The sequence below is a fragment of the Pseudomonas sp. GD04015 genome, from assembly GCF_029837675.1.
Taxonomy (GTDB): domain Bacteria; phylum Pseudomonadota; class Gammaproteobacteria; order Pseudomonadales; family Pseudomonadaceae; genus Aquipseudomonas; species Aquipseudomonas paralcaligenes.
The window spans coordinates 1-115,343 of record NZ_JAOEEE010000005.1 but is presented as its reverse complement, the minus strand read 5'-3'; the positions used below and the strand labels follow the sequence as shown (position 1 = coordinate 115,343).

The 115,343-nt window shown below is 65.9% G+C and carries 89 protein-coding genes, 2 tRNA genes and 3 riboswitches (1 of these 94 running past the window's edge); of the genes, 60 read left to right on the top strand and 31 right to left on the bottom strand.

The annotated features are described in order from the left end of the window. The 3 genes from trxC to N7640_RS06060 form a co-directional block, all read right to left on the bottom strand. Positions 1 to 173: the 5' end (the start) of a thioredoxin TrxC gene (gene trxC / locus N7640_RS06070; protein ID WP_279901857.1), read on the bottom strand. 265 nt of this gene lie to the left of the window's left edge; the window shows 173 of its 438 coding nt (coding positions 1-173); the start codon lies at positions 171 to 173; its stop codon lies beyond the left edge, outside the window. Between the two features lie 63 nt (positions 174 to 236). Further along, positions 237 to 1,514 carry a bifunctional O-acetylhomoserine aminocarboxypropyltransferase/cysteine synthase gene (locus N7640_RS06065; protein WP_279901859.1) on the bottom strand — a complete coding sequence of 426 codons (1,278 nt, stop codon included), beginning with the start codon at positions 1,512 to 1,514 and terminating at the stop codon, positions 237 to 239. Positions 1,515 to 1,632: 118 nt separating this feature from the next. After that, entirely contained in the window at positions 1,633 to 2,613 is a 981-nt protein-coding gene (locus tag N7640_RS06060) for a sulfite exporter TauE/SafE family protein (protein WP_279901861.1), read from the bottom strand. Between the two features lie 148 nt (positions 2,614 to 2,761). Here N7640_RS06060 and N7640_RS06055 point away from each other — a divergent pair, with 148 nt between their 5' ends. Beyond that, positions 2,762 to 4,009, top strand: coding sequence for an MFS transporter (locus N7640_RS06055; RefSeq protein ID WP_279901863.1), 1,248 nt, complete (start codon positions 2,762 to 2,764; stop codon positions 4,007 to 4,009). A 262-nt stretch (positions 4,010 to 4,271) separates the two neighbouring features. Beyond that, a complete protein-coding gene (locus N7640_RS06050; protein ID WP_279901865.1) occupies positions 4,272 to 5,228 on the top strand; it encodes a glycosyltransferase family 2 protein in 957 nt (318 codons plus the stop codon). Between the two features lie 48 nt (positions 5,229 to 5,276). Here N7640_RS06050 and selO read toward each other — a convergent pair whose 3' ends face one another. From selO to N7640_RS06035, 3 genes are all read right to left on the bottom strand, one after another. Beyond that, positions 5,277 to 6,737 carry a protein adenylyltransferase SelO gene (gene selO / locus N7640_RS06045; protein ID WP_279901867.1) on the bottom strand — a complete coding sequence of 487 codons (1,461 nt, stop codon included), beginning with the start codon at positions 6,735 to 6,737 and terminating at the stop codon, positions 5,277 to 5,279. Positions 6,738 to 6,805: 68 nt separating this feature from the next. Continuing rightward, a complete protein-coding gene (mscK, locus tag N7640_RS06040; RefSeq protein ID WP_279901869.1) occupies positions 6,806 to 10,117 on the bottom strand; it encodes a mechanosensitive channel MscK in 3,312 nt (1,103 codons plus the stop codon). Between the two features lie 73 nt (positions 10,118 to 10,190). Beyond that, complete coding sequence (locus N7640_RS06035) at positions 10,191 to 11,933, bottom strand: potassium/proton antiporter (RefSeq protein ID WP_279901871.1); 1,743 nt, start codon at positions 11,931 to 11,933, stop codon at positions 10,191 to 10,193. A 432-nt stretch (positions 11,934 to 12,365) separates the two neighbouring features. Next, positions 12,366 to 12,518, top strand: a riboswitch (FMN riboswitch). A 119-nt stretch (positions 12,519 to 12,637) separates the two neighbouring features. On the opposite strand from N7640_RS06035, the gene N7640_RS06030 reads away from it, so the two are divergent. The 11 genes from N7640_RS06030 (at position 12,638) to N7640_RS05980 (ending at position 20,344) form a co-directional block, all read left to right on the top strand. Continuing rightward, a complete protein-coding gene (locus tag N7640_RS06030) occupies positions 12,638 to 13,300 on the top strand; it encodes a riboflavin synthase (protein ID WP_279901872.1) in 663 nt (220 codons plus the stop codon). 11 nt (positions 13,301 to 13,311) lie between these two features. Further along, positions 13,312 to 14,391, top strand: a complete 1,080-nt coding sequence (gene ribBA, locus N7640_RS06025) for a bifunctional 3,4-dihydroxy-2-butanone-4-phosphate synthase/GTP cyclohydrolase II (protein ID WP_279901873.1) — start codon at positions 13,312 to 13,314, stop codon at positions 14,389 to 14,391. 85 nt (positions 14,392 to 14,476) lie between these two features. After that, positions 14,477 to 14,953, top strand: a complete 477-nt coding sequence (gene ribE / locus N7640_RS06020) for a 6,7-dimethyl-8-ribityllumazine synthase (protein WP_043310363.1) — start codon at positions 14,477 to 14,479, stop codon at positions 14,951 to 14,953. Next, on the top strand, positions 14,950 to 15,435 hold the full coding sequence (gene nusB, locus N7640_RS06015) for a transcription antitermination factor NusB (RefSeq protein ID WP_220814686.1): 486 nt from the start codon (positions 14,950 to 14,952) through the stop codon (positions 15,433 to 15,435). Before ribE ends, nusB begins: the two co-directional genes overlap by 4 nt. Before the next feature lie 64 nt (positions 15,436 to 15,499). Beyond that, positions 15,500 to 16,465 (top strand): thiamine-phosphate kinase, encoded by a 966-nt coding sequence (gene thiL, locus N7640_RS06010; RefSeq protein WP_279901874.1) that lies wholly within the window; start codon positions 15,500 to 15,502, stop codon positions 16,463 to 16,465. Beyond that, on the top strand, positions 16,458 to 16,943 hold the full coding sequence (locus N7640_RS06005; RefSeq protein WP_262880365.1) for a phosphatidylglycerophosphatase A: 486 nt from the start codon (positions 16,458 to 16,460) through the stop codon (positions 16,941 to 16,943). Before thiL ends, N7640_RS06005 begins: the two co-directional genes overlap by 8 nt. An 8-nt stretch (positions 16,944 to 16,951) precedes the next feature. Continuing rightward, a complete protein-coding gene (locus tag N7640_RS06000; RefSeq protein WP_279901877.1) occupies positions 16,952 to 17,713 on the top strand; it encodes a transporter substrate-binding domain-containing protein in 762 nt (253 codons plus the stop codon). Then, positions 17,700 to 18,350 (top strand): TIGR02281 family clan AA aspartic protease, encoded by a 651-nt coding sequence (locus N7640_RS05995; RefSeq protein WP_279901879.1) that lies wholly within the window; start codon positions 17,700 to 17,702, stop codon positions 18,348 to 18,350. Before N7640_RS06000 ends, N7640_RS05995 begins: the two co-directional genes overlap by 14 nt. 173 nt (positions 18,351 to 18,523) lie before the next feature. Further along, on the top strand, positions 18,524 to 19,135 hold the full coding sequence (gene ribA / locus N7640_RS05990) for a GTP cyclohydrolase II (RefSeq protein ID WP_279901881.1): 612 nt from the start codon (positions 18,524 to 18,526) through the stop codon (positions 19,133 to 19,135). Next, on the top strand, positions 19,132 to 19,551 hold the full coding sequence (locus tag N7640_RS05985) for an MFS transporter (RefSeq protein ID WP_279901883.1): 420 nt from the start codon (positions 19,132 to 19,134) through the stop codon (positions 19,549 to 19,551). Before ribA ends, N7640_RS05985 begins: the two co-directional genes overlap by 4 nt. Then, a complete protein-coding gene (locus N7640_RS05980; protein ID WP_279901885.1) occupies positions 19,544 to 20,344 on the top strand; it encodes a helical backbone metal receptor in 801 nt (266 codons plus the stop codon). Before N7640_RS05985 ends, N7640_RS05980 begins: the two co-directional genes overlap by 8 nt. Before the next feature lie 462 nt (positions 20,345 to 20,806). Here N7640_RS05980 and N7640_RS05975 read toward each other — a convergent pair whose 3' ends face one another. The 6 genes from N7640_RS05975 to N7640_RS05950 all read right to left on the bottom strand — a co-directional run bounded on the left by N7640_RS05975 (position 20,807) and on the right by N7640_RS05950 (position 32,009). Further along, positions 20,807 to 22,714, bottom strand: coding sequence for a TonB-dependent receptor (locus tag N7640_RS05975; RefSeq protein WP_279901887.1), 1,908 nt, complete (start codon positions 22,712 to 22,714; stop codon positions 20,807 to 20,809). An 87-nt stretch (positions 22,715 to 22,801) separates the two neighbouring features. Then, positions 22,802 to 23,030, bottom strand: a riboswitch (cobalamin riboswitch). Positions 23,031 to 23,060: 30 nt separating this feature from the next. Next, positions 23,061 to 23,978, bottom strand: a complete 918-nt coding sequence (locus tag N7640_RS05970) for a LysR family transcriptional regulator (RefSeq protein WP_279901889.1) — start codon at positions 23,976 to 23,978, stop codon at positions 23,061 to 23,063. Positions 23,979 to 24,067: 89 nt separating this feature from the next. Further along, positions 24,068 to 25,963, bottom strand: coding sequence for a 1-deoxy-D-xylulose-5-phosphate synthase (dxs, locus tag N7640_RS05965; protein WP_279901891.1), 1,896 nt, complete (start codon positions 25,961 to 25,963; stop codon positions 24,068 to 24,070). A gap of 120 nt (positions 25,964 to 26,083) precedes the next feature. Continuing rightward, positions 26,084 to 27,031 (bottom strand): alpha/beta hydrolase, encoded by a 948-nt coding sequence (locus tag N7640_RS05960; RefSeq protein WP_279901893.1) that lies wholly within the window; start codon positions 27,029 to 27,031, stop codon positions 26,084 to 26,086. 11 nt (positions 27,032 to 27,042) lie between these two features. Continuing rightward, positions 27,043 to 30,321: a carboxyl transferase domain-containing protein gene (locus N7640_RS05955; RefSeq protein WP_279901895.1), complete on the bottom strand. Its 3,279-nt coding sequence runs from the start codon at positions 30,319 to 30,321 to the stop codon at positions 27,043 to 27,045. Beyond that, positions 30,318 to 32,009: an AMP-binding protein gene (locus tag N7640_RS05950; RefSeq protein WP_279901897.1), complete on the bottom strand. Its 1,692-nt coding sequence runs from the start codon at positions 32,007 to 32,009 to the stop codon at positions 30,318 to 30,320. Before N7640_RS05950 ends, N7640_RS05955 begins: the two co-directional genes overlap by 4 nt. 164 nt (positions 32,010 to 32,173) lie before the next feature. Between N7640_RS05950 and N7640_RS05945 the strand changes: the two genes are divergently transcribed. Beyond that, positions 32,174 to 33,106, top strand: coding sequence for a LysR family transcriptional regulator (locus N7640_RS05945; RefSeq protein ID WP_279901898.1), 933 nt, complete (start codon positions 32,174 to 32,176; stop codon positions 33,104 to 33,106). 91 nt (positions 33,107 to 33,197) lie between these two features. On the opposite strand, the gene ispA is transcribed toward N7640_RS05945, so the two are convergent. The 11 genes from ispA to N7640_RS05890 all read right to left on the bottom strand — a co-directional run bounded on the left by ispA (position 33,198) and on the right by N7640_RS05890 (position 43,544). Continuing rightward, positions 33,198 to 34,085 carry a (2E,6E)-farnesyl diphosphate synthase gene (gene ispA, locus N7640_RS05940; protein WP_279901899.1) on the bottom strand — a complete coding sequence of 296 codons (888 nt, stop codon included), beginning with the start codon at positions 34,083 to 34,085 and terminating at the stop codon, positions 33,198 to 33,200. Continuing rightward, positions 34,082 to 34,324 (bottom strand): exodeoxyribonuclease VII small subunit, encoded by a 243-nt coding sequence (locus N7640_RS05935; protein ID WP_279901900.1) that lies wholly within the window; start codon positions 34,322 to 34,324, stop codon positions 34,082 to 34,084. Before N7640_RS05935 ends, ispA begins: the two co-directional genes overlap by 4 nt. A 26-nt stretch (positions 34,325 to 34,350) precedes the next feature. Continuing rightward, positions 34,351 to 35,064 (bottom strand): PqiC family protein, encoded by a 714-nt coding sequence (locus N7640_RS05930; protein WP_220814671.1) that lies wholly within the window; start codon positions 35,062 to 35,064, stop codon positions 34,351 to 34,353. A gap of 115 nt (positions 35,065 to 35,179) precedes the next feature. Then, positions 35,180 to 37,438 (bottom strand): DNA topoisomerase IV subunit A, encoded by a 2,259-nt coding sequence (gene parC, locus N7640_RS05925; protein ID WP_279901901.1) that lies wholly within the window; start codon positions 37,436 to 37,438, stop codon positions 35,180 to 35,182. Between the two features lie 13 nt (positions 37,439 to 37,451). Next, on the bottom strand, positions 37,452 to 37,940 hold the full coding sequence (locus N7640_RS05920; RefSeq protein WP_279901977.1) for a TIGR02281 family clan AA aspartic protease: 489 nt from the start codon (positions 37,938 to 37,940) through the stop codon (positions 37,452 to 37,454). A gap of 35 nt (positions 37,941 to 37,975) precedes the next feature. Then, positions 37,976 to 38,968 carry an esterase-like activity of phytase family protein gene (locus N7640_RS05915; protein WP_279901902.1) on the bottom strand — a complete coding sequence of 331 codons (993 nt, stop codon included), beginning with the start codon at positions 38,966 to 38,968 and terminating at the stop codon, positions 37,976 to 37,978. After that, the gene (parE, locus tag N7640_RS05910) at positions 38,965 to 40,863 is read right to left on the bottom strand and encodes a DNA topoisomerase IV subunit B (protein ID WP_279901903.1); all 1,899 of its coding nucleotides are present in this window, start codon (positions 40,861 to 40,863) and stop codon (positions 38,965 to 38,967) included. Before parE ends, N7640_RS05915 begins: the two co-directional genes overlap by 4 nt. 19 nt (positions 40,864 to 40,882) lie before the next feature. Next, positions 40,883 to 41,491 (bottom strand): YqiA/YcfP family alpha/beta fold hydrolase, encoded by a 609-nt coding sequence (locus N7640_RS05905; RefSeq protein ID WP_279901904.1) that lies wholly within the window; start codon positions 41,489 to 41,491, stop codon positions 40,883 to 40,885. Positions 41,492 to 41,589: 98 nt separating this feature from the next. Then, positions 41,590 to 42,405 (bottom strand): 3',5'-cyclic-AMP phosphodiesterase, encoded by an 816-nt coding sequence (gene cpdA / locus N7640_RS05900; RefSeq protein ID WP_279901905.1) that lies wholly within the window; start codon positions 42,403 to 42,405, stop codon positions 41,590 to 41,592. 96 nt (positions 42,406 to 42,501) lie between these two features. Continuing rightward, a complete protein-coding gene (locus N7640_RS05895; protein WP_220814666.1) occupies positions 42,502 to 42,954 on the bottom strand; it encodes a DUF1249 domain-containing protein in 453 nt (150 codons plus the stop codon). After that, on the bottom strand, positions 42,945 to 43,544 hold the full coding sequence (locus N7640_RS05890) for an NUDIX domain-containing protein (RefSeq protein WP_220814665.1): 600 nt from the start codon (positions 43,542 to 43,544) through the stop codon (positions 42,945 to 42,947). Before N7640_RS05890 ends, N7640_RS05895 begins: the two co-directional genes overlap by 10 nt. Positions 43,545 to 43,793: 249 nt before the next feature. Here N7640_RS05890 and N7640_RS05885 point away from each other — a divergent pair, with 249 nt between their 5' ends. The 23 genes from N7640_RS05885 (at position 43,794) to N7640_RS05775 (ending at position 70,445) form a co-directional block, all read left to right on the top strand. After that, positions 43,794 to 44,672: a PAS domain S-box protein gene (locus tag N7640_RS05885; protein WP_220814664.1), complete on the top strand. Its 879-nt coding sequence runs from the start codon at positions 43,794 to 43,796 to the stop codon at positions 44,670 to 44,672. Between the two features lie 226 nt (positions 44,673 to 44,898). Next, the gene (locus N7640_RS05880; protein WP_279901906.1) at positions 44,899 to 46,647 is read left to right on the top strand and encodes a ThiF family adenylyltransferase; all 1,749 of its coding nucleotides are present in this window, start codon (positions 44,899 to 44,901) and stop codon (positions 46,645 to 46,647) included. Between the two features lie 2 nt (positions 46,648 to 46,649). Further along, positions 46,650 to 47,870: an acyl-CoA/acyl-ACP dehydrogenase gene (locus tag N7640_RS05875; protein WP_279901907.1), complete on the top strand. Its 1,221-nt coding sequence runs from the start codon at positions 46,650 to 46,652 to the stop codon at positions 47,868 to 47,870. Further along, positions 47,867 to 50,398 (top strand): MMPL family transporter, encoded by a 2,532-nt coding sequence (locus tag N7640_RS05870; protein WP_279901908.1) that lies wholly within the window; start codon positions 47,867 to 47,869, stop codon positions 50,396 to 50,398. Before N7640_RS05875 ends, N7640_RS05870 begins: the two co-directional genes overlap by 4 nt. Continuing rightward, positions 50,391 to 51,278, top strand: a complete 888-nt coding sequence (locus N7640_RS05865; protein WP_279901909.1) for a hypothetical protein — start codon at positions 50,391 to 50,393, stop codon at positions 51,276 to 51,278. Before N7640_RS05870 ends, N7640_RS05865 begins: the two co-directional genes overlap by 8 nt. An 11-nt stretch (positions 51,279 to 51,289) precedes the next feature. Beyond that, positions 51,290 to 52,072, top strand: a complete 783-nt coding sequence (locus N7640_RS05860; RefSeq protein WP_220814658.1) for an outer membrane lipoprotein-sorting protein — start codon at positions 51,290 to 51,292, stop codon at positions 52,070 to 52,072. Continuing rightward, positions 52,072 to 53,277 carry a DUF1302 family protein gene (locus N7640_RS05855; RefSeq protein WP_279901911.1) on the top strand — a complete coding sequence of 402 codons (1,206 nt, stop codon included), beginning with the start codon at positions 52,072 to 52,074 and terminating at the stop codon, positions 53,275 to 53,277. The genes N7640_RS05860 and N7640_RS05855 overlap by 1 nt, the downstream gene beginning before the upstream one ends. Positions 53,278 to 53,389: 112 nt before the next feature. Then, positions 53,390 to 54,130, top strand: coding sequence for an RsiV family protein (locus N7640_RS05850; protein ID WP_279901912.1), 741 nt, complete (start codon positions 53,390 to 53,392; stop codon positions 54,128 to 54,130). A 141-nt stretch (positions 54,131 to 54,271) separates the two neighbouring features. Continuing rightward, positions 54,272 to 55,048, top strand: coding sequence for an ABC transporter permease (locus N7640_RS05845; protein ID WP_347881132.1), 777 nt, complete (start codon positions 54,272 to 54,274; stop codon positions 55,046 to 55,048). After that, positions 55,038 to 56,285, top strand: coding sequence for an ABC transporter ATP-binding protein (locus N7640_RS05840; protein WP_279901915.1), 1,248 nt, complete (start codon positions 55,038 to 55,040; stop codon positions 56,283 to 56,285). The genes N7640_RS05845 and N7640_RS05840 overlap by 11 nt, the downstream gene beginning before the upstream one ends. 166 nt (positions 56,286 to 56,451) lie before the next feature. Further along, positions 56,452 to 59,727, top strand: coding sequence for a class I SAM-dependent methyltransferase (locus N7640_RS05835; protein ID WP_279901916.1), 3,276 nt, complete (start codon positions 56,452 to 56,454; stop codon positions 59,725 to 59,727). Between the two features lie 83 nt (positions 59,728 to 59,810). Then, a complete protein-coding gene (gspE, locus tag N7640_RS05830; RefSeq protein WP_279901917.1) occupies positions 59,811 to 61,496 on the top strand; it encodes a type II secretion system ATPase GspE in 1,686 nt (561 codons plus the stop codon). 12 nt (positions 61,497 to 61,508) lie between these two features. Then, positions 61,509 to 62,729, top strand: a complete 1,221-nt coding sequence (locus N7640_RS05825; RefSeq protein ID WP_279901919.1) for a type II secretion system F family protein — start codon at positions 61,509 to 61,511, stop codon at positions 62,727 to 62,729. 144 nt (positions 62,730 to 62,873) lie between these two features. Further along, positions 62,874 to 63,299 (top strand): type II secretion system major pseudopilin GspG, encoded by a 426-nt coding sequence (gene gspG / locus N7640_RS05820; RefSeq protein WP_279901978.1) that lies wholly within the window; start codon positions 62,874 to 62,876, stop codon positions 63,297 to 63,299. Next, the gene (locus N7640_RS05815; RefSeq protein WP_279901920.1) at positions 63,262 to 63,747 is read left to right on the top strand and encodes a GspH/FimT family protein; all 486 of its coding nucleotides are present in this window, start codon (positions 63,262 to 63,264) and stop codon (positions 63,745 to 63,747) included. The genes gspG and N7640_RS05815 overlap by 38 nt, the downstream gene beginning before the upstream one ends. Positions 63,748 to 63,750: 3 nt before the next feature. Next, entirely contained in the window at positions 63,751 to 64,149 is a 399-nt protein-coding gene (locus N7640_RS05810; RefSeq protein ID WP_279901922.1) for a type II secretion system protein, read from the top strand. After that, the gene (locus N7640_RS05805) at positions 64,146 to 64,757 is read left to right on the top strand and encodes a prepilin-type N-terminal cleavage/methylation domain-containing protein (RefSeq protein WP_279901923.1); all 612 of its coding nucleotides are present in this window, start codon (positions 64,146 to 64,148) and stop codon (positions 64,755 to 64,757) included. The genes N7640_RS05810 and N7640_RS05805 overlap by 4 nt, the downstream gene beginning before the upstream one ends. Beyond that, positions 64,750 to 65,571: a type II secretion system protein GspK gene (locus N7640_RS05800; protein ID WP_279901924.1), complete on the top strand. Its 822-nt coding sequence runs from the start codon at positions 64,750 to 64,752 to the stop codon at positions 65,569 to 65,571. The genes N7640_RS05805 and N7640_RS05800 overlap by 8 nt, the downstream gene beginning before the upstream one ends. Before the next feature lie 5 nt (positions 65,572 to 65,576). Continuing rightward, the gene (locus N7640_RS05795; RefSeq protein WP_279901926.1) at positions 65,577 to 66,692 is read left to right on the top strand and encodes a PilN domain-containing protein; all 1,116 of its coding nucleotides are present in this window, start codon (positions 65,577 to 65,579) and stop codon (positions 66,690 to 66,692) included. Beyond that, positions 66,689 to 67,279, top strand: a complete 591-nt coding sequence (gene gspM / locus N7640_RS05790; protein ID WP_279901927.1) for a type II secretion system protein GspM — start codon at positions 66,689 to 66,691, stop codon at positions 67,277 to 67,279. Before N7640_RS05795 ends, gspM begins: the two co-directional genes overlap by 4 nt. After that, positions 67,276 to 67,782: a hypothetical protein gene (locus N7640_RS05785; RefSeq protein WP_279901928.1), complete on the top strand. Its 507-nt coding sequence runs from the start codon at positions 67,276 to 67,278 to the stop codon at positions 67,780 to 67,782. The genes gspM and N7640_RS05785 overlap by 4 nt, the downstream gene beginning before the upstream one ends. Before the next feature lie 65 nt (positions 67,783 to 67,847). Beyond that, positions 67,848 to 69,998, top strand: a complete 2,151-nt coding sequence (gspD, locus tag N7640_RS05780; protein ID WP_279901930.1) for a type II secretion system secretin GspD — start codon at positions 67,848 to 67,850, stop codon at positions 69,996 to 69,998. Positions 69,999 to 70,028: 30 nt separating this feature from the next. Next, positions 70,029 to 70,445: a hypothetical protein gene (locus N7640_RS05775; protein ID WP_220814642.1), complete on the top strand. Its 417-nt coding sequence runs from the start codon at positions 70,029 to 70,031 to the stop codon at positions 70,443 to 70,445. A 216-nt stretch (positions 70,446 to 70,661) separates the two neighbouring features. Here the strand turns inward: N7640_RS05775 and N7640_RS05770 are convergent, their stop codons facing one another. Continuing rightward, positions 70,662 to 72,059, bottom strand: coding sequence for a 2OG-Fe(II) oxygenase (locus N7640_RS05770; RefSeq protein ID WP_279901932.1), 1,398 nt, complete (start codon positions 72,057 to 72,059; stop codon positions 70,662 to 70,664). Between the two features lie 1,172 nt (positions 72,060 to 73,231). Between N7640_RS05770 and N7640_RS05765 the strand changes: the two genes are divergently transcribed. The 4 genes from N7640_RS05765 (at position 73,232) to N7640_RS05750 (ending at position 78,420) form a co-directional block, all read left to right on the top strand. Next, positions 73,232 to 74,455 (top strand): hypothetical protein, encoded by a 1,224-nt coding sequence (locus tag N7640_RS05765; RefSeq protein ID WP_279901933.1) that lies wholly within the window; start codon positions 73,232 to 73,234, stop codon positions 74,453 to 74,455. Between the two features lie 591 nt (positions 74,456 to 75,046). Next, positions 75,047 to 76,444, top strand: a complete 1,398-nt coding sequence (locus N7640_RS05760) for a hypothetical protein (protein WP_279901935.1) — start codon at positions 75,047 to 75,049, stop codon at positions 76,442 to 76,444. 40 nt (positions 76,445 to 76,484) lie between these two features. Continuing rightward, positions 76,485 to 77,414 carry a hypothetical protein gene (locus tag N7640_RS05755; protein WP_279901937.1) on the top strand — a complete coding sequence of 310 codons (930 nt, stop codon included), beginning with the start codon at positions 76,485 to 76,487 and terminating at the stop codon, positions 77,412 to 77,414. Positions 77,415 to 77,529: 115 nt separating this feature from the next. Beyond that, positions 77,530 to 78,420 (top strand): peptidylprolyl isomerase, encoded by an 891-nt coding sequence (locus N7640_RS05750; RefSeq protein WP_220814638.1) that lies wholly within the window; start codon positions 77,530 to 77,532, stop codon positions 78,418 to 78,420. A gap of 172 nt (positions 78,421 to 78,592) precedes the next feature. Here N7640_RS05750 and N7640_RS05745 read toward each other — a convergent pair whose 3' ends face one another. Then, positions 78,593 to 79,234, bottom strand: coding sequence for a hypothetical protein (locus N7640_RS05745; RefSeq protein WP_279901939.1), 642 nt, complete (start codon positions 79,232 to 79,234; stop codon positions 78,593 to 78,595). 70 nt (positions 79,235 to 79,304) lie between these two features. Here N7640_RS05745 and N7640_RS05740 point away from each other — a divergent pair, with 70 nt between their 5' ends. The 5 genes from N7640_RS05740 to N7640_RS05720 all read left to right on the top strand — a co-directional run bounded on the left by N7640_RS05740 (position 79,305) and on the right by N7640_RS05720 (position 88,213). Then, complete coding sequence (locus N7640_RS05740; RefSeq protein ID WP_279901941.1) at positions 79,305 to 80,237, top strand: hypothetical protein; 933 nt, start codon at positions 79,305 to 79,307, stop codon at positions 80,235 to 80,237. Further along, positions 80,234 to 81,685: a hypothetical protein gene (locus N7640_RS05735; protein WP_279901942.1), complete on the top strand. Its 1,452-nt coding sequence runs from the start codon at positions 80,234 to 80,236 to the stop codon at positions 81,683 to 81,685. Before N7640_RS05740 ends, N7640_RS05735 begins: the two co-directional genes overlap by 4 nt. 178 nt (positions 81,686 to 81,863) lie before the next feature. Continuing rightward, on the top strand, positions 81,864 to 83,531 hold the full coding sequence (locus tag N7640_RS05730) for a hypothetical protein (protein ID WP_279901944.1): 1,668 nt from the start codon (positions 81,864 to 81,866) through the stop codon (positions 83,529 to 83,531). Between the two features lie 85 nt (positions 83,532 to 83,616). Then, the gene (locus N7640_RS05725) at positions 83,617 to 85,878 is read left to right on the top strand and encodes a hypothetical protein (RefSeq protein WP_279901946.1); all 2,262 of its coding nucleotides are present in this window, start codon (positions 83,617 to 83,619) and stop codon (positions 85,876 to 85,878) included. Between the two features lie 49 nt (positions 85,879 to 85,927). Continuing rightward, positions 85,928 to 88,213, top strand: coding sequence for a sulfatase-like hydrolase/transferase (locus N7640_RS05720; protein ID WP_279901948.1), 2,286 nt, complete (start codon positions 85,928 to 85,930; stop codon positions 88,211 to 88,213). 70 nt (positions 88,214 to 88,283) lie between these two features. Here N7640_RS05720 and thiC read toward each other — a convergent pair whose 3' ends face one another. Beyond that, entirely contained in the window at positions 88,284 to 90,167 is a 1,884-nt protein-coding gene (gene thiC, locus N7640_RS05715) for a phosphomethylpyrimidine synthase ThiC (protein WP_279901949.1), read from the bottom strand. A gap of 85 nt (positions 90,168 to 90,252) precedes the next feature. Then, a riboswitch (TPP riboswitch) is annotated at positions 90,253 to 90,359 on the bottom strand. A 199-nt stretch (positions 90,360 to 90,558) separates the two neighbouring features. On the opposite strand from thiC, the gene N7640_RS05710 reads away from it, so the two are divergent. Together N7640_RS05710 and N7640_RS05705 are read left to right on the top strand one after the other, a co-directional pair. After that, positions 90,559 to 91,998 carry a TolC family outer membrane protein gene (locus N7640_RS05710; RefSeq protein WP_279901951.1) on the top strand — a complete coding sequence of 480 codons (1,440 nt, stop codon included), beginning with the start codon at positions 90,559 to 90,561 and terminating at the stop codon, positions 91,996 to 91,998. 139 nt (positions 91,999 to 92,137) lie between these two features. Continuing rightward, complete coding sequence (locus N7640_RS05705) at positions 92,138 to 94,072, top strand: methyl-accepting chemotaxis protein (RefSeq protein WP_279901953.1); 1,935 nt, start codon at positions 92,138 to 92,140, stop codon at positions 94,070 to 94,072. A 110-nt stretch (positions 94,073 to 94,182) separates the two neighbouring features. Here the strand turns inward: N7640_RS05705 and N7640_RS05700 are convergent. Both N7640_RS05700 and N7640_RS05695 read right to left on the bottom strand, forming a co-directional pair. Continuing rightward, positions 94,183 to 94,269, bottom strand: a tRNA-Leu gene (locus N7640_RS05700). Positions 94,270 to 94,376: 107 nt separating this feature from the next. Beyond that, a tRNA-Leu gene (locus N7640_RS05695) sits at positions 94,377 to 94,463 on the bottom strand. Between the two features lie 196 nt (positions 94,464 to 94,659). Here N7640_RS05695 and rnr point away from each other — a divergent pair. The 8 genes from rnr (at position 94,660) to alr (ending at position 102,867) form a co-directional block, all read left to right on the top strand. Next, the gene (gene rnr / locus N7640_RS05690) at positions 94,660 to 97,176 is read left to right on the top strand and encodes a ribonuclease R (protein WP_279901954.1); all 2,517 of its coding nucleotides are present in this window, start codon (positions 94,660 to 94,662) and stop codon (positions 97,174 to 97,176) included. Continuing rightward, positions 97,173 to 97,925: a 23S rRNA (guanosine(2251)-2'-O)-methyltransferase RlmB gene (gene rlmB, locus N7640_RS05685; RefSeq protein WP_279901955.1), complete on the top strand. Its 753-nt coding sequence runs from the start codon at positions 97,173 to 97,175 to the stop codon at positions 97,923 to 97,925. Before rnr ends, rlmB begins: the two co-directional genes overlap by 4 nt. A 168-nt stretch (positions 97,926 to 98,093) precedes the next feature. Then, positions 98,094 to 98,507 carry a 30S ribosomal protein S6 gene (gene rpsF, locus N7640_RS05680; RefSeq protein WP_110683505.1) on the top strand — a complete coding sequence of 138 codons (414 nt, stop codon included), beginning with the start codon at positions 98,094 to 98,096 and terminating at the stop codon, positions 98,505 to 98,507. 28 nt (positions 98,508 to 98,535) lie between these two features. Beyond that, a complete protein-coding gene (gene rpsR / locus N7640_RS05675; protein ID WP_021701047.1) occupies positions 98,536 to 98,766 on the top strand; it encodes a 30S ribosomal protein S18 in 231 nt (76 codons plus the stop codon). Between the two features lie 37 nt (positions 98,767 to 98,803). Further along, entirely contained in the window at positions 98,804 to 99,697 is an 894-nt protein-coding gene (locus tag N7640_RS05670) for a hypothetical protein (RefSeq protein WP_279901956.1), read from the top strand. Positions 99,698 to 99,718: 21 nt separating this feature from the next. Then, positions 99,719 to 100,165, top strand: a complete 447-nt coding sequence (gene rplI, locus N7640_RS05665; RefSeq protein ID WP_220814626.1) for a 50S ribosomal protein L9 — start codon at positions 99,719 to 99,721, stop codon at positions 100,163 to 100,165. A gap of 150 nt (positions 100,166 to 100,315) precedes the next feature. After that, on the top strand, positions 100,316 to 101,710 hold the full coding sequence (gene dnaB / locus N7640_RS05660; RefSeq protein ID WP_220814625.1) for a replicative DNA helicase: 1,395 nt from the start codon (positions 100,316 to 100,318) through the stop codon (positions 101,708 to 101,710). Positions 101,711 to 101,790: 80 nt separating this feature from the next. Then, on the top strand, positions 101,791 to 102,867 hold the full coding sequence (gene alr, locus N7640_RS05655; RefSeq protein WP_279901957.1) for an alanine racemase: 1,077 nt from the start codon (positions 101,791 to 101,793) through the stop codon (positions 102,865 to 102,867). A 58-nt stretch (positions 102,868 to 102,925) separates the two neighbouring features. Here alr and N7640_RS05650 read toward each other — a convergent pair whose 3' ends face one another. After that, positions 102,926 to 104,806, bottom strand: a complete 1,881-nt coding sequence (locus tag N7640_RS05650; protein ID WP_279901979.1) for a sensor domain-containing diguanylate cyclase — start codon at positions 104,804 to 104,806, stop codon at positions 102,926 to 102,928. A 209-nt stretch (positions 104,807 to 105,015) separates the two neighbouring features. Between N7640_RS05650 and N7640_RS05645 the strand changes: the two genes are divergently transcribed. Then, complete coding sequence (locus N7640_RS05645; protein ID WP_279901959.1) at positions 105,016 to 107,304, top strand: YgiQ family radical SAM protein; 2,289 nt, start codon at positions 105,016 to 105,018, stop codon at positions 107,302 to 107,304. Positions 107,305 to 107,313: 9 nt separating this feature from the next. Here N7640_RS05645 and N7640_RS05640 read toward each other — a convergent pair whose 3' ends face one another. Together N7640_RS05640 and N7640_RS05635 are read right to left on the bottom strand one after the other, a co-directional pair. After that, positions 107,314 to 107,817, bottom strand: a complete 504-nt coding sequence (locus tag N7640_RS05640; RefSeq protein WP_279901961.1) for a hypothetical protein — start codon at positions 107,815 to 107,817, stop codon at positions 107,314 to 107,316. A 186-nt stretch (positions 107,818 to 108,003) separates the two neighbouring features. Next, a complete protein-coding gene (locus tag N7640_RS05635) occupies positions 108,004 to 108,408 on the bottom strand; it encodes a bacteriohemerythrin (protein ID WP_279901962.1) in 405 nt (134 codons plus the stop codon). Positions 108,409 to 108,542: 134 nt separating this feature from the next. Between N7640_RS05635 and N7640_RS05630 the strand changes: the two genes are divergently transcribed. The 3 genes from N7640_RS05630 (at position 108,543) to N7640_RS05620 (ending at position 115,340) form a co-directional block, all read left to right on the top strand. Continuing rightward, the gene (locus tag N7640_RS05630) at positions 108,543 to 111,851 is read left to right on the top strand and encodes a transglutaminase family protein (RefSeq protein WP_279901963.1); all 3,309 of its coding nucleotides are present in this window, start codon (positions 108,543 to 108,545) and stop codon (positions 111,849 to 111,851) included. Between the two features lie 85 nt (positions 111,852 to 111,936). Further along, positions 111,937 to 114,429 carry a circularly permuted type 2 ATP-grasp protein gene (locus N7640_RS05625; RefSeq protein WP_279901964.1) on the top strand — a complete coding sequence of 831 codons (2,493 nt, stop codon included), beginning with the start codon at positions 111,937 to 111,939 and terminating at the stop codon, positions 114,427 to 114,429. Continuing rightward, entirely contained in the window at positions 114,426 to 115,340 is a 915-nt protein-coding gene (locus N7640_RS05620) for a transglutaminase family protein (RefSeq protein WP_279901966.1), read from the top strand. Before N7640_RS05625 ends, N7640_RS05620 begins: the two co-directional genes overlap by 4 nt. Positions 115,341 to 115,343 lie beyond the last annotated feature (3 nt).

Below are 115,343 nucleotides of genomic sequence, written 5' to 3'. Positions count from 1 at the left end.
GGCAGGTCGCCCTTGAGTTGGGCGGCGAAGCTGGCCTGGGACAGTTCGAACGGGGTGCCGGGCAACACCTCGCTCTTGCAGCGGCCGCAGCGCGGCGTGTCGCCCAGGCGCTCGGCCGGGATGCGGTTGAGGCCGGCGCAGCCCGGGCAGGGAATCAGCAGGGGATCGCTCATGATCGGCTCCAGTGAGGAATCCTGTCCTATCTGGAGCCGATCCCGGCGCTTTGCAAGGGCCGATCAGCCGCGCGCGGCCTCCAGCGCCTGCTCCAGGTCGGCGCGGATGTCGTCGAAGTGCTCGATGCCGATCGACAGGCGCACCATGTCACGCGGCACGCCGGCCTTCTCCAGTTCCTCGTCGTTGAGCTGGCGATGGGTGGTGGAGGCCGGGTGGCAGGCCAGCGACTTGGCGTCGCCGATGTTGACCAGGCGCACCACCAGCTTGAGCGCGTCGATGAAGCGCGCGCCGGCTTCCTGCCCGCCCTGGATGCCGAAGGACAGGATCGACGCCGGCCTGCCGTCCATGTAGCGCTGCGCCAGCGGGTATTCCGGATGGTCCTCCAGGCCGGCGTATTTCACCCAGGCCACCTGCGGGTGCTGGCGCAGGTACTGGGCGACCTTGAGGGCGTTCTCGCAGTGCCGCTCCATGCGCAGGGCCAGGGTTTCCAGCCCCTGCAGGATGAGGAAGGCGTTGAACGGCGACAGCGCCGCGCCGGTGTTGCGCAGCGGCACCACGCGGCAGCGGCCGATGAAGGCGGCGGGGCCGAAGGCCTCGGTGTAGGTCACGCCGTGGTAGGACGGGTCCGGCGTGTTGAGCAGCGGGAAGCGCGCCTTGTTCTCCGCCCAGGGGAATTTGCCGGAGTCGACCACGATGCCGCCGATGCTGGTGCCGTGACCGCCGATGTACTTGGTCAGCGAGTGCACGACGATGTCGGCACCGTGCTCGAAGGGGCGGCAGAGGATCGGCGTGGCCACCGTGTTGTCGACGATCAGCGGCACGCCGTGGCGGTGCGCGGCGTCGGCCAGGGCCTGCAGGTCGACGATGTTGCCGGCCGGGTTGCCGATGGACTCGCAGAACACCGCCTTGGTCCTGTCGTCGATCAGCGCCTCCAGCGCGGCGATGTCGTCGTGGGCGGCGAAGCGGGTCTGGATGCCGAAGCGCGGCAGGGTGTGGGCCAGCAGGTTGTAGGTGCCGCCGTACAGCTTGGCCACCGAGACGATGTTGTCGCCGGCCTCGGCGACGGTCTGGATGGCGTAGGTGATGGCCGCCATGCCCGAGGCCACGGCCAGCGCGCCGACGCCGCCCTCGAGCGCGGCGATGCGCTGCTCCAGCACGTCGTTGGTGGGGTTCATGATGCGTGTGTAGATGTTGCCGGCGACCTTCAGGTCGAACAGGTCGGCACCGTGCTGGGTGTCGTCGAAGGCGTAGGAGCTGGTCTGGTAGATCGGCACCGCCACCGCCTTGGTGGTCGGGTCCGGGCTGTAGCCGGCGTGGATGGCGAGTGTTTCCGGTTTCATGCAAGGCGTTCCTTCAGGATGGGAAGGCACGCAGCATGTGGAAAACGCTGAGGCCCGGTCAATGCGCTGAGTCAATGAAGCGGGCCCGGGGGCTAGAACGTTTTGGTCGATGCTTAGATCAACGCAGTGCCATATAGATGTTGAAGGCGCTGATCAGGGTGATCAGGCAGCCGACGATGGTCATCAGGGTGCGCGCCGGCAGCTTCTTGCACAGGTAGGCGGCCAGCGGCGCGGCGAACAGCCCGCCGAAGACCAGGCCGGCCACCATCAGCCAGGTGTTCAGCTCGCCGGCCAGCAGGATGAAGGAGGCCGCGCTGGACAGGGTGAGGAAGAACTCGGCGAAGTTCACCGAGCCGATGGTGGTGCGCGGGTCGCTGCCGGAGCCGAGCAGACTGCTGGTGACCACCGGCCCCCAGCCGCCGCCGCCCGCCGCGTCGACGAAACCGCCGAACAGGGCGAGCTTGGCCACGTGCTTGGGCGCCTTGCGCTGGGTGGCCACGTGGCGATAGGCCTTGTGCAGGATGTACAAGCCCATCAGCAGCAGGTAGGCGGAAATGAAGGGCTTCATAACATCGCCGTCGAACTGGGTGATCAGCACGGCGCCGAGTACGGCACCGATGATCCCCGGCAGCAGCAGGCGCAGGAACAGCGACTTGTTGACGTTGCCCAGCTTGGCGTGGGAAATGCCGGACAGGCCGGTGGTGAAGACCTCGGCGATGTGCACGCTGGCGCTGGCGGCGGCCGGGGAGGCGCCGGCGCTGAGCAGGAAGGTGGTGGCGGTGATGCCGTAGGCCATGCCCAGGGCGCCGTCGACCACCTGGGCGAGGAAACCGACCGCCACCGCGCTCCAGAAGGTCGGGCTGCTCAGTGCGCTCTCGATGATCTCCAGGCCGCTGTGCCCGCCGTTGTCGCCGAAGAACAGGCGCCAGGCCAGGAAGCCGAGCAGGCTCACCAGGATCAGCACGGCCGCCCACATGGCGGCGCGCAGCACCGGATGGTCGTCGGGGTGGCTGACGTAGTCTTCGACGGGAGGCAGGCCGAGCGCTTCATGCTCCGCATTGAGCGGGCTCTGGCTGAGGTCGAGGTCGCGAATTTTCATGCAGCGGCTGCCTGACAGTTGGTGGTAGAACAGGCTGGAATAAGCAGGCAGCGAAGATAATGGGCTGTATTTAGATAGTCTAAGAATGTTTCTGTAGGTTTATATTCTTTTAAGTTCTGAGTCGCCGCGACTCTTCCCAGGATGCCCCATGACTTCCAGTGATCGCCCCGGCAATGCCACCCTGGTGCTTCTGGCCTCCCTCTATTGCGCCCAGGGCCTGCCTTCGGGGCTGGTAGCCCATTCCCTGCCGGTGCTTTTGCGCCAGAACGGGGTCGACCTTGCCCTCATCGGCCTGTTGAAGCTGCTGGCCCTGCCCTGGCTGCTCAAGGCGCTCTGGGCGCCTTGGGTCGACCGCGTCGGTTCGCGCCGGCTGGGCCATCGCCGAGGCTGGATCCTGCCGATGCAGGCCGTGGTCATCTCCTGTCTGCTCGGGCTGGCGCTGATCGAGCCGCAGGCGCTGTTCGGCACGGCATTCTGGCTGCTGGTGGGCACGCTGCTGGTCATCAACCTAGCCGCCGCCACCCAGGATATCGCCACCGACGGCCTAGCCGTGCGCTTGCTGCCGGAGCGCTGGCGCGGCCTGGGCAACAGCCTGCAGGTGGGCGGCTACAAGGTGGGCATGCTCGCCAGCGGCAGCGGCCTGTTGCTGGTGGTCGGCCCGCTGGGCTGGAACCTGTCGGTCGGCCTGCTGGCCGCGGCGCTGATCCTGCTGACCCTGCCGATCTGGCTGTTCCCCGAGAAACGGTTGCTACCGCAGCACGTCGAGCAGGCCGAGCCTGCCGGCCCCGGCTTGCTGTGGCGTCACTACAAGGGCCTGCTGGCGCAGCCGGGCATGCTGGCCTGGCTGGCGGTGGTGCTGACCTTCAAGCTCGGCGACGCCCTCGGCTCGCCGATGATCAAACCGATGCTGGTGGACCAGGGCTGGTCCACCGCCGACCTCGGCCAGCTGACCCTGATTAGCAGCGTCGCGGGCATCGGCGGCGCGCTGCTCGGTGGCCTGCTCTACGCTCGCCTCGGCGCGCTGCGCTCGTTGCTGACCTTCGGCGCGCTGCAGGCCCTGGGCATCGCGGCCATGGCGCTGGTGGTGGGAAGGGGCGGCGAGACCGCGCTGGTCTACGCGGTGTCGCTGTTCGAGCAGGTCGCCGACGGCATGTCCACCGTGGCCCTGTTCGCCGTGATGATGCGCATGTGCCGCCCCGAGCACGAAGGGGCCGATTTCACCCTGCAGGCCAGCGCCCAGCTGCTGCTCGCGGGCCTGGTGGGCGGCTGCAGCGGCCTGCTGGCCAAGGCCGTTGGCTTCGAGGCGCTGTTCGTCGGCGCCGGTGCGCTGGGCGCGGCCGTGCTCGTGGTCGTGGTGTGGTGTTTCGCCCGCCAGGCGCGGGAACGGCTCGCCTAGCCGACAGGATCATCGGCCTGTCTTCGGGTAGCCGCCCGCTTGCTAGAGGCCTCGGACAGGTCGCCCTTGTTGCCAGCGGCGGCGTGCCGCAGAATCCGCAGCGATTTCGGCCGCCTGGGAGGATTTCCTGGTAGTCGACTGGTGCTTGCGCCGTAGCGGTTGGCCTGGAAGTGGATGGGAAAGGCCGTATCGTGCGACTTGCCCTTTTTGCGTTGTCCAAGCGTGCGCAGAGTGGGTGATATGACTATTCGGGGTTGTCTTTGTGAGTCGAACTGATGTTTTGCAGGAGGCCTGTTCCGCCAAGGCCGAGGCATGCGTTTCGATCCTGATGGCAACCTATAATGGTGCCGATTTCATCCGAGAACAGCTGGACTCCATCCTGCGGCAATCCCATCGGAACTGGGTACTGCACGTATCCGACGACGGCTCGACCGATGCCACGCTGGACATCGTCCGCGAGTACGCGGGGCGCCTGCCGGATGGGCAGATTCTGCTGTACGAGGGGCCGCGCAACGGGTTCGCCCAGAATTTCCTGTCCCTGCTCCGCCGACCCGAGGCCAAGGCGGATTTCTACGCCTTCTGCGACCAGGACGACATCTGGCTCGAGGATCGGCTGGCCCGAGCGTTAAGCCAGATGGCGGCGGGCATGGGAGTGCTGTACTGCTCCCGGACCTGCCTGGTGAACGAGGTCGGCAAAGTGATCGGTTTCTCGCCCCTGTTCCTGAACCGGCCGGATTTCCGCAATGCGCTGGTCCAGAGCGTGGCGGGCGCCAACACGATGGTGTTCAGCAACGCCGTGCGCGATCTGCTGGCACGGGTGCCCCAAGGGGCCGACGTCATTTCCCACGACTGGCTGGCCTACATCCTGACCAGCGGCAGCGGTGGCACGGTCATTTACGATCAGCAACCCTCCCTCTACTACCGCCAGCATGGATTCAACCTGATGGGCGCCAACGCCACCCTGCGCGGTCGGTTGGAGCGGCTGTTCAGGATGCTGCGCGGCGAGTTCCGCACGTGGAATTCCAGCAACCTGTGCATCCTGGCGGACTTCGTGGACGATCTTACCGCCCAGAATCGCCGGGTCCTGGAGCTGTTCTCCCGCGCCCGCGACGCCGGCTTCTTCAGCCGCGTGATCTTTCTGAGGCGTTCTGGCGTGCGCCGCCAGACCCGCCTGGACAATGTGGCGCTGCTGATCGCCACGATCCTGGGAAGGATCTGACGCCGCTCGGCTGGGCACGCATGGCGCCCCCCGCGCGAATCACTGCCTTTACGACGAACAACTGATCTCCAGCCGCTTGCCCCATTCCGGTGGGCGCTCGGTGTAGCGTTGCATGCCGGGTTGTTCCTCGAACGGGCGTGACAGCACCGCGTGCAGTTCGCGGACCGGGCCGTAGTCGCCGCGCTCGGCGGCCTCGATAGCCTGCTGGGCCAGGTAGTTGCGCAGCAGGTAGAGCGGGTTGACGGCGTGCATGCGCGCGCGGCGGGCGTTCTGGTCGTCGCCTTCCCGGGCAGTGCGTTCGCGATAGGCCTGGCTCCACTGGTCGAAGCCGTTCAGGTCGATGAAGTCATCGCGCACCACGGCCAGCGCCTCCGCTGGCGCCTGCTCGCCCAGGCGGCGGAAGAACAGGTTGTAGTCCACCGCGCCGTTCTGCATCAGTTGCAGCAGGCGCTCGATCAGTTCGGCGTCGCCGTCCTCGGCCCGGGTGAAGCCCAGGCGGCGGCGCATCAGGTCCAGGTAGTGGGCCTGGAACAGCGGCAGGAACAGGCCCAGGGTCTCGCGCAGTTGCTCCACTTCGACAAAGGGCGTCAGCGCCTGGGCCAGGGCGCTGAGGTTCCAGTGGGCGATGGGCACCTGGTTGCTGAAGCTGTAGCGGCCGGCGTCGTCGGAGTGGTTGCAGATGTGGTTGGCGTCGAAGTCGTCGAGGAAGGCGTAGGGGCCGAAGTCGAAGGTGATACCGAGGATGGACATGTTGTCGCTGTTCATCACGCCGTGGCAGAAGCCGTAGGCCTGCCACCTGGCGATCAGCTCGGCGTTGCGCTCCACCACTTCGCGGAACATCGCCGCCCAGGGATTCTCGTCCGCCAGGCAGGCGGGGAAGTGGCAGGCCAGCACATGCTCGCCCAGTTCCTTCAGCCGTTCGTGCTGGTTGGTGTAGTAGAAGTATTCGAAGTGGCCGAAGCGCACGTGGCTGGGCGAGAGGCGCAGCAGCATGGCGCCGGTTTCCTGCTTCTCGCGCCACACCGGCGTGCTCGATCCGGTCACGCACAGGGCGCGGCTGGTGGGGATGCCGAGCGCGTGCAGGTATTCGCTGGCGAGGAATTCGCGGATCGAGCTGCGCATCACGGCGCGGCCGTCGCCCATGCGCGAGTAGGGCGTCTGGCCGGCGCCCTTGAGGTGCAGGTCCCAGTGTTCGTCGGCCTGGTTGACCACTTCGCCCAGCAGCAGCCCGCGGCCGTCGCCGAGGCGCGGATTGTAGACGCCGAACTGGTGGCCGGAATAGACCATGGCGCGCGGCTCTGCGTCGGACCACAGCTTGTGCCCGGTGAACAGCTCGGCGAACAGGGTGGTCTCGGCCTCCGCCGGGTCCAGGTCGAGCAGGGCGAAGGCCGCCGGGCTGGCCACCACCAGGCGGGGGTTGTCCAGCGGCTCGGGCAGCACCGAGGTGGAGAAGGCGTCGCCGAGGCGGGCGAAGCGGTTGTCGAACTGCAGCGCGTCGAGAGTCTTCATGGGCTCAGCTTGTCACGGGCACGCGGCCCTGGGGAGGTCGCGGGGATGGGCGGTCCCCGCGCGGTACATCAGCGAGGCGGCTGTTCCAGCACGTGCTCCTCACCGGTTTCTTCCGGAGCGGTGGCGCTCTTGCGGCTGAGGATGACGTCCATCTTCGGCACCGAGGCGATGTTGATGTCGTTCTCCTGGAACAGCTGGTCGATGCGCCGGTTCAGCTCGTCGGTGGCCAGGCCACGGTCGCCGAGTTCGCGCACGTACACCTTCAGCTCGTGCTCCAGGGCGCTGGCGCCGTAGGTCTTGAGCTGCACGTTGGGAGCCGGGTCGCGCAGCACCCGGCTGTTTTCCTGGGCGGCCTGCAGCAGCAGCTTGCGCACCAGTTCCAGGTCCGCGCCGCGGTTGACGTTGTAGACCAGCACGATGCGGGTGACGGTGTCGGTCAGGGTCCAGTTGATCAGCTGGCTGGTGAGGAGGATCTGGTTCGGCACGATCACTTCCTTGCGGTCGCTGTCGGTGATGTGCGTGGCGCGGATGCGGATGCGGTTGACCGTGCCGGTGACGGTGCCGATGGTCACCAGGTCGCCGATGCGGATCGGTCGCTCGAACAGCAGGATCAGGCCGGAGATGAAGTTGGCGAAGATCGCCTGCATGCCGAAGCCGATGCCCACCGAGAGCGCCGCCACCAGCCATTGCAGCTTGTCCCAGCTGACGCCGAGGGTGGACAGCGCGGCGACGAAGCCGAGGCCGCCGATGGCGTAGGAGAGCAGGGTGGTGGTGGCGTAGGCGCTGCCCTGGGCCAGCCTCAGCTTGGACAGCACCAGCACTTCGAGCAGGCCGGGCAGGTTGCCCGCCAGGGCGATGGTGATGACGGCGATGATCAGCGCGCCGAGCACGTCGAGCAGGCTGATGGGGATCTGCGTGGCATTGGCGCCGGTGCCGGCGGAGTACTGGTAGAGGGTGATCTGGTCGAGGTAGGCGAACACGCTGATCAGGTCCGCCCAGACCAGGTACATGCAGGCGATGAAGCCGCCGAGCAGGGCCAGGCGGATCAGGCGCAGCGACTGCTGGTTGATCTGCTCGATGTCCATCACCGGCTCCTCGACCACCACTTCGTCGCCTTCGGCGTTCTCCTTGGTCTGCGCCTGGCGCTTGGCGAGCACCCGCGCATAGGCCAGCCGGCGCGCGGCGACGGCCATGCCACGGACGAAGGTGGCCTCGATCAGCAGCACCAGGATCAGCAGGTAGAGGGTATTGATCAGGCGGTCGGTGAGCTTGAGCGAGGTGTAGTAGTAGCCGAAGCCGACAGCGACGATGAAGGCCAGCGGCAGCAGGGTGACGCCGATGCCGACCAGCAGGCGGAACGGCGGCGTCTGTTCGCGCATCGGCTCCGCCAGCAGCAGGTTGCTGAGGATCAGCGTCATCAGCGCATAGCCGGTGATCACCACGAGGATGCCCACGGCGTCGTCGGCCAGGGCCTGTGGCTGGTGCTCGGCGACGGTCACCACCGCCACCAGGGCCATCACCACCAGGCCCAGGCGGCGGATCTGCTTGTTCAGCAGCGCCACCTGCGGTCTCGGCCAGCGGAAGTGCAGCTCGGCGACGCCGCCCGGGGAGAGGATGCGGTAGAGGGTGTAGAACACCAGCCAGGCCTGGGCCATTTCCAGCAGGGCGCTGCCGAGGGTAGCGTTCTGGCCGCGGGCGTCGAGCAGCAGGGAGACGCCGCAGAGGGCGAGCAACAGGGTGACCGGCAGGGCTAGCAGCACGTTGATCAGGATCGCCAGCGGCGTGTGCATCTGGCTGTCGCGCTTGTAGTGGCCAATGTCCTCGTGCAGCGCCTGGAGCTTGTCGTACAGCCAGCGGCGTCGCCAGAGCAGCGCGCCGATCACCAGCAGCAGGGGGATGAACAGCCAGGGGCGATCGACCAGCCCGGCGCGCAGTTCGCTCACTCCGGCGCTCCAGGGCATGGTGGTCAGCTGGCGTTCCAACTGGCGCGGCAGCTGCTCCAGCCAGGACAGGTCGAGAGGCCTGTTGCTGGGAATCCAGAACATCTGTTCATCGAGCGTGGCGCGCAGGGTGCCGATCATTTCCTGCAGCTGCTTCTGGTTGAGCTGCAGGGTGATGGATTCGTTGAGCAGCGCGTTCAGCTCGCGGTTCATGTGCTGCAGCAGGTCGTTGCGGGTGGTGACCAGGTCCAGCAGCGTCTTGCGCAGCTCGGGTGTCACCTGCTCCTTGGGCTGGCCGGCGAGCAGGTCGTCGACGTAGCCCTGCAGGTTGCCCAGCTTGTCGCGCTCCTGGTTCAGCTCGAACTGGTAGAGGCGGATGTCGGCGATCTCGTCGGCCAGGTCGCGGTCCACCTGGGGCTTGGGCAGCGCCTGTTTCTGCTCGTAGAGGATCTTGGACAGCAGCAGGCTGCCCTTGAGCACGGCGATCTGCTCGTCCAGGGCCTGGTCGACCTGGCTTACGTTGTCGAGCTGCTGCTTGGTCTCCAGGTTCATCCGGGTCAGCTGGTTGAGCCGGTCGGTGGCGCGCAGCAGGTAGTCGGAAATCTTCAGGTTGATCGCGCTTTCCTTCGCCACCAGGCTATCCGGGGTGGCCTTCTCGGCCTCGCGGGAGAGTTCGGCGACCGTTTCCTGCGAGCTTTTCCGGCGCTTCTCGCTGATCAGGGCCTGCAGGTCGAGATTTTCCTGGTCGAGGCGGCGGATGCGTTCCTGCAGCAGTTCGTGGCGGGCGCTGCCGAGGTCCTGCAGCAGGCTGTTGCCGGCCAGCTCCTGGCGGCGCAGTTCGGTTTGCGCCTCAAGGGCGGCCAGCTCCGCGTTGAGCTGGCCGCGGCGCTCGGCGGACAGCGGCTTGCCGGCCTCCTTGCCGGCCTTGAGCAGGCCGTTGATCTGCAGGGTGCGGGTCTGGTTGCTGCTGATCTCGGCCTGGGCCCGCTCCGGGCGGGTCTGCGCGGTGATCAGCAGGCTGTTGGCCTCGGCCAGCGATTGCTGCCAGTTACCGAGCTTGGCGCTGCGTTCGTTGAGCTGCTGTTCCAGCTGTTCGACGTTGGCCCAGCCATAGCGGGTGGCCACGTTCAGCGGCGGCAGGTTCTTCAACCGGCCGAGTTCGCGCTGGGCCTCGCCGGTCAGGCGCGGGGCGTCGCGCAGCTGGATCTTCAGCGCCTCGAGCTTCTGCTGGCTCTCGTCACGGGCCGCGAGCAGGACCAGGGTCTGTTCGAGCTGGTTCTTGATCTCGCTCTGCTCGGCCTCCGGCAGCTTGCGGTCGGCCAGGGCGCCGAGGCTTTCCTGCACCGCCTTGGAGGTGGGCGGTTCGGCGGCGGCGAGCGGATTGGCGGTCAGGCAGAGGCCGATGAGCAGGGCGGTGAGCAGGGGGCGCAGGAAAGACATGGTCGCGGATGCGGTCCGTGGGCGAGTTGCGGCTAATGATATGCCAGGCGCCTCAGTGGCGCCCGGCCGGTTCTCAGAGGAAGAGTCCGGGCTTGGCCTGACCTTCCGGGAATCGGACGCCGACCTTGCGCACCTTGTTCCCTTCCATCAGGGCGACGGTCCAGGTCAGGCCGTTCCACTCGACCTGGTCGCCGAGGATCGGCTGGCCGCCGATCTCGTGGGCGATGAAGCGGCCCAGGGGCGTCTGGCCGTCGGTATCGCCGAGCGGCAGGCCGTAGAGCGTGGCGATGGCCGCCAGCTCGGCGTCGCCTTCCAGCACGAAGTCGCCGAAGAAGCGCATGTCCTGGCCGCGCTGGGGCGCCTGGCTGAACAGCTTGCCGAGGGCCGGCAGGTCGTGTTCGTGGCCGATCACGCAGAGGATGTCGCCGGCGTCCAGGGTGGTGCTGCCGGACGGGTGCAGCAGTTCGGTGCCGCGGAACAGGGCGGCGACGCGGGTACCCTCGGGCATCTTCAGGTCGCGCAGCGGCGCGCCGATGCACCACTTCTCCGGGCCGAGGCGGTAGACGAACAGCTCCCACTCGCTGGTCGGGTGCACCTCCAGGCCGCTGCGCGAGATCGGCGCCGGCTCCGGCGGCACCGTCACCCGCAGCAGTCGGGCCGCCAGCGGCAGGCTGGCGCCCTGCAGCAGCAGCGACACCAGGACGATGAAGAAGGCCAGGTTGAAATACAGCTGCGAGTTCGGCAGCCCGGCCATCATCGGGAACACGGCGAGGATGATCGGCACCGCGCCGCGCAGGCCGACCCAGGCGATGAAGGCCTTCTCGCGGTCGTGGAAGGCGCGGAACGGCAGCAGGCCGACCACCACCGACAGCGGGCGGGCGAACAGGATCATCCACAGCGCCAGGGCCAGGGCGGGAATGGCGATGGGCAGCAGGTCGTGCGGGGTCACCAGCAGGCCGAGCACCAGGAACATGCCGATCTGCGCCAGCCAGGCCATGCCATCGAGCATGTGCAGGATGCTGTGGCGCGAGCGGATCGGCCGGTTGCCCAGCACCAGGCCGCACAGGTAGGCGGCGAGGATGCCGCTGCCGTGCAGGAAGTTGGTCAGGGCGAACACCAGCAGGCCGCCGCTGACCACCAGCAGCGGGTAGAGGCCGTTGGGCAGGTTGACCCGGTTGATCAGTTGCAGCAGCACCCAGCCGCCGCCGAGGCCGAGCAGGGCGCCGATGCCGAATTCGCTGAACAGGTGGCCGACGAAGGCGATGCTGATCTCGCTCTGGCCCTTGGCGAGCATGTCGATCAGGGTCACGGTGAGGAACACCGCCATCGGGTCGTTGCTGCCGGACTCGATCTCCAGGGTGGCGGTCACCCGCTCGTTGAGGCCCTTGCCGCCAAGCAGGGAGAACACCGCCGCGGCGTCGGTGGAGCCGACAATGGCGCCGATCAGCAGGCCCTGCATCGGGTTCAGGTCGAACAGCCAGGCGGCGGCCATGCCGGTCAATCCGGTGGTGATCAGCACCCCGACCGTGGCCAGCGACAGCGCCGGCCAGAGCGCCACGCGGAAGCTCGACACCCGGGTGCGCAGGCCGCCGTCGAGCAGGATGATCGCCAGGGCCAGGTTGCCCACCAGGTAGGCCAGCGGGTAGTTGCTGAAACCGATGCCGCCGGGGCCGTCGATGCCGGCGACCATGCCGACGGCGAGGATGATCACCAGGATCGGGATGCCCAGGCGCGAGGAAATCGAACTCACCAGGATGCTCGCGCCCACCAGCAACGCGCCGATCAGGAACAGGCTATTGATGGAGGTGGCGTCCACGGGCGGAGCTCCAGGCGTTTGCGGCGGCGATGAGTGGTGAGGCAGGGAACGATCGCGCAGGGACGCGCGGTGCATGCCGGATTCTAACCTGAGGCGGGCGCGGGGCCGCAAGCGAGACATATGAGGTGAATTGGTTGGGGCGGCAGGCCATGGCGGCGCAATATCTCGACCATCCTAGAACGTACGACTCCAGGCAACGTGCATGCGTGAGTGATCGTCCAGCATGACAGCGTGCGAATTGGGGGGGCTGAGGGATGAAGTCCATCTGTCAGAGTGCTTTCGGCAGCAATTCGAAGAGCCCTGTTAACCATGTCTCCCGGCTGAGCGTATGGGCGCCACGTAATCCCGGGTGCGTAGGGTGCGAGTCTGAGGGGCGTGGCTGCTTTGTGCCGGCAACTGTGGTAAAAAGACGCGCGGCCACCTCGGTGGCCGCAACGTTCTCAGGGCGGGGTGAGATTCCCCACCGGCGGTAATGGCCTTCGGCCTAGCCCGCGAGCGCTCGCCACGGCACCTGCCGCGCGAGGTCAAGCAGACCCGGTGCGATTCCGGGGCCGACGGTATAGTCCGGATAAAGAGAGAGCGGGATTCCCTTCCGGGGCGCCATCGGCTGCGCCCGCGAAAATCCCTATCGATCGGCATTGCCCTGTTTTTGACCAAAACAGGAGATCATCCATGCTGCTTTGCAAGACTCACCGGGAGGACGCATGTTCACCGGCATAATCGAATCCATCGGCACCATCCGTGCGCTGACGCCCAAGGGCGGCGACGTGCGCGTCTACGTCGAGACCGGCAAGCTGGACCTTGGCGACGTCAAGCTGGGCGACAGCATCGCGGTCAACGGCGTGTGCCTGACCGCGGTCGAGCTGCCCGGCGACGGCTTCTGGGCCGACGTCAGTCGCGAGACCCTCACCCGCACCGCCTTCGTCGAGCTGAAGGCCGGCAGTCGGGTCAATCTGGAGAAGGCCCTGACGCCCACCAGCCGCCTGGGCGGCCATCTGGTCAGCGGCCATGTCGACGGGGTCGGCGAGATCGTCAAGCGCGAGGAAAACGCCCGCGCCATCCAGTTCACCGTGCGCGCGCCGCGCGAGCTGGCCAAGTACATCGCCCTCAAGGGCTCGATCACCGTCGACGGCACCAGCCTGACGGTCAACGCAGTCAACGGCGCCGAATTCGAGCTGACCATCGTGCCGCACACCCTGGTCGAGACCATCATGGCCGACTACCGCCCCGGTCGCCGGGTCAACCTCGAAGTGGACCTGCTGGCGCGCTATCTGGAGCGCCTGCTGCTCGGCGACAAGGCCGCCGAGCCCGGCTCGTCCGGCATCAGCGAAGCCTTCCTGGCCGAACACGGCTACCTGAACAAGTGAGATGCGCCGCCATGGCCCTGAATACTGCAGAAGAACTGATCGAAGACATCCGCGCCGGCAAGATGGTCATCCTCATGGATGACGAGGACCGCGAGAACGAGGGCGACGTGATCATCGCCTCCGAATGCGTGACCGCCGAGCACATCAACTTCATGGCCCGCTTCGCCCGTGGCCTGATCTGCATGCCGATGACCCGCGAGCGTTGCGAGACGCTCAACCTGCCACTGATGGCGCCACGCAACGGCTCCGGCTTCGGCACCAAGTTCACCGTCTCCATCGAGGCGGCCGAGGGCGTCACCACCGGCATCTCCGCCGCCGACCGCGCGCGTACCGTGCAGGCCGCCGTCGCCAAGAGCGCGGTGGCCGACGATATCGTCAGCCCCGGCCATATCTTCCCGCTGATGGCCCAGCCCGGCGGCGTGCTGGCTCGTGCCGGCCACACCGAGGCGGCCTGCGACCTGGCGCGCATGGCCGGCTTCGAGCCTTCCGGCGTGATCTGCGAGATCATGAACGACGACGGCACCATGGCTCGCCGCCCGGAGTTGGAGAAGTTCGCCGAGGAGCACGGCCTGAAGATCGGTACCATCGCCGACCTGATCCACTACCGGCTGATCCACGAGCGCACCGTCGAGCGCGTCAGCGAGCAGCCGCTGGATACCGAGCTGGGCCAGTTCACCCTGGTCACCTACCGCGACGGCGTGGAGAACACCGCGCACATGGCCCTGACCCTGGGCAAGGTATGCGCCGAGGAGCCGACCCTGGTGCGGGTGCACAACATGGAGCCGCTGCGCGACCTGTTCCTGGTCAAGCAGCCGGGCCGCTGGAGCCTGCGCGCGGCCATGTCCGAGGTGGCGAAGGCCGGTAGCGGTGTGGTGCTGCTGCTGGGCAACCCGCTCACCGGCCCCGAGCTGCTGGCCCACCTGGGCAAGCAGCCGACGCCGAGCCCGGCGACCTACAGCACCGTCGGCGCCGGCTCGCAGATCCTCCGCGATCTGGGTGTGCGCAAGATGCGTCTGATGAGCTCGCCGATGAAGTTCAACGCCATATCCGGCTTCGATCTGGAAGTTGTAGAATACCTGCCCGCTGAATGAGGCCCGCCGCGGCCTTCGTTCATATCCTATGTTTACGGGGCGCCCCCGCGGCGCCCCGGCTCTTTATCCGAACCGAGACTCGCCCATGACCCTGAAGACCATCGAAGGTACCTTCATCGCGCCGCAAGGCAAATACGCCCTGGTGGTTGGCCGCTTCAACAGCTTCGTCGTCGAGAGCCTGGTCAGCGGCGCCGTCGACGCCCTGGTCCGCCACGGCGTGAAGGAAAGCGACATCACCGTCATCCGCGCCCCGGGCGCTTTCGAGATTCCGCTGGTCACCCAGAAGGTCGCCCAGCGCGGCGAATTCGCCGCCATCATCGCCCTCGGCGCGGTGATCCGTGGCGGCACCCCGCACTTCGAATACGTCGCCGGCGAGTGCACCAAGGGCTTGGCCCAGGTGTCCATGGAATACGGTGTGCCGGTCGCCTTCGGCGTACTGACCGTCGACTCCATCGAGCAGGCCATCGAGCGTTCCGGCACCAAGGCCGGCAACAAGGGCGCCGAGGCCGCGCTGTCCGCCCTGGAAATGGTCAGCCTGCTGGCGGCCCTGGAGGCCAAGTGAGCCTGAATCACGACGACAGCCAGGACGCTCCGCAGCCCAAGGCCAAGGGCAAGATCGCGCAGCGTCGCGTGGCCCGCAGCCTGGCCATGCAGGCGCTGTACCAGTGGCACATGGCCGGCCAGTCGCTGAACGAGATCGAGGCGCAGTTCCGCGTTGACAACGACTTCAGCGGAGTCGACGGCGCCTACTTCCACGAGATCCTCACCGGCGTGGCCCGGCAGAAGCCGGAGCTGGACGCGTCCTTCGCGCCGTTCCTGAGCATTCCGCTGGACGAGCTGGACCCGGTCGAGCTGGCCATCCTGCGCCTGTCCGCCTGGGAGCTGAAGGATCGCGTCGACGTGCCCTACAAGGTAGTGATCAACGAGGGCATCGAGCTGGCCAAGGTGTTCGGCGCCACCGACGGGCACAAGTTCGTCAACGGCGTTCTGGACAAGCTGGCGCCGGAGCTGCGCGCGGCCGAAGTCAAGGCCAACAAGCGCTGACGGATGGGCTGCCTGGCGTTCCCTCGCCCCCAACCCCTCTCCCAGAGGGAGAGGGGAGCGTTTCGTGGGTGAGTTCGAGCTGATCCGCCGCTACTTCGCCGCCGCGCCCTGCGCGCAGGCGGCCGAGGGCGTGGTGCTGGGCATTGGCGACGACTGCGCCCTGCTGCAGCCCGGCGCTGGCCGGCAGCTGGCCGTGTCCACCGACACCCTGGTGGCCGGCGTGCATTTCCCCGACCCCTGCGATGCCTTCCTGCTCGGCCAGCGCGCTCTGGCGGTCAACGTCAGCGACCTCGCCGCGATGGGCGCCGATCCTCTGGCCTTCACCCTCGCCCTGACCCTGCCCGATGCCCGCGCCGACTGGCTGGATGGCCTCGCCCGCGGCCTGTCGCGGATGGCCGGGCGCTGCGCCATCGCCCTGGTCGGCGGCGACACCACCCGCGGTCCGCTGAGCCTGACCCTCACCGTGTTCGGCCAGGTGCCGGCCGGTCAGGCCCTGATCCGGGCCGGCGCGCGGCCGGGCGACCTGCTGTGCGTTGGCGGCAGCCTGGGCGATGGCGCCGGCGCGCTGCCGCTGGTGCTGGGCCGGCAGGCGGCCGTGGGCGCCGACGCCGACTATCTGCTGCAACGCTACTGGGCGCCCGAGCCGCAGCTGGCCCTGGGGCAGTGGCTGCGCGGTCGGGCGACGGCGGCGCTGGACATCTCCGACGGTCTGCTGGCCGACTGCGGCCATATCGCCGCTGCGTCGGGGCTGGCCCTGGAGATCGAGCTGGAGCGCCTGCCGCTGTCGCCGGCGCTGCGGGCGCTGGCCGGCACGGCGGCGACGGACTGCGCGCTGGGCGGTGGCGACGACTACCGGCTGGCGTTTACCCTGCCGCCTGAACTCCTGCCGGCGCTGCAGGCCCAATGGCCGGAGGCCGCGGTGATCGGCCGGGCACGGCCGGGACAGGGCGTGAGCCTGGTGGACGGCCAGGGCCGCCACCACGAGCCGTCAAGGACGGGCTATCAACATTTCGGGAGTCGTGGTGACTGAACTGGTGAAAGTGGCGCCGCAGGTCTGGCGCAACCCCTGGCATTTCCTCGCCTTCGGCTTCGGCTCCGGCCTCATGCCCAAGGCGCCGGGCACCTGGGGCTCGCTGGTGGCGATCCCCTTCATTCCCCTGTGGCAGATGCTGCCGGACTGGGGCTACTGGCTGATGCTCGGCGTGACCATGCTGTTCGGCTTCTGGTTGTGCGGCCGGGTGGCCGAGGACATGGGTGTGCACGACCACGAAGGCATCGTCTGGGACGAGATGGTCGGCATGTGGATCACCCTCTGGCTGGTGCCGGAAGGCTGGCAGTGGTTGCTGCTAGGCTTTCTGGTGTTCCGGCTGTTCGACATCATCAAGCCTTGGCCCATCCGCTGGATCGACCGCCATGTGCATGGTGGCATCGGCATCATGCTGGACGATGTGCTGGCCGGGGTGTTCGCCTGGGTCGCCATGCAACTGCTGGTGTGGGGGCTGGCCTGAGCCGAGGGATGCGGATGCGCGCGTGGATGCTGGGGTTGCTGCTCGGTCTGGTCGGACTCTCCGCCCAGGCGAGCCAGGCGCTGCCCGACAAGGTCCAGCTGGTCAGCGAATACTGGGCCGACTACACCAACCGCGATGGCAGCGGCATGGCCTGGGAAATCATGCGCAAGGTGTTCGAGCCAGCCGGGGTGCGGGTGGACCACCGCAACGTGCCCTACACCCGCTCGGTCGGCCTGGTGCAGCGTGGCGAGGCCGATGCCTGGCTGGGTTCCTACCTCGGCGAGGTCGAAGACAAGGTCGTCTACCCGCGCTGGCCGTATGACGCCGACCTCATCGCGGCGCTCGGGCTCGTGGAGCAGCCGGTGCCCGACCTGCACGACCTGAAGAAGTACCGGCTGGCCTGGATGCGTGGCTACGGCTTCCAGAAGTACCTGCCTGGGCCGCTGAATTTCCAGGAGATCGAGCGGCGTTCCGGCATCTTGGGCATGCTCGAACGGGGTCACGCCGACTTCTACATCGACGCCATCACCGAGGCCACAGACGTGCAGGAAAGCGGGCCGCAGCCGGAACGCTTTCGCATCACGGCGCTGACCCGCTTGCCGCTGTACGTCGGCTTTGCCGATACTGCGCGCGGGCGTGCCCTGGCCGAGCTGTATGACCGGCGCATGACCGAACTGGTGCGCGATGGCAGCCTGCGGCCGATCTTCCGGCGCTGGTCCCAGGAGTACCCCTTCGACGAGGACATGGAGAGACCCGATGCGTCGCCTTGAGCTGTTCGCCGCCGGCCTGTTGCTGGCCCTGACCCCGCAGCTGCACGCCGAGCCCCAGGTGCAGGTGGTCGGCCTGTTCCCCGGCGCCGCAGTGCTGCTGGTCGACGGCCACCGCAAGCTGGTGCGCACCGGGCAGACCGGACCGGGTGGGGTCAAGGTGGTGAGCGCCGACAACAAGGGCGCGGTGCTGGAGATCGAGGGCGTGCAGCGCAGCTACGCGCTGTCGCGCGAGTACAACCAGGCCGGCCCTACCGAATCGCAGAAGACCCAGTTCAGCATCAGCCGTGGTGCCGGCAACCACTACTGGGTGGCCGGTTCCATCGACGGTCATCCGGTGCAGTTCCTGGTCGACACCGGCGCCACCACGGTGGCGATGAACGAGGGCCAGGCGCGCCGCCTTGGCCTCGACTACCGGGTGGATGGCCGACCCATGATGGTCAGCACCGCCGGCGGCAATATCAAGGCCTGGCGGGTCAAGCTGGACCGCGTCAAGGTCGGCGGCCTGGAGGTGCTCGGTGTGGAGGGCGCGGTGCTGGAAGGTGACTCGCCCACCGAAGTGCTGCTGGGCATGAGCTTCCTCAGCCGGGTGCGCTGGCGCGAGGAAAACGGTGTGCTGCAGCTGGAATCCAAGCTCTAGCGCCAACCGCAGGGTGCGCTGCGCGCCCGCCACTCCAGGCAATCGCCGCGCATGGCGTATCTGCCCGTCAGATCGACCCTTTCGATCCTTATCGACGACAATTCAGGCTGCGCCGGCCGCCGCGCTGGCTGGTACAATGCGGCCTTTTCCGCCGAACCTCACAGGAGCACCCGGTGTCCGTCGTCTTCGTCGCCGCCTCCCAGCTGCCCACGCCTTTCGCGGTGTTCACCATGCATGGTTTCCTCGACGAGGAGAGCGGCAAGGAGCATGTGGCCCTGACCCTGGGCGACGTCGCCGACGGGCGGCCAGTGCTGGGCCGCCTGCACTCCGAGTGCCTGACCGGTGATGCCCTGTTCAGCCAGCGCTGCGACTGCGGCGCCCAGCTCGAAGCCGCCCTGCGCGCCATCGCCGCCGAGGGCCGTGGCGTGCTGCTGTACCTGCGCCAGGAGGGCCGTGGCATCGGCCTGCTGAACAAGATCCGCGCCTATGAGCTGCAGGACGGCGGCGCCGACACCGTCGAGGCCAACGAGCGCCTGGGCTTCGCCGCCGACCAGCGCGACTACACGATCTGCCAGCCGATGCTCGATCACCTGGGCATCCGCGCCATCAACCTGATGACCAACAACCCGCGCAAGGTCAAGGCGCTGGAGGACATCGGCGTGCGCGTGGCCGAGCGCCGGGCTCTGGAGGCGGGGCACAACCCGCACAACCGCAAGTACCTGGCGACCAAGGTCGGCAAGCTCGGCCACATGCTCGGGCTGCTGCACCAGGCGGAGGAAGAATGACCCGCGCCGAGGTGCGCCGCCGGCTCGCCCTGGAATGGTGGCGCTGGCTCGGCTTCGCCCTCGGTCCGCTGTTCCTCCTCAATCTGCTATTCGGCGGCAGCCAGGCGCTCGGCAGCGTGATGGAGATGCCGCTGTTCATCGCCGGCATGGCGTCCATGTTCGTCAGCCTGCCGCTGTTTTCCGGCTACAAGCGCGCTCTGATCGCCACCCAGGCGGCGCTGGACGGCGAGCACGAGCGCGAGGCCTGGCTGGAGCTGGCCCGGCAGCGACGCAAGGGGTTCCTCGGTGCCGGCCTGCCGGCCTGGATCGCCGCGCTGGCGCTGTTCAGCGGGCTCAACGCCGTCGCCCTGATCCTCCTGGCCATGAGCAGCGTGGTGTTGCTCTGCCTGTATCGCATCCCGCGCCAGCTTGGCTAGACCGCTGCTGCTCGCCTGTCTGTTCCTGGCCTGCCAGCCGCTGGTGGCGGCCGAGCGGGTGGTCAGCCTGGCGCCGTCGATGTCGGAAATCGTTGTCGAACTGGGCGCCCAGGATCGCCTGGTGGGCCTGCTGGAAGGCGGCGAGCGGCCGGCGGCACTGGCCGAAGTGGCTTCGGTGGGGCGCTTCGGCACCCTGGAGCTGGAGACCCTGCTCAGCCTCAAGCCCGACCTGCTGCTGTTGACGCCCGGCAGCCTGCCCGACGCCCAGCGCCGCCAGCTCGACGACATGGGCATCCCCCTCTACTTCGGCGATCCCCGCGATCTGGAGCAGCTCGCCGAGCTGTTTGCCGAACTCGGCGAGCGGATGGGGCGCGCCGAGCGTGGCAGTGAGCTGCGCGACGGCTTCCGCCAGGGCATGGCGGGGCTGCGCGCCCGCTACCACCGCGAGCCTGCACTGCCGGTGTTCTACCAGATCTGGCACCAGCCGCTGTACACCGTGGGCGCCGGGCAGATCATCGGCGACGCCCTGAGCGTGTGCGGGGCGCGCAACGTGTTCGACGACCTGCGGATGCCGGCGCCGCAGATCGGCGTCGAGGCGGTACTGGCCCGTTCGCCGCGGGTGATCCTGGGCGGCAGCGGCGCCGAACTGGAGCACTGGCGCGCCTGGCCGCAGCTGGCGGCGGTGCGCCTGGACCAGCTCTGGCCGGTGCCGGACAAGGGCATCGAACGCCCCAGCTTCCAGATGCTGGAAGCCACCGGGAAGCTGTGCGAGCTGCTGGCGCGGGCCAGGTAGCAAGAATCACGCGGGTTTCACCCGCCCTACCGTAGGGCGGGTGAAACCCGCGCATGGCGCGTGGACAAAAGGCCCTATCCCGGGGAGCGCCTGTCAGTCGAGGCATTTCCATGGTTGGCGAGCGCCATTGACCCTGTGGGAGCGGACTTGTCCGCGAACGGGGTTGATGGCAAAGCATCGCGGCCAATCGGAATGGCTATGTCCCCGTTGGTAGTTGCACGCCTTGTGGGAGCGGATTTACCCGCGAATTTCGCGGCTGAGGCCGCTCCCACAAGAGCAGAATTAACGGGTACATAGCCATCGGAATGCCGTTCAGCCACTCCCACAAAGGCGTCTGTTCGCCACAGCCGACTCGGGCATAGCCAAGGAAAAACGCCGTGATCCAGCAGGGGAATCGCGGCGTTTCTCTTGACCGACGGGCATTACCCGCCGTGGGTCTTTCGCATTCCTCTCTGGCGAGGATTACAGCTTCGGACTCCAGGTCAGGCCCAGCATCAGGCTGCGCGGAGTCTCCTGGTAGCCGTAGTAGCGGTAGTCGCCGGCGTACTGGTACAGGGCGTTGCTGTAGCCCTTGTCCAGCACGTTGGCCAGCTTGAGGTCGAGAGCCATTTCGTCGCTGGCCTTCCAGCTGCCGCGCAGGTCGAGCACGCCGTAGCCGGGAATCTCGCGCTGGTTGGCCACGTCGTCGTAGCGCTGGCTGAACAGCTGCCAGCTGGCGCCCACGGCGAAGGCACCGATGTCGCGGTCCAGGTCCAGGCTCAGGCTGCGCTTGGCGCGGCGCGCCAGGGTGTGGCCGCTGTCGCGGTCGCGCGGGTCGATGATGCTCAGCGCCAGGTTGCCGCGCCAGCCGAACAGGTCCTGTTGCAGGCTCGCCTCGAAGCCGTTGATGCGCGCCTCGTCGACGTTGTAGTTGCGGCCGATGTAGGTCATCGGGTCCCAGACGTAGGTGATCAGGTCGCGGATGTCGGTGCGGTACAGCGAGGCTTCCAGGCGGGTGCCTTCCGCCAGCTGGCTGCGCCACTGCAGCTCGACGCTCTTCGAGCGCTCGGGGTCGAGGTCCGGGTTGGCGCCCCAGCTGTCCGGGCCGTAGAGGTCGTTGAAGGTGGGCACGCGGAAGCCTTCGGCGTAGGACAGCACTAGTTCGTTGGCGCTGTTCAGCGGCAGGGTCAGCGCGGCGTTCCAGGTGTTCTCGCTGCCGAACTGCTCGTTCTTGTCGTGGCGCAGGCCGATCTCGGTGGAGAAGTGTTCGCCACGGTAGCCGTGCTGCACGAACAGCGCCTGGTTCCAGCGGCTCTCCTCGCTGTACGCGGTGGCGCTGTGCAGCTTGTCCTTCAGGTAGTCGAGGCCGGCGCGCAGCTGGTGGCCGTTGCCCAGTTCCACGGTGTTCAGCCAGGCGGCGGAGTCGCGGTAGGTGTTGAACACGTCGCTGCCCGGGTAGAGCTTGTCGAGGTCTTCCTGGCGGTCTTCGCTGTGGCCCAGCTCCAGGCGGCTGTTCCAGTTGTCGCCGAGCTTCGCGTCGGCGTAGGCCGCCACGCTGCTCAGGCTGAATTCGCTCCAGGGCTGGGCCGGGAAGGTCTCGTAGGTGGTGGTGTCGAAGCGGCCGTAGGGGTTGTCGTACTCGCTCTTGCCGCGCTGGTCCACGGCGCTGAGGCCGATTTCCAGAACGTCGCTGACGGCGTGCGACAGGTTCAGGCCGAAGCTGCGGTTGCGGTAGGCGTCGTGGTCACGGTCGCTGTCGAAGGACAGGCCGGTGCGGTCGATGCCGTCGGTCTCCACCAGGCTGCCGGTGAGGTTGTAGCGGGTGCGGCCGTCGCCGCCGGACACGCCCAGGCTGCGTTCCCAGGTGCCGTCGCTACCGCCGGCCAGGCGCAGCTGGGGGTGGATGCCCTGGCTCTCGCCGCGGCGGGTGAAGATCTGCACCACGCCGCCGAGGGCGTCCGCGCCGTACAGGGCCGAGCGCGAACCGCGCAGCACCTCGACCCGCTCGATCTGCTCGATGCTCAAGTGCTGCAGCGCCGCGCCGCCGGCGGAGACCGAGCCGACACGCACGCCGTCGATCAGCAGCAGGCTCTGGGCGTTGCTGGTGCCGCGGATGAACAGGCTGGTGTTGGCGCCGCGACCGCCGTTGCGCACCACCTGCACGCCGGGCACGCGCGACAGCAGTTCGCCCACGCTGGCGGGGCGCAGGCGCTCGATGTCTTCGCGGGTGAACACGCTGACCGCCGCGCTGCTCTCGCCGCGAGGCTGGGCCTCGCGGTTGGCGGTGACCACGGTGTCGGACAGTTTCAGCGCCTGGTCCAGGGGCAGGTCGTCGGCGAGTGTCAGGCCGGGGGCGAGTGCCACGGCCAGGGCGAGACGGGAAATCTTCATCATCGGTTCCTCAAAAGGTCAGGCTTTCGAGGAGGGCAGGAGCAGGCGTGGCGGGCGGCCGTACCTGATGGTGCCGCCCTCCGCAACACCAGTGGTCACCATGCAGGCCGGTATCCGGGCTCTCGACTCCCATCCGCCCGCCTTCCCGTGCCTGGGCACAGTGGCTTCGAGCGGACGCCGATCAGCGATCGGGGTCGATTACCGTTGCGGGGGCAGCGCCGGGATGGTTCGTGGGGAACGCACCGGCTTCCCGTTTAATGCCGTGGCGACGAGGCCGAGGGGCTCCGTCCGGCACACCTGGATGGGTGCGCGCGACCTTAAGCGCTTGGCCCCGTCAATACAAGTGCTATCGCGGCAGTAGCGCGTCGCTTTGCAACGCTTGGGCGAGGTTGTTGCGGATGTCCTCGAAGCAGGCTTCCGCCAGCGGCGAGCGCGGCGTGCCGCGGGCCATGATCAGGCTCAGCGGGGCGAGGGTGTGGGCGTCCTCGATGGGCACCAGGCGCAGGTGCTCGTCGTGGGCCTGGAGCGAGGCGTCCAGCGGCACCACCCCGCAGCACAGGCCCGCGCCGACCGCCTGCAACAGGTGGAAGATCGAGTCGGTCTCCAGCCGCAGCTGCGGCTTGAGGGCGCGCTGGCGGAAGGCGTGGTCGATCGACTGGCGGAAGTGCATGCCGGCCGACAGCAGCCCCAGGGGCAGTTCGGCGACCGCCTGCCAGCCCAGGCCGGCCGGGTCGAAGCGGAAGTGCCGGGTGTCGTGGAGCAGACCCATGGCGGTGGGCTCCAGGCTGTGCACCGTGAAGTGCTCGCGGGTGGCGAGGCGCTCGATGTAGGCCAGGCCGAGGTCCAGCTGGTTGCGGGTGAGCTGTTCGAGGATCTGCTCGCTGCTCAGGGCGAACAGCTGGAAGCGCATCTGCGGGTGGCTGGCGAACAGCAGCTCGACCAGGCGGATGGGGTCCAGCCCGGCCAGCGGCACCACGCCGAGGCGCAGGGTGCCGACCAGTTGCCCGCGGCAGGCCGCCGCCTCGGCGTAGAGGCCGGCTTCCGCGTCCAGCAGGTTGTGGGCCCAGGCCAGGATGCGCTCGCCCGCCGGGGTGAAGCCGAGGAAGCGCTGGTTGCGCCGGATCAGCTCCAGGCCCAGTTCGTCTTCCAGGTCGCGCAGGCGCATGGACAGGGTCGGCTGGGTGACATGGCAGTCGGTCGCGGCCAGGCCGAAGTGGCGGGTCCGCTCGAGGGCGACGAGAAACTTGAGCTGCTTGATGTCCATGGCGCATCCGCTCCGTACGGGTCGGAGCCGCGCGCATGGCGCGGCGCCGGGTCAGCCTGTGGTGCCGCCGCGGATGACGCCGGCCGGTCTCAGCCTTGCAGCTGTTCCAGGCGGCGACGCACCGCGGCCTCGATGCCCTGGGCGTCCAGGCCGCACTCGGCCAGCATCTCGGCCGGCTTGGCGTGTTCCACGTAGCCGTCGGGCAGGCCGAGGTGCAGCAGCGGTCCGACGATGCGCTCGGCGGCGAGGAATTCGCCGACGGCCGAGCCGGCACCGCCCATCACGGCGTTTTCCTCGATGGTCACCAGCAGCTCGTGGCTGCCAGCCAGCTCGCGTACCAGGGCCTCGTCCAGCGGCTTGACGAAGCGCATGTCGACCACCGTGGCGTCGAGCGCCTCGCCGACGCGCAGGGCCTCGGCCAGCTGCACGCCGAACGCCAGCAGGGCGACCCGCTGGCCGCGACGGCGAACCACCGCCTTGCCGATCGCCACCGGCTCCAGGGCCGGGTCGATGGGCGCGTTGGGGCCGCTGCCGCGCGGGTAGCGCACGGCGGCCGGGCCGGCGAAGTGGTAGCCGGTGGTCAGTAGCAGGCGCAGTTCGTTCTCGTCGCTGGGCGTGGCGATCAGCATGCCGGGGATGCAGCGCAGGTAGGAGATGTCGAAGCTGCCGGCGTGGGTCGGGCCGTCCTCGCCGACCAGGCCGGCGCGGTCGATGGCGAACAGCACGTCGAGGTTCTGCACCGCAACGTCGTGGATCAGCTGGTCGTAGGCGCGCTGGAGGAAGGTGGAGTAGATCGCCACCACCGGCTTGGCGCCATCGCAAGCCAGGCCGGCGGCCAGGGTCACCGCGTGCTGCTCGGCGATGGCCACGTCGAAGTAGCGCTCGGGGAAGCGCTCGGCGAAGGCCACCAGGTCGGAGCCTTCCTTCATCGCCGGGGTGATGCCGACCAGGCGCTCGTCCTGCTCGGCCATGTCGCACAGCCACTGGCCGAACACGCTGGAGTACTTCGGCCCGGATGGCTTCTTCGGCTGGGCCGGGGCGTTGATCGGCTCCAGCTTGGTGATGGCGTGGTAGCCGATCGGGTCGGCCTCGGCCGGGGCGAAGCCCTTGCCCTTCTTGGTCACCACGTGGAGGAACTGCGGGCCCTCCAGGTCGCGCATGTTGCGCAGGGTGGCGAGCAGGGTCGGCAGGTCGTGGCCGTCGATCGGGCCGATGTAGTTCCAGCCCAGTTCCTCGAACAGGGTGCCGGGCACCAGCATGCCCTTGGCGTGTTCCTCGGTCTTGCGCGCGATCTCCCAGGCGCCGGGCAGGCGCGAGAGGATCTTCTTGCTGCCCTCGCGCATGCTCGAATAGGTGCGGCTGGAGAGGATCTTGGCCAGGTAGTTGGACAGGCCGCCGACGTTCTTGGAGATCGACATGTCGTTGTCGTTGAGCACCACGAGCATGTCGGCCTTGACGTCGGAGGCGTGGTTGAGCGCTTCGAAGGCCATGCCGGCGGTCAGCGCGCCGTCGCCGATCACCGCCACCGCCTTGCGCCTGCTGCCCTGCATGCGGGCGGCGATGGCCATGCCCAGGGCCGCGCTGATGCTGGTGCTGGAGTGGCCGACGCCGAAGGTGTCGTACTCGCTCTCGCTGCGCCGCGGGAAGGCGGCCAGGCCGTCTTTCTGGCGCAGGGTGCCCATGCGCTCGCGGCGACCGGTGAGGATCTTGTGCGGATAGGCCTGGTGGCCCACGTCCCACACCAGGCGGTCGTCCGGGGTGTCGAAGACGTAGTGCAGGGCGATGGTCAGTTCGATCACGCCGAGGCCGGCGCCGAAGTGCCCGCCGGTCTGGCCGACGCTGTACAGCAGGTACTGGCGCAGCTCGTCGGCGAGGCTTTCCAGCTCGCTCTCGGCCAGGCGGCGCAGGCCGTCCGGGGTGTCCGCACGGTCGAGCAGGGGCGTGGCAGGGCGCTCGCGGGGGATCTCGTGGAAAGTGGTCGGCATCAGGCGGATCGTTATAGGCGTACAAATAGATGCGGCAGTTTACCTGAAGCGCTGGAAACAGCCCAAACGACCTGTAACGGGATCGAACGGCGGGGCGGCCCCGCCCCGGATCACGGCACCCTACGCGGCATAGTGGCGGCCGAGGAAGTCCAGCAGCAGGGCGTTGACCCGCGCGCCGTCCTCGCTCTGCAGCCAGTGGCCGCAGCCGGCCAGCAGGTGCTGTTCCAGGCGCGGCACCTTGTCGGCCATGCGCTTGAGGGTGGGCGCCTCGAAACGGCCGACCGGATCGCGCTCGCCGAGCAGGAACAGGGTCGGCTGCTCCACCCGCAGCCCGGCCAGGGGCTCGGTGCGCTGCCAGTTGCGCTCGAAGTTGCGGTACCAGTTCAGTGCGCCGTGGAAGCCGCGGCCGGCGAAGGTGCGCTCGTACACCGCGAACAGCTCGGGCGGGCACCAGGCCGGCAGCGGCAGGTCGCCCATGCCGTCGAACAGCCGGGCGTCGGCCGGCTTGTCCTGCAGCAGCGCGCCTTCCAGGCCGCCGAGCAGCAGGCGCAGGCTGCGGCCGATGTCGGCGTCCAGCTCGGCCTCGGCCAGCCCCGGCTGCTGGAAGTAGAGGATGTAGTGGAAGCGCCCGGCGTAGGCCTCGCGCATCATCTCGATAGCCGGCCGCCTGGGCCGGCCGCCGAAGGGCACGGACAGCGCGCCCAGCGCCTGCACCCGCTCGGGCTCCAGCAGCGCCAGGTGCCAGGCCACCGGCGCGCCCCAGTCGTGGCCGACCACGGCGACGCGATCCTGGCCGAGGGCGTCCATGGCGCCCTGGATGTCGCCGCACAGGGTGATCAGGTCGTAGGCCGCGGGATCGTTCGGCGCGCTGCTCTGCCCGTAGCCGCGCATCTCCGGGGCCAGCACCCGGTAGCCGGCGGCGGCCAGCGCCTCGATCTGCGGGTGCCAGGCGTACCAGCATTCGGGGAAGCCGTGCAGCAGCCAGACCGGGCGGCCGTTCTCGGGCCCCGCGCTGTAGAGGCTGAGGTCGATGCCGTTGACCGCGAGAATCCGATGTTCGATGTGCATGGGAGTGCTCCTTACCAGGTGTCGACGAAGGGCCGCTTCTTGCCCTCGCGGGCAGGCGGTCTGGGCGCGGCGTTGAGCCCGCGCAGCAGCCAGGCGCGGCTCTCGGCCGGATCGATCACGGCGTCGATCTCCAGGTAGCTGGCCATGTTCAGTGCCTTGCCCTGTTCGTAGGCCTTGCCGACCAGCTTGTCGAACAGCGCCTGGCGCGCGGCGTCGTCCGGCTGGGCCGCCAGCTCCTTGGCGAAGCCCAGGCGCACCGCGCCCTCCAGGCCCATGGCGCCGAACTCGCCGCTGGGCCAGGCGGCGGTGAACAGCGGCGAGTGGAAGCTGCCGGCGGCCATCGCCTGGGCGCCCAGGCCGTAGCCCTTGCGCAGCACCAGGGTGAAGAATGGCACGCTGAGGCTGGCGGCGGTGACGAACATGCGCGACACGTGGCGCACGGTGCCCTGCTTCTCCGCCTCCGGGCCGACCATGAAGCCGGGCGTGTCGCACAGCGAGACGATGGGCAGGTCATGGGCCTCGCACAGCTGCATGAAGCGCGCGGCCTTGTCGCCCGCCACCGCGTCGATGGCGCCGCCCAGGTGCGCCGGGTTGTTGGCGATCAGGCCGAACGGCTGGCCCTCGATGCGGATCAGCGCGGTGACCAGGCCGGGGGCGAACGGGCGGCGCAGTTCCAGCACGCTGCCCTGGTCGGCCAGGGTGGCGATCACCTGGCGGATGTCGTAGACGCGCAGGCGGTTCTCCGGGATCAGGTGGCGCAGCTCGCGCTGGTCGGCGCAGCGCCAGTCCGCCAGCCAGCCCTGGAAGTAGGACAGGTACTGTTTCGCCACCCGCACCGCCTCGGCCTCGTCCTCCACCAGCACGTCGATCACCCCGTTGGGGCCCTGCACGGCGGTCGGGCCGACTTCCTCGGGCTTGTAGCTGCCCAGGCCGCCGCCCTCGATCATCGCCGGGCCGGCCATGCCGATGCTGGCGTTGCGGGTGGCGATGATCACGTCGCAGCAGCCGAGCAGGGCGGCGTTGCCGGCGAAGCAGCGGCCGGAGACCACGCCGACCAGCGGCACCAGGCCGGACAGCCGGGCCAGGCCGACGAAGGTGTGGCAGTCCAGTCCGGCCACGCCGACGAAGTCGGTGTCGCCCGGCCGGCCGCCGCCGCCCTCGGCGAACAGCACCAGCGGCAGGCGCCACTGCTCGGCCAGGCCGAGCATGCGGTCGGTCTTCTTGTGGTTCATCACGCCCTGGGTGCCGGCGAACACTGTGTAGTCGTAGGCGATGGCCATGCAGCGCGCGGCCTGCTCGCCGAACTGCGCGGCGCCGACCGTGCCGATGCCGGCCACCAGGCCGTCGGCCGGGCTCAGCTCCAGCAGTTCCTCGGCGCTGCGCCGGCGGCGCTGGGCGGCCAGGGCCATGGCGCCGTATTCGATGAAGCTGCCCTCGTCGAGCAGGTCGGCGAGGTTCTCGCGGGTGGTGCGCTGGCCGGTCCTGCGCCGCTTGGCCACCGCCTCGGGGCGGCGCGCGTCGGTCAGGCGTTCATGGCGCTCCAGCACCTCGGCCAGGTCGGAGCGGATGTGTTCGAGGTCGACCGCCTGCTCGTTCAGCGCAGCGCCGCCGTCCACCTCGGCCGGTTCGAGGAACAGCAGCGCCTGGCCCTCGGCCAGGGCGTCGCCGGGGGCCGCGGCCAGGGCGCGGACGATGCCGCCGCGCTCGGCGCGCACCTCGAACTCCATCTTCATCGCTTCGAGCACGGCCAGGGTCTGGCCGGCGGCCACGGCGTCGCCCTCGGCGACTTCCAGGCAGACCAGCACGCCGGTGCTCGGCGTGTTCAGGGCGACGGTGCCGGGCGGGGCATCGACGCTCTCGCGGCGGGCGTCCGCCGCCGCGCCGCCGCCGCTGAAGTAGCGGTGCGGGTGGGTCTCGCCACGGGCGGCCAGCAGCTCGGCCAGGTGGCGCTCGACGAAGCGGGTGTCGACCCGGTTGGCGGCGACTTCCTCGCGCTGCAGCAGGTTCTGCAGCAGGTGCAGGTTGCTCGCCACGCCTTCCAGGCGGAATTCGCACAGGGCGCGGTAGGCACGGCGCAGGGCGCCCGGGTAGTCCGGCGCGGTGGCGATCAGCTTGGCCAGCAGCGAATCGTAGGCCGGGCTGACCGGGTAGCCGGCGTAGCCGTAGCCGTCCACCCGCAGGCCGGGGCCGGAGGGCGGCTGGTAGGCGCTCAGCACCCCGGCGGCGGGGCGGGCGCTGCCGTCGGCCTGCAGGGTTTCGAGGTTCAGGCGCAGTTGCACGGCGCAGCCCTGCGGCGGCGGTGGGCTGTCCAGGCCGAGCTCGGCCAGGCGGCTGCCGGCGGCCAGACGCAGCTGGGCGTGCAGCAGGTCGACGCCGGTGACCTGCTCGGTGACGGTGTGTTCCACCTGCACCCGTGGGTTGGCTTCCATGAAGTAGAAGCGGCCCGGGCGATCCAGGTCGAGGAGGAATTCGAAGGTGCCGATGCCGCGATAGCCCACCTCGCCGGCCAGGCGCAGGGCACAGGCGATGATCGCCTCGCGGGTGGCGCCCTCCAGGTCCGGGCTGGGGGCGATCTCCACCAGCTTCTGGTTGCGCCGCTGCAGGCTGCAGTCGCGCTCCCACAGGTGGCTGACGGCGCTGCCGTCGCCGAGCACCTGCACCTCGATGTGGCGGGCATTCCGCACCAGTTGCTCGACGTACAGCTCGCCGTTGCCGAAGGCGGTCTGCGCTTCGGACTGGCAGCGCGCGTAGGCCTCGCTCAGCTCGTCGGCGCTGGCGACCGCGCGCATGCCGCGCCCGCCCCCGCCGGCCAGGGCCTTGAGCATCACCGCGCCGTGCTCGGCCTGGAAGGCCAGGGCCTGGTCGAGGTCGACGGCGCGGTTGAGGCCCGGCACCAGCGGCACCGCGCAGCGCTCGGCCAGCGCGCGGGCGGCTGCTTTGTCACCGAACAGCTCCAGCACTTCGGGCGCCGGGCCGACGAAGACCAGGCCGGCGGCCTGGCAGCGGCGGGCGAACCCGGCGTTCTCGGCGAGGAAGCCGTAGCCCGGATGCACGGCGTCGCAGCCGTGCTCGCCGGCCAGGGCGATCAGCTGGTCCATGTCCAGGTAGGCGGGCACGCCGCGCCCCTTGAGCGGCACGGCGAGGTCGGCCTTGCGCGTGTGCAGGCTGGCGCCGTCGTCCTCGGCGTACACGGCGACGGAGCGGATGCCGAGGTCCGCGCAGGCCTGGGCGATGCGGATGGCGATCTCGCCGCGGTTGGCGATCAGCAGGCTGGCAAAGGGCGGTTTCACAGCAGGTTCTCCAGTTCGTTCTTCTTCACCTTGCCGGTGGCGGTCATCGGCAGGGATTCGGCCAGGCGGATCTCCGGCACCTTGTAGACGGCCATGGCGTCCGCGCACCAGGCGCGCAGGCTGTCGGCGCTTTCCGTGCTGCCCGGCTTGAGCACGACGAAGGCCACCGGCTGCTGGCCGCGCCTGTCGTCGGCGCGGCCGATCACCGCGCTGGCGAGGATGGCCGGGTGCTGGCCGAGCAGCGCCTCGATCTCGCTGGGGAATACGCTCATGCCGTTGACCTTGAGCATTTCCTTGCGTCGCCCGAGGTAGCGGATGAAGCCCTGCTCGGTGATCTGGCCGAGGTCGCCGGTGTGCAGCCAGCCGCCCTGCAGGGTGGCGGCGCTTTCCTCCGGGCGCTGCCAGTAGCCGTGCATCAGTGACGGGCTGCGCACGCACAATTCGCCCTCGGCGCCCAGCGGCAGCAGCTCGCCGCTGGTGAAGTCGCAGACCTTGAAGCGGGTGCCGGGCACCGGCAGGCCGACGAAGGTCGGCGCGCTGTTGAGGTCGAAGTCGTCGCCCTGCAGGCCGTAGGTGAAGGTGTCGCTGGTGTGGGTCTCGGTCATGCCGAAGCTGAATTCGAACAGGGTGGTGCCGGTCAGCTCGCGCCAGCGGCGGCGGTAGTCGACGGTGAGCTTCTTGATGAAGGAGATGGCGCCGGTGCGCTCCAGCGAGCGCAGGTCGTGGTCGGCCAGGCGCGGGTGGTCGAGCACCTCGGCGGCGCTGTCGACCAGCAGGCCGCAGTGGCTGACGCGGTAGTGCTGAACGGCGGCCATGAAGGCCTCGGCGTCCCAGCGTGCCAGCAGCACCAGGCGGCAGCCCGCGTACACGGGGGCGAGCAGCCCGGCGTTCTCGCCGGCGATCCAGAACTCGGGCAGGAAGTTGAGCACGGTGTGCTCGGGCGTCAGGCCGAGGGCGGTCGGCACGAAGCTGGCGCAGGTGTAGAGCATGTTGCCGTGGGTATGCACGCAGCCCTTGGGCAGGCCGGTGGTGCCGCCGGTGTAGTTGAGCGCGGCGATGTCGTCGAGCCGGGGGCGATGCTCGGGCGCGGCCGCCCGGCAGGCATCCAGCGCCGGCAGGAAGTCGATGAAGTCGTCGCCCGCCAGCTTCGGTGCCAGCAGCAGGTCGGGCAGCGGCAGGCTCGGCACGCTGGGGTGCAGTTCGCTGAGGCTGGTGGCCAGCACGCGGCGCAGCGGGGTTTCGCCGTGCACCTGGCGCACGATCGGCAGCAGCTGGTCGAAGCAGATCAGGGTCTCGGCGCCGCTGTCGCCCAGCTGATAGCTCAGCTCCAGGCCCTTCGACAGCGGGCTGACCGGCACGTAGACCGCGCCGGCGCGGAGGATGCCGTAGAAGGCGACATGCAGCTGCGGGCAGTTGGGCATGAACACCGCCACGCGCTCGCCGGGGCGCACGCCGAGTTCGGCCAGCAGGGCGGCGCAGCGGTCGGCCAGGCGGTCCAGCTCGGCCCAGCTCAGCGCGTGGCCGTAGAAGTCCAGGGCGACCGCATCGGGCTTGCTCCCGGCCCAGGCGCGCAGGTATTCGGTCAGCGGCTGGCGGCCGTGGGGGTATTGCGGCTCGCGCGCCGCGCCGGCGGGCCAGGCGGCGGCGTGCAGGCCGTCGAGGTGTTCGAGGTAGGCGTCGAGGGACATGCTAGCGCTCCCGTTGTTGTTCTTGTGCTGCGGGCATCTTAGGCGGGTGGTGGAGGCGCCAGAACTGACGCTTATTCATCCGCATACATGAATGCCATGCATGATTGCTCCGAAGGCCCTGCCTGCTAGAGTGCGGGGCGTTCGCCCGGTGTCCCCGAGGAATCATGAATCAACCACATGAATGGCCGGAGCTAAGCCGGCTCGATCTGAACCTGCTGCGCGTCTTCGAGGTGATCTACCGCGAGCGCAACCTGACCCGCGCGGCGGCCCGGCTGCACCTGAGCCAGTCGGCGGTCAGCCATGCCCTGGCGCGGCTGCGCGAGCAGATCGGCGATCCCCTGTTCGTGCGCGACGGTCGCGGCGTGGTGCCGAGCGCCCTGGCGGAGCGGCTGGCGCCGGGCATCCAGGATGCGCTGGACGGCCTGCGCCGCAGCCTGGGCGCGGGGCGCGCCTTCGACCCCGGGCGCGACCGGCGCAGCTTCTGCCTGAACATGCCGGAGCAGATGGAGCCGCTGCTGCTGCCCCGGGTGCTGGCCCACCTGGCGCCGGTGGCGCCCGGGGTGGAGGTGCGCAGCAGCGGCCTGCACTGGGCCGAGCTGCAGCGCGACATGGCCGCGGGCAGGGTCGACCTGGCGATCGAGATCACCCGCTCGACCGACGCCGAGCTGCGCCAGAGCCCGCTGTTCAGCGATGCGTTCTGCGTGCTGGCCGGTCCGCGCTTCGAGGGTGAGCTGAGCGCCGAGCGCTACCTGGCCGCCGGGCACGTGGCGGTCAGTTCGTTGCGCCGCGGGCTGTGCGCCGAGGACCTTGCGCTGGGCCAGCTCGGCCTCTCCCGCGAGGTGCGCCAGCACTGCCGCAACTACCTGACGGCGGCGCTGCTGGTGGCCCAGGGCGACTGGCTGCTGACCCTGCCGCGCGGCTACGCCGAGCTGCTCGACCTGGGCCTGGGCAACCGCCGGCTGGCGATGCCCCTGGCGTTGCCGCCGGTGAGCCTGAGCCTGTACTGGTCGCGCCAGGCCGAGAACGACGCGGCCCACCGCTGGCTGCGCGACGAACTGCTGGCGCTGGCGCGCACCTTTCTTCCTGGCGCTGCGTAGGTCTGTGTAGGGCGGGTGAAACCCGCGGCTTGGGTCTGCGTCGCGCGGGTTGCACCCGCCCTACAGGCCAGTGTGTTGTATCGGCCGCGGGTCAGCTGCGCCGCGCGACGATGTAGCGGGCCAGCTCGCGCAACGGCTCGGCGCTGTCGCCGAAGGGGCGCAGAGCGTGCAGGGCCTGGTCGCGCAGTTCCAGCGCGTAGGCCTTGGCCTGTTCCAGGCCGAGCAGGGCGGGGTAGGTGGGCTTGTGGTTGGCTTCGTCCTTGCCCTGGGTCTTGCCCAGGGTGGCGGTGTCGCTCTCCACGTCGAGGATGTCGTCCTGCACCTGGAAGGCCAGGCCGACGGCCCGCGCATACTGCTGCAGGGCGCGCAGGCCGGCGGTGTCGGCCTTGCCGCTGGCCAGGGCGCCGAGCTGCACGCTGGCCTCGATCAGCGCGCCGGTCTTGTGCCGGTGCATGGTTTCCAGCGCCTGCTGGTCGAGTCGCTGGCCCACCGACTCCAGGTCGATGGCCTGGCCGCCGACCATGCCGGCCGGGCCGGCGGCGCGGGCCAGGCCCATGACCATGGACAGGCGCAGGTCCGGGTCCCGGGGGTTGCGGCGAGCGTCGGCCAGGGCCTCGAAGGCCAGGCTCTGCAGGCCGTCGCCGGCGAGGATCGCGCAGGCCTCGTCGAACGCCTTGTGGGTGGTCGGCTGGCCGCGGCGCAGGTCGTCGTCGTCCATGGCCGGCAGGTCGTCGTGGACCAGCGAGTAGGCGTGGATCAGCTCCACCGCGCAGGCGGCGCCGTCGGCTCGGTCGAGGTCGCCTTCCAGCGCCTCGCAGGCGGCGTAGACCAGCAGCGGGCGCACGCGCTTGCCGCCGTTGACCACGCTGTAGCGCATGGCCTGGTAGAGGCGCGCTAGCTCGGCGCTCGGGGCGTCGAAGAGCTGCTCCAGGGCGGCGTCGACCCGCGCCTGGCAGCGCTGCTGGTAGGCGCCGATCATGCCTGTTGGTCCGGGTCGAAGGGGGCCTCGTCCAGTTCACCGTCGCGTTCGAGGAGGATTTGCACCTTCTGCTCGGCCTGGCTGAGGGAGGCCTGGCAGTCGCGGGTCAGGCGGATGCCCTGCTCGAAGGCGGTCAGCGAGTCCTCCAGGGACAGTTCGCCGCTCTCCAGGCGCTCGACCAGGGTCTGCAGGTCGGCGAGGGACTTCTCGAAATCGACGGCGGCTTTCTTGCGGGCCATGGGCGGACTCTCGACGGATACGGGGTTCAGAAGCGCAGCACTTCGCCGCTGCTGCGGGTCGGCGCCACCAGCGGAATCTGCGGCTGCTGCTCGGCCTTGGGCTTGGCCGGCTTCGGCGTGGCCTGGGCCGGCTTGGGCGCTTCGGCGACCGGCTGCTGGTTGCGCAGCGGCTCGATGGCCTCGGCCAGGCGGGTCGCCAGCTGCTGCAGCAGGCGGCTCTGCGCCTGCACCTGGTCGGCGGTGGTGCCGCTGTGGGCCTCTTCCAGGCGCAGCAGCTGGCTGTCGCGCAGCTGGCCGCTCCTGTCCAGCAGGCGCCACTGGGCTTCCAGCACGGCCGGGTAGGTGGGGCCGGAATCCAGGCGGATGATGTTCAGTTGCACCTGGACGTCAGGCTTGAACTCGGCGTTGAGCGGGGCCAGGACGGTGCGCTGGCTGTCCAGGCGCCAGGCCAGCTGGCGCAGCAGCACCTGGTCGATGTCGGCGGCCAGGCTGCCGGCCCAGCGGGCGTCGGCGGCAGCCAGCAGGCTGCTGTCGCTCTGGCGTTGCAGCAGGGTTTCGTGTTGCAGGTAGTCGGCCACCGACACGGGGCCGAGCAGCACGGCCAGGCCCTTGGCCTGGGTCGGGAGTTCGGCGGTGCCGTTGTCCAGCTGGTACAGCGGTATCGGCTTGTGCGCCGTGCAACCGGCCAGGCCGAGCAGGCCGGTCAGCAGCAGTACCGAAGAAAGGCGCAGCAGTCTCATGTTTCACCCTGGGGGTCGCGGCAGCGACCGGCAGTCCTGTGTCAAAGCCGCGTATGATCCGCCAAAGCGGCCGCGGACTCCAGCCCGCGGCGCTCTACGGCATGCATTCCGTCGATCAGGCCGGGCCTTCCACCAGCAGCGAGTCGACCCGCTGGAAGCCGCGCGGCAGCTTGTTGCCGCGCCGCCCGCGCTCGCCCTTGTAGTGTTCCAGGTCGTCGGCCTTGAGGGTCAGGGTGCGTTTGCCGGCCTGCAGCACCAGGGCGGCGCCGGCGGGCAGCACGGCCAGGTCGGTGAGGTATTCCTCGCGGCTGGCGACCCGCTCGCCGGGGATGCCGATGATCTTGTTGCCCTTGCCTTTGCCCAGCTGCGGCAGGTCGCGCACCGGGAACAGCAGCAGGCGGCCCTCGGTGGTCACCGCCGCCAGCCAGTCGTTCTCGACGCTGGCCACCGGCTTGGGCGGCACCACCAGGGCGCCGTTGGGCAGGGTCAGCAGGGCCTTGCCGGCCTTGTTCTTGGCCTGCAGGTCCTCGCCCTTGACCACGAAGCCGTAGCCGGCGTCGGAGGCGATCACGTACAGGGCGCTGTCGTCCGGTAGCAGCACGCAGTCGAAGCTGGCGCCCGGTGGCGGTTGCAGGCGGCCGGTGAGCGGTTCGCCCTGGCCGCGGGCCGACGGCAGGCTGTGGGCCGCGAGGGAATAGCTTCTACCGGTCGAGTCGATGAACACCGCGTACTGGTTCGAGCGGCCCGGCGCGGCGGTCTTGAAGCCGTCGCCGGCCTTGTACGACAGGCCGGTGGCGTCGATGTCGTGGCCCTTGGCGCAGCGCACCCAGCCCTTCTCGGAGAGCACCACGGTGACCGGCTCGGTCGGCATCAGCTCGGTTTCCGACAGGGCGCGGGCCTCGGCGCGGGCGACGATGGGCGAGCGGCGGTCGTCGCCGTACTTCTCGGCGTCCTCGAGGATTTCCTTGCGTACCAGTTTCTTCAGCTTGGCCTCGCTGCCGAGCAGGCCCAGCAGCTTGTCGCGCTCCTTGGCCAGTTCGTCCTGCTCGCCGCGGATCTTCATTTCTTCCAGGCGGGCCAGCTGGCGCAGGCGGGTGTCGAGGATGTAGTCGGCCTGCACGTCGGTCAGGCCGAAGGTTTCCATCAGCACCGGCTTGGGCTGGTCCTCGGTACGGATGATGCGGATCACTTCGTCGAGGTTGAGGAAGGCGATCAACAGGCCTGCCAACAGGTGCAGGCGGCGCTCCACCTTGTCCAGGCGGAACTGCAGGCGGCGCCGCACGGTGCCGACGCGGTACACCAGCCACTCGGTCAGCAGGGTGCGCAGGTCCTTGACCTGCGGCTTGCCGTCCAGGCCGATGACGTTGACGTTGACCCGGTAGCTGGACTCCAGGTCGGTGGTGGCGAACAGGTGGGTCATCAGCTCTTCGGCGTCGATCCGGTTGGAGCGCGGCACGATGACGATGCGGCAGGGGTTCTCGTGGTCCGACTCGTCGCGCAGGTCGGCGACCATCGGCAGCTTCTTGGCCTGCATCTGCGCGGCGATCTGTTCCAGCACCTTGGCCCCGGAGACCTGGTGCGGCAGGGCGGTGACCACGATGTCGCCGTCCTCGACGCGGTACACGGCGCGCATGCGCACCGAGCCGCGGCCGGTCTCGTAGATTTTCAGCAGGTCGGCGCGAGGGGTGATGATCTCCGCCTCGGTGGGGAAGTCCGGTCCCGGCACGTGCTCGGTGAGCTGCTCGACCGTGGCGCCCGGCTCGTCCAGCAGGCGTACACAGGCGCTGGCTACTTCGCGCAGGTTGTGCGGCGGCACGTCGGTGGCCATGCCCACGGCGATGCCGGTGGTGCCGTTGAGCAGGAGGTTGGGCAGGCGCGCCGGCAGGGTCGCCGGCTCGTCCATGGTGCCGTCGAAGTTGGGCACCCAGTCCACGGTGCCCTGGCCCAGTTCGGCCAGCAGCACTTCGGAGTAGCGCGACAGGCGCGCCTCGGTGTAGCGCATGGCGGCGAAGGACTTGGGATCGTCCGGGGCGCCCCAGTTGCCCTGGCCGTCGACCAGGGTGTAGCGGTAGCTGAACGGCTGGGCCATCAGCACCATGGCCTCGTAGCAGGCGCTGTCGCCGTGGGGGTGGTACTTGCCGAGCACGTCGCCGACGGTACGCGCCGACTTCTTGTGCTTGGAGTCGGCGTCCAGGCCCAGCTCGCTCATGGCGTAGACGATGCGCCGCTGCACCGGCTTGAGGCCGTCGCCGATGTGCGGCAGGGCGCGGTCCATGATCACGTACATGGAGTAGTTGAGGTAGGCCTGTTCGGTGAAGTCGGCCAGCGACCGGCGCTCCACGCCTTCCAGGCTCAGGTCGAGGGTGTCGCTCATGCGTGCCTCATGGTCATTTCAGAGAAGTCGATTGGCGCAGCACCAGGGTGCCGCCCTTCTGGGTGAATTCGAGCTGCTTGAGGGCGCTCATGCCGAGCAGCACCTGATCGCCCTCCATGCCGGGGGTGATCAGCGCCGCCACGTCGCGCAGGTGGATGTCGCCGAGCTGTAGCAGCGCCAGGCGCGTTCGCCAGCCGGTGACGGTGCCGTTGGCGGTGCGGATCTGCACCGGGGAGCCGGGCTTCAGGCCGAGCGTTCCGGCCAGCTCCTGCGGCACGGCCACGGCGGTGGCGCCGGTATCCAGCAGGAAGGTCACGGTATGGCCGTCGATGCGGCCGTCCAGCACGTAGTGGCCGCCCTGGCTGCTGGCCAGGCTGACCTCGATGTAGCCGTCGCCGTGTACCGACGCCGGCTGCCGGTTGGGGTTGGCGCGCCGCTCCTCGAAACCGCCGAACCAGTGGGTGGCGAGCGCCAGGGCGGCCACCCAGGCCAGGATCAGCATGATGCGGGCGGCACCCCGGCCGGCGGGTTTGTCGTTCACGGCGCGCCCCAGCCACCGGCGGGTGCTTTGAAGTGCCAGAGCAGCGGCCGGCGTTCGCCGTCGGCGCGGGGCAGGTCGTTGTTGTCCAGCCCCAGCCAGGCGCCGCCCTTCTCCAGCCAGAACGCCTCGGCGTTGCCGTAGGGCTCGGGGTAGAGGCGGCCGTCGGCCACCGCGGCGGCGCTGAAGGACCAGCACTTTTCTTCGGCGCCGGTGGTCGGGCTACGTCGGCAGATGCGGTGCTGCAGGCGCTCCAGGGTGAACAGCTTGCCGTCGAGCAGGGCCAGGTCGCCGAAGCTGCGCGGGTAGCGCTTGTCGCTCTGCGGGGTGAGCGGCGAGCGCACCTGGCCGGCCTCGGACATCAGCACGCAGCCGCCGGTGCAGCGCCAGCGGCCCTTGTCCTTGTGCAGTACCAGCAGGCCGCGGCGCTCGCGTTCGGCGGCCAGCCACAGGCGCTCGCCGGCCGGGTCGACGACCAGCCCTTCGAGCAGGGCGTTGTGGCGCAGCAGCATGCCGCTGGCGCGGGCCTGGCGGACCAGCCCCTCGGGCAGCGCCAGCCATTCGGCGATGCCGCTGGGGCCGACCTGCAGCAGGGCGGTGTGTGCCTCGCTGAGCAGGTAGCGGTTGCCCTTCTCGTCGCAGCTGATGCTTTCGAAGTCCAGCTCGCCGCCGCGCAGCAGGTTGGCCGTCCAGGTGCGCATGCGCAGGCCCCAGGGCAGGGCGCTGGGCGGCACCGGCGGGGCGTCGAAGGTCTCCGCCTCGGCGTGCCAGGCGCCGTCGCCGGGGCGCAGGCGGTAGAAGCGGTCGTCCTCGCGGTCGGACACGGCCAGCCATTCCTCGCCGCAGCGGGTCAGGCCGGACAGGTTGCCGGCGGCCATGCCTTCGATCGGGTGCTCGGCGAGCAGCTCCAGCTGGGCCAGTTCGGTCGGCTTGTCGGCCGCGATCGCCGCGCCGGCGAACAGCAGCCCGGCGAGCGAGACGGCGAGCCTCACACCAGTACCTCGGCCAGGTTGCCCTTGGTTTCCAGCCAGCTCTTGCGGTCGCTGGCGCGCTTCTTGGCCAGCAGCATGTCCATCACTTCGCGGGTCGCCTCGAAGTCGTCCAGGCCGAGCTGCACCAGGCGGCGGGTGTTCGGGTCCATGGTGGTTTCGCGCAGCTGCGGCGGGTTCATCTCGCCGAGGCCCTTGAAGCGGGTGACCTGCGGCTTGCCACGGCGCTTCTCGGCCACCAGGCGGTCGAGGATGCCATCGCGTTCGGCGTCGTCGAGGGCGTAGAAAATCTCCTTGCCCAGGTCGATGCGGTACAGCGGCGGCATGGCGACGTAGACGTGGCCGGCTTCCACCAGCGGGCGGAAGTGGCGGACGAACAGGGCGCAGAGCAGAGTGGCGATGTGCAGGCCGTCGGAGTCGGCGTCGGCGAGGATGCAGATCTTGCCGTAGCGCAGCTGGGACAGGTCGCTCGAACCCGGGTCGATGCCGATGGCCACGGCGATGTCGTGCACCTCCTGCGAGGCGAGCACTTCGCCGCCGTCCACTTCCCAGGTGTTCAGGATCTTGCCGCGCAGCGGCATGATCGCCTGGAATTCCTTGTCGCGGGCCTGCTTGGCGGAGCCGCCGGCGGAGTCGCCCTCCACCAGGAACAGCTCGGAACGCATCGGGTCCTGGCCCGCGCAGTCGGCCAGCTTGCCGGGCAGCGCCGGGCCCTGGGTGATCTTCTTGCGCTCGACCTTCTTGCCCGCCTTGAGGCGCCGACCGGCGTTGCCGATGGCCTGTTCGGCCAGCAGCAGGCCGGTTTCCGGGTGGGCGTTGAGCCACAGGCTGAAGGCGTCCTTGACCACGCCGGAGACGAAGGCGGCCGCCTCGCGGGAGGACAGGCGCTCCTTGGTCTGGCCGGAGAACTGCGCCTCCTGCATCTTCATCGAGAGGACGAAGGCGATGCGTTCCCAGACGTCTTCCGGGGCCAGCTTGACGCCGCGCGGCAGCAGGTTGCGGAACTCGCAGAACTCGCGCATGGCGTCCAGCAGGCCCTGGCGCAGGCCGTTGACGTGGGTGCCGCCCTGGGCGGTGGGAATCAGGTTGACGTAGCTCTCCTGCAGCGACTCGCCGCCTTCCGGCAGCCACAGCAGGGCCCAGTCCACCGCCTCCTTGGTGCCGGCCAGCGAGCCGCAGAACGGCTCGTCGGGCAGGCGGGCGTATTCGCTCACCGCGTCGGTGAGGTAGGAGCGCAGGCCGTCCTCGTAGTACCAGCGGGTGGTCTCGCCGTTGTTCTTGTCGGCGAAGGTGACTTCCAGGCCGGGGCAGAGCACGGCCTTGGCCTTGAGCACGTGCTTGAGGCGGCTGATGGAGAACTTGGGCGAGTCGAAGTACTGCGGGTCGGGCCAGAAGCGCACGCTGGTGCCGGTGTTGCGCTTGCCGACGCTGCCGATCACTTCCAGGTCGGTGGCCTTGAAGCCGTCGGCGAAGGTCATGCGGTATTCGCTGCCCTCGCGCTTGACCTTCACTTCCACCTGGTTGGAGAGGGCGTTCACCACCGAGATGCCGACCCCGTGCAGGCCGCCAGAGAACTGGTAGTTCTTGTTGGAGAACTTGCCGCCGGCGTGCAGCTTGGTGAGGATCAGCTCGACGCCGGGGATGCCTTCTTCCGGGTGGATGTCCACCGGCATGCCGCGGCCGTCGTCGGTCACTTCCAGCGAGTTGTCCTCGTGGAGGATCACCTGGATCGCCGTGGCGTGGCCGGCCAGCGCTTCGTCGACGCTGTTGTCGATGACCTCCTGGGCCAGGTGGTTGGGCCGCGCGGTGTCGGTGTACATGCCCGGGCGCTTGCGCACCGGGTCCAGACCGGACAGTACTTCAATGGCATCGGCGTTGTAGGCGTTCTGTTGAGCCATAAGCGGTTCGGGTCTTCTGCTAAAGGGTGGAAAAGTCGAAATCGGCCCAGAGGGCGGGGGCGAAGCCGGCCCGCGCGAGTATCTCGGGGATGCGCGCGGCGAAGCCCTGGTAGCTGTGGTCGCCGCCCTGGCGGATGTCCAGGGTGCAGCCCTCGTAGAAAGCCTCGGCCTGGCGGTAGTCCAAGGTCTCGTCGGCGGTCTGCAGCCATACCGCGTAGCGCGCGGCGTCGCGCGGCTCGGCCACTTCCAGCTCGCGCAGGGCGGCGACGTGGTCGTGGGTCAGCAGCCAGGTCTCGCCGGTATAGTGGTTGGTCTGCTCGACTTCCTGGCCGCCGAACAGCCGGTTCGGGCGCACCGCCGGGTTGATCAGCACGGCATCCAGGCCATGCTGCTGGGCGAGGTGGGTGGCGTAGTAGCCGCCAAGTGAGCTGCCGACCAGCAGTGGCCGGCCCAGTTCGGCGATGGCTGCCTGCAACTGTTGCATGGCCTGGCGCGGATGATGGTGCAGGGCCGGCACGCGCAGATGCCGTTCGATACCGCAGTGTTCAGCCACCTTCAGCAGCTGGCTGGCCTTGGTCGAGGCGGGCGAGCTGTTGAGGCCGTGGATATAGAGAATGCTGGAATTCATGGAGCGGGAGGCTACTAGGCAAGAGCCGTAAGCGACAAGCCTCAAGCTGCAAGTAAAGGCGGTTTGGGCCTGGGGCGGTCGGGAACCGCGATTACGCCTCAATAGCCCTTGACGCTGTAGTCCACCTCGAAGTGGATGCCGGTGACCCGCGACACGCCGGTCTCCAGGCGGCCGTCCGGGTGCAGGCGCAGCCAGCGGTAGCCGGGGGCCTCGCTGCCGACCTGGAATTCCTCGCTGCCGGGGGCGAACTGCACGCAGGTGGAGGGCGAGGCGAGCAGGCGGATGCCGCCGCGCAGCTGGTCGAATTCCTGGTGCACGTGACCCCAGAGCACCGCCCTGACCTGGGCATGACGCTCCAGCACGGCGAACAGGGCGTCCGGGTTACGGATGCCGATCGGCTCCATCCAGCGGCAGCCGATGGAGACCGGGTGGTGGTGGAAGCACACCAGATGGTGGCGTTCGGGGGCTTCGCCCAGCGCCTTTTCCAGCAGTGCCAGCTGGTCGTCGGCCAGGTAGCCGGGCACTGCGCCGGGGATGGAGGAGTCGAGCAGGACGATGCGCCAGCCGCCCAGGTCGATCACCGGCTGCAGCAGGTCGCTGCCGGCGCAGGCCTGCTGCATGGCGGGCAATTCGTCGTGGTTGCCGGGGAACCAGCGGGCTGCGGTCTGGAAGGGCTCGGTGAGCTGGCGGAAGCGCTGGTAGGACTCGAGGCTGCCGTCCTGGGATAGGTCGCCGGTGGCGAGGATCAGGTCGATCTCGGGCTGTTCCACCTGGACCCGTTCGATGACCTTTTCCAGGCTGTCGCGGGTGTTCATGCCCAGCAGTTTGCCGTCCGCTTCGGCAAACAGGTGACTGTCCGACAGCTGCACGAGCAGCACCGGGCGATCGGGGGCAAGGGACGACGGGCGCGACAAGGGCCTACTCCTGAGCGGGTTCTCAGGATTATGGTGGGTGAAACGGGATTCGGTAAACCCGGCAAACGTGAACCTGTCACATTTGCGCGGTTGTGATCACAGTACCGTCACCAGTTCGTGACCGCAGGCGATGCAGTGGCTCAGCCACTCGCCGAGGAACAGGTTGAGCTGTGTCTTCTCGTCCGGCTGGTGCATGGCGGCATTGGGATAGGGATAGATGCCGCGGAAGCGTCGGGCGTTTTCCGCGCCGATCACCTCGGCCATGCGCGCGTCGTGGTAGGCGCGCACTTCCAGGCGCGGCACCGGCAGCCAGGGCAGGCTGTGCTCCTGACGCACTTCCAGGGTGGTGGTGTAGGGGCAGTTCTCCACCACGCGGATCAGCAGCACGCCGAGCAGTAGGTCGCCCTGGCTCAGCGCCACGCGGCGTTCGCCCTGGGCCTCGCGCATGTCCGGCAGCAGGCGCAGCAGGCGCGCGTAGTTGGCTTCGCAGGCGGCCTGCAGTTCGACCAGATCGACCCGGTAGCGCTCGCGCAGCAGGTTCATGACCACAGCCCCCGCACTTCCGCGCGGTTCAGCGCCAGCCATTGCAGGGCGATGATGCTGGCGGCGTTGTCGATGCGGCCGTCCCTCACCGCCCGCAGGGCGTCCTCCAGCGGCCAGACGTGCACGCGGATGTCCTCGCCTTCCTCGGCCAGACCATGGACGCCACCGACCCCTTCGCTGTCGCAGCGACCCAAGTAGAGGTGGACACGCTCGTCGGAGCCGCCGGGGGAGGGGTAGTACTGGGTGATCGGCCACAGCGCGGTCAGTTGCAGGTCGGCCTCTTCCTCGGCCTCGCGATGCGCCACTTCCTCGGGCTGCTCGTCCTTGTCGATCAGGCCGGCCACCAGTTCCAGCAGCCAGGGGTTGGCGCTCTTGTCCATGGCGCCGACGCGGAACTGCTCGATCAGCACCACGCTGTCGCGTCGCGGGTCGTAGGGCAGCACGCAGACGGCGTCGTGGCGCACGAACAGCTCGCGGCTGAGCTGCGGACCCATGCCGCCGGCGAACTGGCGATGGCGCAGATGCAGGCGATCCAGGCGGTAGAAACCCTTGAAGCAGGTCTCGCGCTGGAGTACCTCGACATCGGCATTGGACATGCGACTCTCCCCTTGGCAGGGCTGGGCCCTGCAGAAAATCCGGTTGCGCTGAATGTGCGCGCCGCGAAGGGCCTTTGGCAAGGGCCCGCACGGCCCGCTGGCGACGTGCATCACAGAGGCGCGATCACGACACTGTGACGCCGAATATGCCGAGCCGTTCGGCGCTTACTCGAATGGAAGTCTTTTTCATTGGCTACCCGTGAGTATACTCGGGGCCGTCGGTATCGACTTCAACATGGAGGTGGGGCAATGCGCGCTGCAGAGCTGATCGATCTGCTCCGGCAATATGACCCGGACACGGATATCCCGGTGGCCTACACCGACGCCGAATTCGGCGAAGAACCCCAGCTGCGGGTGGCCAGCTGCTACAGCACCGGCGACACGCGCTGCTACCAGAACCTGGTGGAGCAGGCCCAGGAAGGGCTGGTGGTGCTCGACCCGTTCGGTCGCATCACCTACATGAACCCCTTCATGCAGCAGTTCCTCGACTATTCGCCGGCCGAGGCCCTCGGCCGGCCGGTGTCCCAGGTGCTGTCCGCCGATCTGGTGGAGGTGGTGCTGATGCAGCGCCGCCAGGGCCCGACGGCGGAGCGCTACCCGATGCGCATCCAGGCCCGCGACGGCAGCGTGCGCTGGGTGCAGATGAGCGCCGCGCCGATCCCCAGCGCCGACGACAGCGACCGCGGCAGCCTGCTGACGGTCACCGACATCTCCCACCGCGAGACCCACGCGCAGAAGCTTGGCGACCAGGAGAGCCTGGGGCAGAAGGTCTGGCGCATCTCCGAACAGCTTGACAGCCTCAAGTCCCTGCGGGTCAACCTGCTGGCGGAGTTCGAGGCGCTGCAGGGTTCGCCGCGCATCGCCGCCACGCCCTACTGGCACCAGCAGCGCTACCTCTATCTGGTGCGCCCGCAGAAGGACGGCAAGCGGGTGCGCGAATACATCGGCGCGCAGCCCGAGCGCATCAACGAGGCCCTGGCCTCCGTGCGCCGCGAACAGCGCTATCAGGATGTGTGTCGCGAGCTGCAGGGGATCGAGGAAAATATCCGCACGTCCACCTTCAAGCTCGACAGCTTCCTCTGGGAACTGGCGAAGGTGCCGCAGAACCTGCACAAACTCGTGAGCTAGAGCGCCCGCGACCCATTTTTTCCATGACGGTTCCATGACCGACCGCCCCAATCCGGGGCGGTCGTCGTTTCTGCGCCTTCGATATCTGTGATCACAGATAAAAATTGCATTTAAAACATAAGCTTATGTCTTTCCATCGTTAATGACAGCGAGGGGCTTTTGGTCCTTGTTGTGCCATTAAACCGCTGAATAGGATGCCCCCCTCTCTACTCAGCAGGATGCGACGATGAGCCACCCACAGCCCCCTCTGGATCACGACCAGTTCTATCGTGAACTCACCTTGCGCAATGCCGGATTCATCAGTGCCGACGACCAGTGTGGCCTGCGCGAGGCCGTGATCCTCATCGCAGGCTGCGGCTCCACGGGTGGCAGCGTGATCGAGCTGCTGGTGCGCAGCGGCGCGGAAAACCTGATCCTCGCCGACAACGGCGGCTACGAGCTGAACAACGCCAACCGGCAGAACATGGTGCTGGACGACATCGGTCGCTCCAAGGTCGAGGTGTTCGCCGAACGTGTGCGGCAGATCAACCCGCACATCCGGCTGCAGCTGCACGAGCATGGCGTCACGCCCGACAACGTCGAGGCCATGGTGGCCCAGGCCGACGTGGTGGTGGATGCCATCGACGTCACCGGCCGTTCCGGCCTGGAGATGAAATACCTGCTGCACCGCGTCTGCCAGCGCCAGTACAAGCCGGTGGTGTGTGGCTACGACATGGCTGCGGCCCAGTACATCCCGGTGTTCGACTACCGCAACCCGGACCTGGCGGTGCTGGGCGACCTGCTCAGCGCGGAGCAGGTGGCCACCCTCGATCCGCTGCAGGCCTGCACCTTCCTGATCCCGGTCGAGTGCGTGCCGCTGGAGATGTACGCCGAACTGGACCGCCACCTGGCCGGCAAGGACTACACCTCGCAGCTGGGCATCGCCGCCCACCTGTTCGGCACCCTAGCGACGGCGCTGATCCTCGACCTGGTCAACGGCCGTCCGGTGCGTGACGCCATCTACGTCGACGTGTGGGAGCTGATCCGCCGCCGCGACGCCCAGGCCGAGCGCGACCACCAGTACCGGCTGGACCAGGGCCGCCAGGCGCTCGCCCAGTGGCGCCAGCTACCGCCGGACCGGCCCGATGCGTTCTTCCTCGAACGCTCCGTGGCCCACTACCAGCCGCCGCAGCTGAGCGGCCTGGCGAGCTACCCGCAGTTCTGCATCGACCGCCGCGCCGGCATCGCCACCTATGCCATCCCCAACTACCAGCTGGACAACAACCTGACCCGCCAGCTGCTGCGTTTCGCCTTCGTCCACTACGCCAAGGTCGGCTTCATCAACCCGCAGGTCGCAGCCTGTCGCCAGCTGCACGCCGAGCCGCTGGAACACCTGGCCCAGGAAGACGTGCACATCGTGCTGGTGCGCGAGAGCGACCAGCAGCTGCTGGCCTACTCGACCCTCAAGGCGCCGATCATCCGCGGCAAGCGTTTCGACGACCCGCAGCGCCCGGCCTTCGGCGTGGAGACAGCCTTCGGCCGCGACCTCTACGAGCAGGTCGACGAGCTGCGCGCCCTGCCGGCGGAGCAGGTCCGCGAGATCGGCCGGGTGACCAAGGCGCAGATCGGCGACCCGGTGCTGGAAGCCAAGGCCGGCCTGCTGCTGCTCAGCGCCTACGGCAAGCTGCTGGGCAAGGCCGACAGCGGCGTGGTGGCCATGGTCGGCGATGGCGAGCGCCAGGTGACCCTGCGCAACCTCGGCTTCTTCGGCTTCCGCCCGCAGGTCCTGCCGTCACGCGACGCCTGCATTCCTCCCCAGCACCTCTACGCCAATCGCTACCAGGGGCGCGAAGTGCATCCCTTCTGGCTGCTGCTCGACGACATGGACCGCGAGCGGGTCGCCCAGGTGGAGGCGCTGATCGAACTCGACGGCGACGAATTCCTTTCCCGACTGCGCGCTATCAAACAGCAGAGCACCCTGCACATAGGAGCATGAACATGAACAGCACATGGAACGAGCAACAGCGCGCCATCCGCGCCCACTACCTGGAAGTCGCCCGCGAACTGGTGCGGCCCACTTCCGCCCTGCGTGATCAGGAACTCGGCTTCGACCGCCAGCTCTGGCAGGCCCTCGGCAGCAGCGGCCTGTTCGGCGTGCACATGCCGGTCCAGTACGGCGGCCAGGGGCTGAGCATCTGGGAATTCTCCGCCGCGCTGGAAGGTTTCTCCGAGGGCTGCCAGGACATGGGCGTGCTGGTCTCCTTCGTCGCCCAGGTGGCGCTGGTGCAGTCCGCACTGCTCGGCTACGGCAGCGAGGAACAGCGCCAGCGCTGGCTGCCGTCGCTGATCAGCGGCGACAAGATCGGCTGCTTCGCGATCACCGAGCAGGGCTGCGGCTCCGACGTGCGTTCGCTGAAGCTCGCCGCCCGCCGCGACGGCAGCGGCTACCGCCTGAACGGGCTGAAGTGGAACATCACCAACGCCCCGGTCGCCGACATCTGCATGACCTTCGCCCGCCTCGAGGAGGCCGGCCCCAACGCCATCTCCTGCTTCATCACCGAGACCGCCAAACCCGGCCTGGTGCAGTCCGCGCCCTTCGAGCTGATGGGCAACCGCGGCACGCCGATCGGCAGCCTGAGCTTCGACGAGGTGGCGCTGGATGCCGACAGCCTGATCGGCGCCGAGGGCCATGGCCTGCGCGTGCTGTACTTCGGCTTCCTGGTGGAGCGCATCTTCACCGGCGTCGTGGTGTCCGGCTGCATGCAGCCGCTGATCGACGAATGCCTGCAGTACAGCCTCAAGCGCCAGGCCTTCGGCCGCCCGATCAGCGACAACCAGTACGTCCAGGGCCACATCGTCCAGGCCTATACCCAGCTCGAACTGCTGCGTGGCGTACTGGTGCGCGGCCTCACCGAGCTGGAACAGGGTCGCGACTGCTCGACCCTGGCCTCGATCATCAAGATGTTGGCCAGCGAGGCGCTGCACGAGACCTGCCTGAACGCGATGCGCATCCACGGCAACTACGGCTACCGCCGCGACAACTACTACGAGCGCCTGCTGCGCGACTCCATCGGCCTGTTCTTCGCCGGCGGCACCAGCGAGATCCACAAGCACGTGATCTGGACCAACCTGGTGGCCGAGGCGCAGAACCTCAGCAAGACCAAGGACGGCCTGCGTCTCGACGCCTACACCGGCGAGAGCGAAGGAGTCGCCGCATGAAGACCCGCGCCGTCGCGCTGCTCTCCTGGATGCTGCATCGGCCCTGGCTGATGCTCGCCGTGCTGCTGCTGATCACCGCCCTGGCGGTGGTCAGCGCCGGCCGCCTGGAGATCAACAGCACCCCCTACATGATCGACAAGAGCCACCCCAGCCGGGTGGCCGACGCCGACAACAAGCGCCTGTTCTCCAACACCGGCGAGCAGGCCTTCGTCGCCCTGGATAATCCACAGGGCAATATCTTCAACCCCGACAGCCTCAAGCGGGTGGCCGAACTGACCCGCGCGTTCCAGGCCATCGAGCTGGTGCAGCCGAGCGACACCGACAAGCTCCAGGAGCTGAAGGCCGACCCCGCGCTGCAGGCCGATATCGACGCCATCCTCGAAGGCGGCCTCACCCCGGCCGACCAGCCGCGCCTGGCCGCCCTCAGGCAGCGCCTGGGCGAGAGCGGCGCGCTCGGCCACACCCAGGAAGCCTGGCTGGACAGCCTGCAGACCCGTCTGGTGCCGATCCGCAAGGTGCGCAGCCTGGTCACCATCGAGAACATGCTGACCGTCGACGAGGCGCTCGACGTGCATCCGCTGATGCCGCGCGTGCCGACCGACCAGGCTGGGCTCGACGCCTTGCGCGAGGAGGCCATGGGCAACCCGCTGTTCCTCGACAGCCTGGTGTCGCGCGACGGCAGCGCCACCACCATCCAGGTCGAGTTCAACATCGCCCAGGACGACTCGCCGGCCATGCTCCAGGCCTACCAGGCCATCGTCGCGATCACCGACCAGGTGCACAGCGACGACCGCATCTACCTCAGCGGCCCGCCGATGATCGCCGCGCAGACCGCGTCGAACATGGAGCAGGACAACCAGACCCTGCTGCCGGCCGTGCTGCTGGTGATCCTGCTGGTGCTGTTCGTCAGCTTCGGGCGCCTGCAGGGCGTGGTGGCGCCGCTGCTGATCGCCATCTTCAGCCTGATCTGGACCATCGGCCTGATGGCCGCCTGCGGGGTGAAGCAGAACATCATCACCTCGATGATGCCGGTGTTCATCATCTCCATCGCAGTGTGCGACGCCATCCACTTCCTCTCCGACTACTACCGCAACCTGCCGCCCAACCCGGACCGCCAGGCGCGCATCGACACCGCCTTCAAGGTGATGCAGCAGCTGTTCTGGCCGATGTTCGTGACCTGCATGACCACCCTGGTCGGCTTCTTCTCGCTGGCCTGGACCGACGTCATCTTCATCCTCGAATTCGGCGTGTTCACCGGCTTCGGCATCTTCTTCGCCTGGCTGATCACCATCGTCTTCCTGCCGGCCATCGTCATCCTGTGGAAGGCCGAACCGCCGCGCCACGGCCTGCTGGTCAGCGACCGCCTAGACCGCATGATCGCCTCGCTCGGCCACCTGGCCCGCTACGGCAGGAAGCTGGCGCTGGGCATGCTGGTGGCCATCGTGCTGTGCAGCTGGTACGTGGTGGAAAACCTCACCGTGGACAACCAGGTGATCGGCTACTTCGAGGAAGACAGCCGCATCCGCCAGGATGACGCGGCGATCAACGCCAAGTTCGGCGGCACCACGCCGATCAGCGTGATGATCGAGAGCGACCGGGTCGACGCCTTCAAGGACCCGGCGGTGATCCAGGCCGTCGCCAGGCTGCAGGAACACCTGCACCAGCAGCAGCTGGTCGGCTTCACCTACTCGTCGGCTGACTTCGTCAAGCGCCTGCACCAGGTGACCCAGGACGAGTTCGCCGCCGACCAGTACCGCCTGCCGGACGACATCAGCGGCACCCTGCTGGCGCAGTACTTCCTGCTCTACGAGAACGCCAACGGTCGCGACCTGTTCGACGTGGTCGACCGCCGCTTCCAGAACGGCCGGGTGCTGGCGATCCTGCACACCGACCGCTCCTCGGAAGTGGCGGCGGTGATGAAGGACACCCTGGCCTTCGCCCGCGACGTGTTGCCGGCGGGCCTGACCGTGCGCGTGTCCGGCTACGGCGAAGTGCTGGTGGCCACCACCGACGCGGTGGTGTGGGGGCAGATCAACAGCATCCTGTCGTCACCGGCGATGATCATCGTGATGGTCATGGCGATGTTCCACTCGGTGCGCCTGGGCTTCGTCGCCCTGCTGCCACTGATGTTCACCCTGGTGGGCATCAGCGGGCTGATGGCGCTGACCCGGACCGACCTGGACATCGGCACCTCGATCATCGCGGCCATCTCCTTCGGCATCGGCATCGACTACGCCATCCACGTGATCGCCGCCATGCAGCGCAGCCCGGGCACCGCCATGCAGGCGACCCAGTACGCACTGCGCCATTGCGGCAAGCCGATCCTGATCAACACCCTGGCCCTCGGTCTGGGCTTCCTGGTGCTGTGCCTGTCGGGCTACGAGGCGCTGGTCAACCTGGGCTTCTTCATCTCCCTGACCATGCTGTTCGCCGCGCTGTTCGCCCTGCTGGTGCTGCCGGTGTTCGTGCGCACCCGCCAGGCGCCGGTGGCCACGGCGCCGCTGCAGCCGGAGCCGGCCAATGCGTAGGCACCTGCTCTGGCTGCTGTGCGTGGCCCTGCCGGCCGGCGCCCAGGACTGGCTGGCGCTGACCCTCTACCCGGGCGGCTACCTGTACCAGGCCGAACACCTGCAACGGCTGGTGGGCGCCACGCAGAACCTGTGGGAGGTGAAGGATGCCCAGGGACGGACGCCGATCCAGTCCCTGGACAGCCTGGCTAGCACCAACGCCATCGCCACCCAGGGCGACGACGTGCGATTCCGCCGCCTGATCGAGGTCCGCGAGCTGACGCCCGCCGGCCTCGAGACGCTGGCCGGGCTGGTCGAGCGGCACCCGCTGCTCGGCCCGCGCCTGGTCACTGCCCAGCGCGACGGCACCCACTTCTGGCTGCGCCTGGCCCGGCCCTACCCCGAGGCCGAGAAGGCCGAGCTGATGGTGAGCTACGCCAGGCGCCTGGCCGCCGATTTCGCCCCGCAGTGCCGGGTCGCCAGCGGTGCGGAGGGTGCCCTGCAAGGTTTCCAGCTCAGCGAGTGGACGCTGCAGGCCGAAGGCGCGGTGCCGCCGCGTACCGCCACCCTGCAGGCGTTGCAGCAGGCCACTGCCACTCTGCGCGAGCGCAGCCTGCAGACCTATTCGGCCGCCGACATCCTGATCTACCTGCGCCAGGTGCTGAACGGCGAATCCGGCCTGCCGGCCAGTGACGACGAAGTCGGCCAGCTCTACCTGATCGCCGAGAGCCTGCGCAGTCGCGACCTGCAGGACCTGGCCAGGCCCGATTTCCAGCGCCTCAAGCTGGTCGCCCTGGGACGTGAGCGCACCGTCGCCCCGACCCTGCCGGGTTACCGCCAGGACGCCAGTGCCCGCTGGTCGTCCACCCCGAACAGCTACCTGACAGTCGACTGTCGCTAAGGAGTTTCCCAATGCGTATCACCCCACTCGCCCTCGGCCTGCTGCTGAGCTTCCCGGTGCTGGCCGAGGCCCTCGACCCCACCGCCATCATGCGTTCGGTGCGTGACCGTGACGAAGGCCAGGACCGCCGTTCCGAAGTGACCCTGGTGCAGACCATGGCCGATGGCTTCGTCCGCGAACGCAAGCTGCTGATGCTGGAGAAGGAGTACGGCGAGGAACGCAAGTCCACCCTGTACTTCACCGCCCCCAGCGACACCGCCGGCACCGGCATCCTCATGCACAGTTACGCCGAGGCCCAGGCCCGCGAGGACGACCAGTGGCTGTACCTGCCGGCCCTGCGCAAGACCCGGCGCATCGCCACCAACTCCAAGGAAGGCCCGTTCCTCGGCACCGACTTCTCCTTCGCCGACATCGAGCGCATGCGCGTCGACGACTATCAGTACAAGCTGCTGCGCGAGGAAGAACACAAGGGCCGTCCGGTCTACGTGATCGAGGCGCGCACCGCCGACGGCCTGGAGAATCCGCGCACCGGCTACAGCCAGCGCCTGGTCTACGTCGACCGCGAACGCAACCTGATCCTGCGCGACGACTTTTTTCGTGGTGATCGTCAGATCAAGACCTTCGAGGTGGTGGATGTAGCCGAAGTGGAAGGCTTCTGGACGGTCAACGAGTCGCTGATGAGCAACCTGGTCGAGGGCGGCCAGACCCGCCTGCTGCGCACTTCCGCCGACTACAACCTGGACCTGGCCGACCAGAACTTCAGCGAACGCGCCCTGCGCAACGGGATTCGCTGATGCGTGCAGTGTTCATCGGCCTGCTCGGCAGTCTGGCCAGCTTCTCCGCCACGTCCGCGACCTTCAGCGGTCGCGGCCACGTGGAGGACGGCTACCACCACAGCACCACCGGAGCCAGCAGCTCCGGGCACCGCATCGAGGCGCTGCTGGAGAGTCGCGTCAGCGAAGGCAACTGGACCCTCGACAGCGTGCTGCTTGGCCGCTACCGCAGCCAGTACGACGATGCCGGCGGCAAGCTGGAAGACCGCATGAAATCCGACCAGGACCTGCGCGAGCTGTACCTCACCTGGGCCGGCGATGCCTGGCAGTGGCGCATTGGCCAGCAGCAGATCGCCTGGGGCCGCGGCGACTACTTCCGCCTGGTCGACGTGCTCAACCCGCTGGACCTGCGCGAGTTCCTGCTGCCCTACATCGACGACTACTCCCTCGGCCGGCAGACCCGGCCGATGGCGGTGGTGGAAATCTACGGCGACAGCCTGGAGCATCAGTTCGTCGTCGCGCCGAAGACCCGGACCACCCGACATGCCCCGGCAGGCGCCGACTTCGCCATCGCCGGGCGGCCGGAGGGGCTGCCCGAGGACGACGCGCACGAGCGGCCGGACATCGGCTGGCGCGGCAAGACCTTCGTCGACGGCACCGATCTGGACTTCTACCTGTTCGACGGCCTCAGCCCCGACCCGCTCTACGTAGAGAAGGAAGGACAGCTGGTCGAGCAGCAGCGCCGGCGCAGCCTGGTCGGCGCCTCGTTCGCCCGGCCGGCCGGCGACTGGGTGGTGCGCGGCGACCTGGTGCACCTGTTCCACGAACCTCTGCAGACGCCGGAAGGTGCCGACAACGTGCCCAGGACGGCGGCGCTGCTCGGCCTCGACCTGACCCGCAACGAGTGGACGGTGAACCTGCAGGCCACGGTCAGCCATCGCCACGGTGCGCCGGACAGCCTGCAGCGGGACACCGGCTGGGAGGCCTCGGCGGCGGTGCTCAAGGACTGGTCCAAGCAGCGCCTCAACGCCGGCATCCTCTGGCTCTACCACCGCGAAGTGCAGAGCAGCCACATGGTCAAGGCCAACCTCGGCTATCGGCCGTGGAACCAGTGGTACCTGGAGGCGGGCTACATCGGTTTCAGTGGTGGCCAGGCCACCCAGTACGGCCAGTTCGATGACCGCGACCGTGTCTATCTGCAGGTACGCCGCGACTTCAGCTTGTGATTCCTCGCGCTTGGATGGCGCCGCGCGGCCGGCGACAATGGCCGCCGCCGTCCCGGGAACGCCCGTGGCGGCGCGCAGTCGAAACGCCCGTCGTCGTCCCCGAGGAAAGTCCATGCGCCCCATCGCCATTGCCGGCCTGCTGTGTCTCTCGTTGCTGTTGAGCGGTTGCCAGTCGACCGGCAAGACCACGTCGTCGCTGCCCACCACCCGCCAGGCCTGGGAACACCGCACGCCGGGGTGCGAGGGCAAGGAATGCCCGCTGGTCAATATCGATCTGCAGCAGCTGGACGGCCTGCCCGAGCTGAACGCGCGCATCGAGCGGGAGCTGCTCAAGCTGACCATCGAACTGCCGGGCGACCCGCCACCAGCCTCGCTGCAGGCCTATGAGCGGGACTTCCTGGCCACGGCCAGGCCGGGCTGGATGAGCTACCTGCAGGCCAAGGTTCTGGAGCAGCACGACCGGCTGGTGGTGATCGAACTGTCCAGCTACCGCTTCACCGGAGGTGCCCACGGCATCCCCGGACGCACCTACCTGAACTACGACCGCCAGCTGAATCGGATACTGGGCCTGGACGACCTGCTGCTGCCGGACGGCCTGCAGGCGTTCTGGCAACAGGCGGAGCTGGCTCACCAGGCCTGGCTCAAGGCCAGCGGGCTGGACCAGGACACCGACTACCAGGCCACCTGGCCGTTCGAGCGCACCGCCAACGTGGCCATGCTGCGCGGCTCGGTGATGCTCAAGTACGAAGTCGGCCGCATCGCCCCCTACGCCAGCGGCCATCCCGAACTGCTGATCCCCTATTCGCGCCTCAATGGCATCGTCAAACCCTTCTATTTCCCCGGGCGCGGCTGATCGGCGGACACGCCACGGCGTGCTCGGGTTTCATGGCGGGGCGGAGGATGGCCCCTACCTTCCGGCGGCGGGCATTGCATTGGGGGCGGGGATGCCGATAATGGGCGGTTTTTCCGCCCCTGGGGCTGCGACTGTTCGTCGATGATGCACATACTTTATCTAATCATGCAGTTGGGGCGCCGCGAGATCGCTTCTCGCTACCGCGGCTCCGTAATGGGCATCCTGTGGTCGCTGCTGTCGCCAATGATCATGCTGGTGGTCTACACCTTCGTGTTCAGCGTGGTGTTCAAGGCCCGTTGGGGCATCGGTGGCGATGACAAGGCGAGCTTCGCCATGAACGTCTTCGCCGGCATCATCGTGCACGGCTTCTTCGCCGAATGCGTCAGTCGGGCACCGGGGCTGATGCTGCAATACGTCAGCTACGTGAAGCGGGTGGTGTTCCCACTCTGGATACTGCCGCCCGTCGTGCTGGTGTCAGCGCTGTTCCATTCCGCGATCAGCATCGCCGTGCTGCTGGTGGCCCAGCTTCTGATCCAGGGCTTCGTGCACTGGCAGGTGATCGCCCTGCCGCTGGTCATGCTGCCGCTGGTGCTCGTCGTGCTGGGCGTTTCCTGGTTCCTGACGGCCCTGGGGGTATTCCTGCGGGATATCGGCCAGATCATCCCGGTCTTCATCACGGTGATGATGTTCATGGCGCCGGTGTTCTACCCCGTGTCGGCGCTACCGGAGGCCTACCAGGGCTGGCTCTACCTGAACCCCCTGACACCCGCCATCGAGATGATGCGCGCGCTGGTGCTGGCCGGCCATCTGCCCTCCGTTGGCGACTATCTGCTCTATTTAGCGCTGGGGCTGGCATGCGCACTCTTGGGCGGGTTGTTCTTCAGGCGCACTCGCCGGGGGTTTGCCGATGTCCTCTGAAGTCGCCATTTCGCTGCGAGGCATCAGCAAGACCTACCATGTGTTCGATTCTCCGGCGCAGCGCCTGGCTCATCTCTTGTTCGGCGCCAGGCGCCGCATGGGGCGGGAGTTCCATGCCTTGCAGGGCATCGACTTCGAGGTACGCAAGGGCGAGACCCTGGGCGTCATCGGGCGCAACGGGGCCGGCAAGTCGACGCTGTTGCAGATCATCTGCGGCACCCTGACGCCCACGACCGGGCAGGTGCGGGTGAACGGGCGTATCGCCGCGCTGCTCGAACTGGGCGCGGGGTTCAGCCCCGAGTTCACCGGACGCGAAAACGTCTACATGAGCGCGGCGATTCACGGCCTGGGCCGGGCCGAGATCGACACCCGCATGGCCGACATCCTCGCCTTCGCGGAAATTGGCGACTTCATCGATCAGCCGGTGAAGACGTACTCGAGCGGCATGTTCGTGCGTCTGGCCTTTGCGGTGATCGCCCATCTGGATGCCGACATCCTGGTGATAGATGAGGCGCTTGCCGTGGGCGACGTCTACTTCACCCAGAAGTGCCTGCGTTTTCTGCGGCGTTTCGCGGAGAAGGGCACGCTGCTTTTCGTCAGCCATGACACCCACTCCGTGATCAATCTCTGTGAGCGTGCGCTGTGGCTCGACGGTGGTCGGATGCAGCGTTTCGGCGAGGCCAAGACGGTCAGCGATGCCTACCTGGGCTCCTTCTACGAGGACCGCCTGGCGGAGCAGGCCGAGTCTTCCACCGAGCCGGTGTCTGTCTCGGACAAGGAGTTCGGTCTGGGGGGCGGGCGAATCGAGAAGTGCAGCCTCTTCGACGCGGCGGGCAACAAGGTGACCGTTCTCGAGCGTGCGCAGCGAGTGCGCCTTGAGGTCGAGTGCAGTGCGCGTGACGAAATCCTCTCTCCGATTCTCGGCTTCTTCGTCAAGGATCGCCTGAGCCAGGCCATCTGCGGCGAAAACAGCATTGCATTGCTGCCCGAGTGGAAGCGGTTCAGCGCGGGAAGCCGCTGCAACGTCGCCTTCGAGTTCTATCTGCCGTTGCTGGCCACCGGCGACTACACCATCAGTGTCGCTCTGGGGGCGGGCACCCAGCAGCAGCATGTGCAGCACCACTGGATCCATGACGCGCTGGCGTTCCGTTCCCAGTCATCGCCCAGCCTGACCGGGCTGTTCGAACTGGAGAGCGTCGCCTGCTCCATGGACGTCGATGTCGAGACCTCGGGCTGACCATGCGATGGCTGGCGCTTCAGGTATCTCCGTCATGTGCTCCAGGGGTATGCTTTCGCCCCAGTGGATGGGCTCTCGCCTGTGGTGGGGCGAGGCCCGAATGAAAAACAAAAACTTCCGTGGTTGAGCCGCGTCTTGGCGGCGTTCCCTGATATATCGAGATTGCATGCAGCCTTTTGATTTGTTGAGTTGCGCCGCCGCGGCCGAGATGCCCGAGCGTCTGACGGACATCGGTTCCTGGCACCGGCACATACCCTTTGCCTTTGCATTGCTGGACATGGCTCGGCCCCGGGTTCTCGTGGAGCTGGGCACGCACAAGGGCGACTCGTACAGCGCCTTCTGCCAGGGTGTGGTGAGCCAGGCGCTGCCGACGCGCTGCTATGCCGTGGATACCTGGCAGGGCGACAGCCAGGCCGGGCTGTACGGCGACGACATCTTCGCCGACCTGTCCAGCTACCACGATCCGCGCTATTCCCGTTTCTCGACCTTGCTGCGCATGACGTTCGACAACGCTCTGGAGCACTTCGCCGATGGCAGCGTCGATCTCCTGCATATCGATGGCCTGCATACCTACGAGGCAGTGCGTCACGATTTCGAGACATGGCTGCCCAAGATGAGCGAGCGGGGGGTCGTGCTGTTCCACGATACCAATGTGCGTCACGGCGATTTTGCGGTATGGCGCCTGTGGGAGGAGTTACAGCGCGAGTATCCCGCGTTCGAGTTTCCCTACGGCTTCGGCCTCGGCGTGCTGGCGGTGGGCCGGGCTGTCCCCGAGCCGGTCCTGCGTTTCCTCGAGGCGGCTAGTGCAGAGCCGCAGCCCGTCGTCCGGTTGTTCCATGCACTGGGTGACGGTATCGCCCTGCTTCGCTCTCAGCATGTGCTGGGGCAGACCCAGTCGAGACTGGAGCGCCTGGGCAGCGATCTGACCGAGGCGCGTCGCGTGGTCGAGGCGCGCGACAGCCTGCTCGAGCAATACAACGTTCAGCGTGACGCCTTGATCCTGGCGCTCGAGCAGGCTCGCGAGCAGGCTGTCGATCTGGAGCGCGAGCGAGCGAGCAGGTTGCAGCTGATCGAGCAGCATGAGCACCTGCGTGAGGCTCTGGCCGAATCCATCGGCCAGTATCGCAGGGCCGACGAGCGTCTCCAGCTCATTGCCAATAGCAAGCTATGGCGCGGTCGCAATGCATTGATGCGCCTGCTGGGGCAGACGCACAGGGTGATCGGGACATCCGTTCCGGCGGCCAGCGTTGCGTGGCGCCCGGATTCGCTGCCCAAGGTCGATGTAATCATCCCTGTCTACCGTGGCCTCGAGGAAACGCGCCGCTGCATAGAGAGCGTTCTGGCGCAGCCGCTGGCGACCCAGGTCGAAGTGATCGTGATCGAGGACGCCAGCCCCGAGCCCGAACTGGTGGCCTGGCTGGATACGATCGCCGATCGGGTCACGCTGCTGCGCAACGACAGGAATCTGGGCTTCGTCGGCACGGTCAATCGTGGCATGGCACTGCATCCCGAGCGCGACGTGCTGCTGCTCAACAGCGATACCGAGGTGGCCGGCGACTGGCTCGACCGGATCCAGCGTGCCGCCTACGAGCATGCGCGCATCGCGTCGGTCACGCCCTTCTCCAACAGCGCCACCATTTGCAGCTATCCCGTGTTCTGCCAGGACAACGACCTGCCGAAAGGAATGGATACGGCGGCGATGGATGCCCTCTGTCAGCGCGCCAATGCCGGGCAGCGGGTCGATATTCCCACTGCGGTCGGTTTCTGCATGTACATCCGTCGTGACTGCCTGGACGACTGCGGACTGTTCAACGAGGAGCTCTTCGGCAAGGGCTACGGCGAGGAAAACGAGTTCTGCATGCGCTCGGCCGGTCGTGGCTGGCGTCACGTGCTGTGCGGCGATGTGTTCGTCTATCACGAGGGGGGTGTCAGCTTCGCCGAGACCCAGAGCGAGAACCAGCGGATCGGGCACCGTGCGCTCACGCGTCTCTATCCTGGCTACGACCTGCTGATACGAGAACACATCGCGGCAGATCCCGCCGCGCACATGCGATTCGCCATCGACATGCTCCGTGCCCGGGAGAGCGGTCGGCCGGTGGTTCTGATGATCAACCACGGCCGTGGCGGCGGTACGGAAAAGCATCTGCTCGATATGGCGGATGAAGTCGGCGATCACGCGGAAATCTACCTGCTGCAGCCCCAGGAAGAGGGCGGGCGAGTTTCCCTTGGTCCTCTGAATGGCGGCAAGCGCTCGCGCCTGCTGTTCGAGCCGGGGCGCGACTTCCAGTTGCTGCTGGACACATTGCGGGACCTGGGTGTATCCCGCATTCACTTCCATCACACCATCGGCGTGCATCTGCAGTTTCTACTGCTGCCGGAGCAGCTCGGCGTTCCATACGACGTTACCGTGCATGATTACTACCTGGCGTGCCCCCAGGTCACGCTGGCGGATGAGAAGGGGCGCTACTGCGGCGCGCCCGACGAGGCGGGTTGCAACGCCTGTCTGGAAACCCGGCCGGCGCCGGGCGGTGTGGAAATCTCAGAATGGCGGGTGTTCGGCGCCCGCCTGCTCAACGGGGCTGAGCGCGTATTCGTGCCGAGCGCCGACAGTCTGGGGCGCATGAAACGTTACTTCCCGGATGCGCATTTCATCCATGTGCCGCACGAGCATGATTTGCCTCAGCTCGTCCGCATACGCCCGCTGCAGGACGATCGCTCGCTGAGGGTGCTGGTGCTCGGTGCGCTGAGCGTCTTCAAGGGCGCGGACCTGCTGGAGGCATGCGCACTGGAGGCTCGCCGGCAGCGAGCGCCTGTCGAGTTTCACCTTTTGGGTTTCGCCTATCGGCACCTTTCTTCGTTCCCTGTCAGCAATCTGCATGTGCACGGGGCTTATGAGGACGAGCGAGTGGACGAGTGGCTGGATGAATTGCGTCCCGATGTGGTCTGGTTCCCTGGCAGCTGTCCGGAAACCTACAGCTACACGCTGTCTATCTGCATGCGCGCTGGGTTGCCGGTAGTGGCTTCCGCCATCGGCGCGTTCCCGGAGCGCCTGGCAGGGCGGCCTTGGAGCTGGTTGGTCGAGCCGGACCAGGGGGCTGGCACGATGATGTCGCTGTTGTTGGACATCCGTGAGCGGATACAGGGTGATCGCGCGCCCGAGCTGCAGGAAAACCGCCAGCCGTTGGGTGATGGCTTTCGCTATGGCAGCGACTACGCTGTGGCGCTTCCTGTGCCGTCCTCTCCTTCTCAGCCGGAGTGGGCCCATCTGCATGCGGGCTGGTCGCGTCTCAGCCCCGTACAACAAGTGCTGCCTGCGGCGCGCTTCCCCGTTATTCTGCGCATCCTGCAACGTGCTCTGGGATGGCGCTGGACGCGTGGGCTGGTGAACAGGATTCCCACACGCTGGAAAGGCAATATCAAGCGAGTGCTCTGGCGCGCTTGAATATGGTGCTCTGCCTGAGCGGGCGCTGACGCGCGCATGGCGTGTCCGGTACGACGACGAGAGGTCTGCAAGTGAAAGATCAGTTGGGCGATTGGCTGAAAGCCGCGGGAAAACTGGCCGAGTCCGATCTGCAGCGGGCCATCCAGGTCCAGAAGGTGTCCGGCGGACAGCTCGGGAACATCCTCGTCCGTCTCGGCATGGTGTCCGAGCGCGATATCGCCGCGATCCAGGTGGAGCGCTGCGGCTACCGACTGATCGGCACCGACGACTATCCCCGTGAGCCGGTCATCGGCGCGGACCTGATCTCGCCTATGTTCATGCGCGAGCAGCATGTGCTGCCGCTGGCCGACGATGGCGAGCGCCTGCTGGTGGCGATGCTGGACCCGTCCGACGAATATGTTCTGCAGTCGTTGAACATGGCGACCGGGCGCCGCGTGGAGTCGGTGCTCGCGTTGGCTTCCGAGCTCGAGAACGCCTACGAACGCCTCTATGGCGCGGGGGCGGCGAGGCCCGAAGGCGAGATCGATGTCGGCGACGAGGGGCTCGGGGCCCATGTCGACGACGTCGAGCGCCTGCGGGACATGGCCAGCGAGGCGCCCGTCATCCGCCTGGTCAACGGCATCTTTTCGCGGGCACTGGATAGTCGGGCATCCGATATCCATATCGAGCCCTTCGAGCACAATCTGATCATCCGTCTGCGTATCGATGGTGTTCTGCAGGAAGTGGAAAACTCACCTGCGGCGATGGCAGCGGCCGTGATCTCGCGCCTGAAGATCCTCGCCAAGCTGAACATCGCCGAGCGTCGCCTGCCGCAGGACGGCCGCATCCAGTTGCGCCTGCAGGGACGGGCCATCGATCTACGGGTCTCCACCGTGCCGACCATGCATGGCGAGAGTGTCGTCATGCGTATCCTGGACAAGCAGGCGATGACCATCGACCTGGAGAGCATCGGGCTGTCCGAGCATGTCCTGCGCGACTTCAAGTCGGTGCTGGATCGCCCCAATGGCATCTTCCTCGTCACCGGGCCTACCGGTAGCGGCAAGACCACGACGCTCTATGCGGCGCTGTCGCGCCTCAACACGGTCGATCGCAAGATCCTCACCGTCGAAGACCCGGTGGAATACCAGATCCAGGGCGTGAACCAGATCCAGACGGCGAGCAAGGTCGGTCTGGATTTCGCCAGTGCACTGCGTTCGATCCTGCGTCAGGACCCGGATGTGGTGATGATCGGCGAGATGCGCGACAAGGAAACGGCCGGCATCGCCATCCAGGCGGCCCTGACCGGCCATATCGTGCTGACCACCCTGCACACCAACGATGCTCCCAGTGGTGTGACCCGCCTGCTCGACATGGGCATGGAAGACTATCTGCTCACTTCCACGATCAATGGAATCATGGCCCAGCGGCTCGTCCGTGTACTGTGCCCGCATTGCCGACAGCCTCACCACATCGGTGGTGAAGAAATAGAGCACATGGGCGTTGTCCATCTGCTGCCGGAAGATGCCCGCGGCGGCGTCGAAGTCTGGACGGCGGGAGCCTGCGATGCCTGCGCACACACGGGGTATCGCGGGCGCATGGGCATCCACGAGATGCTGATCATGAACGACGAGGTGCGCAACCTGGTGCTGCAGCATGCCAGTAGTGAGCAGATCTACCGCGTGGCGAGGCAGCAGGGCATGCGTACCATGTTCGAAGATGGTTTCCTCAAGGTTCTGCAGGGGCTGACTTCCCTGCCGGAAGTCCTCCGCGTCGCCCAACCCGGCCGCTAACCGAGGCTTGCCATGGCTCAATTCAAGTACAAGGCTCTCGATCGCAACGGTAAGAGCGTAGATGGGCTGGCCGAGAAGGCTTCGGTGTCCGAGGTCGCGGACTGGCTGGCGCGCGAAGGCCTGGTGCCGTTGAGCATCCAGCCGGCGACCAGGGCCGCCAAGGTTGCCCAGGGCACAGGGCCGGGCAAGGTTCGCCGGCGGCGCATGAACGATCGTGACAGGGTCCTGCATTTCACGCGCGAGATGTCGGTGATGCTCTCGTCCGGCCTGCCGCTGGACAGGAGCCTGAGCATCCTGGAAGAGCTGGCTGACGATACCGGCAAGCAGATGGTCGGCGATATCCGGGCGGCCGTGCGCAAGGGGCGGACGCTGGCGGACGCCTTTGCCGAGCGCAAGGAGTTCGCGCCGTTCTACATCAGCATGATCAAGGCCGGTGAGGCGAGCGGCTCCCTGGAGTCATCGATGACAAGGATGGCTGAGTATCTGGAGCGGGCGAAAGCCATGCGCCAGATGGTGTTTTCGGCTTTGACCTATCCGGCGATCCTGTTCACCGTCGCCATCCTGTCGCTGGTGTTCCTGCTGGCCTATGTAGTGCCGAGCTTCTCCGACCTGTTCTCGGATATGGGCGGGCAGTTGCCCGGCCCCACTCGCTTCGTGATGAACCTCGGTGACTTCATGGCAAGCTGGTGGTGGCTGGTGCTGCTCCTGCTCGGCGGGCTCTATTGGGGGGCGCTCAAGTTGTGGCAGGACGAAGGGCTGCGCCAGAAGCTGGACGCCCGCAGCCTCACCTGGCCGCTGATCGGCGATCTGGTGCGCAATATCGACACCAGTCGCTTTGCGCGGACGCTGGGCGTCCTGCTGCAGGGCGGTGTTTCGCTGGTCAACGCGCTGGTCATTGCGCGCGAGGTAATCGGCAATCGCACCCTGCGCAAGGATCTGGACAACGCCAGCGCCGTTCTGCGCGAAGGGCGTTCCCTCAGCGGTGCGCTTCTGGAGAGCGGGCGTTTCCCCACCCTGGCATTGCACATGGTGCAGGTCGGGGAGGAAACCGGACGACTGGAGGACATGCTGCTCAAGGTCGCCAGCATCTACGAGGATGAGGTGAGTTCGGTGATCAAGCGCCTCCTGGCGCTGCTGGAGCCCGCCCTGATCCTGAGTCTGGGGGTGATGATCGCCGGTATCATCATCTCCATTCTGCTGGGTATACTTGGCGTCAACGACCTGGTTGGATGATGCGCTGCCTGCGCATCCACTGTTTTCTAGGGGCGACGAGGAACCGGCGGCGCGGGGTACAGTCATACTCGGCCTGAGCCGGTTGCGAATCTCGTACCTCCTTCCCCCTCATGCCATTCCCTACGCGAGGATTCCGAAATCGTGATGAAGTCCTTTGAACGCCGCATGCGCGGCTTCACGTTGATCGAGCTTCTGGTTGTTCTTGTCATTCTCGGTCTGCTGATGTCCGTGGTCGGCCCGCGGGTAATGAAGTATGTCGGTGGCGCCAAGGGCGACACGGCCCGCATGCAGGTCCAGGAACTGGCTTCGGCCCTGGACATGTATCACCTGGAAGTCGGGCGCTATCCCTCCAATGACGTGGGCTTGCGCGCCTTGGTCGAGCGCCCCTCCGGTGTTGACCGCTGGAACGGTCCTTACCTGCGCAAGTCGAGCATTCCCAAGGATCCTTGGGGCAATGACTACATTTATCGCGCTCCTGGTCAGCACGGCCCATTCGACCTCTACTCCAACGGCGCCGATGGGCAGCCGGGCGGTGAAGGCGAAGATGCCGATATCGTCAGCTGGGAGTGATCACAGGGCGCCCGAATCGGGATTCACCCTGATCGAGGTGCTGGTCGTTCTGGTCATCCTGGCGCTTGCCATGGCGGTGGTCGTCCCCGCCATCGGCAAGGGGGTAGGTGGCTCGCTGGACGATGCCGCTCGAGATGTGCAGCTGGCCTTGCGCAAGGCCCGCTCGGAAGCGGTGATGGCGCAGCGAAGTACGGCGGTGCTGCTGGATGTCGAAGGCAAGAAATTCAGGCTGGAGCGTAGCGCGCGCCAGGTTTCCCTCCCCGAATCCATTGCGCTCAACGCTCGCGTTGCCGAGAGTGAGCTGAAAGATGGCGTTGCCGGCATCCGTTTCTTCCCCGACGGCTCCTCCACGGGAGGAGCGTTCAGTCTGGCTCGTGGGGACAGCCACATGAGTGTCAATGTGGACTGGCTGACCGGTCGTGTTTCCATCGATCATGACGATGAGTGACTCATGACGCGAGAGCGCGGGTTCACCATTCTAGAGGTCCTGGTCGGTTTCCTGATCAGTGCACTTCTTCTCAGTGTCATCCTGAGTGCTTTTTCCAACGGCATGACGAATCTGGCGCGCGCGGATCGTTATAGCCAGGCTGCGCTGGTGGCTCAGTCCCGACTGGCCGAGATCGGTATCAGCAGCCCGCTGGTCGAAGGCTCCTATCAGGGGCATGACGAAGCAGGCTATTCGTGGCAGGTGGATATCGTGCCCATGGACTGGGAGCTCGCTCCGCAGCTTCGGGATCAGGGGGCGGTTCTCTACCAGGTGCAGGTCTTCGTCAGCTGGCGTGTCGCCGGCAGGGTGAGTCGCTTCGTCTTGTCGAGCCTGCGCATCGCCAATCAGGATGCCGCTTCATGAAGGCGGCGCGTGGCTTCACTCTCGTGGAAGTGCTCATCGCCCTGGTGCTTGCGGGGCTGCTTGTCGTCGTCCTGTTCGGTGGTTTTCGCGCGGGTATTCGGAGCTGGCAGTTGGCGGAGCAGCATACGGCCTCCGTGGAAGAGCCGCGCCAGCTCAGTGCTCTCCTGTATCGTCATCTGGGGCAGTTGTTGCCCGCCGAGTTCCCGCCGGACAGCTCCGGGCGGGTTGCGCCCGCATTCGTCGGGGAGCAGGAACGCATGCGTTATGTCGCCCCTCTGTCCATGTCCGCGGGGGGCATTCCTTATGTCTTCGAATTGAGCAGCGATAGCTCGGGGGTTTGGGTTCGATTCGCACCTTATGAGGCAGGCAAGGCCGCAGAGGATCTGCTTGCCAGTGTGGAGCCGCAGCTTGTCAGCTCTTCTCTGCATCTGTCCTTTCGTTATTTCGGGCCGGCGGAAGAGTGGGATGACTCGGGCAGCCAGTGGGTCGATGCATTCAGTCGCGTTGGCTCGGTGCCGCAGCTGGTTTCGGTTCGGGTCGACGGTGCCCGCAAGGGGTGGCCCGAGCTGATACTTCCGGTGAGCTTGATGGAGCCTGTAGGTGAATAGTCGCGAGCGAGGCGCGGTACTCATCGTCGTGCTCTGGGTGCTGGCTCTGCTGGTCGTGCTGTTGGCAGCGTTCAGCAACTCCGTTCGAGTGGACAGGCAGGTTTCCTCGGAGCTGATCATTCGCGCCAAGGGGCGTGCGGCCACCGATGCCGTGTTGGCGTACCTGAGCGCCATGTATCGCCTGGGTGGCGACCAGTGGACGGAGCTTCCCGGGCAGGTCCTGCTGTTGCCTGGGGCTGACCTGGTACGCTTTCGCCTGATTCCGGAGGAGGCGTATGTCAGCCTTACCGGAGCATCCCCCGAGCTGCTCGGCCTGCTCATGGAAGGGATATCCCCCGATGGCGTCGACTCGGCAATGCTTGTCGAGAGTATTCTCGCCCGTCGCCAGGGATTGCCGTCTGATGACGATAGTTCCGAGACACCCCTTTCCCCACTGCGTTCGATAGACGAGTTGCTTTTGCTGCCTGGCTTCAATCGCGAATTGCTCGATCGTCTGGCACCGCTGGTTACGGCCGACAGCGCCCATGCAGGCGTGGCTGTCGAATTCGCCCCTTGGCCATTGCTGCGCGCACTGGCAGGGGAGCGGGCGGCCGATCTGGCTGATCATCGCGCGGACGAGTCCTTTCGGGCGGCGGACTATATCCCGCCGGAGCTGGCAGCGGCCCCCGGAGGGGCGTTGTACCGTCTGCAGGTCGAGGTGGGGGAGAGGCCTGACCGCCGCAAGGTCGAGGTGACCGTCATGTTTGGCGACGGCAAGGACGGCTATCGGATCGCTCGTTGGAATGAGTATACTGCCCGTTTTGATCTGGACTGACTGGCATGAAGTTTGAGGTCGGCAGCCTGACGCTCTTCGGTATCGATATCGGCCGTCTGGGGCGCTGGTGGTGGCAGGGCTTGAGCGCCGGGCGCGCGGCCGAGATCGTCGATTATTTCCTGCGCCCCTCTCCGCGAGTGCTCGTTTTCGTCGAGGGCTCCTGGCTCGTCATCTACCGACCCGAGCGGAACGGGATGGCCGAAGTCGCTCGTCTCGCCATGGATGCACAGGCTGATGACGAGATGCATATCCGCGCATCGTTGCTTCCGCCCCGAGCTTCGGCCTCGCTTGCCCAGTTGGAGCTTGTCCTGCCTGCGGATCGGGTACTGCGTAAACAGCTGGTGCTGCCCACGGAAGCGAGAGGGACTCTGCGAGAGGTTGTGGGTTACCAGTTGCCCAGGTTGACCCCTTTTTCTCTCGACAAGCTCTATTACGACGTCGTTGCTGATGAAAAGGTCGAGAATCAGCTGGATGTCGACATTCTCGCCGTGCCATGTGCCTACCCGGATCCCCTCATCGAACGGGTAGAGAAGGCGACCGGTCTGCGCGTTTCCCGCCTGGGTGTGGAGGATGTGCCTGGTGCCAACCTGTTCGGTCGTCAACGGGTACCGGGGCGGTGGTGGCGGCGTCTGAATCTCAACAGTTGGCTTCTTATTCTGTTGCTCCTGGCCGTGGTGACGGCGGCTATTGCTCCCCTATTGAAAGAGCGGCAACTGGTCATCGAGCGCAAGCAGGAAATCACTGCCCTGACCGCCAATGTAAGAGACCTGATCGCCCGCAAGGAAAACCTGGAAGCCAGCCTATCGGGATTGAATCACATCGTGGCCAAGCGAGCCGGCCAGCCGTTGCCTTCAGAAGTTCTGGCCGAGCTGACCAGGCTGGTGCCCGACGACATCTACATCACGAGCCTTCGCATACAGGGCAGCAATCTGACCGTAAATGGCTTCGGTAAGGGGGTTGTCGATCTGATTTCCCGGCTAAATGAGTCGGAGAGATTCTCCGATGCGCGCTTCACCGCGCCTGTCAGCCGTAATGCACAAACAGGTCTCGATCAGTTTGCTGTCAGCATCCAGTTGGTAGGTGTCACGAATAAACAGCCTGCGGATGGTGATGCCCGATGAGTCGTGTATTTGGCAAGTATCAGGCTCTGCTGAGCTGGCTGTTGCTGTCTGTTGCCGTTTTGTTTGCCGTGCTGGTCATCTCGGGGCCTCTGTTGGATCGGCATGACAAGTATCGCTTCGAGTTGACCAAGGATGGGCGTCTGCTGCAGCGCTTGCAGGCTCTGGCCAATTCGCGTGGTGAGCTTGAGGATGCCTCTGAAAGATTTGCTCAGCAGGGGTTGTCCGAATGGGTGTATTCGCCAGAGATGTCGGCCTCGGCTGTCGAGTTGGCCATACAGCGGCGAGTGTCCGAGGTCATTTCTTCGGCTGAGGCAGAGGTTCGCAGTATCGCCCCCATAGATGCCAAGCGTAGAGACGGTTACACGGTCGTCGGTGTGCGAGCCCAGTTTGGTGGAGAGCTTGGTTCGGTCATGTCCAGTCTGCAGATGCTGGAGCAGGGCAGACCTCTGCTTGTATTGGACGAACTTGTCATCACTCCGAGTACAGTGCGGCGTGGTCGGAAGGGTGAGGGGGCTCAGCAGGCTCTGGATGTACAGGTTTCCATTCTGGCATTTCTCCCCTTGCCGCCTGCCGAGGGCACACAATGAAGCGAGTGTATCTTTCCGAGGCTCGCCTCACGCTGCTCCTGTTCGTACTGATCGTATGCTTTCTGGCATTAGCCTTGTTGCTCTGGTTGAAGACGGAAAGCGAGCCTGTTCGGGTTCCTTTGCTTCCAGAGTTTCAACTGCCGGCCTTGAATGGTTCGGAAATCGGGCCGGACAATCTGGAGATGGTTCTCGAGCGCCCCCTGTTCTGGGCAGGGCGCAGGCCATTGGCTGGTCAGGAGGTTGCCTCGCCTAAGGTGGTGGAAACCAGCTCCGATGGCATCAAGGTGCTTGGTACTCTGTTGCAGGGGAATACTCATTTCGCCTTGCTTGGGGTTGGAGATGAGGTGGTACGTGTAAGTGTGGGTAGTGAACTGCCTGGCGGGTGGAAAGTGACTTCTGTTAAGCCGGGCCAAGTAAGTATGAACAATGGCTCTCGTGTTGCAGAAATAGAAGTGGCTCGGCCGCGCAGCGATGCGGTTCATTTGGAGCGCCTGGGTAATTAATGGTTTGCAGATGCGGAATTCGTTTCTTCACTGGCTGCCCTTTTTCGAAGTTTAGAGTGTGATTAATGAACATGATCAATATGCTGACTTGGCGCCCGGCCCAATTTCCTCTTAGTGCTCTGTGTGTCGTGCTTCTTCTGGCGGGGTGCTCGACGCTTCCATCTGCTCCTGAAAAGAAGGATGAGCCGCCGAAGATCGTCCGTACCAATATGGAGCCGCCGCCTGTCTTTAATGACGAGCCCTTGAATGAGCCTCCGAAGGTGGGACGTACCTTGCTGGAGCAGAAGGGTGATAACCAGTTTGTGGCTCCTGTCAGACGCGAGCAATCACCGCAGGGTGGGCCGCTGGTCAATGTCAAGTTCGAGTCGGCGCCCATGTTGGAAGTGGTTGCCGCAGTTCTGGGCGATATGCTCAAGGTTCCCTATACGATCGAAGGCGCCGTGGAGGGGAACATCACTCTGGTATCCAGTAATCCCGTGCCCGAAACTGCCCTTATAGAAATGCTGGAGTCCTTGCTGGAGTCCAGAGGGGTGGCCATGCTCAAGGGTGAGGGGGGGATCTATCGCATCGGGCCGGTCGCGCAGTTGCGCAAGGACGCCCCGGTTGTGCCCAAAAGCTCTGATACAGGCCGCGGCTATTCGGTGCAGATCGTTCCGCTGCGCTATCTGACGGCGGGAGAGGCGTTGAAGATTCTCGAGCCGCTGGGCATGAAGGAGAACGTGCTCCGGGCCGATCCTGTGCGCAATATCCTCATGCTGGGTGCTTCCGCGCCGCAGATGCAGAATGCCTTACGTACCCTGCAGACGTTCGATGTGGATGTCCTCAAGGGGATGTCCTTTGGCATTTATGAAGTGCTTAACCTGGATGCCAAGCTGGTGGTCGATCGCTTCAATGCATTGCTTGGAAATGAGGAGGCTTCTTCTGCGATGGGAGCCGCCAAGTTGGTGGCGATGGAAGAGATAAACAGCGTGATGGTCATAGCTGCCCGCTCCGAGCAGCTCGTCACTATAGGCAGCTGGATCAAGCAGCTCGATCGTTTGGGCATGAACGACAGTAGCGATCAATCTGCGCAAATGTATGTCTACAGCGTCCAGAACGGTGAGGCCAAGGTTCTTGCCGGTTTGCTGGGGCAGATCTTCGGCGGAAAGACCACCGGTGATACGGCCTCGACCACCAGTGGTTCTACTGCGCCCGGCCTGACGCAGGCCGAAGTTAACTCTGAGGATGGAAGTTCATCGAGCCTTTCCTCTCAGCGGAGCACGAAGACTGGCGGTGTTACCAGTACGACGACCGAGGCCGGCAGTCGAATAGTGGCGGATGAGAGCACCAACAGCCTTCTGGTCATGGCTGCCCCTCGAGAGTGGCAGAGCATACGCTCTGCGCTTGAAAAGATAGACAAGACACCAGCCCAGGTTCTGGTGGAGGTTTCCATCTGGGAAGTGACCCTCAACGACAAGCTCAATTATGGCGTCGAGTGGTTCTTCAATACTCATGCCGGTGGCGGGGATAACGTCATGGGCGGCGGTCGGCTTTCCATGAGTGATTCAGGTGCCGTTGCGCGGAGTGCTCCAGGGTTCTCTTATATCTTTACAGGTGGAGACTGGCGAGCAGTCATCAATATGCTCTCCAGCACCTCTCGGGTTAAGTCGCTTTCTTCTCCGTCCATCCTGGTTCTGGACAATCGTGAAGCAAGCATTCAAGTCGGTACCCAGCAGCCCATTTCTACAGGGACTACCACATATCCCAATAGCGGTAGCGATGCGACCAGTACGCAGAACTATACCCTCAAGGACACTGGCGTTCAGTTGAAGGTCAAGCCGCGTGTAAACTCCGGTGGTTTGGTTCTGATGGATATCCAGCAAGAGGTCACGGATGTCGGCGCACAGGATGAAGTTACCAAGCAACGTAGCTTCCTCAAACGTACCGTGGAAAGCTCGGTGGCTATACAGAGTGGGGATACGATAATTCTTGGGGGCTTGATTCAGGACTCTCAGAATGATTCCGATGGCGGTGTGCCGTATCTGCATAAGTTGCCCATCATTGGGCCTCTTTTCGGTACCAAGGGCGAGAATGGTCTGCGTACCGAACTGCTTGTGACTATTAGTCCGCGTGCGGTCACCCAGTACAAGGATTTCGAGCGTATCGGTCAGGAGTTCCAGCAGAAGATGCGTGGTGTGACGGATTCTTTCAGGGCTGAGCTTGAGGCTCGTCCTTAATCTGAGTTGGGAATTGATTGGAGGTTTTCGATGGTTTCGCGTTTTATTGGGCTTTCCTGTTTTCTTCTGGCATTGACCGCCTGTAGCGTCTTCCAGCCAAAAGACGATGCAACCGTGGTGGCCGAGCGTTCACAGGCGAGAATGAACGCTTTGAAAGAGGGCAACTTCAAGGGCGCCTATGAGTTCATGTCACCTGGCTACAGGTCAACCAATACATTGGAGCATTTCAAGGCCAACTATGCAGGTGGCGTGGTCCGACTGGAGTCCGCGTCGGTATCGGACATTCAATGTGAGCAGGATGCTTGTGTCGTACAGGTCGAGGCCAGCTATTACTATCGGGGTAAACAGCAGGCCCTCAAGGGTGGAAAGCCAATTCTGCTCGATCGTGTCAATGAGGAGCGCTGGATAAAGACCGATGGCCAATGGTGGTACGTCCAGATGCAGTGAGCATCTGTTGGCGTCTGATGTTGTTCAGCTAAGAAAACGCCGCAACTCCTTCGCAGAGTTGCGGCGTTTTTTGTTCTGGGGCGCCACTGAGTGTTGCCCGGCCGAGGACAGACCCGCGGTCACGGTGTGGTTGCGCCGCTCATTCTCGTAATGGGGGCCGAAGGGTGCCCTTGTTGTCGCCCACTGAGGCGAGGGCTTTCCCATTCGGTGGGTGTCTCAAGGCTGCGCCATCGGAATCTTGTAGTGCACGAACATATTGGAAACCTGTGTGCCCTCCAGGGGTAACGGGCGTCCGTGAAGAAGCCTCGCGCCTTCGTACAGGACCATATCTCCTGGCTCGAGAAGCAAGTGGTAGTGGCGCCCATAATGGTCCTCTATCTCTAGGGGCCAGGCGGATCGGGTGTCTTGAGAGACATTGATGATAGCGCTGGCTACATGGGTGATGCCCCGATCCCTGTGCATCTTGAGCACCGCGCCCGAAAGATAGCGTCGGATGCCAAACACGAAAGTCGGTACGACTGGAGTACCTATCCAGGCTTCTACGACTGGTTGCAGAGTGTTGTGCACATCCTGTTTCAGCTCGTCCGGCAGGGGGATCAGTTCGCTGGCTGGTTTCCCGCCGGCTGCGTCGATGAAGCCAGGCACTCGCTCGTCTACGGTTGTGGCCTGATTGTTCTTATAGAACTCAAGGACTCTGCCAAGCAGCGCCTCTGGGACTCTCGTCTTGAGAAAGCCGGACTTGGTATATGGAGGCAGGTATTCATTGGGGGTTTTGGTGAACATGGGACTATTGCCCTTGTCACGGAACCACTTGGTGAGCACCATTTTGTAGCCGGTTACGACGGGCTTGCCCCAGTGCATCGTATTGGGGTTCGGTGTTCCGTCGGCAAGCAGATTGTTCCAGATTACCGCGTCGCCCTGGCTTGGCCTGAATTCCTGTCCCAGTGCAGTAAAGAATGTCTCTCCTCCTTCCTGTGTGGTGTTCAGATAGATCATGAAGGTCCAGGTTCTCTGGCCTCTGCCTCTGGCATAGGTTTCGAACTCGGCTGTATTGGGCTCGAAGTAGTCGGTATGGGCTTTGAACTGTTGCCCTACATCGTAGCGTTGCGCCTGTATGGGTTCTGACCATGATGGGTCAATGCCCATGACCTGGCAGATGCGTCTCTCGATATCTTCTACCAGCGGATGTCGAATGAGGCCCAGATCACAGGTTCGGCTGGTTCTGAATCCCTCGTACTCCCCTTTGTCGTTCGTTGTCGTCGAGGCCCGAAGATGTTGGTTGGCCAGGAGAATCAGTTCGACACACTCCTCTTCGCTCAGGAAGCGTCTCACGCGCATGAGTTCCGCTTTCTCTTGAGTGTCCATCACTTCGGCAAAGGGGACATGAACCTTGTCGGGAGCATAGGTGAGCTCCGTTTCTTCAGGAGCCTGCGGGCGTGGTGGTGCTGAGGGCGGTGGGCTTATGGGGGGCGGGGCATTTAATGCCTGGCGTGCGATTTCCGGGGCGAAACCGTTCTCGATGAGGATTTCTAGCATGCCCTCTTTGGAGCATCCTCGGCTGATGTTGTGGTTGATCCAGTCGCGCCAGCTACTGTCCAGTTCTCTTGTCTGCATGTGGCGAATTCCGCAATTTTACAGTCGATGATATCTGAGTCCGCTTCGGATTATCTCGTCCGGAGGGGGGGTGTGGCTTGCGTTTGCCGGGGCAGGCCATGAGTGGGCGATTTGATGATTTTGGGCAGTAAGCCTGCTCGCGTAGGATGGCAAGACAGACCTTGAATGGCTGCTGCATTACAATGCCCCAACAATGTTCTAGGTGGGAATGCATGGCCAGCTCTTATCAAGTCGAATCGGCGTGCGTGCAGGAGGTCGACACAGTGTCGCGGGATTCGATGCTGACTGTGATCGTCCCCCTTTGGGGAGGGGAGGCTCAGATCATTCGATGCGTTGAGAGGCTTCGGCAGAGCTTGAGAGGTCCTGACCAGGTCTCCATAGAGGTTGTTCTGGAGTACGACGCTTCTTCCTGGGCGGGGTGGTCCGGGGATTTGCAGCTGGCGATTATGTCTACGGGCTTCCGCCTGGTAGGACGGAAAAAGGGCGTGGAGCCCGTCGAGTCGCTCAGATCCATTCTGGTAGCGGTCAAGGGGGATGCTCTTCTTCTGGATGCGGGCGTGGATAGCGCTGGTGGCTTGGTTGGCCGCTTGCAGGCTGCGGCAAGATCCCTCGGTGTGGGGGTTGTTGTGCCCTTCTCCAATTGCGTGGGGTTGTATGGTGTGCCGGCAGCCTTGAGCTGTGGCAGCAATGTCTCTCCCCATTTTGGTGTCGCGGCGGCCGAGGCCAATGCAGGGACTCGTCTTGAGGTGCCGTTCGGGATGGGGCCCTGCGTGTTTCTTACGGGGCACTGCATCAGTTTGATGAGGGGGGGCGATTTTTCCCTGAGGCACGATGGCGAGTCTGGCTTTTGCTTCCGGGTGCATGTTTCGGGACTGCTCCATGTGTTGGCCTGTGATGCCTTCGCGGGTCGCTGGGAGAGTGCGTGCGGCATGGGGCGGGAAGGGCCTCAGACTGCCCTGGCGTGGATGGGGGGCAGAGTTGGAGGCTCTGATGTGGCTCGATGGTTGCGTTTCGACCCGGCTTGCATATCGCGTATCGCCTTGACGCTGCAGGCCATCAGATCTGCGAGGGTGCCCGTTATCCTGCAGGTTCTGCATCGTATCGGCGGTGGGGTTGAGCGGCACGTTAAAGAGTTGGTCGGGATTTCGCGCTCCAGGGCCTGGAGTCTGGTCATGCGCCCGCTGGCTGGGCGGCGGGGAGTATGCGTAGCCCTGGATGCCGGTGAGCGAAGCGATCGTCTGGTATTCAAGTTGCCTGGTGAAGGCAGAGAGCTGTCGGCTTTTCTTTTGAGCATGGGGGTCTGCCGCATCCATGTCCATCACACCCTGGGGTTCCATCCCTCCGTTTGGGGGTGTCTGAGTGATTTGGGGGTGGAACTCGACCTGACCTTGCATGACTACGCCATCATTCAGGGCAGCCCTACGTTGACCGGTCGGCAAGGAGGATACATCGGTGCCGCCGCGCCTGTCGGGGCTTATGAAATGATCGATACGGAGCAGTCGACCGTATTGCGGGCGCTGGTTGCGCGCCCAGTCCGCTGCTTTGTACCCAGCGAAGACATGAAGCGCAGACTGCAAGAGGCGTTGCCATCGCTGGACTGTGACTATCACGCCCATCCAGACAGAGAGATCTTTGGCGCCTATCCCGCGCCTGTTGCTCCGCCGCTGGCCAGGGGAGAGCCGCTACGCGTGTTGTGCTTGGGAGCCTTGGGGCGGGAAAAAGGTATGGAGGTATTGCGCGATGTGGCCCTGTTGTCTCGTGGCCGGAAATTACCCATCAGCTTCATGCTGCTGGGTAGTGCTCATGTGCCTTTGGGTGATGAGGTGCAGTCGCTCGGCAAATATTCCGATTCAGAACTCGCAGAACTGCTTGGGCGCCATCGTCCTCATGTGGTCTGGTTCCCTGTGCGATGGCCGGAGACATGGAGCTATACCCTGAGTGCCGCTCTGGAGGTCGGGTTGCCTGTTCTGGCAAGTGCCATCGGTGCGCTGCCTGAGCGCCTCCAGGGGCGGCCCCTTACTTGGCTCTTGGCCCACGACGCATCGACCGAGGACTGGCTCGGGAGGCTGGCGGAAATCGATGAGCATCTGCGTGAGACTGAGGCGCCCCCTTTTTCCTGGTCGCAGGAAGAGCCTCTGCCTTTTTATAAGGAGTGCTATGCGGCAAATCTGCCCGCATCTGACTCGTCTCCCATGGCTGTGCTCGAGAGTGGCTTTCTGGAACGTCATGGGCGATCTCCGTGGGCCTCTCTTGACCAGAGCGGATGGCGTCGCAAGCTGCTCCTCATCGCCTTGCGTGCGAGGGCGTGGGCGCCGTTGGCCGGCGTGCTCTCGTGTGTGCCTTACAACCTGCAACGTCGTATCAAGCGCTTCTTGTCGGTAGAGCCTTTGCATTGATCGACGATGTAGGTGCCAGGCAGTAGTTGGGTCGGCTCGCCTGTGGCGTTTGGCTGGGTGCGGTGTCTCTCTCGGCGTCAGCTGGAGCTCCATTGCAGAGGCATCAGGGGCCCATTAGGCCGGTTGGCTTGAATTTCACTTCTTGGGTTGTGCTGCCGAGGGGGGATGCCTATACTAGAAAAGCTACAGCGCACTTGCAGCAGCGAAAGCTTTGATGACGCGTGTTGGTTAGGGGCTTATCTGAACGAGGAGACATCCTCAGGAGGGTAAGCCCTTAATTTTTTGCGTTGCGCGGATTTGTGAAGCTCCTCTCATGGTGCCTTGTGCGCTCTGTTTTGCCCTCTACGGCCTTCTATGAAAAGCAAGGGTGTGAATGCGTTTCATCCTAAGGCTTGCCTGTTCGGGGCTCTGTTGCGACCTTGGCTTCGCCTGCAAATGTTGACGTAACCTCGCAATTTTTCGTACTTTAATCGCGATGTGGGCTTGCAATGGGGGATGTGGCTCGATAGCATTCATCTGCGCTTTGTAAGCACTCTTGCAAAAAAGCTGTAACAACACGTCAAAATCAGGCTAAAAAGGAATCCCTGCAAAATGAAAACGTCTTTGGCAAAAGCCGTTGCATTGGCCGCTACCCTGGGTGCCGCCGCATCTGCTCACGCAGTGAACGTAGACCCGAATGGTCTGGGTCAGGTTCTGTTGTATCCGGTATACACCGCTGATAACGGCAACTACACCGCTATCCACGTAACCAACACCACCAACGAGACCAAGGCTGTCAAAGTCCGTTTCGTTGAGGGCATGAACTCTCAGGAAGTCCTCGACTTCAACCTGTACCTGTCCCCGGAAGACGTATGGACCGGCATCGTTGAGCGTACTGCCAATGGCGCCAAGCTGAAGACCTTCGACACTTCCTGCACCGTGGGTACCATTACTTCCACTGGCGTTGAGTTCCGTGACATCGTGTTCGCGGCCGACTCCGTGAAAGGTCCGGCGCGTACTCGTGTTGGTCACCTGGAAGTCATCGAGATGGGCGTTATCAACGCCACCAGCCCGTCCGCGAACGGTGCTGCACTCGCGGCAGCCATCAAGCATGGTGCCGACGGCAAGCCTGCTAACTGCGGTCTCGTGACCAGCACCTTCACTGGTTCCAGCGCTGCTTGGCAGTCCGCTAACTTCGCCACTCAGGCGCAGCTGGCTCCGCCGACCGGTGGTCTCTACGGCTCTGCCAACGTCGTGAATGTTGAAGCTGGTACCGAGATCGGCTTTGATGCCGTTGCTCTGGCTGACTTCGTAGATGGCGTTCAGCTGCATGCCAAGCCGGGCGACACTCTGCCCAGCCTGGTTCAAGCTGACCCGTTTGCTGCCTTCCCGAGCGGCCAGACCAGCACCTTCGGCGTAAGCGGTATCAACGCTGTCAGCGCCGTTCTGTCCAAGACCAGCATCTCCAACGACTATGCCGTTGGCGCCGGTCTGAACGCTGAAACCGACTGGGTTGTTACCTTCCCGACTAAGCGTCACTACGTCAACCAGCCTGCTCCGGCTACTGCTCCGTTCACCCAAGTGTGGAGCTCTCTGATCTCCGAGGCTTGCGAGCCTGTCACCATCGACTACTGGGATCGTGAAGAGCTGCCGGGCTTCGTAGCAAGCGATGACTTCTCGCCGCAGCCTGAGGCTGAAGGCGTTGCTCTGTGCTACGAAACCAACGTTGTTGGCTTCAGCAATAGCACTGGCATCGCGAGCAATCTCCTCGGTGGTGCTGGCTTCGTCCGTCGCGATATCGACGTGAAGCAGCATGAAGCTGGTTGGGCGCGTGTTGGTCTGCTGGCAAGCAGCGCTAACGAGATCGTAGGTGATGATGTTACCGTTTCCGGTCTGCCGGTAATCGGTTTCGCCATGACCGCCATCCAGAATGGCGACGTTGGCGGCCTGCTGTCCAACTACGCTGGCGCATGGGTGCACAAAGCTACCACTCAAGTAGTGGATAACTAAGCACTAGCTAGTACCTGCGGTAACAAAAGGGGAGGTCGTAATGACCTCCCTTTTTTTATGCTTTCTATCCCTGAGCGCTGTTGATCCGACGGGCGGACTGTTCTGCTTCACATTGGTTCCGGGATTTTTTCCTTATGGGGTTTTCGGTTCGAAAATCCGGTATTATCCGAAGGGTGATGCCTCGACACTGAGTGCGGGCGCCTCTTCTATTGCTATAAAGGTGGGAATGATGAGAGTAATCAAGCCGCTGTTGGGCGTATCCGTCGTATATCTCGCTGCCGGTAGCGCTGCTGCCGTAGCCAGCGAGCTCAAGATAGATGACGTCGTATGTGGGACCTATACAAGTGCCACCGTCCAGGCAAACGGAGCCTTGGCTCTTGCGGGCGTTAATATTACCAATGATGATTGTGCGCTGGGGGTGACGCCGACGCCTACTCCGACGCCTACTCCGACGCCGACGCCTACTCCGACGCCGACCCCGACGCCGACGCCGACGCCGACGCCGACGCCGACGCCGACGCCGACCCCGCCTGGCGGCTCCATTGATACCACGGCTAACGATATTTTCTGGGGCTCCTTCACCCAGGTTCTGAAGTCAGTGACTGGCTCTGCTTATGTGGCATATCCAGTCACTGTGGAGAGCTTGGCCAACAACGCCAATAAGTTCGGCAAGCTGAGTAGTATCAATGGTGCGACAAACCTTGTTTATAATAGGGTTATCTCGCTCTCTCAAACTCCCGGGGACTTCTCTAGTAGCCTGGGTTATTGCATAAGCGAGTATGGTGCAGAAGTTAACCTGAACTGGACGCATGAAAGTTCGCCTCCGACCAAGCGCGCCAAGTATTGCAAACTTCCAACCACGGGTACGGTATATATCAACGTGGCTCATATCGATCCGGCAACCAGCGCCAGCAGTTGTTCGTCGGGTAGGGTTTGCGCCTTCAAAGTGAGCAATGCTCCTAGCCAGTAATTCATTGCTGTCGTGAGTGGGCGCCTCTTTATGGGGCGCCCATGTTGTTTTCAGGTATTCATTTGCTGTGCATTAATTTCTTCTTCATTTACTGAATTCTGCTCAGAGGTTTTTCATGTTAAAGCGGTCTGTACTTTCACTTCTGGCTATTGTCGTCTTTCCGGCAGTTACATTGGCGGATAGCTCTAGTGTTCTGATTCGTGGCGAGAATGTAAATATCACAGCAGATGAGTACCGGTTACTCATTGACGGTGCGCTGAACGATAGTCAGAAAGTGGAGTTGCTGGGTAACGAGCAGAAGTATCGTGAGTTTCTTGCTAACTACTATCTTATCCGCCAACTGGCGGCTGAGGCTGCTGCCAAGGGAATTGGCCAAGATGCCGCTACTCGTCAGCGGCTCCAGTACGAGCAGGACAGGACCATCGCCAACCTTTATCTGGACCGCCTGGGTAAAGAGGTGAAAAGGCCTGATTTTGAGACGCTCGCCAAGGAGCGCTACCTCGCCAACAAGGAGAGCTACCGAGTACCCGAACAAATACGGGCCGAGCATATCCTCATCGCCAGTGGCGATAAGCGGACTGCTGAGGAGGCGAAGCAATTGGCGGAGAAGCTGCATAAGGAGCTATTGGCCGGAGCATCTTTCGCTGATCTGGCGAAGGAAAAGTCGGACGATACCTCAAGCGGCGCTGCAGGCGGTGATCTGGGCTTCTTCACTCGCGATAAAATGGTTAAGCCTTTCGCTGATGCTGCGTTTGCCCTGAAGGCGCCAGGGGACATCTCTGCGCCGGTGCAAAGTCCGTTTGGCTACCACATCATTCGCTTGGTCGATCGCAAGAAAGAGGGGATCAAAACCTTCGAAGAAGTCAAGCCTGCGCTTATTCAGGCGCTGGATGCACAATTTGCGGCAGATGCAAGGAAAAAGAAAATAGAGAGTGTCACCTCTTCCAAGAGCATCAAGACCGATACTCAGGCGGTGGAGCAACTGTTCAAGAGTAGTCAGCCGTAATTCGGCGAGCTGGAGTTCTTTGATCCCATAGTCCACCGGTCTCTTGAACGACGAATTGTAGGGTTGGCGCACAAGGTACGATAAGTGTTTTGTGCGCTTTTTTTGCGCTTTAAATAGTTCGGTGCCACCTGCAAGGGCTGTGTCCTGTGGGGTTCGGTCTATGGGCAGCTAATTAGTAGATGTCGCTTTGCCGGATGTTATAGAAGTCCACTTTCCACTGGTGAGTGCCGAATACTTCGGCTATCCACCAGCCAGCCAGATTCGCCTGCACTTTATCGTTGAAGTCGTCGTGAACCCCCGCGCTGGTGATCAGGCTCCAATCTTCATCTTCCCTCAGGTATAGGTAGTAGCGGATCAGTCCGTTTCTGAGGGACTCCACCCGGATCTTGTAGCGTTCGCCGTTCCGTAGTTGAGCGGATTGGGTCTCTCCTCCATATACGCAGTTATTGTCAGGCCAGTAGGACTCTATGGCTGCGACATTGTTCTGGTTGGTCTGCTGGCAGCGGCCACCGGGAAAGCCATATTGGGTGAGGTTGCCCATGACAATGCCTCTCCCGCCGACAGCGATGGATTCGCCGCGAATACCGATCGTCAAGTGACCGATGTTTTCGGGGCTGAAGTAGTCGGCGGACTCGAACTCGAACTCCAGGCGCTGCCCCGTTGCATCATCCGGCATCAGCGTTCCAGAGCCTCCGCTGATGGTGCTGTTGTGCCCGGAGGAAAGCTGTGCATGGGGGATAGTCGAGGCGGCATTGCCCTGCGTCGCCAGCAGCAAGCCTAGGCAGTGGGCGGCCAGTCGATGGATAATTCGCACAATCGAATGCTCATGGAAGAAAGGATGCTTTCCTAGATTTTACCCGTCCCTGAGCCAATACCTGTATTGCATGTTGGAGCGTGAGGTTCGTTTGTCTATTTCGTGGAGCGGTTTGGGGCGCGAATTCAAGGCCGCTCTGGAAATCGGCTGTGTGGCGATTCTGGTCTTCCTGTTGCCTTGGCCATTGGCGTTTCGCGGTTTGCGTTTCCTTACCCGTTATTCACTGTTCCAGGGTAGAGAGCAGGAGAGTGCCCTGGGCTCGCTGGTGATGTGGAGAGGAGCCTCGGGGCCGCATTCGGAGCGGCTGATAGCCTTGCACCGATTGACGGATATCGCCGACTTCTTCCTGACGCTCAAGTACGGCAGATCCTGGATGAAGCGCTATCTGCATGTGTCGGGGGATGCGTTACCCGCGCCTAGCGAGTTGCCAGCTCCTATGCTGGTGACCTTTCACTATGGGCAGGGTTTCTGGGCGCTTCGTTATTTTCGCGACCATGGTTATCCCATTGCATGGCTGCATGCTCCGCCGCCCAAGGTTGCGCCCTGGGGAGAGAGGTTCGTGGGCTGGATGGGGCGTCGTCGCATTGCCCAGGTGGCCCGCTTGAGCGGAGCTCCCACCATAGCCGTCGGTGGTAGCATCGAACGGATGCGCAGACGCCTTTTGGCAGAGGGGCGTGCGGTCATGGTCATGCCGGATGCACCTCTGCAGCCGGGCCAGTCGAGCCTGCCCGTGCGTTTGCTGGGGCGAGATGCTCGTCTTCCCGCGGGTGCCATCGGCATGGCGTCCGAGGCTGGTGTCCCTGTGCTGATCTATACGATCGTGATCGACCCTCGCGACGGGCATCGCCATATGCGGCTTGAGGGGCCGGTCATGGGCCTCGATGCACAGACGCTGGCGCAGCGCCTAGCCGACCATCTGCAGGTCGCTCTCGATTCGCATCCCGAAGCCTGGCATGTGTGGCCTTGGGTCTCCGGCTTTTTTCCGGAGTGTGGGCGGCAATGAAATCTATTTTCGGGCGCCCGCTTCTTTGGTCCCGTGCCGATAGCGTTGCGCTGCTGATATTCGGGCTGGTGGTCGCCTATGTGGCCTGGCAGGTGTTGCTGCTGCCCTTCATTGGCTATGCCAACAGCTACGACTTTCTGCGCCAGTCGTCTTGCACGGGGCTTTGGCAGTTCATAGACGGCGTGGACAAGACCCACGGCAACTACCTGTTTCCCTCCCGTTTTCTGCAGTTCGATGGCGATGTTCGATCCGATGTCTGCATGCGCTCTGTCGATAACGTATTCCCCTGGCTCACCACGCTGTTTCACGAGCCCGGCGAGATACTTTCTTTCTGGCAGGTCGCCATCTGGAAGCTGGGGTTTCTCTGCATCGGCACAGTGCTGTTGTTGATGTATGCGGGGCGTCTGCGGTTGCCGCTGTGCGTCATTTTTGCCGTGCTGTTCACCGACTGGGCCTATCTGGCCTATGCCAACACGCTCTACATGGAGTTCTCGGTAGTGGTAGCCACGTTCCTGGCGCTTTCGACCGGAGTCTGCCTGCTGGCGTTAGGTGAGCGCCCTGGTCTTGGATTGCTGGGCCTGTCGGTGTTCGCACTCATATGGTTGGGCATGAGCAAGCAGCAATACGCGCCAATGGCAGTGGTGTTGTCATGGCTGTTCGCTCTGGTGGTCTGGTTGCGCTGGCGTATAGGCCGAGTGGTGCTGTTGTACGTTGGTCTTGGCGGGGGGCTGCTTTTTGCATTCAGCCTCATGAACCCTTCGTCCACCGAGCTGATGCGCACGATCGATCAGGCCAACAAGACCAATACGTTCTTCGGGGCGGTCCTGCCTGCGGCTGCAGACAAGCCAGCGGCGCTGCGTCTGCTCGGTCTACCGGATGAGTGCCTGGCGGATATCGGCAGCAGCTGGCTCAGCAAGGAAGGCCATAGGCCATGCCCGGCCGTGGCTCAGGTCAGCCGCATGAAGTTGCTCGCCCTGTTTGTTTCGCAGCCGAGAACACTGTTGGTCCCCATGTATCGCATCACGTTGGGGGCCAAGCCCCTGTATCCCGATTATCTGGGTGTCATAGAGCCTGGGGATGCAGAAGCAGCCCAGAGCAAGCTTGAGCTGGTGCGCACGATGTCCCTGAGTACCTGGCTGTCGGGATTGCCGCCTCGTCTTTATGTCGGCTTGACCTGCCTGGGCTTGCTGGGCGGCGGGCTGGCATTTCTGATTCTGCTCAGGAGCTTCCGTGGCCGCGACGGGATCTCTGCTGGTAATGCGCCGCTGGCTGTTCTATCCCTGGGGGCGTTCGCCAGCCTGTATGCGTTGTTTTCATCGGTCTTTGGCGACGGCTATATCGAGATGTCGAAGCACGCGGTGATCTTTGGCGTGGGGCTGACTTTTCAGGTAGTGGCCGCCGCCTGGTGGTTCTGGCTGATGGCAAGTGGTTGGGCCAGGAGGGCCTGATTTGGCCCGTTGCAGACGGTGTGGTGGCTTATTTGCTTATGGTTCCGGGACAATACGCTTTCAATGACCTATCGCCTTGCCAGGCGTCGGTTGACTCATCGCATGGATGGCTTATGCACAAGAACGTTTTCTCTCCTGATCTTCCTCGTACCCTTCACGCTGGCGAGGAACTGCTTTGATGACTGCTACACAGTTGCCTGGCGCGCGCGGCCGCTGGATCTCGGGCTTCTTCGCGTTCTTTGGCCTGTTCTTTGCTGCAATGAGCATTTACGGAACATGGGTCAACTATACGCCCGTACCTTATTGGGACATGTGGAACGGCTATCTCATGGCCGTCTTCCGCATGGACGCGGGCGAAGGCTGGAAGGTGTTCTGGGAGCTGCATAACGAGCACCGTCTGGTCCTGGCGAAGGCGCTGTTCTGGGTCGACGTGCATGTTTTCGATGCGTCGCTGGTTTTCCTGTTCACGCTCAATGTGCTGTTCGCGCTGGCGAATTTCCTGGTGTTCGCCTTCATCGCCCGCAAGCTGGTGCCCGAGGCGTACCAGCGCCATGTGCTTCTGGGCTTGCTGGCCGTGCTGTGCTTTTCCTGGCTTCAGCAAAGCAACTTCACCTGGGCCTTCCAGAGCCAGTTCTTTTCCGCCTATCTGGTGCCGCTGCTGGCCTTCATCGTGCTGACGAGGGCGCAGGGTGCCCACGGATGGTGGTATTTCTGCCTGGCCGCTCTGCTGGGTGTGTTGAGCAGCGTCACCATGGCCAATGGCGTCCTGGCGTTGCCGTTGATGGCTGTGCTCGCTGCACTGTTGCGCCAGGGCTGGCTGCGGGTGATGGTGCTGGCGGCGCTGGGCGGGCTCACCTATGGGGTCTATTTCCATGACTTCGTCTACCCGCCCAACCATGTGTCTCTGTCGAGCGCGTTGCTGCAACGACCGTGGGACCTGATTTCGTATGTGCTGGTCTATCTTGGCGGCCCGTGGTTCTTCCTGGTGAAGGGGCTGCCGCTGACCGTTCCCAAGGTTGCCGGTGCCGCCCTGATCCTGGGATCGGCGTGGTTCGCCTGGCTGGCCTGGCGTGAGCGCTCGTCTTCCCCTTGGCCATGGGTGTTGCTGACTTTTCTCCTGTACATCGGCGGGACCGTGGTGGGCACCGCATCCGGGCGGCTTGAATACGGCGCGGTGCAAGCGCTGACGAGCCGTTACCTGACGCCACAGCTGCTGGCGTGGTGTGCGCTCCTGTTGCTGGCTGCCCATCGCTATGGCGCCACCATGTTCTCGCGGCGGTGGGTGTGGCTGTTCGCCCTGGTGCTGCTGCTGTTGGTGAAGGGGCAGTGGGATGCCCGTCGACCTCATCCGCAGACCTTCGAGCGCATGGTGACGGCATTGGCCTTGCAAGTCGGGGCGAACGACGAGGAGTACTTCTCCCGTATCTATTTCTTCCAGCCCGTTCTGAAGAATGTTTCCGCCACGGCCAAGAGACGGCATATTTCGGCCTTCGCACATCCTCTGATCGAAGGGGCCGGCCAATTGCTGGGCAAACCTTTGCCCGATTCTCCTTCCGCGACCTGCCGGGGCCAGATCGAGCAGACCGTGGTGCTGGCTGATGGTTGGCAGCGTGTGGAAGGCTGGTTGCTGAATGACGAGGGGGAGGTGCCTGCGCAGGTTCTTCTGCTCGACGAACAGGGGCAGGTCGCCGGATATGCGCTGAGCGGAAAGCGGCGTAGCGATCTGCGCAAGGTGTATGGGCGCGATGCGCGGTATGCCGGCTTCGTCGGATACCTGAAGGCGGGTGTCGTACCAGCGAAGATCGCAGGCCTGCAACCCGCCTGCTTGCTGCAGCCTGGGTCGTAGGCCGCGGCTCCGTTTGTATGACTTTGCCATCGGCCCCATGCAGTGCGTGGGGCTGAATATTCGATTCGTTTTTAAGAAGCTGGTGATGAAAAAGACTCTGCTGTTCCTTGCACTCTCTCTGGTCATGTCCGGTTGTTCGGAGGGGCAGCCAGATGTCGCTGCCGTGGGTTACGTCGATAACCCGGTTGACGGCAAATTCGCCGACGGCTACATCTTTCTCAACGGTTGGGCGGTCGATCCCGATGGTCTGCAGTCGGTGGAGGTCGTGGTCAACGACCAGCAGGTGTTTCTGGCTAGCACCGGCATTGAAAGGGCCGACGTGGTCGCGGCCAGGCCGGACCTGAGCGAAACGGCTCGCTCGGGGTTCCAGTTCGAGGGGGATATTTCCAATCTTCTGGAGGGCAACGACGTCGTCGAGGTTCGTACTCTGGACCGCCAGGGGAACCGTACTCAGCTGGCGCGTCTGAATGTCCTGGCCGCGCCGCCGTCGCCATGGCGAGAGCTGGTCCAGCGCTATCCTCAGTGGAAAGAGGATGTGTTTCATCTGGCTGTCGGAACCAGCGGTGCGGATGACGCGCAACTAAAGGATTTCGCCGCCGAGTACGCCGCCTTCCAGAGCGATACGATCAAGTTCGGGGTGCGTGTGCCGGTGCTGTACATGCGCACGACCAAGGGACGTGCCGGTGACTGGGTGTTCGATCCGGATTTCGATACCTCGACGGAGCAGGATGGCAAGGTCATCGCCGAGGACTCCTTGCGCCGTGTCCTCGACCTGTCCAAGCAATACCAGGTTCCGCTGCTGCTGACCCTCAACGGCGGCGTCTGGGCCGATGCGCGCGCCAGCGCGCCCGACTGGGATCTGAACGACTACCTCGAGGAGGACAAGGTCAACGTGCAGTGGACCGCCAAGGGTGAGGCGTACCCGGACGACTATCTGAAGAACCTGCCAGGCTCCGAGGAGTCGCCGGAGCTGGCCAACTCACTGACGTTCAACTACTACGCCACGACCGTGCATGCCTACAAGAAGCGCAACCTGCAGGCTTCGGCTGCCGTGGTTGCCGAGTTCGCGCGCGAGAATCCTCACCTGTTCATCGGGATCAACCTGGACCCGGACGTCTATATCAATCCGTTCTTCTCGGGCGAGGAATGGTTCGACTACAACCCGGGCACATTGCGCCAGTTCCGCGAATGGCTGACTGCGAGCGGTCCGTATGCGCCGGGGCAGCCGCTGGCGGGGCTGGCTCGCAGCCATTTGCTGACGCTCGATGAGGTCAACGAGCTGGCCGGCGAGCATTTCAAGAGCTGGGACGAGGTGGTGCCGCCGACCCCGGGGCGCTGGTTCTGGCGCAACCCCTGGTTCGGCGTGTGGGAGCAGTTCCGGCGCCACCTGGTGCACAGGCATCACGACGACATGTCGCAATGGGTGGCCGAGGCGGGGATCGATCCGTCGAAGATCTTCACCTCCCAGGGCTTCATGGCTCCCCAGGGCAAGGCCGATCCTCTGCCGATCTTCGTGGAAAGCCCGGTCAAGAACTACGACACGGCCGGCGTCAGCATAGAAGGCGCCAAGCCCTCGCATGGGCACCTGGGAGCCATCCTGTACGGTCGCAGTGCTCGCAACGACATCGCCATGGAGAATGGCCGGACCCTGTTCGGCACCATCCAGGATTTCGATCTGGACTGGGGTATCTCCGAATACAGCGCTTCCGACTTCCTCGAACCCACCAGGCTGGCAGGCTACGGCGACTCCTACCTGTCCATGCTGCAGGTGTTCAACAGCAATGCCCGCTTCGTCTCGCCCATGGCCTGGAACGGTTCCAATGGCATCTACGAGGGACAGCCGGGGTTCACTTCCTTCACCTCCTGGCGCAACACGCCGGCGGAAGTGGCCTTCAAGGACTTCGCGCTGGCCCGGGCGGGGCTGCCCCGCTCCGCGAAGCTGTGGCCGTTCGGCCTGCGCTCCGCAGTCGGTAGCGAGGGTTGGCAGTTGCTCGCCGATACCCAGCTGAAAGGCGAGAGAAGGGCGCTGTGGGTTTCCCCGAACGAGAAGGGCGTGGCAACCCTGCTTTCCCCTGAGATCGGCCTGGAAGGCGGGCGTCGTCATCTGCTGGTGATGGGGTTCGAGCAAGTGGCATCGGAGACGAGCGTCGAGGTGATCGGTACCGACGCCGATGGCAAGGAGCTGCAGGTTCTCGCGTCTGCTACCGATATCGGTACGCTGAGCTCGGGGATTGCCGGTGTGGAGCTGGAACTGGTCCTTCCAGAGAAGGCGCCGAAGCATCTGATGATTCGTTTCCAGTCCCCGTCGGATGTGCGTCTCGATCACGTCCTTCTCGCGCCCCTGTAAACGGGGCATGTGTTTTTCTGATCCGAGAGCTTTCTAGCAATTATCCCCAATGAGTTATCCAGTACTGATCAACGTCGTTCTCTCCCTCGCACTGCTACTGCTGTTGATATTCAGTCGTCGGCCGCTGTGGCCCAAGAGCATTCTGGTCGCACTCTTTCTCCTGGTCGCAGGAGCCTGGTGGGGGGCGAATCGTTTTACCGACAGTGGCTTCGACCTGTCGGTGCTCTACCACCTCCAGACCGGTGTGAAGGGGGCCGGTTATTCCGAGTACCTCCCGGAGCTGCTGATCGTCTGCACGTCTCTGGCGGCCGTACTGATCGCGTTGACCTTGCCTCTGTGGCGCAGGGCATGGGGTTTCGTGCCTTCGTCCTTGTTCGTCGTGGCCTATGGCCTGTCGCTATGGCTGGCGCCGGGCCCCGGGAGCTTGTATTCGCTGATGAAGGAGTACGGCTCCCTGGCGGGGAGTGTCGAGGATAAGGCGCAGGAATATCGAACGCCTGCTGGGACTCTGAAGCGGCCGCGCAATGTGGTTTATATCTATGCCGAGAGTCTGGAGCGCACCTATCTGGACGAGGAACGGTTCCCGGAACTGATGCCGAACATCAAGCGCCTGAGCTCGGAGGCTCTGGACTTCTCCGGCATTGCTCAGTTGCCTGGCACCGGCTGGACCATCGCGGGCATGGTCAGCTCCCAGTGCGGTGTCCCCCTGAGCATGCCGGTAAGCCAGGGGAACACGATGGCGGGACGTTCCAGCTTCCTTTCGGGGGCAACCTGTCTGGGCGACTTTCTTGTCGGGCAGGGTTACCGGGCCACGTTCTATGGTGGTGCTGACTCGTCGTTCGCGGGCAAGCACGGTTTCCTGACGCAGCATGGTTTCGACAAGGTCGTCGGTCTCGAATATTTCTCCGCGCTGCCGGAGCTGGCGGCAGAGGACATGTCCGCCTGGGGCGTCAAGGACGATGTCCTGCTCGACCATGCCTACAAGGCCTATGAGGCGTTGAGTGCCGATTCCGCGCCGTTCCTCCTGTCGCTGCTGACCCTTGATACCCATCACCCGTCCGGGCACATGTCGGCCAGCTGCTCCGGCCTGCACTATGCCCATAGCGACCTGCCCATGCTGCAGGCGGTCCACTGCTCCGATCATCTGCTGGGTAGTTTCGTCGACAAGATAAGGCGCAGCCCGTGGGGAGCCGATACGGTCGTGGTGCTGGCGTCGGATCACCTGGCGATGGTCAACGATGCGCAGGCTTTGCTGCGGGGCAATGGCGAGCCTCGCAAGAATCTGCTTCTCGTCTTCGATCCCGAGCAGCCGCCGCGGATCGTGGACGCCAAGGGGAGCACCCTGGATGCAGGTGCGACGACTCTCGATGTCCTTGGGCTGGATGACCCCGCGTTAGGGTTTGGGCGTTCTCTCCTGAGAGGCGAAGCCGATGATGGTCTGTCCCTGGCCCATGCTCGGAAAGACCCGCTGGGAGGCTACATGTCCTTCGCCCGGGGGCTCTGGCTGGCCCCCTCGATCGATCAGGGCGTCACGGTGGAAGGCGATCAGCTTCGCATTGGCGAAGAGACGACCACGCTGCCCCTGCTGGTGTCACTGGAGGACGGGGGGCGGATTCGCGAGTTCTACCTGAACAATCCGCTGGGGAGCTTCATGAGCCTGCCGCCCGAGCGCTACTACCTGTATGTGGATCTCTGCGAGGTCCAGGGGCGTCCCGGGGACGGCTACTGCATGCTCTATGGGAAGAAAGGGGTGTGGAGCATACCGTTTTCCCAGGAGGACCTGCTCCAGACGGTGGTGCCGACCGAGCCCCAGCACCTGCGCCGACGGGAAGTGTGGAACGGCCCCGCGTGGCATGTCGCCATGCGCGACCAGCTGCAGGTCCTGTCCGGTGGCTTTCCCCATCCGAGCAAGGTGATCCGCGGCCAGGAACAGGCCGTCCCGGGGCGAGGGCTGACCGTCTACGATCTCAGTGCCGAAGGCGAATTCCTGGCGGCGACCCGTTACGACACCTGCGCCGATACGGTCGAAGAGCCGGCCGTGACTGTGTCCGGGCGCTACAAGCTGGTCGTCTCGGCGGATTCGGCCCTGTGCGAGGACCGCGCTCTGCTGGAAAAGCTGGGGCTGGAGCTGGGTAGCGAAGTCATCTCCACACTGCAGTTCCGTCAGCCCTACATGGGAATCTTCGATCGACAGGAGAAACGCTGGCTGGTCGAGCTGAGCGGGGAGAGGGAAACGGTTCTCCACCGGTTCTTCAGCCTGTCCGGGCATCAGCTGGTCAGGCCCTGCGAACTGTTGGGGCGCTGCGGGCAGGAGCTTGGGGCGCTGCAGCGCTGATGCTTTTCTAGCACGTGGTGCGAAGGCTCCGCTCCCCTGTGCCGTGGCCAAGGGGAGCGGAAGACGGGTTCTACACCTGCTTGTAGATCACCGCGCCTTCGTCCTTGAAGCGCTCGGACTGTTCGGCGAAACCGGCCTCGATGGCCTTCTGTTCGTCGGTCAGGCCGTTCTCCTTGGCGTAGTCGCGCACCTCCTGGGTGATCTTCATGGAGCAGAACTTCGGTCCGCACATGGAGCAGAAGTGGGCGACCTTGGCCGAGTCCTTGGGCAGGGTCTCGTCGTGGAAGGCGCGGGCGGTGTCCGGGTCCAGGCCGAGGTTGAACTGGTCTTCCCAGCGGAACTCGAAGCGCGCCTTGGACAGGGCGTTGTCGCGGATCTGCGCGCCGGGGTGGCCCTTGGCGAGGTCGGCGGCATGCGCGGCGATCTTGTAGGTGATGATGCCGGTCTTCACGTCATCCTTGTTCGGCAGGCCCAGGTGCTCCTTGGGCGTGACGTAGCAGAGCATGGCGCAGCCGAACCAGCCGATCATGGCGGCGCCGATGCCGCTGGTGATGTGGTCGTAGCCGGGGGCGATGTCGGTGGTCAGCGGGCCGAGGGTGTAGAAGGGGGCCTCGTCGCAGCATTCCAGCTGCTTGTCCATGTTCTCCTTGATCAGCTGCATCGGCACGTGGCCGGGGCCTTCGATCATGCACTGCACGTCGTGCTTCCAGGCGATCTTGGTCAGTTCGCCGAGGGTCTCCAGCTCACCGAACTGGGCCGCGTCGTTGGCGTCGGCGATGGAGCCTGGGCGCAGGCCATCGCCCAGCGAGAAGCTGACGTCGTAGGCCTTCATGATTTCGCAGATTTCCTCGAAGTGGGTGTAGAGGAAATTCTCCTGGTGATGCGCCAGGCACCACTTGGCCATGATCGAGCCACCTCGCGAGACGATGCCGGTGACGCGCTTGGCGGTCAGCGGCACATAGCGCAGCAGCACGCCGGCGTGGATGGTGAAGTAGTCCACGCCTTGCTCGGCCTGTTCGATCAGGGTGTCGCGGAACAGATCCCAGGTCAGGTCTTCGGCGATGCCGTTGACCTTTTCCAGGGCCTGGTAGATCGGCACGGTGCCGATCGGCACCGGCGAGTTGCGGATGATCCACTCGCGGGTCTCATGGATGTGCTTGCCGGTGGACAGGTCCATCACCGTGTCCGAGCCCCAGCGGATGCCCCAGGTCAGCTTGGCCACTTCTTCCTCGATGGAAGAACCGAGCGCCGAGTTGCCGATGTTGCCGTTGATCTTCACCAGGAAGTTGCGGCCGATGATCATCGGCTCCAGCTCCACGTGGTTGATGTTGGCCGGGATGATGGCGCGACCGCGGGCGACCTCGCTGCGCACGAACTCGGGCGTGATCTCCTTGGGAATGCTGGCGCCGAAGCTGTGGCCGGCGTGCTGCTCCTTGAGCAGGCCGGCCTCGCGCGCTTCGGTTAGCTTCATGTTCTCGCGGATGGCGACGTATTCCATCTCGGGCGTGATGATGCCCTGCCTGGCGTAGTGCATCTGGCTGACGTTCTTGCCGGCCTTGGCCCGGCGCGGGTTGCGCACGTGGACGAAGCGCATGGCGGTCAGCTCGGCGTCGGCCAGGCGGCGCTGGCCGAACTCCGAGGACAGGCCCGGCAGCTTCTCGGTATCGCCGCGATCCTCGATCCAGGCGCTGCGCACGTCGGCCAGGCCTTGGCGCACGTCGATCTGCACGCTCGGGTCGGTATAGGGGCCGGAGGTGTCGTAGACGGTGACCGGTGGGTTGATCTCGCCACCGAAGGCGGTGGGCGTGACATCCAGGCTGATCTCGCGCATGGGTACGCGGATGTCCGGGCGCGAACCCTGCACATAGACCTTCTGCGAGCGCGGGAAGGGCTGGATCGACTGCTGGTCGACCTTGGCGCTTTCACTCAGGTGTACTTGTTGTTTGATGCTCATCGGCTCGGCTCCTCGGCTGGATGTCGGAGCGAACCTGATGGCGGAAGGTGCACCACGGGTGGTGCCGAGAGGACTCGCGCGGATGCGGCGAGGACATCTTGTTCCCTACGCAGGCCTTAACCTGATCAGGTTCAACGGGATCCGGAACTATCCGATCTCAGCCCACGACTCTGGGCACCCCGACAAGAACTGCCAGCAGTCTAATCAAGGTCGATGGAGACAACAATTCGAGGGGAGGATTTCGTTATGGGGCGCAACTATCCAGATGTTTCGATTCTGATTGTTGCGAACGGGAAACAAAGCATGTCGCCAACCGATCTGCCGGCTCCTTGACCGTTGTCCGTGCCCACTTTAGCCTTGCCCGGTTACCCAACGCATCCTAGGACTGATCATGCTACGCAGACTCTCTCTGGCGCTCGCAGTAGCTGCTGCCACCGGAATGGCCTGGGCGGAAGACGCCCCCCTGGCAAGCAAGACCGATCTGGTCACCGTCTACAACGAGGCGGTGAAGAACAACGCCGATCTCGCGGCCGCCCGCGCCAACTACGCGGCGATCAGCGAAGTGGTGCCCCAGGCCCGCGCCGGCCTGTTGCCGAACCTGTCGGCGGGCGCCGATGCGATGAACACCGACACCGACGTCGATACCCGGGCGGGCAACGTCAGCGCTTCGCGCAGTGGCCTGTCCTACCGCGCCAGCCTCAGCCAGCCCCTGTTCCGGGCCGATCGCTGGTACCAGTTCCAGGCGGCCAAGGCCACCGACCAGCAATATGCCCTGCAGCTCTCGGCCACCGAGCAGAACCTGATCCTGCAGAGCGCTGAAACCTATTTCGCCGTGCTGCGTGCCCAGGACACCCTGGCTTCGACCAAGGCCGAGGAGGCGGCGTTCAAGCGCCAGCTGGACCAGGCCAACGAGCGCTTCGACGTGGGTCTGTCGGACAAGACCGACGTGCTCGAGGCACAGGCCGGTCACGACACCGCCAGGGCCAACCGGATTCTCGCCCAGCGTTCCGTGGATGACGCCTTCCAGGCGCTGGTCACCCTGACCAACCGCGATTACGGCTCCATCGAAGGTATCCTGCACACCCTGCCGGTGTTGGTGCCGACGCCGAACGACGCCAAGGCCTGGGTGGATACCGCCGCCCAGCAGAACCTCAACCTGCAGGCCAGCAACTACGCGGTGGATGCCGCCGAGGAAACCCTGCGCCAGCGCAAGGCCGGCCATGCACCGACCCTGGACGCCGTTGCGCAGTACCAGAAGGGCGACAACGACTCCCTCGGCTTCACCAACAACGGCGCGACGTCGATCTACGACGGCGATGCGGAGCAGACCAGCATCGGCCTGCAACTGAACATCCCGATCTACAGCGGTGGCCTGACCAGCTCCCAGGTGCGCGAGGCCTATCATCGCCTGAACCAGGGCGAGCAGGAGCGCGAGAGCCTGCGCCGCCAGGTGGTGGAGAACACCCGCAACCTGCACCGCGCGGTGAACACCGACGTGGAAACCGTGCAGGCGCGCCGGCAGTCGATCATCTCCAACCAGAGCGCCCTGGAGGCCACCGAGATCGGCTATCAGGTCGGCACCCGCAACATCGTCGACGTGCTCGACGCCCAGCGTCAGTTGTATGCCGCAGTACGCAACTACAACAACGCCCGCTACGACTACATCCTCAACAACCTGCGCCTGAAGCAGGCTGCCGGTACTCTGGCGCCGTCCGATCTGGAGGCCCTGTCCGGCTTCCTCAAGCCGGACTACGACCCGGACAAGGACTTCCTGCCGCCGGACCTGGCCAAGGCCGCGGAAGCCCAGCTCAGGGGCAACTCGGACTACTGAGTCGCCCATCGAAGAAAGCCCCGCTCATGCGGGGCTTTTTTTTATGCTGGCATTTGGCCTATACCTTGCTTAGCTACAGCTTTGCCGAATACGGCCGATGCGCTGGCATAGGTCGTCCACGACCGGAAGGAGTTTCGCTGTGTCCGTTCTGTTCTCGCTGTTGCGCAGCCGGTTGCTGCGCCCTGTCTTCATCGCCCTGGGGCTGGCCATGCTGGCGCAGGTCGGCCTCGCGGTATGGCTGACGCGCGCCACGGTCGACGGCCTGGTCAACGACCTGACCCAGCGCCTGGGCGGGGAGAGCCAGCGCCTGGCCGACGAGTTGGGCAGCGCGGAGGAAGAGATGCGCGCCGGTCTGGCGGCGCTCTCGACCAATACCCGCGAGCGCCTCTCCGGTGGCCTCTCCGGCCAGCTCAAGGACGAACAGACGCAGTTGCGCCAGGTGCTGGAGGAAAACCTCAAGCAGTCCGGCAACTCCATGGCCCAGTTGCTCGCCGGCGTGGCGCCCAAGGCCATCTGGGACAACGACACGCCGGCCCTGACCGCGCTGACCCGTATCGTCCAGCGCGACCCGGCCGTGCTCTTCGCCGTATTCTACGACGCCCAGGGCCAGCGCCTGACCCGCAACTTCAACCGCAGCAGCCCGCGGGTGCGCGAGCTGGTGGAGGCGGGGCAGGGTGACACCGCGCTGGCCAAGCTGATCGATGCCGCTTCGCGCGATGCCAAGGTGCACATGATCGAGGCGGACATCAATCCGATGGGGGCGTCCATCGGCAAGGTCCAGCTGGGCATGTCGCTGGATGGCGTGGAGCAGGAGCTGACCGCGCTGGACACCCGCTTCGCGACCCTGGTTGGCAGTGCGGGCGAACTGGTCGACAAGAGCCTGACCGGCGCAGCCCAGGACAGTACCCAGGCCCTGCAGCAGCGCCTGCAGCTGGCCGAACAGGCCACCGCCGACATGGCGCGCAACGGTAGCGAGACCGTGCAGCAGGCTGCCGACAGCCTGCGCTGGCGCATCGCCTCGGGGTTGCTGGTGGTCGGCCTGCTGACCCTGGCCGTGGTGGCTCTGGTGCTGGGCTGGCGCGTGGTCAGTCGCCTGCAGTTGCTGATCGCCGCGCTCAAGGACCTGGCCGCCGGCGAGGGTGACCTGACCCGTCGGGTGCAGCTGGACAGCGACGACGAGGTCGGCGAGATGGCCGACGCGGTGAACCAGTTCATCGCCAAGCTGCAGCCCATCATTCGCGAGGCCGGCGAGGTGGCCCAGCGTACCGGCGAGGAAATCCGCAGCCTGGCCCAGCGCAGCGCGGCGGCGGAAGCCGCGGCCGGGCGTCAGCGCGACGAGGTGGCTGGCAGCCTGCAGGCGCTGGAGGAGATGGCGGCGGCGGCCCAGGCCGAGAGCCGGGCCATGCACGATGCCCAGCAGAGGGTCGCGGCGATCCGCCAGGCGGCCCATGAGAACGCGGCCATCGCCGCCAGGGTGGGCAGTCTGATCGAGGCGCTGGTGGCGCGGGTCGACAGCGGCTCGGCGGTGATCGAGAAGCTGGCCAAGCAGAGCGAACAGATCGAGGTGGTGCTGACGGTGATCCAGTCCATCGCTGAACAGACCAACCTGCTGGCCCTGAACGCGGCCATCGAGGCGGCGCGAGCCGGGGAGAGCGGCCGCGGCTTCGCGGTCGTGGCCGACGAGGTGCGCGCGCTGGCCAGCAAGACCCAGCAGTCCACCGGCGATATCCAGGCGCATATCACGGCCCTGCAGCAGGGCGCGCGCGAGGCGGTGGCGGTGATCGGCCAGGCTGGTGGCCAGGCGGCCGAGGGGCTGCAGGCCCTGCGCGACAGTGCGCGCCTGCAGCAATCGGTGCAGGCGTCGGTGGACGAGGTGCATGGCGCCATCGACACCGCCACCCGTTCGGCCGCCCACCAGGCCGACGGAGCCTCGGCGGTGCGCGGTCGGGTCGAAGTGATTCACAGCGAGGCCCAGCGCGCGGCCCAGGCGGTCGGCGAGACGGCGGCCAGCGGCAGGGTGGTGGATGGGCTGGTGGCTCAACTGCGAGCGAGCTTTGCCCAGTTCAAGGTCTGACGCTATTCGCTAGTGGGAGCGGCCTTGGCCGCGATGCGCTCCATCGCGGCCAGGTTTTCAGCAATCAGAAACGAAAAAACCGAGCCTTAGCTCGGTTTTTTCTTGAAGAGTGGTGCCCAGGAGAAGACTCGAACTTCCACGGTGTTGCCACCGCTAGGACCTGAACCTAGTGCGTCTACCAATTCCGCCACCTGGGCACATTGCGACGATTGCTCGCCGACTTTTTGCAGCTTCACCGCTTTCGGCGATACGGAGGCTGCTCCGTTAAAAGCGAAACCGAGCTTTTGGCTCGGTTTCTGAAGAGTGGTGCCCAGGAGAAGACTCGAACTTCCACGGTGTTGCCACCGCTAGGACCTGAACCTAGTGCGTCTACCAATTCCGCCACCTGGGCACGGGAAACTATGATTACTCAGTCGCTTCCGTGTTACAACGTCTCAGCAACGTTGTGGGCGCGAACTATACGGAGCCCGTTTTTGCTTGTAAACCCCTGACGGCGAAAAAATTATTGTGCTGACCCCCGATGCCGTTTCGCGCTTCAATAGGGGCATGGCACACCATCTATATATGCGTAAAGGTGATTTCACTTAATGGCCGATTGGCAATCCCTCGATCCCGAGGCCGCCCGTGAGGCGGAAAAATACGAAAACCCCATCCCCAGCCGCGAGCTGATCCTCCAGCACCTGTCCGAGCGCGGCTCTCCCGCCGCCCGTGAAGAACTGGTGGCCGAGTTCGGCCTGACCACCGACGAGCAGCTCGAAGCGCTGCGTCGCCGCCTACGTGCCATGGAGCGCGACGGCCAGCTTATCTATACCCGTCGCGGCACCTACGCGCCGGTGGACAAGCTCGACCTGATCCGCGGCCGCATCAGCGGCCACCGCGACGGCTTCGGCTTCATGGTGCCGGACGACGGCAGCGACGACCTGTTCCTCAGCCCGGCGCAGATGCGCCTGGTGTTCGACGGCGACCGCGTGCTTGCCCGCGTCTCCGGTCTCGATCGCCGTGGTCGCCGCGAAGGCGCCATCGTCGAGGTCATCGCGCGCGCCCACGAGACCATCGTGGGCCGCTATTTCGAGGAAGCCGGCATCGGCTTCGTCGAGGCCGACAACCCGAAGATCCAGCAGGAAGTGCTGGTCACCCCGGGCCGTACGAGCGGTGCCAGGGTCGGTCAGTTCGTCGAGATCAAGATCACCCACTGGCCCACGTCGCGCTTCCAGCCCCAGGGCGATGTCGTCGAAGTGATCGGCAACTACATGGCGCCGGGCATGGAGATCGACGTGGCTCTGCGCAGCTACGACATCCCCCATGTCTGGCCCGAGGCGGTGGTCAAGGAAGCGCGCAAGCTCAAGTCCGAAGTCGAAGAGAAGGACAAGGAGAACCGCGTCGACCTGCGTCACCTGCCATTCGTCACCATCGACGGCGAGGACGCCCGCGACTTCGACGACGCCGTCTACTGCGAGAAGAACAGCGGCCGCTGGAAGCTGTTCTCCGGCGGCTGGAAGCTCTACGTGGCGATTGCCGACGTATCGCACTACGTCAAGGTCGGCTCCGCGTTGGATGCCGAGGCGGAGAAGCGCGGCAACTCGGTGTACTTCCCCGAGCGCGTGGTGCCGATGCTGCCGGAAGAGCTGTCCAACGGCCTGTGCTCGCTGAACCCGCAGGTCGACCGCCTGGCCATGGTCTGCGAGATGAGCATGTCCAAGTCCGGTGAGCTGGTCGACTACCAGTTCTACGAGGCGGTGATCCACTCCCATGCGCGCCTGACCTACAACAAGGTCAGCTACATGCTGGAGCAGCCCAAGAGCAGCGAGGGCAAGGCCCTGCGCGACGAGTACAAGGCGGTCCTGCCGCACCTCAAGGAACTCTATTCGCTGTACAAGGTGCTGCTGGCCGCTCGCCACGAGCGCGGCGCCATCGACTTCGAGACCCAGGAAACCCGCATCGTCTTCGGTGCTGGCCGCAAGATCGCCGAGATCCGTCCGACCCAGCGCAACGACGCGCACAAGCTGATCGAGGAGTGCATGCTGGCGGCCAACGTGGCTACCGCGCGCTTCATGCTCGATCACTCGATGCCCTCGCTGTACCGGGTGCACGACGGTCCTCCGGCCGAGCGGGTCGAGAAGCTCAAGGCCTTCCTCGGTGAGCTGGGGTTGGCCCTGCACAAGGGCAAGCAGGGGCCGACGCCGAAGGACTACCAGAAGCTGCTGGCCAGCATTCAGGATCGTCCGGACTTCCACCTGATCCAGACCGTGATGCTGCGCTCCTTGAGCCAGGCCGTGTACAGCGCCGACAACAACGGCCACTTCGGCCTGAACTACGAGGCCTACACCCACTTCACCTCGCCGATCCGGCGTTACCCGGACCTGCTGGTGCACCGTGCCATCCGCAGCGTGATCCGCTCCAAGCGCGAGACCAAGCACGTACAGCGCGCCGGCGCGGCGAGCATGCCCAAGGCGCGTATCTACCCGTACGACGAGGCGGCGCTGGAGAAGCTCGGCGAGCAGTGCTCGATGACCGAGCGGCGCGCCGACGAGGCCACCCGCGACGTAGTCAACTGGCTCAAGTGCGAGTTCATGCAGGACCGCGTCGGCGAGACCTTCGAGGGCGTGATCACCGCGGTGACCGGCTTCGGCATCTTCGTCGAGCTGCGTGACATCTATGTCGAGGGCCTGGTCCACGTCACGGCGCTGCCGGGCGACTACTACCACTTCGACCCCGTGCATCATCGCCTGGCCGGCGAGCGCAGTGGGCGCAGCTTCCGCCTGGGCGACAGCGTGGAAGTGAAGGTCATGCGCGTCGATCTGGACGAGCGCAAGATCGAGTTCGAGCTGAGCGAAGGGCGGGCCGACAAGGCGCCGGCGGGCCGTGGCCGTGCCGGCGAGTCGCGTCGCAAGCCGGCGGCCAAGACCCCGGGGCCCGGCAACACCGATGTGCAGAAGAGCCGTGATGTGAAGAAGGCTCTGCTCGACGGTGCCAAGAAGGGCGGCGGCAAGGCGCCCGCGGCCAAGGGCGGCTCCGGCAAGGCTTCCGGCCATCGCAAGGGCGCGCCCAAGGCGGGCGGTGCTCCGTCGGCAAGTCGGCCGAGTAAGCGCAAGGCGAAGCAATGAGCCAACTGGAAAAGGTCTACGGCGTTCACGCCGTCGAGGCGTTGCTGCGTCACCACCCCAAGCGGGTCAAGCAGCTGTGGCTGGCCGAGAGTCGGCATGATCCGCGGGTGCAGGACCTGCTGGCGCTGGCCGGCCAGCATCGCGTGGCGGTCGGGCACAAGGATCGCCAGGAGCTGGACGAGTGGGCCGAGGGCGTGCACCAGGGCGTGGTGGCCGAGGTCAGTCCGAGCCAGGTGTGGGGCGAGAACATGCTCGACGAGCTGCTCGAGCGTGGCGAGGGGCCCGCCCTGCTGCTGGTGCTGGACGGGGTGACCGACCCGCACAACCTCGGCGCCTGCCTGCGCACCGCCGACGCCGCCGGCGCCCAGGCGGTGATCGTGCCCAAGGACAAGTCCGCGACCCTCAACGCCACCGTGCGCAAGGTGGCCTGCGGCGCCGCCGAGGTGATTCCGCTGGTGGCGGTGACCAACCTGGCGCGCACGCTGGAAAAGCTGCAGAAGAAGGGCCTGTGGATCGTCGGCACCGCCGGCGAGGTCGATCAGGAGCTGTACCAGCTGGATATGACCGGCCCCACCGTGCTGGTCATGGGCGCCGAGGGCAAGGGCATGCGCCGCCTGACCCGCGAACACTGCGACTACCTGGTGAAGCTGCCCATGGGCGGCAGCGTCAGCAGTCTCAATGTGTCGGTCGCCACGGGAGTCTGCCTGTTCGAGGCGGTGCGCCAGCGTCGCATGGCCGGCAAGGCCTGATCAAATAATCGCCAGTTCGCCTTGCGCGCGACAGGGGGCTTCTCTAGAATGTCGCCCCTTGCCGCGACGGCAGGCGCTTGCGCGCCTTCGCTTCGGCAAGATCAACGAGTCATTCACTCCTTGCCTGACCACGTTCCGTTGGCAGGCTGCAACCCGTAAGGAGCATTCATGCGTCATTACGAAATCATCTTCCTGGTTCACCCGGACCAGAGCGAGCAAGTCGGCGGCATGGTCGAGCGTTACACCAAGCTGATCGAAGAAGACGGCGGCAAAATCCACCGTCTGGAAGACTGGGGTCGTCGCCAGCTGGCCTACGCCATCAACAACGTTCACAAGGCTCACTACGTGATGCTGAACGTCGAGTGCAGCGGCAAGGCCCTGGCCGAGCTGGAAGACAACTTCCGCTACAACGATGCCGTGATCCGTAACCTGATCATCCGTCGCGACGAAGCCGTTACCGGTCAGTCCGAGATGCTCAAGGCCGAAGAAAACCGCAGCGAGCGCCGCGAGCGCCGTGAGCGCGTTGAAACCGAATCCGCCGAAGGCGAAGACGGTGACAACAGCGACAACGCTGACGAGTAATCCACGGATCTATTGAGGAGCCACATTCATGGCACGTTTCTTCCGTCGTCGTAAATTCTGCCGTTTCACCGCCGAAGGCGTGAAAGAGATCGACTTCAAGGATCTCAACACCCTGAAGGCCTACATCTCCGAAACCGGCAAGATCGTTCCCAGCCGTATCACCGGTACCAAGGCCAAGTACCAGCGTCAGCTGGCCGTCGCTATCAAGCGCGCCCGCTACCTGGCCCTGCTGCCCTACACCGACAGCCACGGCCGTTGATAGCGGACCGTCGATTTCGTAGTAAGGGATAAACCGCATGCGCGCCATGGCTGAATTCATCATGCGCGGCCGCATGCAGGCCACCCTCGTGGTGGTCGGTTCGGCGGCAGTGCCGCTGTTGTTCTGGTTGAGTGCCGCCGCCAGCTGCCTGGTGCTGCTGCGGCGGGGGCCGAGAGATGCCGTTGGCATCCTCGCCTGGGCGTTGCTGCCGGCCCTGGGCTGGTGGCATTTCGGCGAGCCGCGCACCCTGCTGGTGCTGCTCGGTTCGCTGGGGTTGGCGCTGTTGTTGCGCGCCGGCCACGCCTGGAGTCGGGTGGTGCTGCTGAGCATTCCCGTCGGTCTGGTGTATGGCGTGGTTCTGGGTGCGGTGTTCCGTGAACCCATCGCCGCTCTGGCGGGTGAGCTGTACAAGCTCATGCCGCAGATGCTCGATGGGGTCTACCAGCAGATGTCGGTAGAGGAGCGGACCCGCCTGGAGGCACTGATCGTCCCCGTGCTCACCGGATTGATGGCGGCGTTGCTGCAGGCTGTCAGCCTGCTCTGCCTGATGCTTGGGCGGTACTGGCAGGCGGCACTGTACAACCCCGGCGGCTTCGGGCGTGATTTTCGCGCCTTGCGGCTGCCGCCGGCACTGGCCTTCGGGCTGTTGGCGGTCATGTTCCTGGCGCCGAATCTGGGCTTGGAGATGGCCATGCTGACGCCGCTGTGCAGCGTGCCGCTGGCGTTTGCTGGGGTGGCCCTGCTGCATGGCCTGGCCGCCGAAGGGCGTCTGGCGCGGTTCTGGCTGGTGGGGCTGTATGTGTCGCTGCTGCTGTTCATGCAGCTGGTTTATCCGTTACTGGTGGCCCTGGCCATCGTCGACAGTCTGATGGATTTTCGCGGTCGCCGAGCGCGCAACGATGGCGCAGGCCCCGCGGACGGTGAAGGTTAAAAGTTAAGAGGTAAGACCCAAATGGAAGTTATCCTGCTGGAAAAAATCGCCAACCTGGGCAACCTGGGCGACAAGGTCAACGTCAAATCCGGTTACGGCCGCAACTACCTGCTGCCGCAGGGCAAGGCTACCGCCGCTACCGCCGAGAACGTTGCTGCGTTCGAAGCTCGTCGCGCCGAGCTGGAAAAAGCCGCTGCCGAGAAGAAGGCTTCCGCCGAATCTCGCGCTGCCCAACTGGCCGAGCTGGAAGTCACCATCACTGCCGTGGCCGGTGACGAAGGCAAGCTGTTCGGTTCCATCGGTACCCACGACATCGCCGAAGCCCTGACCGCCTCTGGCGTGGAAGTGTCCAAGGCCGAAGTGCGTCTGCCGAACGGTACCATCCGCCAGGTCGGCGAATTCGACGTTGCTGTGCACTTGCACTCCGACGTGGAAGCCACCGTCAAGGTGATCGTGGTAGCCGCCTAAGGCGAGCGACCCGCGGGCCTTGCACGAAGGTGCGGGCCTGCAGACAATCGGGCACTCATCGCTTTGCGGTGCGTGCCCGTTGTTTTTTAGAACCCTTGGCCAAGCCGCGCGGCTTGCCCAAGGGCTCTGCGCAGTGGAATCCGAGTTGCCATGAACGATATCAGCGTCCCCCAGCAGTACGACCTGGAAACCGCCGCCCTCAAGGTGCCGCCGCATTCCATCGAGGCCGAACAGGCCGTGCTGGGCGGCCTGATGCTCGACAACAACGCCTGGGAGCGGGTCTCCGACGCGGTGTCCGATGGCGATTTCTACCGGCATGACCACCGTCTGATCTTCCGCGCCATCTTCACCCTGGCCGAGCGCAACTCGCCGTTCGACGTGGTGACCCTGTCCGAGCAACTGGACAAGGAGGGCCACCTGAGCCAGGTCGGCGGCCTGGGCTACCTCGGCGAGTTGGCCAAGAACACGCCCTCGGTGGCCAACATCAAGGCCTATGCGCAGATCATTCGCGAGCGCGCCACCCTGCGGCAGCTGATCGGCATCAGCAACGACATCGCCGACATGGCCTACGCGCCCCAAGGCAAGAGCGCGGTGGAGGTGCTCGACGAGGCCGAGCGGCAGATCTTCCAGATCGCCGAGGCGCGGCCCAAGGCCGGCGGGCCGGTGGGGATCAACGATATCCTGGTCAGGACCATCGACCGCATCGACGAGCTGTTCAATACCAACGAGGGCCTGACCGGCATCTCCACCGGCTTCACCGACCTGGACGGCATGACCAGCGGCCTGCAGCCGGCCGACCTGGTGATCGTCGCCGGCCGTCCGTCCATGGGCAAGACCACCTTCGCCATGAACCTGGTGGAGAACGCGGTGCTGCGGTCCGACAAGGTGATCCTGGTGTTCTCCCTGGAGATGCCCAGCGACTCGATCGTGATGCGTATGCTCTCGTCGCTCGGCCGCATCGACCAGACCAAGGTGCGCTCCGGCAAGCTGGACGACGACGACTGGCCGCGACTGACCTCGGCGGTCAACCTGCTCAACGAGCGCAAGCTGTTCATCGACGACACCGCCGGTATCTCGCCGACCGAGATGCGCGCCCGCGCCCGCCGCCTGGCGCGCGAGCACGGCGATATCGGCATGATCATGGTCGACTACCTGCAGCTGATGCGCATCCCGGGCTCCAGCGGCGACAACCGCACCAACGAGATTTCCGAGATCTCGCGTTCGCTCAAGGCCCTGGCCAAGGAGTTCAACTGCCCGGTGATCGCCCTGTCGCAGCTCAACCGTTCCCTGGAGCAGCGCCCCAACAAGCGCCCGGTCAACTCCGACCTGCGCGAATCCGGTGCGATCGAGCAGGACGCCGACATCATCATGTTCGTCTACCGCGACGAGGTGTACCACCCGGAGACCGAGTTCAAGGGCGTGGCCGAGATCATCATCGGCAAGCAGCGTAACGGTCCCATCGGCACCTGCCGCCTGGCCTTCATCGGCAAGTACACGCGCTTCGACAATCTGGCGCCGGGGACCTACCAGTTCGAGGACGAATGATCGTCATACCCCTGCCGGATCAATGAAAGCGGGCGCCCAGCGGTTAAGATGGGCGCCCGTTTCGTTTCCGGAAGCCCGCCATGCGCCCTCTCGTCGCCACTATCGATCTGGCCGCCATCGTCCACAACTACCGGCTCGCCCGGCGCTGCGCGCCGGGGCGCCAGGCGTTCGCCGTGGTCAAGGCCAACGCCTATGGGCATGGCGCGCGTGAGGTGGTCAGCGTGCTCCACGACGAGGCCGACGGCTTCGCCGTGGCCAGTCTGGAGGAGGCCGCCGAGGTGCGTGCCATGCACGCTGAGGCGCGTATCCTGCTGCTGGAGGGCTGCTTCTCGGCCGACGAGCTGCCGATGGCGGCGCACCTGGGACTGGACCTGGTGCTGCAGGGGCCGGAGCAGGTCGAGGTGCTGCTCGCCGCCGATCTGCCGCGGCCGCTGAACGTCTGGCTCAAGCTGGACTCCGGCATGCATCGCCTGGGCTTCTCCGCCGAGGCCATCCGCGAGCTGTTCCCCCGCCTGCGCGGCGCCGCCCAGGTCGCCGAGCTGAACCTGATCAGCCACTTCGCCTGCGCCGACGAGCGCGGCCACTCGATGACCGAGCTGCAGCTGGAGCGTTTCCTCGAGCTGCTCGACCTGGATTTCGACCAGCGCAGCCTGGCCAACTCGGCGGCCGTGGTGGCGATCCCGGCCGCGCACATGGACTGGCTGCGGCCCGGCATCATGCTCTATGGCGCCACGCCCCTGGTCGACCTGAGCGCCGCCGAGCTGGGCCTGAAACCGGCCATGACGCTCGGCGCTCAGCTGATCGCCGTGCGCCAGGTGCCTGCCGGGGAGAACATCGGCTACGGCGCCGACTGGGTCGCCGCGCGGCCGTCGCGCATCGGTACCGTCAGCTGCGGTTACGCCGACGGCTACCCGCGCCAGGCACCGGCCGGCACGCCGGTGTGGATCGGCGGCCGCCGCGTGCCGCTGGCCGGGCGGGTGTCGATGGATATGCTGATGGTGGACCTCACCGACCTGCCCGAGGCCGCCGTCGGCGACGCGGTGGAGCTGTGGGGCGCCAACCTGCCGGTGGATGAGGTGGCGCGGGCCGCCGGCACCATCGGCTACGAGCTGCTGACCAAGGTCACCGCGCGGGTGCCGCGTCGCTACCACACCTGAGCCTGGCGTCGGTGCGCATGGCGCACCCTACGGGTTCGTTCGTGTAGGAAAGCCTGTTCTAGCTCAGTCCGCTGGGCACCTTGAGCACGTCCAGCGCCAGGCATTCTTCCAGGCTCAGTTCGCCACCTTCGCCCTGCAGCACGAAGCCGGAGCGCCCCTTCTGCTTGGCCCGGTACATCGCCTCGTCGGCCGACTTGTAGAGGCCGGCGAACTGCAGTGCGTGCTGCGGATAGAAGGCTGCACCGATGCTGATGGTGACCGCCAGGCGGTTGGCGCCGTACATCACCGGTCGCGACAGTTCCGCGAGCAGGCGGGTGGCGACTTCCTCGACATGCTGGCGGGCGTCGGCGCCGCCTACCAGCACCGCGAATTCGTCGCCGCCGAGGCGCGCCACCATGTCGTTGGCACGCATGTGCTCGCGCAGGCGCTGGCCGATGGTGCGCAGCATCAGGTCACCGGCGTCGTGGCCATAGCGGTCATTGATCGGTTTGAAGTGGTCCAGGTCCACCAGCATCAGGGCCACCGATTCTTCGCGGCGCTGGGCGTCGGCCAGCGCCATTTCGGCGCGTTCGATCAGGTAGCGGCGGTTGGGCAGCTCGGTCAGCGGGTCATGGAAGGCGGCGTGCTGCAGGCGCTCCTCGCGCTCGCTTAGCTGCTGGTTGGCCAGGGCCAGTTCGGCGGTGCGCAGGCGCACGGCTTCCTGCAGTTCGTCGGCGCTGGCCTGCATCTGCGCCAGGCGCGCGGTCTTCTCGCGATCGGCCTGGAGCATGGCCTCGGCCTTTTCCTGCTTGAGGGTCTGGATGCGGTAGGCCAGGGCGAAGGAGAACAGGATGGTTTCGGCGGCTACCGCCAGGGGGAACACGTAGGCGTTCCAGGTGGCCGGCTGGACGATGCCGGTGGAGCGCATCAGCGCCAGGCTGATGCTGCCGAGGATCAGGCCGTAGCCGAACAGGTAGAGCAGGGCGGGGAAGTAGCCCTGGCGCCAGCGGATCATCGCCGAGCCGAGGGCGGCGGGGATGCTGGTCAGCGACAGCAGGGCGATCAGCCAGGCGGCGGTGCCGCGCTGGCCGAAGCCGTCGAGGACCACCGCGATCACGTAGCAGGCGCAGGCGAAGCTCAGCAGGTGGTGCGCCCAGCGCACATGGACGCGGGTCTGCAGCAGGGTCTGGGTGAAGCGGCAGGCGCAGAAGCCCCATAGCGAGGGCAGGGTGATGCGGTCCAGCCAGAACGGCACCGGCGCGCCCGGCCACAGGTACTGGAAGCCGTGGCCGCTCATGCTGACGATCAGCAGCAGGGCGCCGGCGGTGGTCAGCACGTACCAGAAGTAGGCGGAGTCGCGCAGGGTGAGGAAGATGAACAGGTTGTACAGCAGCAGGGCGGCGATGATGCCGTAGATCAGGCCCAGGCCGAGGTTCTCATGGTTGGCCAGGTGGTCCAGCGCGTCCAGCTGCCAGACCTTGAGCGGGAAGGAGTTGCCGGCCGGGTCGTAGCTGCGCAGGTAGAAGGTCTGCGGCGTCTCGCCCAGTTCCGGCAGGCGCAGCACCGCGCGCCGGTAGTCGTGGTCGCGGCCCTCGGCGAAGCTCACCCGCTCGCCGGACTGGCGCAGGCTCCAGCCGCCCTGGCCGTCGGGCACATACAGCTGCAGGTCGAGCGGGGTCACCGCGCCGATCTCCAGCCACCACTGCGCCGGTGCGTCGTCCGCCCGCTGCAGCTCGATCCTGATCCACCAGGGATTGGCGTTCTGGCCGACGCTGGCGCGGCCGTCGGCCGGCCGGAAGCGCGCCTGCACGGCCGGGGCGGCCATGTCCTCGATGCCCAGCTCGCCACCGGCGTCTTCCAGCAGGGCGATATGCCCGTTCAGCTCCTGTCCGCTGCTGTCGGCCTGCAGCTGTATGGGCGCGGCCTGCAGCCGCCCGCCGAGCAGGCTCAGGCACAGCATCAGCAGCAGCGCATGCGCGAGAGGGCATCGCACCGGGTGGACTCCTTGAACCGGGTTCTGAATGGCGTGGGCAATTGGCCGGGAGTATAGCCATGGAAGTGATCGTGATCACAAACCGGCGGCAGGATACGCCCGAGCGTCCTGGTCGGATTCTGTATATTTTTTGTGCTATATTCCGCGCCCCGTGAGCGTCCGCCTGATCAAAAAATATGCAAGCCGCCAAGCCGCTGTTCGACTACCCGAAATACTGGGCCGAGTGTTTCGGGCCCGCGCCCTTCCTGCCGATGAACCGGGTGGAGATGGACCAGCTCGGCTGGGACAGCTGCGACATCATCATCGTCACCGGTGACGCCTACGTCGATCACCCGTCGTTCGGCATGGCCATCATCGGCCGCCTGCTGGAGGCCCAGGGCTTCCGCGTCGGCATCATCGCCCAGCCGGACTGGCGCTCGAAGGACGACTTCATGAAGCTCGGCCAGCCGAACCTGTTCTTCGGCGTGGCGGCGGGCAACATGGACTCGATGATCAACCGCTACACCGCGGACAAGAAGATCCGCAGCGACGACGCCTATACCCCGGGCGGCCTCGCCGGCAAGCGCCCGGACCGCGCCAGCCTGGTCTACAGCCAGCGCTGCAAGGAGGCCTACAGCCAGACCCCGGTGGTCCTCGGCGGCATCGAGGCCTCGTTGCGCCGGATCGCCCACTACGACTACTGGCAGGACAAGGTGCGTCGCTCGATCCTGATGGACGCCACCGCCGACATCCTGCTGTACGGCAACGCCGAGCGCGCCGTGGTGGAGATCGCCCAGCGCCTGGCCTTCGGCGAGCGGATCGAGCAGATCACCGACGTGCGCGGCACCGCCTTCGTCCGCCGCGACACCCCGGAAGGCTGGTTCGAGGTGGACTCCACCCGCATCGACCGCCCGGGCAAGATCGACAAGATCATCAATCCCTACGTCAACACCCAGGACACCGCCGCCTGCGCCATCGAGCAGGACAAGGGGCCGGCCGAGGACCCCAACGAGGCCAAGGTCATCGAGCTGCTGCCCAGCCCGAGGATGACCCGCGCCAAGACCGTGATCCGCCTGCCGTCGTTCGAGAAGGTGCGCAACGACCCGGTGCTCTACGCCCACGCCAACCGCGTGCTGCACCTGGAGACCAACCCGGGCAACGCCCGCGCCCTGGTGCAGAAGCATGGCGAGGTGGACGTGTGGTTCAACCCGCCGCCCATCCCGATGACCACCGAGGAAATGGACTACGTGTTCGGCATGCCCTACGCCCGCGTGCCGCACCCGGAGTACGGCAAGGCGAAGATCCCGGCCTACGAGATGATCCGCTTCTCGGTCAACATCATGCGCGGCTGCTTCGGCGGCTGCACCTTCTGCTCGATCACCGAGCACGAGGGGCGCATCATCCAGAACCGCTCGCACGAATCGATCCTCGCCGAGATCGAGGAGATGAAGAAGGTGCCGGGCTTCACCGGCGTGGTCTCCGACCTCGGCGGCCCGACCGCCAACATGTACCGCATCGCCTGCAAGAGCCCGGACATCGAGCAGCATTGCCGCAAGCCGTCCTGCGTGTGGCCGGGCATCTGCGAGAACCTGAACACCGACCACTCGTCCCTGATCGAGCTGTACCGCAAGGCCCGCGCCCTGCCGGGGGTGAAGAAGATCCTGATCGCTTCCGGCCTGCGCTACGACCTCGCCGTCGAGTCGCCCGAGTACGTCAGGGAGCTGGTCACCCACCACGTCGGTGGCTACCTGAAGATCGCCCCGGAACACACCGAGGAAGGCCCGCTGTCGAAGATGATGAAGCCGGGCATCGGCAGCTACGACCGCTTCAAGCAGATGTTCGAGAAGTTCTCGAAGGAGGCGGGCAAGGAGCAGTACCTGATCCCGTACTTCATCGCGGCGCACCCGGGCACCACCGACGAGGACATGATGAACCTCGCCCTGTGGCTCAAGCGCAACGGCTTCCGCGCCGACCAGGTGCAGGCCTTCTACCCGTCGCCGATGGCCAGCGCCACGGCCATGTACCACTCGGGCAAGAACCCGCTGCGCAAGGTCACCTACAAGAGCGATGGCGTGACCATCGTCAAGAGCGATCAGCAGCGCCGCCTGCACAAGGCCTTCCTGCGCTACCACGACCCGAAGGGCTGGCCGATGCTGCGCGAGGCGCTGGAGCGCATGGGCCGCGCCGACCTGATCGGCAACGGCAAGCATCACCTGATCCCGACCTACCAGCCGCAGACCGACGAGTACCAGAGCGCGCGGCGCAAGAACTCGACGCCGGCCGGCAGCAAGAAGGTCGGCGGTGCGGAAAAGGGCAAGACGGTCGGCCGCATCCTCACCCAGCACACCGGCCTGCCGCCGCGCGGCAGCGATGGCGGCAAGGCGTGGGACAAGCGCGAGCAGGCCAAGGCCGCCGCCGAGGCGCGGCGCAAGGCGGAGAAGTCCGGGGGCAAGAAGCCGGTCAAGCGCCCGGTCGCACCGCGCTGAGGGAAGACCTCAGCCTCGCCCCGGGTGGTATCGGCTGCGCAGCTGGCGCATCAGCCTGTGCAGCGCCTGCATGGCCCGGTAGCGTTTGCTGTTGCTCAGCAGCAGTCCGGCGAGGCCTGCGCCGATGCCCGTGAGCGCCAGCCCGCCCTGCAGACCCTGCGCCTGGACCGCCAGCGGGCCGAGCAGCAGGGCCGCGAACAGCAGGCTGTGCACGAGGCGCGCTCCCGGCAATCCCTGGATGAGCAGAATGTTGCCCAGGCTGTAGACGCCGACGAGCAGCATCAGCCCGAAGAACTGCGCCAGCGGCTGTTCCGCCACGGGTAGCGCCGGGACCAGCAGCGGGAGCGCGCAGACGATGGCGATCACCGCGCAGAGAAATACCTCGAAGAAGGTGGCGGCGAACAGGCCGGCCCACAGGCGCATGGCGCCGAGAGGCGTCAGGGCGGCCTCCCCGCATGGGTCGACGTGGCCCTGATGCAGCTGTTCCAGTGCCAGTTCCAGTGGCGTCTTCACTCCGGTTCCTCGCGTCATTCCCTCGATTCCCGCCGGGGCGGGCTGGATCATAGGCGAATCGGTGCATCCGGTCCGGGAGGCGCAGCTCAATCTCCGTAGGGTGTGGGCAGACAGCCGCCGGGCAAGCTGCTTGCACCGCACTGAAGCCTGCAGGGGGAGTGTCTCGCACCCTTCTGGTGCGCGCTTTCAGCCCAGGCCGTGGTCGCGGAAATGCGCCACGTAGGCCTTGTCCACTTTCAGGATGTGGTGCACCAGCCAGTCCTTGAGCAGTTCGAGAGCATCGGGGCCGACCGCCTCGCCCTCCTCGTGGCGCGCGAGCAGCGTCATCACCTGGCCGCTGAACAGGTTGTGCTGGGCCTGGTGCGCCTCGGCCTCGGGGTAGCCGAGGCGGACGAACAGGTTTTCCTCGACGATGAAGTGGTTCATCACATAGTCCATCAGCCCCTCCAGCAGCGCGCCGACCTGCCCGCGCGAGGCCCCGGCCCTCAGCGCCTCGTGCAGGTCGTTGGTCTGGTCCACCAGCCAGCGATGCTGTTCGTCGATCTCCGCTATCCCCACCTCAAGCGCTTGCGTCCACGGCATGAAGGTCATGCGCTCCTGCTCCCCTCGTTGTTTTTTGCTGCCGATCTTGCCCGCTGTCGCCGAGGCCTCGTTGATCCGGGTCAATGGCAATGGCACAACTCTTGCCCCTGCCGGTTATCGCCCTGGCTCGCAGGAGGCACGCCGTGTCGATCCATGTCGCACTGCAGCACGTCACGCACTACCGCTACGACCGCCCGATCAACCTGGGCCCGCAGGTCGTCCGCCTGCGCCCGGCGCCCCACAGCCGCACGCGCATCCTCTCCTATGCGCTGCAGGTGGAGCCGGGCGAGCACTTCGTCAACTGGCAGCAGGACCCCCAGGGCAACTACTTGGCGCGCCTGGTGTTCCCGGAGAAGACCGAGCGGCTCAAGGTCACCGTCGACCTGGTCGCCGAGATGGCGGTGTTCAACCCCTTCGACTTCTTCCTCGAAGAGCACGCCGAGAAGATTCCCTTCGCCTACACCGGCGGCGAGCAGCGCGAGCTGGCGCCCTACCTGGTGACGGCTGCCTGCGGGCCGCTGTTCGCCGAGTACCTGGCCGGCATCGACCGCACGCCGACGCCCAGCGTCGACTTCCTGGTCGCGCTGAACCAGCGCCTGTCCCAGGACATCCGCTACCTGATCCGCCTGGAGCCGGGCGTGCAAACGCCGGAGGAGACCCTGCAACTGGCCTCCGGCTCCTGCCGCGACTCGGCCTGGCTGCTGGTGCAGCTGCTGCGCCACCTGGGCCTGGCCGCGCGCTTCGTCTCCGGCTACCTGATCCAGCTCACCGCCGACGTCAAATCCCTTGACGGCCCCAGCGGTGCCGAGCAGGACTTCACCGACCTGCACGCCTGGTGCGAGGTGTACCTGCCCGGCGCCGGCTGGGTCGGCCTCGACCCCACCAGCGGCCTGTTCGCCGGCGAGGGCCACGTGCCGCTGGCGTGCAGCCCCGAGCCCTCCGCCGCGGCGCCGATTTCCGGGGTGCTCGACGAATGCGAGTGCGAGTTCGAGCACGACATGCGCATCGAGCGCATCTGGGAAGCGCCTCGCGTGACCATGCCCTACGGCGAGGAGCAGTGGCAGGAGATACTCGGCCTCGGTCGCCAGGTGGACGCCGAGCTGGCCTACGGCGACGTGCACCTGACCATGGGCGGCGAGCCGACCTTCGTCGCCATCGACTACCCGGACGACGCCGAGTGGAACACCGCCGCCCTCGGCCCGAACAAGCGCCGCCTGGCCGCCGAGCTGTTCCACCGCCTGCGCGCCCACTACGCGCCGCAGGCCCTGGTCCACTTCGGCCAGGGCAAGTGGTACCCCGGCGAGCAGCTGCCGCGCTGGTCGCTGAACTGCTTCTGGCGCAAGGACGGCGAACCGATCTGGCAGGACCCGGCGCTGTACGCCGACGAGACCCGCTACTACGGCGCCGACGCGCGCCTGGCCGGGCGCTTCCTCGCCACCCTGGCCGGGCACCTGGGGCTGGAGGCCGAGCACGTGTTCCCGGCCTACGAGGACTGGCTCTACTACCTGTGGCGCGAACGCCGCCTGCCGGCCAACGTCACCCCGGGCGACGCGCGCCTGGCCGACCCGCTGGAGCGCGAGCGCTTGCGCAAGGTGTTCTGCCGCGGCCTGGGCGAGGTGGTCGGCCACGTCCTGCCGTTGATGCGCAGCGCCGGCGACGACGCCTGGCTGACCGGGCCCTGGTTCCTGCGCGACGAACACTGCCGGCTGATCCCCGGCGACTCGCCGCTGGGCTACCGCCTGCCGCTGGACTCGCAACCCTGGGTCGGCGAGCTGGACTACCCCTACGTCGCGCCGCAGGACCCGCACCAGCCGTTCCCGCCGCTGCCCAGCCGGCAGAGCATCGTCCAGCAGCTGCGCATGCCGCTGCACCCGGCCGGGCGCAAGCCGCCGGCGGAGGGCGAGGGACCGCAGGCGCCCGGGCTGTTCGAGTCGGCGTCCGGCGTGGTCCGCACCGCCCTGTGCGCCGAACCGCGCGACGGCCGCCTGTACCTGTTCATGCCGCCGCTGCAGCGGCTGGACGACTACCTGGAGCTGGTCGCCGCCATCGAGGCCACCGCCCGCGAGCTGCGCTGCCCGGTGCTGCTGGAAGGCTACGAGCCGCCGCAGGACCCGCGCCTGACCCACTTCCGCGTCACCCCGGACCCCGGCGTGATCGAGGTCAACATCCACCCGGCCGCCACCTGGGACGAACTGGTCGAGCGCACCGAATTCCTCTACGAGGCGGCGCGCCACTGCCGCCTGAGCAGCGAGAAGTTCATGCTCGACGGCCGCCACACCGGCACCGGCGGCGGCAATCACTTCGTCCTCGGCGGCGCCACGCCGGCCGAGTCGCCCTTCCTGCGCCGCCCGGACCTGCTGCGCAGCCTGATCAGCTACTGGCATAACCATCCGTCGCTGTCCTACCTGTTCAGCGGCCTGTTCATCGGCCCGACCTCCCAGGCGCCGCGGGTGGACGAGGCGCGCAACGACGCCCTCTACGAGCTGGAGATCGCCTTCGCGCAGATGCCCGAGCCGGGCCGCGAGTGCCCGCCCTGGCTTATCGACCGCCTGCTGCGCAACCTGCTGGTGGACGTCACCGGCAACACCCACCGCGCCGAGTTCTGCATCGACAAGCTGTACTCGCCGGACTCGGCCAGCGGCCGCCTCGGCCTGCTCGAACTGCGCGCCTTCGAGATGCCGCCGCACGCGCGCATGAGCCTGGTCCAGCAACTGTTGCTGCGCGCCCTGGTCGCGCGTTTCTGGAACGAGCCGTACCGCCCGGCGAAGCTGGCGCGCTGGGGCACCGAGCTGCACGACCGCTTCCTGCTGCCGCACTTCGTCGAGCAGGACTTCGCCGACGTCATCCAGGAGCTCAATGCCGCCGGCTACTCGCTGCGTGCCGAATGGTTCGCCCCGCACCTGGAGTTCCGCTTCCCGCGCCTGGGCGACTACGCCGTCAAGGGCATCGACCTGGAGCTGCGCCAGGCCCTGGAGCCCTGGCACGTGCTGGGCGAGGAGGGCGCCGTCGGCGGCACCGTGCGCTACGTGGACTCGTCCCTGGAGCGGGTGCAGGTGAAGCTGAACGGCCTGGCGCCGGACCGCTACCTGCTCACCTGCAACGGCGTGCCGGTGCCGCTGCGGCCCACCGGCAGGGTCGGCGAATTCGTCGGCGGCGTGCGCTACCGCGCCTGGCAGCCGGCCAGCTGCCTGCAGCCGACCATCGGCGTGCACGCGCCGCTGGTGTTCGACCTGGTGGACACCTGGATGCAGCGCTCCCTCGGCGGCTGCCAGTACCACGTGGCGCACCCCGGCGGGCGCAACTTCGAGGCGCTGCCGGTCAACGCCTACGCCGCCGAGAGCCGGCGCATGGCGCGCTTCTTCCGCCACGGGCACAGCCCGGGTGAACGCACGGTGGCCGAACCGATCAACAATAATGAACTGCCCATGACCCTGGACCTGCGCCGCTCCTGAATCCTTCTCCCGCCGGGAGAAGGTGCCCGAAGGGCGGATGAGGGGGCTAAGGGAGAGGCGCCGCGTTAACACTGCCGAGATGTCCATGCCTGACCTGCTTGCCGACTACCCGCGCTCCGGCGCGGCCTACCAGGAATTGCTCGATGCCCGCGGCCAGGTGCGCCCGCACTGGCGCCGCCTGTTCGACCAGCTGCAGCGCAGCACCCCGGCCCAGTTGCAGCAGCGCCAGGCCCTGCTGGAGCGGCAGATCCAGGAAAACGGCGTGACCTACAACGCCTACGCCGCGCCGGACGGCGCCGACCGCCCCTGGGAACTGGACCTGCTGCCCAACCTGATCCCCGCCGACGAGTGGCAGCAGATCGCCGCCGGCGTGGCCCAGCGCGCCAGCCTGCTCGACGCCGTGCTGGCGGACCTCTACGGCCCGCAGCAGCTGCTCGCCGAGGGCCTGCTGCCGACCGAGCTGGTGTTCGGCCACGACAACTTCCTCTGGCCCTGCCAGGGCGTGCGCCCGCCGGGCGGCACCTACCTGCACCTGTACGCGGTGGACCTGGCGCGGGCGCCGGACGGTCGCTGGTGGGTCACCGCCGACCGTACCCAGGCGCCCTCCGGCGCCGGCTACGCCCTGGAGAACCGGCAGATCCTCTCGCGCGCCTTCCCCGAGCTGTACCGCGACCTACGCGTGCAGTACCTGGCTGGCTTCTTCCGCACCCTACAGGACACCCTGGCGCGCCAGGCGCCGGCCGACGGCGAGACGCCGCTGGTGGTGGTGCTGACCCCAGGGCGCTTCAACGAGAGCTATTTCGAGCACCTCTACCTGGCGCGCCAGCTCGGCTATCCGCTGGTGGAAGGCAGCGACCTGACGGTGCGCGACGCCTGCCTCTACCTCAAGACCCTGGCCGGCCTGCGTCGGGTCCACGCCGTGCTGCGCCGCCTGGACGACGACTACTGCGACCCGCTGGAACTGCGCACCGACTCCGCCCTCGGTGTGCCCGGCCTGCTCGAAGCGGTGCGCCAGGGCAACGTGCTGGTGGCCAACGCCCTGGGCAGCGGCGTGCTGGAGTCGCCGGGACTGCCCGGCTTCCTGCCCGCTATCGCCGAGCGGCTGCTAGGTGAGGAACTGCTGCTGCCGTCCATCGCCAGCTGGTGGTGTGGCGAAGAACCGGTGCTGGGCGAGGCGCTGGACAAGCTCGACGAGCTGCTGGTGCGGCCGAGCTTCCCGTCGCAGAGCTTCGTCGCCCAGTTCGGCCGCGACCTCGACGAGGCCCAGCGCGCGGCCCTGGCCGAGCGCATCCGGGCGCGTCCCTACGCCTACGTGGCGCAGGCCCGCGCCCAGCTGTCCCAGGCGCCGGTGTGGCTGGCCGAGGAGGGCGGCGTGGTGCCGCGCGCCATCGGCATGCGCGTGTTCGCCGTGGCCAGCGCCGACGGCTACCGGGTGCTGCCCGGCGGCCTGACCCGGGTGGCCGCCGATGCCGATGCCGAGGTGATCTCGATGCAGCGCGGCGGGGCGAGCAAGGACACCTGGGTGCTCGGCGAGCGCCATCCGGGCGGCGAGCCCTGGCAGTGGCTGCGCCCGCTCGGTGTGGCCGACCTGGTGCGCAGCGACCCGTTCCTGCCGTCGCGGGTGGTGGAGAACCTGTTCTGGTTCGGCCGCTACGGCGAGCGCTGCGAGGACAGCGCGCGGCTGCTGCGCATCATGCTGTCGCGCTATGTCGACGACGATGACGACCCGCAGGCCCTGCAGGCCGCGCTGGTCCTGGGCGAAGGCCTAGGCCTGCTGCCGGACGCCGCCAGCGGCACCCTGGAGCAGCGCCTGTTCGAGGCCATGCTCGGCGCCGACTGGCCGGCCAGCCTGCGCGCCGGCCTGCAGCGCCTGCAGTGGTCGGCCGGCAGCGTGCGCGGCAAGCTGTCCCGCGCCAACTGGCAGGCGCTGGTCGAACTGCAGCGCGAGGCCCAGAGCCTGGAGCGCGAGGGCGCCGACTTCGGCGACCTGCTGGACTTCCTCAACCGCCTGCTGATGTCGCTGGCTGCGCTGGCCGGCTTCGCCCTCGACGACATGACCCGCGACGACGGCTGGCGCTTCCTCATGATCGGCCGCAGCATCGAGCGTCTGCAGTTCCTCTGCGAGAGTATCGCCGGCTTCCTGCGCGGCCACGCCGCCCACGACCAGTCCGCGCTGGAGTGGCTGCTGGAACTGGGCAACAGCAGCATCACCTACCGCACCCGTTACCTGGCCAGCGCCCAGCTGATCCCGGTGCTCGACCTGCTCCTGCTCGACGAGCAGAACCCGCATGCCGTGCTGTTCCAGCTGCGCCAGCTGCTGCGCTCCCTGGAGCGGCTGGAGGAGAACTTCGGCTTCGTCGCCGGTGGCGCGCTGGCCGAGCTGGGCGACAAGCTTGCCGGGTTCCGCCTGGGCAGCCTGGAAAACCCGCTGTTCGGCGCCTCCGGCGTGCGCGCCGTGCTCGGCGGCCTGGCCGACCTGCTGCTGCAGATCGTCGAAGCCTCCGGCGAGGTCTCGGACCAGTTGGCCCTGCGCTTCTTCGTGCACGTGGACGCCAGCCGGGGGACACTCTCGTCATGAAGCGTGCCCTCTATCAGGTCCTCCACGACACCCACTACCGCTACTCGGCGCCCGTCTCCCTGGCCCAGCAGTTGGCCCACCTGTGGCCGCGCGACTGCGAGCGGCAGCTCTGCCAGGAGCGCCACCTGACCATCACCCCGCAGCCGACCCGGCGCCAGGACGGCCTGGACACCTTCGGCAACCCGCTCACCCGCCTGGCCTTCGAACGCCCTCACGACGAGCTGCGGGTGGTCGCCAGCCTGCGCGTGGAAGTGCTGGCCCGCGAGGGCCTGCAACTGGAGGATTCCCCGCCCTGGGAAGACGTGGTGGCGGCCCTCGGCTACAGCGGCCAGCCACTGTCCGCCGGGCTGCTGGAGGCCGCGCGCTACCGCTTCCAGTCGCCCTACGTGAACCTCAAGGGCGTGTTCGTCGACTATGCCGCCGACTGCTTCGCGCCGGGCCGCCCGCTGCTGCTGGCGGTGCGGGCGCTGATGCGCAGGATCTTCGAGGAATTCACCTTCGACGCCGCCGCCACCCAGGTGGCGACCCCACTGTTGCAGGTGCTGGAGGAGCGCCGCGGCGTCTGCCAGGACTTCGCCCACCTGATGCTCGCCTGCCTGCGTTCCCGGGGGCTGGCGGCGCGCTACGTCAGCGGCTACCTGCTGACCCGGCCGCCGCCCGGCCAGCCCCGGCTGATCGGCGCCGACGCCTCGCACGCCTGGGTCGCGGTGTACTGCCCGCGCCAGGGCTGGGTGGACTTCGACCCCACCAACAACCTGCTGCCGGCGCTGGAACACATCACCCTCGGCTGGGGCCGCGACTTCGCCGACGTCTCGCCGCTGCGCGGCGTGATCCTCGGCGGCGGCAGCCATGACCCGGACGTGCGGGTGACGGTGACGCCGCTGGACGAGCCGCTGCCGGCGGTGGGGTAGGCG

Bases quoted from the DNA above. Each gene is read 5' to 3' on its own strand.
- N7640_RS06065 (WP_279901859.1), bottom strand. From the start codon at position 1,514: ATGAAACCGGAAACACTCGCCATCCACGCCGGCTACAGCCCGGACCCG.
- N7640_RS06060 (WP_279901861.1), bottom strand. From the start codon at position 2,613: ATGAAAATTCGCGACCTCGACCTCAGCCAGAGCCCGCTCAATGCGGAG.
- N7640_RS06055 (WP_279901863.1), top strand. From the start codon at position 2,762: ATGACTTCCAGTGATCGCCCCGGCAATGCCACCCTGGTGCTTCTGGCC.
- selO (WP_279901867.1), bottom strand. From the start codon at position 6,737: ATGAAGACTCTCGACGCGCTGCAGTTCGACAACCGCTTCGCCCGCCTC.
- mscK (WP_279901869.1), bottom strand. From the start codon at position 10,117: ATGTCTTTCCTGCGCCCCCTGCTCACCGCCCTGCTCATCGGCCTCTGC.
- N7640_RS06030 (WP_279901872.1), top strand. From the start codon at position 12,638: ATGTTCACCGGCATAATCGAATCCATCGGCACCATCCGTGCGCTGACG.
- ribBA (WP_279901873.1), top strand. From the start codon at position 13,312: ATGGCCCTGAATACTGCAGAAGAACTGATCGAAGACATCCGCGCCGGC.
- ribE (WP_043310363.1), top strand. From the start codon at position 14,477: ATGACCCTGAAGACCATCGAAGGTACCTTCATCGCGCCGCAAGGCAAA.
- N7640_RS06000 (WP_279901877.1), top strand. From the start codon at position 16,952: ATGCGGATGCGCGCGTGGATGCTGGGGTTGCTGCTCGGTCTGGTCGGA.
- N7640_RS05995 (WP_279901879.1), top strand. From the start codon at position 17,700: ATGCGTCGCCTTGAGCTGTTCGCCGCCGGCCTGTTGCTGGCCCTGACC.
- N7640_RS05985 (WP_279901883.1), top strand. From the start codon at position 19,132: ATGACCCGCGCCGAGGTGCGCCGCCGGCTCGCCCTGGAATGGTGGCGC.
- N7640_RS05975 (WP_279901887.1), bottom strand. From the start codon at position 22,714: ATGAAGATTTCCCGTCTCGCCCTGGCCGTGGCACTCGCCCCCGGCCTG.
- N7640_RS05970 (WP_279901889.1), bottom strand. From the start codon at position 23,978: ATGGACATCAAGCAGCTCAAGTTTCTCGTCGCCCTCGAGCGGACCCGC.
- dxs (WP_279901891.1), bottom strand. From the start codon at position 25,963: ATGCCGACCACTTTCCACGAGATCCCCCGCGAGCGCCCTGCCACGCCC.
- N7640_RS05960 (WP_279901893.1), bottom strand. From the start codon at position 27,031: ATGCACATCGAACATCGGATTCTCGCGGTCAACGGCATCGACCTCAGC.
- N7640_RS05950 (WP_279901897.1), bottom strand. From the start codon at position 32,009: ATGTCCCTCGACGCCTACCTCGAACACCTCGACGGCCTGCACGCCGCC.
- N7640_RS05945 (WP_279901898.1), top strand. From the start codon at position 32,174: ATGAATCAACCACATGAATGGCCGGAGCTAAGCCGGCTCGATCTGAAC.
- ispA (WP_279901899.1), bottom strand. From the start codon at position 34,085: ATGATCGGCGCCTACCAGCAGCGCTGCCAGGCGCGGGTCGACGCCGCC.
- N7640_RS05935 (WP_279901900.1), bottom strand. From the start codon at position 34,324: ATGGCCCGCAAGAAAGCCGCCGTCGATTTCGAGAAGTCCCTCGCCGAC.
- N7640_RS05930 (WP_220814671.1), bottom strand. From the start codon at position 35,064: ATGAGACTGCTGCGCCTTTCTTCGGTACTGCTGCTGACCGGCCTGCTC.
- parC (WP_279901901.1), bottom strand. From the start codon at position 37,438: ATGAGCGACACCCTCGACCTGAGCCTGGAAGGCGTGGAGCGCCGGTCG.
- N7640_RS05920 (WP_279901977.1), bottom strand. From the start codon at position 37,940: ATGCTGATCCTGGCCTGGGTGGCCGCCCTGGCGCTCGCCACCCACTGG.
- parE (WP_279901903.1), bottom strand. From the start codon at position 40,863: ATGGCTCAACAGAACGCCTACAACGCCGATGCCATTGAAGTACTGTCC.
- N7640_RS05905 (WP_279901904.1), bottom strand. From the start codon at position 41,491: ATGAATTCCAGCATTCTCTATATCCACGGCCTCAACAGCTCGCCCGCC.
- N7640_RS05890 (WP_220814665.1), bottom strand. From the start codon at position 43,544: ATGTCCAATGCCGATGTCGAGGTACTCCAGCGCGAGACCTGCTTCAAG.
- N7640_RS05885 (WP_220814664.1), top strand. From the start codon at position 43,794: ATGCGCGCTGCAGAGCTGATCGATCTGCTCCGGCAATATGACCCGGAC.
- N7640_RS05880 (WP_279901906.1), top strand. From the start codon at position 44,899: ATGAGCCACCCACAGCCCCCTCTGGATCACGACCAGTTCTATCGTGAA.
- N7640_RS05875 (WP_279901907.1), top strand. From the start codon at position 46,650: ATGAACAGCACATGGAACGAGCAACAGCGCGCCATCCGCGCCCACTAC.
- N7640_RS05870 (WP_279901908.1), top strand. From the start codon at position 47,867: ATGAAGACCCGCGCCGTCGCGCTGCTCTCCTGGATGCTGCATCGGCCC.
- N7640_RS05865 (WP_279901909.1), top strand. From the start codon at position 50,391: ATGCGTAGGCACCTGCTCTGGCTGCTGTGCGTGGCCCTGCCGGCCGGC.
- N7640_RS05860 (WP_220814658.1), top strand. From the start codon at position 51,290: ATGCGTATCACCCCACTCGCCCTCGGCCTGCTGCTGAGCTTCCCGGTG.
- N7640_RS05855 (WP_279901911.1), top strand. From the start codon at position 52,072: ATGCGTGCAGTGTTCATCGGCCTGCTCGGCAGTCTGGCCAGCTTCTCC.
- N7640_RS05850 (WP_279901912.1), top strand. From the start codon at position 53,390: ATGCGCCCCATCGCCATTGCCGGCCTGCTGTGTCTCTCGTTGCTGTTG.
- N7640_RS05845 (WP_347881132.1), top strand. From the start codon at position 54,272: ATGATGCACATACTTTATCTAATCATGCAGTTGGGGCGCCGCGAGATC.
- N7640_RS05840 (WP_279901915.1), top strand. From the start codon at position 55,038: ATGTCCTCTGAAGTCGCCATTTCGCTGCGAGGCATCAGCAAGACCTAC.
- N7640_RS05835 (WP_279901916.1), top strand. From the start codon at position 56,452: ATGCAGCCTTTTGATTTGTTGAGTTGCGCCGCCGCGGCCGAGATGCCC.
- N7640_RS05825 (WP_279901919.1), top strand. From the start codon at position 61,509: ATGGCTCAATTCAAGTACAAGGCTCTCGATCGCAACGGTAAGAGCGTA.
- gspG (WP_279901978.1), top strand. From the start codon at position 62,874: ATGAAGTCCTTTGAACGCCGCATGCGCGGCTTCACGTTGATCGAGCTT.
- N7640_RS05810 (WP_279901922.1), top strand. From the start codon at position 63,751: ATGACGCGAGAGCGCGGGTTCACCATTCTAGAGGTCCTGGTCGGTTTC.
- N7640_RS05805 (WP_279901923.1), top strand. From the start codon at position 64,146: ATGAAGGCGGCGCGTGGCTTCACTCTCGTGGAAGTGCTCATCGCCCTG.
- N7640_RS05795 (WP_279901926.1), top strand. From the start codon at position 65,577: ATGAAGTTTGAGGTCGGCAGCCTGACGCTCTTCGGTATCGATATCGGC.
- gspM (WP_279901927.1), top strand. From the start codon at position 66,689: ATGAGTCGTGTATTTGGCAAGTATCAGGCTCTGCTGAGCTGGCTGTTG.
- N7640_RS05785 (WP_279901928.1), top strand. From the start codon at position 67,276: ATGAAGCGAGTGTATCTTTCCGAGGCTCGCCTCACGCTGCTCCTGTTC.
- gspD (WP_279901930.1), top strand. From the start codon at position 67,848: ATGAACATGATCAATATGCTGACTTGGCGCCCGGCCCAATTTCCTCTT.
- N7640_RS05775 (WP_220814642.1), top strand. From the start codon at position 70,029: ATGGTTTCGCGTTTTATTGGGCTTTCCTGTTTTCTTCTGGCATTGACC.
- N7640_RS05770 (WP_279901932.1), bottom strand. From the start codon at position 72,059: ATGCAGACAAGAGAACTGGACAGTAGCTGGCGCGACTGGATCAACCAC.
- N7640_RS05765 (WP_279901933.1), top strand. From the start codon at position 73,232: ATGCGCCCGCTGGCTGGGCGGCGGGGAGTATGCGTAGCCCTGGATGCC.
- N7640_RS05760 (WP_279901935.1), top strand. From the start codon at position 75,047: ATGAAAACGTCTTTGGCAAAAGCCGTTGCATTGGCCGCTACCCTGGGT.
- N7640_RS05755 (WP_279901937.1), top strand. From the start codon at position 76,485: ATGACCTCCCTTTTTTTATGCTTTCTATCCCTGAGCGCTGTTGATCCG.
- N7640_RS05750 (WP_220814638.1), top strand. From the start codon at position 77,530: ATGTTAAAGCGGTCTGTACTTTCACTTCTGGCTATTGTCGTCTTTCCG.
- N7640_RS05740 (WP_279901941.1), top strand. From the start codon at position 79,305: ATGTTGGAGCGTGAGGTTCGTTTGTCTATTTCGTGGAGCGGTTTGGGG.
- N7640_RS05735 (WP_279901942.1), top strand. From the start codon at position 80,234: ATGAAATCTATTTTCGGGCGCCCGCTTCTTTGGTCCCGTGCCGATAGC.
- N7640_RS05730 (WP_279901944.1), top strand. From the start codon at position 81,864: ATGACTGCTACACAGTTGCCTGGCGCGCGCGGCCGCTGGATCTCGGGC.
- N7640_RS05725 (WP_279901946.1), top strand. From the start codon at position 83,617: ATGAAAAAGACTCTGCTGTTCCTTGCACTCTCTCTGGTCATGTCCGGT.
- N7640_RS05720 (WP_279901948.1), top strand. From the start codon at position 85,928: ATGAGTTATCCAGTACTGATCAACGTCGTTCTCTCCCTCGCACTGCTA.
- thiC (WP_279901949.1), bottom strand. From the start codon at position 90,167: ATGAGCATCAAACAACAAGTACACCTGAGTGAAAGCGCCAAGGTCGAC.
- N7640_RS05710 (WP_279901951.1), top strand. From the start codon at position 90,559: ATGCTACGCAGACTCTCTCTGGCGCTCGCAGTAGCTGCTGCCACCGGA.
- rnr (WP_279901954.1), top strand. From the start codon at position 94,660: ATGGCCGATTGGCAATCCCTCGATCCCGAGGCCGCCCGTGAGGCGGAA.
- rlmB (WP_279901955.1), top strand. From the start codon at position 97,173: ATGAGCCAACTGGAAAAGGTCTACGGCGTTCACGCCGTCGAGGCGTTG.
- rpsF (WP_110683505.1), top strand. From the start codon at position 98,094: ATGCGTCATTACGAAATCATCTTCCTGGTTCACCCGGACCAGAGCGAG.
- rpsR (WP_021701047.1), top strand. From the start codon at position 98,536: ATGGCACGTTTCTTCCGTCGTCGTAAATTCTGCCGTTTCACCGCCGAA.
- N7640_RS05670 (WP_279901956.1), top strand. From the start codon at position 98,804: ATGCGCGCCATGGCTGAATTCATCATGCGCGGCCGCATGCAGGCCACC.
- rplI (WP_220814626.1), top strand. From the start codon at position 99,719: ATGGAAGTTATCCTGCTGGAAAAAATCGCCAACCTGGGCAACCTGGGC.
- dnaB (WP_220814625.1), top strand. From the start codon at position 100,316: ATGAACGATATCAGCGTCCCCCAGCAGTACGACCTGGAAACCGCCGCC.
- alr (WP_279901957.1), top strand. From the start codon at position 101,791: ATGCGCCCTCTCGTCGCCACTATCGATCTGGCCGCCATCGTCCACAAC.
- N7640_RS05650 (WP_279901979.1), bottom strand. From the start codon at position 104,806: ATGCTGTGCCTGAGCCTGCTCGGCGGGCGGCTGCAGGCCGCGCCCATA.
- N7640_RS05645 (WP_279901959.1), top strand. From the start codon at position 105,016: ATGCAAGCCGCCAAGCCGCTGTTCGACTACCCGAAATACTGGGCCGAG.
- N7640_RS05635 (WP_279901962.1), bottom strand. From the start codon at position 108,408: ATGACCTTCATGCCGTGGACGCAAGCGCTTGAGGTGGGGATAGCGGAG.
- N7640_RS05625 (WP_279901964.1), top strand. From the start codon at position 111,937: ATGCCTGACCTGCTTGCCGACTACCCGCGCTCCGGCGCGGCCTACCAG.
- N7640_RS05620 (WP_279901966.1), top strand. From the start codon at position 114,426: ATGAAGCGTGCCCTCTATCAGGTCCTCCACGACACCCACTACCGCTAC.